Source organism: Rhizobium sp. 'Codium 1', assembly GCF_020889605.1.
Taxonomy (GTDB): Bacteria; Pseudomonadota; Alphaproteobacteria; order Rhizobiales; family Rhizobiaceae; genus Allorhizobium; species Allorhizobium algae.
In genome coordinates this window covers 1-112,125 of sequence record NZ_JAJGPW010000002.1, presented here as the reverse complement: position 1 = coordinate 112,125, position 112,125 = coordinate 1, and the positions used below count along the sequence as shown (strand labels likewise).

Below are 112,125 nucleotides of genomic sequence, written 5' to 3'. Positions count from 1 at the left end.
GCCATTCGAGTTACCAGCCGTCCACCGGCGTCGAGAAGTGGATTGATGCGCGCCTGCCGCTGCCGCGTCTGATGTATGACAGCTTCGTCTCCTATCCGGTGCCGCGCAACCTGAACTATGCCTATACCTTCGGCGGCATGCTCTCGATCATGCTGGTCGTGCAGATCCTGACCGGTGTCGTGCTCGCCATGCATTATGCTGCCGAGACGACGGTTGCCTTCACCTCGGTCGAAAAGATCATGCGTGACGTCAACAATGGCTGGCTGCTGCGCTACATGCATGCCAACGGCGCATCGTTCTTCTTCATCGCAGTCTACCTGCATATTGCACGCGGCCTCTACTACGGCTCGTACAAGGCACCCCGCGAAATCCTCTGGATCCTCGGCGTGGTGATCTTCCTTCTGATGATGGCGACCGCCTTCATGGGCTATGTTCTGCCCTGGGGTCAGATGTCCTTCTGGGGCGCGACGGTCATCACCGGCTTCTTCACCGCCTTCCCCTTCGTCGGGGAGTGGATCCAGCAGTTCCTGCTGGGTGGCTTTGCCGTCGACAATCCGACGCTGAACCGCTTCTTTGCGCTGCACTATCTGCTGCCGTTCATGATCGCCGGTGTGGTCATCCTGCACGTCTGGGCCCTGCACGTCACCGGTCAGACCAACCCGACCGGCGTCGAAGTCAAGTCGAAGACCGATACGGTCCCCTTCACGCCCTATGCGACGCTGAAGGATGCTCTGGGTCTCTCCGTCTTCCTTCTGGTCTTCGCCTATTTCGTCTTCTACATGCCGAACTATCTCGGTCACCCGGACAACTACATCCCGGCTGACTCGCTGAAGACCCCGGCGCATATCGTTCCGGAATGGTACTTCCTGCCGTTCTACGCCATGCTGCGCGCGATCACCTTCAATGTCGGTCCGATCGACTCGAAACTCGGCGGCGTTCTGGTGATGTTCGGTGCGATCATCGTCCTGTTCTTCCTGCCCTGGCTCGATACGTCCAAGGTCCGCTCGGCCGTGTACCGTCCCTGGTACAAGCTGTTCTTCTGGATCTTCGTCGCAAACTCCATCCTGCTGGGCTGGCTCGGCGCCATGCCTGCGGAAGGCATCTATGTCATCCTGTCGCAGGCGGGTACTGCCTACTACTTCGGCTTCTTCCTCGTGATCATGCCGTTGCTCGGTCTGTTCGAGACGCCAAGGCGCATCCCGAATTCGATCACCGAGGCGGTTCTCGAAAAAAGCGGCAAGTCCGCTGCTGCCCAAGCCTGAGCACGTGAGAGGAAGATACCAATGAAAAAGCTTGTCACGAGCATCGCGCTGATCGCAGCCCTGGCCGGGTTTTCCGGTCAGGCGCTGGCAGCTGAAGGCGGCGATCTGGCCGAACTGACGCATCATGCCGCGCAGACGGGTCACTACCCGATCCTGAAGCCCGAGCTGATGGACTGGTCGTTCGCCGGCCCGTTCGGCAAATACGACAAGGGCCAGCTGCAGCGCGGCCTGAAGGTCTACACGGAAGTCTGCGCCGCCTGTCACTCGATGGAACTCGTCGCCTTCCGTACCCTGGAAGACCTTGGCTATTCTGAAGCCCAGGTGAAGGCATTCGCGGCGAATTACGAAGTGACCGACGGCCCGAATGCCGATGGTGAAATGTACACCCGTGCGGCTGTTGCATCCGACCACTTCCCGTCGCCCTTCCCGAACAAGGAAGCGGCTGCTGCGTCCAACAACGGGGCGGCTCCGCCGGACTTCTCGCTGATCGCCAAGGCGCGCGGCGTGACTCGCGGCTTCCCAACCTTCGTCTTCGACATCTTTACCCAGTACCAGCAGGGCGGCCCGGACTACATCCATGCGCTGCTCACCGGCTACCAGGAACCGCCGGAAGGCATCGAAGTCGCCGAGGGTACGCATTACAACCCGTACTTCATCGCCGGCCAGTCACTGGCCATGGCTCAGCCGATCTCGGACGGCCAGGTGACCTATGACGATGGTTCGCCGGAAACGCTCGATCAGTATTCGCGCGACGTTTCCGCCTTCCTCATGTGGACTGCAGAACCGCATCTGGAAGACCGCAAGCGCATGGGCTTCATGGTCCTGGTATTCCTCGCGATCTTCACCGCGCTGATCTACCTGACGAAGAAGTCGGTCTACGCAAACAAGGAACACTGATCCGCAGGGATTACGTTTCACGGAAAAGGCGGTCTGCGGACCGCCTTTTTTATTGGGGGGCCATGCCAATCTTGGTACAGTCCCGCGCAACTCCTTCCCGACACAATTCGGATGCCCCATGACCAAGATCGCCCATGAACTCGCCGCCGCCATCCGTTCGATTCCCGACTACCCGAAGCCGGGGATCATCTTTCGTGACATCACGACTTTGCTCGGGGATGCCCGGGCGTTTCGCCGGGCGATCGACGAGCTGGTGCAGCCTTATGCCGGGCTGAAGATCGACAAGATCGCAGGCATGGAAGCACGCGGCTTCATCCTCGGCGGCGCCGTCGCACACCAGCTGTCAGCCGGCTTCGTGCCGATCCGCAAGAAGGGCAAGCTGCCGCATGAAACCGTCCGTATCGCCTACAGCCTGGAATATGGCGTGGACGAGATGGAGATCCACATGGATGCGGTCAAGCCTGGCGAGAAGGTGATCCTCGTCGACGACCTGATTGCCACCGGTGGCACGGCTGTTGGCGCGGTTCAGCTTCTGCGGCAGATCGGGGCGGATGTGGTTTCCGCCTGCTTCGTCATCGACCTGCCGGAACTCGGTGGTCGCAAGAAGCTCGAGGCGCTCGGCGTCGAGGTTCGCACGCTGGTGGAATTCGAGGGGCACTGAGCCCCACGACGGCGCCTCAGGCGGCCAGTGCTCTGGTGATGTCCGCCTCGATATCGGCGGGTGGCGTGCGCGGTGAATAGCGGGCGATCGGCTTGCCGTCGCGGCCGACGAGAAACTTGGTGAAGTTCCAGCCGATCTCCGTGCCCTGTTCGCCGCCTGGCGTTTCAGTCTTCAGATAAGCATAAAGCGGATGGGTGCCTTCGCCGTTGACCTCGATCTTGGCAAAGAGCGGGAAGGTGACGGCGAACTGGGTTTCGCAGAAGAGTGCGATTTCCTTTTCCGTGCCGGGCTCCTGTGCGCCGAACTGGTTGCAGGGGAAGCCGAGCACGACGAGATCGGGATGGGTTTCGTGCAGCTTTTCGAGGCCCGCATATTGCGGGGTCATTCCGCAGGCGCTCGCCGTATTGACGATGAGCAGCACCTTGCCGGCATAGTCCTTCAGGCTGCGTTCCGTGCCGTCGATGGCGGTCAGGGTGAAATCATGAATGCTCACGGCGCTATTTCCTCGTCGGGGAAGAATTCGATCAGGTTGCTCTTGAAGCGCAGCACCGTCTCACCGTGCTGGTTGACGCCCTCGGAAAGCGCCGAATTGAGAATGTAGCGATGCCGTCCCTGAACCGTGCGGCTTTCGAGCGGGCTCATGTAGAAGGTGATCGTGTCTTCGGCATAGACGGGTTTCAGCCACTGCAGTTCCGAGAACCCGGGCGAGGGGCCGAGCTTCGGTGGGGCGAGACCATCGGCGAGCAGGCGCTTCGTCTCTCTCTCCCAAAAAGCAATAAAACTCTTCATCCAGTTGGCGCAGGTGTGCCAGCCGGAGGCACAGAGCGCGCCGAAGACATAGGACTTTGCGGCCTCGGCGTCGACATGGAAGGGCTGCGGGTCGAATTGCTCGGCGAACCGGATGATGTCCTGCGCTGTGAAGACAACGGTGCCGAGTTGCAGGCGAGTGCCGGCGGGATAGAGGTCGAGCATTCTCATGATACGGCTTCCACGCTTTCGCGGCGACGGACCATGATCGAATTCGTCGCCCTCAGCACCAGTTCGCCGCGCTGGTTGAAGAGTTCATGGGCAAAGGTGACGATGCCGAGATGGGGGCGCGAGCGCATGGGGCGGACTGCCTCGACGGTCGAGTGCCCGCTCAGCGTGTCATCGGCGAGTACCGGCTTGCGCCACTGCATCACATCGATGCCGGGCGCGCCTTCGGAAGCGGTGCCAAGCACATAGGCGTCGATCATCAGGCGCATGAAGAGGCTGGACGTATGCCAACCGGAAGCGGACAGGCCGCCGAGGATGCTGGCCTTGCCGGCTTCCTCCGACAGATGCATGGGCTGAGGGTCGAACTCGGTGGCGAAGGCGATGATTTCGGTGGCCGATACGGTGCGGGGGCCGAGATCGAAGCGGCGTCCCTGGGTGAAGTCTTCGTAGTGAAGCCTGTCAGGCTGCATGCGCCCTGTTCTCCAATCGGTGGTATGTGCTTTAAGGTTCTTAAGCGGAAATCGAGAGGTGGTCCATGGTGGGTTGGGTCGATCAGGCGGGCTTTCTGGCGTCGCTGGACGCCGATGCCCGCCATGCGCTGGAGGGGCTGAAGCCTCTGCATGTGCCTCATCGCACCACGCTGTTCAGGCCCGGTGACCAGGCCCAGAGTTTCGTGCTTCTGCTGTCCGGGCGGATCGGGGTGTATCTCACCGGGCGCAATGGCCGCGAACTTCTGCTTTATGCGGTGACGCCCGGCGAGACCTGCGTGCAGACGACCCTGGGGGTGCTCGGCGGCGCGCCTTATAGCGGCGAAGCGATTGCCGAGAGCGATCTCGTGGCCGTCATGGTTCCGCCCGCCACATTCGAGCGCCTCATGGCCTCGTCGACGGCCTTTCGCAAATATGTCTTCAAGGCCTTTGCCGCGCGGCTCGCCGATCTGATGTTCGTCCTGGAACAGGTGGCTTTCGTGAAGGTAGAGCAGCGGCTGGCGCATGCGCTGCTCGAGCGTGCGGACGGGGACGGGGTGGTGTCTCTGACGCACCAGGAAATGTCCGTGATCATCGGCACGGCACGCGAGGTGGTCTCACGACGGCTCGAAGCATTGGCGTCGAAGGGCGTGATTTCGGTCGAGCGCGGCGCGATCCGAATCGTCGAGCGGCAGGAGCTTTCGCGCATGGGAAGCGACCCGCAGTAAGCGTTACCGGCAAGCATGGCTCTCCTGCTCCGAGCCGGTGACTTAGTCACCGACCGCAGTCTCGCCTGAGGTTAAACTCTTTCTATCGCTGATGGAAACCGGAGGGAAAAACCATGTTTGCCAAAAATGTCGGAAGTGTCGACCGCATCCTGCGCATCGTCGCGGGCCTTGTCTTGCTGTCGCTCTTCTTTATCTATCCCGATTCTTCCTGGCGCTATTTTGCCCTGATCGGCATCGTGCCGCTGGCGACGGGCCTGATGTCCAGCTGCCCGCTCTACTCGATCTTCGGGGTTTCGAGCTGCCCGGCGAAAAAGGTCTGAGCCTTCATCTGTCAAAGAAAACAGGCCGCGAGTCGATCGCGGCCTGTTTTCTGTTTCGATCCCTGCTCGATGCGATCAGGTGTTGAAGCGGAAGTGAATGACGTCGCCGTCCTGGACCACGTATTCCTTGCCTTCGTCGCGGCCCTTGCCGGCTTCCTTTGCGCCGACTTCGCCCTTGAAGGCGATGTAGTCGTCATAGGAAATGGTGAAGGCGCGGATGAAACCGCGTTCGAAATCGGTGTGGATAACGCCGGCGGCGGCGGGTGCCTTGGTGCCGCGGACGATGGTCCAGGCACGGCATTCCTTCGGGCCGACGGTGAAATAGGTGATGAGGTCCAGCAGATGGTAACCGGCGCGGATCAGGCGGTCGAGGCCGGCTTCGTCGAGGCCGAGGGCTGCGAGGAATTCGACTGATTCTTCTTCCGGCAGCTGGGCCACTTCGGCTTCGATCGCGGCCGAGATGATGACGCATTCCGCGCCCTGTTCCGTCGCCATCTTGGCAACGGCTTCCGTGTGCTTGTTGCCGGTTGCGGCGTCACCCTCGGCGACGTTGCAGACGTAGAGGACCGGATGCGAGGTGAGGAGGTTGAGGCCCTTGAGGATCTCGATCTCGTCGGCAGCCAGTGTCTTCAGGAGAAGACGGGCCGGCTTGCCCTCGTTCAGCAGCTTCACCACCTGTTCCATGATCGGCAGCTGGGCGGTGGATTCCTTGTCCTTGGAGGCGGCGCGCTTGCGGGTCTGCTCGACGCGGCGCTCAAGGCTTTCAAGGTCGGCGAGCATGAGCTCGGTCTCGATCGTGTCGGCGTCGCCGACCGGGTCGATCTTGCCTTCGACATGGGTGATGTCGTCGTCCTCGAAACAGCGCAGCACGTGGACGACGGCATCGACTTCGCGGATGTTGGCGAGGAACTTGTTGCCGAGGCCTTCTCCCTTCGACGCGCCGCGCACGAGGCCGGCGATGTCGACGAAGGAGATGCGGGTCGGGATGATTTCCTTGGAGCCGGCGATGTCGGCGAGCTTCTTCATGCGCGGATCGGGAACGGCCACTTCACCGGTGTTCGGCTCGATCGTGCAGAAGGGATAGTTGGCTGCCTGGGCTGCCGCCGTCTTGGTCAGCGCGTTGAAGAGAGTGGACTTGCCGACATTCGGAAGCCCGACGATACCGCATTTGAAGCCCATGGCTCTGAATACCTGCTCGGGATGGATTTTCGTTGCCCACGCCTATGGGGTATAGGAGGGACATGGTCAAGTGTTGCGGCCCCCGGAGGGCCTGAAGTTGCCGGAGGAATGATGGCGAAGGATACAGTGCTGACGCCGAAGACGGTGACCAAGCCGAAGGTCGAGAAGCCGAGGCTCTACAAAGTGCTTCTGCACAATGACGACTATACGCCGCGTGACTTCGTCACGATCGTGCTCAAGGTCGTCTTCCGGATGAGTGAGGAAACGGGCTACCGCGTGATGATGACGGCGCACAAGTTCGGGTCGGCCGTGGTTGTCGTCTGCACGCGCGAGATTGCGGAGACGAAGGTGACGGAGGCGATGGATCTCGCCAAGGAGGCGGGCATGCCGCTGTTGTTCACGGCGGAACCGGAGGAGTGAGGACGCGGGTTCTCGCGTCCTCCTGACAGGCGCAGCAAGACCGTTAGCCTAGGTTGCCTGCGGTATCCGCGCGATCACCTTGATCTCGAAATCGAAGCCGGCAAGCCAGTTGACGCCAACAGCCGTCCAGTTCGGATAGGGCGGGGCGGGGAAGACTTCCGCCTTCACCTGCATGATCGCCCCGAACTGGCTTTCCGGGTCGGTGTGGAAGGTGGTGACGTCGACGAGGTCGGCGAGGGTGCAGCCGGCTGCGGCGAGGGTTGCCTGGAGATTGGCGAAGGCACGGCGCACCTGGGAGATGAAGTCCGGCTCGGGCGTGCCGTCATCGCGACTGCCGACCTGACCGGAGACGAAGAGGAGATCCCCGGTGCGGATTGCGGCGGAATAGCCGTGCTGCTCGTAGAGCGCGTGACGGTTGGCGGGGAAGAGGGGTTCAGGCTTGGTCATGCTTTTCCTTTCGGGCAGGCGACGCCGTTCGGCCCGAAGGACGGGCCGTCGAAATGCCGCTTGGCTGCGGGTCAAAGATTTCATATACGTTACGTATGTGGATCTACTCGCATACGGGACGTATGTCAAATTACATACGGTGTGTATGTGAAGCTCGGAGGATGGCGTGAGGCGTACACGATCGGAAAGCATGGAGGAAAATCGCGGCAAGCTGATCACGGCTGCGCGCAAGGCCTTTGCGGAGAAGGGCTTTGCGGATGCCTCCATGGATGCGCTGACGGCCGAGGCGGGGCTGACGCGCGGCGCGCTCTACCATAATTTCGGCGACAAGCGGGGGCTGTTTGCCGCCGTCGTCAACCAGATCGATGGCGATATGGCCCTGCGGGCCAAGCGGCGTGGGGCTGCGGCCGGCGAGGGGTGGGATGCGCTCCTGGCCGAAGGGGCGGCCTATATCGAGATGGCCCTCGATCCCGAGGTGCAGCGCATCGTGCTGCTCGACGGTCCGGCCGTGCTTGGGGATCCCTCGTTGTGGCCGAGCCAGAATTCCTGCCTCCAGGCGACCCGCCAGGCGGTCGAGGACCTGATGTCGCAAGGCGTGCTCAAGCCTGTCGATGCGGAAGCCGCTGCGCGGCTGATCAGCGGGGCGGCGCTGAATGCCGCCATGTGGGTTGCTGCCAGCGCCGAGCCGGAGAGCGTGCTCCCGCGGGCGCAGGAGGCGTTTCAGGCGCTCGCCGAGGGGCTTCTGGCGACACGGTGACGGTCGCCGGGAAAAGGCACCTCCTGCCTTCCCTCACTTGCCCTGCTTCGCCTTCACGCCCAGTGCTTCGGCGCTGATCCAGAACACTGCATCTTCCTCTTCCGTCGTCTCGACCCAGAGGAAGTCGAGATCTGGAAATTCGGCTTCGAGAATGTCGCGGCCACGGCCGATTTCGCAGAGCATGCCCCCGCCGGGGTTCAGGTGCTTCGGTGCTTCGGCAAGCAGCGTGCGCACGAGGTCGAGGCCGTCTTCGCCGCCGTCATGGGCCATGGCGGGTTCGGCACGGTATTCGGCCGGGAATTCCTGCATGGCCTCGTGATCGACATAGGGCGGATTGGTGATGATGAGATCGAACTTGCGGCCTGCTAGCGGCTTGAAGAGGTCGCCCTGGTGCAGCGTCAGCTGGTCTTCCAGACCATAGGCCTGGCGGTTCTTATCCGCGACTTGCAACGCATCGGCCGAGAGATCGACGGCGTCGATCGCAGCCAGGGGATAGAAGCGGGACGCGAGGATGGCGAGGCAGGCGGAGCCGGTGCAGATGTCGACGACGCTTTCGACGGCGAAGGGGTCGGGCAGGAAGGTCGAGCCGAATTCGCCGCCATATTCGTTGAACAGGATCTCGCCGATATGCGAGCGCGGTACGATCACGCGTTCGTCAACGAAGAAGCGCAGACCCTGGATGTAGGAGCGGCCGGTGAGATAGGCCGATGGCTTGCGGGTGGCGACACGCGTCTCGATGCGGTCTGCAAGCAAGCGGCGCTCGGCGGGCAGAAGTTTCGCGTCGAGGAAGGGATCGAGCGTGTCGATTGGCAGGTCGAGGCTGTCGAGCAGGAGGAAGGCGGCATCGTCGACGGCTGTGTGGGTGCCATGGCCGTAGCTCAGTTCCGCAGCGTTGAAGCGCGATATCGCGTAACGCCAGTAGTCGCGCAGGGTGACGAGGTCGGTGGAGATGTCGTGGCTCATGGCGGTCTTCCGGTCGTTTTGCGCGTGTGTCGGTTGCGGGCAGGGGAGGTGCCCTTGAAAACAGGGTGTCAGTCGCTCTTGGGGCCGAACATCTTTTTCAGCATCTCGGCCATGGGCCCCTTCTCGGGGAGCTTCTTCGGCTGATTGAAATTGCGGGCCTGATGGATATGGGACTGGGCAGGCTTCGGGCCTTTGGGCGCCTTTGCGGGCTTTTCTTCCTCGGCCTTGGCGCCGGTCGCCAGCGCCAGTTTGTTCATCAGCTGCGAGTCTTCACCGCGCACGAGCATCTCGGCATTGTCGGCGAGCGTTTCGAGCAGCGGATCCAGCCATTCGGCATCCACCTTGGCAAAGTCCCCGAGCACGTGGTTGTGGACCTTGGACTTGTCGCCGGGATGGCCGATGCCGAGGCGCAGGCGCCGGTAGTTCAGGCCGCAATGGGCGTCGAGCGACTTGATGCCGTTGTGGCCGCCATGGCCGCCGCCGGTCTTGATGCGGGCCTTGCCGGGCAGGAGGTCGAGTTCATCGTAGATGGCGATGAGGTTTTCGGGTGAAAGCTTGTAGAAGCGCATGGCCTCGCCGACGCTTTCGCCCGACAGGTTCATGAAGGTCTGCGGCTTGATCAGCATGACCTTCTCGCCGGCGAGCGTGCCTTCCGCGATTTCGGCCTTGAACTTCTTTGCCCATGGCGAAAAGCCGTGGCGGCGCTGGATCGCGTCGACAGCCATGAAGCCGATATTGTGCCGGTTCTTCTGATATTGCGCACCGGGATTGCCGAGGCCGGCCAGGATGATCATCGCCCGAGATCCGTCTTGATGTTCTTTGCCTTTCCCCATAGCGAAATGGCGCGAAAGTCAAGACTGATGTCGGCAGCTTCAGGGTTTGGCCGCGACCAGGCCGAAGTTCGTGTAGCGCAGATTGTATGTGTCGAAGATCTTGGCCTGGGTGCCGTCGGCGATCAGCTTGTCCAGTTCGCCCTGCATGCGGGCCAGCAGTTCCTGTGGAAAATTCGCGTTGCAGGCGATGGCAAATATCTGTTCCGAGAAGACGAATTGCGCTTCGAGTTCCTCACCCTTTTCCTGCAGCTCGATATAGTGCTGCTCGGAGATCGGCATGAGGTCGATGCGCTTGCTTTGCAGCTTCTTCAGGGTCAGTTTCAGGTCGGTGGCAAGGTCAATCTTCCGGAAGCCTTCGTTCTCCAGCAGCGTCTGGGTGTAGTCGTTGCGCTGGGTTCCGACGATGTAGCCCTTGGCCTCCTCGATGTTTCCGACCGTAATGCCGGATTTCCTGTGGGACACCATGAAATTTCGTCCGACGGCGACCGGCTCAACCCATTTGAACTTCTTGTCGCGTTCGGGGATGTGGGCGGCCGTGAAGACGCAGTGCATCGGCTCGGTTTCGGCGAGCGCTATGGCCCGGGCCCAGGGCATCATCTCGATGGTGTAGGGGATATTGATCTCCTTCATCATCAGAAGCAGCTGATCATAGCCGGCACCGACGATCTGGTCGCCCTCCCGGTAGTTATAGGGTGGGTAATCCTCGGTGGTGAAGTGGACGGTGTCTGCGGCAGCGACCGGGGCCGCCGCAAGTGAAAGCATGATGGCAAGGACTTTCATTGCTGATCCCTCTTCCGTTGATGTCAGCCGGCAGACGCCTTCTGCAGGCGTGCCCGATTGGCAGTGGCTTGTTCGATGAGTGCCGATAGCGGCTGCGGACGGGCGAAATGATAACCCTGGCCGTAATCGACGCCGAATTCTTCCAGGATGCGCCGTTGATCGTCGGTCTCGATGCCTTCGGCGACCACGGTGCATTCCATCTTGTGGGAGATCGCCGTGATGCCTTCGACGAGCATGCGGCTCTTGTGGCGCAGTTCTTCCTCGTCCTCGGTCAGCGAGCGGATGAAGGACTGGTCGATCTTGACGATGTCTACGGGAAACCGGTTCAGGTAGCTGAGCGACGAATAGCCCGTACCGAAATCGTCGAGCGCCAGGCGATAGCCGTAGCGGTTGAACTCGTCGAGGATCGTGCGGATCTGCGGATTGTCGTGCAGGAGCGTCGCTTCCGTGATCTCGATGACGATCCGGTGCGGTGCAATCTCGAACTGGGTGGTCAAGGCGGCGAGGCGAACCGGTAGCGACGGATCGAACTGCAGCGGCGAGAAATTGACGGCGAGATAGGCGTCCTGATCGCCGGTCGCTGCGCTGAGCTTTGCAAGGTTTGCCAGCGCCTTTTCCAGGACCTTGCCGCCGAGACGGCTGATCGCACCGTTCTCTTCCGCGACCCGGATCAGTTGGGCAGGCGGGATGATGCCACGCTCGGGGTGAACGAGACGCATCAGGGCTTCGTAGCCGACGGTCCGGCCGCTTCCGACTTCGACGATCGGCTGGAAGTAGGCGTCGAACCAGTCCTCTGCCAGACCCTCCTCGATGTCGTGCTCGATCTCGGCCCGGCGGCGGGTGTGGTCCTGAATATCGGAATTGTAGAGCTGGGCGCCGTTCTTGCCGTCGCGTTTCTTGCTATACATGGCCATGTCGGATTTCTGCAGCAGCTCGGCGGCATTGGCGGCATGGCTTGGGTAGAGAGCGATGCCGATGCTGGCGCTGAGGCGCACGGTCGAGCCGTCGATGGTCATCGGTTCGATGAAGATATCGCACAGTGTCCGGCTGATTTCCGTCGCGACGTCTTCGATCGCCGGGCCGCGCAGCAGCACGGCAAATTCATCGCCGCCGAGGCGGGCGGCAATCGCGCTTTCGGGAAGACGCAGGTTCATGCTTTCGACGAAACGACAGAGGACTATGTCACCGGCCTGGTGGCCGAGATTGTCGTTGATCCACTTGAAGCGGTCGAGGTCGACGAAAATGCAGGCGAGCTCCTCGCCGGCCTCGTCGGTTGCGGCAATCTCGTTGTCGAGGGCCGTCTCGAAGCCCTGGCGGTTGCGAAGCCCCGTCAGATGGTCGGTGATCGCCTGATGATGGTTGCGTTCCTCGGACTGTTTGAGAGCGGTCACGTCCGTCATGACGCTCAGGGACAGATCTTCCTTCGCGCCTTCGATCTTGCGGCTCGCCTCCGCGATCAGGACATCCATGATCGTGCCATTGGCACAGACGAACTGGGTCGTGGCTTCCAGGACATCGGCGATGGCGCACGTCTTCTTGCGTTCCTGATAGGCGGTCCGGGCGTCCTTCGGCACGAGTTCGACGAATTTTCGTCCGACGACCTGGTGGCGCTGATAGCCGGTGGCGAGCAGCCAGTATTCGCTGACGCCGGTGATCCGGTCTTCCTCGTCGAGGGAAAACAGCATGGCGGGCGTCGTGTTGTAGATGTCCGTCGAACGGCGGTGGGCGAGGCGGAGTTCGCCTTCCTCCTGCTCGAGTTTGATCTGCATGGCGTTGAAGCTGCGGGCCAGGCGCCCGATCTCGTCATTCGACTGCCAGTCGACATGGTGGCGGGAGCCGAGCCGGCGGGTTGCCTCGATTGCTGCCGTCAGCTTCAGGAGCGGCTTCATCACCATCAGGCGGTTGCCGATGATGGCGGAGCCCACGACGCCGATGACGGCCAGCATGAAGATGCCGATCAGCATGACCTCTGCCTGGCGCAGCGAGGAGAACATGTCGATCCGGCTGTAGTAGATGGTGATGGTGCCGACGTGTTTCGGCCCTTCGACGGCGCGGTAGTGGATCTCCCGCGTGATCGATTCCAGCCCGTTCTTCGACCATCTTGGCAGCGCCGGCATCGAGACCGAGATGCCGCCCGATATGTCCTTGACGTTGACCCTTGTGACAGGTCCGTTGGAGACGATCGTGGCGGTGATCTGCTCGACGCTTTCCTGATCGAAGTCCCAGAGCGGCTTGGCAAGCGCCTGGGCATTGGCGGCCAGCAGAATGTCGAGGTTCTGCTGCTGCTCGTTTGCGGCCCGTTCAGTCGCAAGCGACAGGAACAGCCCAAAGAGCGGCACGACCAATATGAAGATCGTAATGCCGACGATGGCGAGGAATCTGCTCTCGACCGATCGTGTCATTGCGCCTTGTGCTCCGCAGGGTTCGGGCTGTCCGACATTGTCTTCAACGGTCCCTCGCGTCTGGATTGAGCGCGCAGGCTTTCACAAAACCGTTTAAATCTGCCTAAAGCCGAATACTCGGAAACGAGGATTTCAGCGGAGCCTGTCCCGGAACGAGAAAACCCGCCTCCTTGCGGAGACGGGTTTCGAAATCAGAAGGGCGCGAAGGATCAGCCTTCGGTCGCTTCTTCGCTCTCGTCTTCGGCAACACCGGCAGCCGGCGCGACGATCGTGGCGATCGTGAAATCGCGATCGGCGATCACAGGCGTCACACCCTTCGGCAGCTGGACAGCCGAAATGTGGATCGCGTCACCGACCTTGAGGCCGGCGAGGTCAACGGTGATTGCTTCCGGGATGTCGGAAGCCGGGCAGTGCAGTTCAACTTCGTGACGAACGATGTTGAGAACGGCGCCGGTCTTGATGGCCGACTTCTCATCATTGATGAAGTGAACCGGTACCTGAACCGAAACCTGGCTGTTTGCCGAGACGCGCAGGAAGTCGATATGCATCGTGAAATCACGAACGACGTCGAGCTGGTAGTCCTTGGGCAGAACGCGGATCTTCTTGCCATCGAGATCGATGGTGGCAACCGTGGTCATGAAACCGCCGGCATGGATACGCTTGGTGACCTCGTTCGTGTTGATCGAGATCGCAATCGGGGCCTGCTTGTCACCATAGATGACAGCCGGGATGAGACCGTTGCGGCGAAGTTCGCGGGAGGACCCCTTACCTACCCGTTCGCGTGCTACGGCCTTGAGCTCGTAAGAAGCGTGGCTCATGGCTTTACCTTTCAAGTTACTGGAGAGCCCTGGCGGCTTCTATGCCATGCCAGAACCGGAGACCGTTTCCGGTCCCATCCACATTGCCTCCAAGGGTGTCTGTGCGGATCGGGCGCCTATAGACCAGATGTGGCGGAATGGCAAGGTTCTCGCGGGGAAAGCCAATAATAACGCGTTCGTGATCCCGTTTGGTCGGAACCGCGCCCGGGATCGGATTTGGTAACCATGCCCGGTGAGCATTTAGCAATTGACTATTGTTATGTTTTATTTCTCCGATTCAACTGGTTTTCACTCATGCTCGCAGTACTTTCCTGCATCGCCATCGATCACAATCCGCTCTCACTCATCGGAGCGGTTGTCGTTTGCGTCCTTGGTTCCTTCTTGACGATGCGGCTGTTCAGCCGCATGCGCAACACAAGGGGCGCCATGCGTGCGAGCTGGACGGCGCTCACCGCGATCATTGGCGGGTCGGCGATCTGGACGACGCATTTCGTGGCCATGATGGGTTATGATACGGCTGTGCTCACCGGCTACGAGCCGACTGCGACGCTCCTGTCTCTTGTGCTGGCCATCGCGGTGACCGGGGCCGGGCTTTCGATTGCCACTGCCACCCAGCGGAGCCTGCTGATCGAAGCGGGTGGTGCGATCGTCGGTGCGGGCATCGCCTCCATGCATTATATCGGCATGTCCGGCTATGAGGTGCAGGGGCATCTGGAGTGGGACAATAGCTATGTTGCGGCGTCTCTGCTGGCTGCTGGCCTGTTCGGCGCGATGGCGACGAGTCGTGTTGCGCGTCCCGTGACCCGCTTTTGCCGCTACGGCGGCGGCCTGGCACTCGTCCTCGCCATTGCGTCGACCCATTTCATCGGCATGACAGCGTTGACCGTCGTGCCGAATTCCGCCGCCTCAATGCCCGCGAACATGCTGCCCGAGAGTGTGATGACGGTCGTCCTCATGTTCGTCACGCTGCTGATTCTGGCGATCGGAGCGATGACCTATGTGATCGATCGCCAGTCGAACAAGTCGGCGGTCGAACGTTACCGCCAGCTCTCGCTGCATGACGCACTGACCGGCCTGCCGAATCGGGCCGCTTTTCTCGAGCGGGTCGGGCATGTCATGGAAACGCCGACGGCGCGGAATGAACGCATCTATGTCTTCTCCTTCGACCTGGACCGGTTCAAGGAGATCAATGATGTGCACGGACATGCGGCGGGTGATCACGTTCTGCGGGTCGTCGCCGAGCGCATGACCCGGAATCTGCGGTCGGGTGAGTTCGTCGCGCGTATCGGCGGAGACGAATTCATCGCCGTCAGCCCTCGCATCTTCACGGCGGCCGAGGCCGAGAACTTCGCTCGCGCGATCATTACCGAGATCAATGCCTCGATCGAATGGCAGGGGCTGACGCTCTCGGTCGGCACCAGCATTGGCGTCACGGTCTATCCCGATGCCGCAGAAGATGTCGACGACCTGCTGGCTCAGGCCGATATCGCCATGTACAGGGCAAAGGCCACGGGATCCAACAATATCTGTTTCTACGACAAGTCGATGGACCAGGCCGCGCGCGAGCGCAGCGCGCTCGCCATGGATATGCGCACAGGTCTGCAGCGCGGCGAGTTCCAGCTCTATTTCCAGAAGCAGAACAATACCAAGTCCGGCGAGGTGATCGGGTTCGAGGTTCTCCTGCGCTGGCTCCATCCTCGGCGCGGCATGGTCTCGCCGGTCGAGTTCATCCCGATTGCGGAGCGCACGGGCTTCATCATGGAGTTGGGGGACTGGGTGCTGCGGCAAGCCTGTGTGGAGGCGGTCAAATGGGGCAATCCGCTCAAGATCGCCGTCAATGTCGCGCCGAAACAGCTCGCCAATGCCAATTTTCCGCAGCGGGTCCGCGAAATTCTTGCCGAAACCGGTCTTGATCCGGCACGGCTCGAACTCGAGATCACCGAGTCCGGCATCATCGTCGACCAGCAGCATGCACTTTTGATCATCCGGCAGCTCAAGGCGATCGGTGTGAAGATTGCCATGGACGACTATGGCACCGGCTATTCCTCGCTCTCCACGCTGCAGCTTTTCCCCTTCGACAAGATCAAGATCGACCGCGGTTTCATCGACAATGTCGCCGACAACCGGCAGTCGGCCGCGATCGTGCGCTCGACGCTCATTCTCGCGCAGAGCCTCGATATTCCGGTTCTCGCGGAAGGCGTGGAGAATGCAGAGCATCTGCGCTTCCTTCAGGACGAGGGCTGCGAGCAGGTGCAGGGCTATTTCTATGGCAGACCCCAGCCCTTGTCGGAGATTCAGGATATCGTCAATCCGCCTCCAGCGGCCGCCAAGGTCGGGCTCGAAGCCAGCGCGGATGCCGGGCAGATTTCCGAAGGCAAGCCGGGCGATCTCGCCGCCTGAGTGGCGGCAGTATCTGCCAGGCGAACTGTCGCAGAACTGCGCCACTTTCCTGCGCGAATCGAGCGGCTGTCTTTTGCCGCTGGATTGAGCGATTGCCACGGTCGGCGGAAGGCGCATACTGGCGGATGTGCTTTGGGAGGAGCCGATGCGACAGGAAATCCGCCATTCTGATCTCGTCTATTCGACGGCGCAGAAGGCTTCGGCTGCCGTGACGTCACCCGTTGCTGCATCGTGGAGCCGCTGCCTCAACCTTTACCGCCTGCAGCCAGAAGAGGCGCGCAAGCCGATGCAGGTTGACGACGCAGCCTTTCGGGAAGCGCATGCGCGCATGGAGCGCCTGATCGGCAGTTCTGCAGACGAGGTCGATCGACTTTACCAGATGATCGGACGATCCGGCTGCTGCATCATTCTCGCCGATGCCGACGGCATTGTCGTCGACCGTCGTGGAGCACCCGGCGATGATGTGGAATTCCGGGCACTCGGGCTCTGGCAACAGACGATGTGGAGCGAACCGAGCGTCGGGACCAATGGTATCGGTACGGCACTCGCCGACGAACGTGCCGTCGTCATCCATCGCGACCAGCATTTCATGAGCGCCAATATCGGGCTTTCCTGCGCAACGGCGCCTATCCGCGACCATCTCGGTCGGGTGGCGGCCGCACTGGATGTCTCCACTTGCCGCAATGACGTTTCGGACATGACACTCGCCGTATTGTCCCAGGCCGTCCGCGATGCGGCCGCGCGCGTCGAGGCGAACCTCTTCCGTCAGGCCTTTGCCGGCGCGCGGATCGTGGTCGTGCCGCAGGCGAATTCCTTCTCCGCCCTGATTGCCGTCGACGGAGACGATCTCATTCTCGGTGCAACCAAAGCTGCGCGGGTGGCGCTGAAACTCGATGACGTCATCATCGCTCAGGGGCTGCCGGCCACCGACGCGCTGCGCGAAACACGTGGCGAGCGGCGTGGAGAGGGCATGTCCGACCTGGAGGATGCAGAGCGAGCGGCGCTTCGGCGCGTGTTGTCGCGCACGAGTGGCAATGTCTCGCAGGCGGCCCAGATGCTCGGCATCAGTCGCGCCACACTTCACCGGAAGATGAAGCGCTTCCAGTTGCAGTAAGGAGGCGGCAGTGTGTCGCATTCCTGAAACACTGTGCACTGCAGCACTGTGTCCCATGGCTTCAAACGCAAGCTGAACACTGTGATCATCCTGTTATGGGAGCCCGGGAGGGGCTCCTGCACAGGGAGGATGACAGATGAATATTCAGGTTCAGGCCATTGCTGCTTCGCCGTTCAAGCTGAAATACGGAAACTTCATCGGCGGGGAGTTCCGCGAGCCGGTCAATGGTCGTTATTTCGAAAACACCACGCCGGTGACGGGTGGCAAGCTCTGCGACATCGCGAGGTCCGACGAGCATGACATCAATCTTGCGCTCGACGCTGCTCATGCCGCGAAAGACAAGTGGGGCCGCACATCGACCACCGAGCGCTCCAACATCCTGATGAAGATCGCCCAGCGGATGGAGGACAATCTCGAACTGCTCGCCCGGGCAGAGACCTTAGATAACGGCAAGCCGCTGCGCGAAACAATGGCGGCGGACATTCCGCTCGCCATCGACCACTTCCGCTATTTCGCATCCTGCATCCGCGCGCAGGAAGGAACGATCGGTGAGGTCGACCACGAGACGATCGCCTATCATTTCCATGAGCCGCTTGGCGTCGTCGGCCAGATCATTCCGTGGAATTTTCCGATCCTGATGGCGGCCTGGAAGATGGCACCGGCGCTGGCTGCCGGAAACTGCGTCGTGCTGAAGCCGGCCGAACAGACGCCGGCGTCCATCCTCGTCTGGATCGAGCTGGTCGGCGATCTGCTGCCGCCGGGCGTGCTCAACATCGTCAACGGTTTCGGGCTTGAAGCCGGCAAGCCGCTTGCGACGAGCCCGCGCATCGCCAAGATCGCCTTTACCGGCGAGACTTCGACCGGTCGCCTCATCATGCAGTATGCCAGTCAGAACCTGATCCCGGTGACGCTGGAGCTCGGCGGCAAGTCGCCGAATATCTTCTTCGAAGACGTCATGCGCGAGGATGACGACTATCTCGACAAGGCGCTGGAAGGCTTCGCGATGTTTGCGCTCAATCAGGGCGAAGTCTGCACCTGCCCAAGCCGCGCACTGGTGCATGAGAAGATCTATGATCGTTTCATGGAAAAGGCGATCAAGCGGGTTGCCGCAATCCGACAGGGTGACCCGCTCGACATGTCGACGATGATCGGCGCGCAAGCCTCTTCCGAACAGTTGGAGAAAATCCTGTCCTATTTGGACATCGGTCGTCAGGAAGGTGCCGAAGTGCTGATCGGTGGCGAGCGCAACAACCTCCCGGGCGATCTGGCGGGTGGCTATTACGTCAAGCCGACGGTGTTCAAGGGCCACAACAAGATGCGAGTGTTCCAGGAAGAGATTTTTGGACCCGTGGTTTCGGTCACGACCTTCAAGGATGAGGCGGAAGCGGTGGAGATCGCCAATGACACGCTCTACGGCCTTGGTGCTGGCGTGTGGAGCCGCGACGCAAACACCTGCTACAATTTCGGCCGCAACATCCAGGCCGGGCGGGTGTGGACCAATTGCTACCATGCCTATCCGGCGCATGCGGCCTTCGGGGGCTACAAGCAGTCCGGCATTGGCCGCGAGACGCACAAGATGATGCTCGACCATTACCAGCAGACCAAGAACATGCTGGTGAGCTACAGCCCGAAGGCCCTCGGCTTCTTCTAAACCCGCCGATTTTCGCGTCTGGAGGGGCTGCAAACGGCCATGTTCTGCGCTTCCGGTGCTCGCGTACCTTCTGTGCGCGCCGCTCCGGTTCTCGAACACAACCGTTTTCGCCTCCTCCAGCCACGAATTTCGACGGGTTGGGGGAGCTGGCAGTGGGAGAATGGCAATGAAGACCGACACAGGTGAACCGCGGGTGGCCGCCACCGATGCCGCACTCGCATTTCTCGCCGAAATCCGGAAAGACCATCCCGACATACTGTTCCACCAGTCCGGCGGATGCTGCGACGGGTCGTCGCCGATGTGTTACCCGGCGAGCGAATACCGCGTCGGCGAGACGGATGTGAAGCTGGGCGAGATCGGTGGCGTACCCTTCTATATCAGCGGCAGCCAGTATGCCGTCTGGGCGCACACGCAATTGATCATCGACGTCGTGCCGGGGCGAGGGGGTATGTTCTCACTCGACAACGGGCGTGAGCGGCGCTTTCTCACGCGATCCAGGCTGTTTTCCGGTGGCGGGGCCTGCCCGCTGCCGCTTGTGTAGCACTGATCGCGCTATCAGGGTCAGCGCAGACCGACCACCTCGCAGGCGGCGTCGATGAAGGCGAGCTTGACGGCTTGTGTCGTCAGGTATTCGCTGAGGAATTCGCGAGATATCCACATGGTGGACCGGCCTCGATTGCCTTCCCAGCCGATGCTGCCGAGCGCTTCTGCCTCCCGCAGCTTGCGGGTGAGGTGGGTGCGCGACAGCCGGAAATTCTCGGCGAGTTCAGGGACGGAGCGGACCTGGGTCGGAATGCGTTCGACCGAGGGGGCCACCGGCTCGACGCCGACCATCAGCCAGTCCATGACGATCCCGCCATTGTTGAGCCAGGTGAAGAGCGACCAGGTCTGTGAGGGGGTGCGAAACTCGGGCGATACCAGAGCGCGGCGTGTGATCTCGGGATGGAGGCGCGCCATGATCGCCTCGTTGGCCTCGAAGGCGTCGAGCCGATGGCCGCCATCGAGCCGGTCGAGGCTCGTCAGATGGATAAAGGTCCAGTGGCGGGTCGCCGCGATGGCGATCGGAGTCGGGACAAAGGGACGGTTGCGACGATCGGCCGTCTGGCTTTGCTGGCCAATGCCATAGACCAGCATTTCCTTGATGAAGGCATCTGCCGTGTTGACCGAGGAAAGGCCGAGCGTCTTCACCTGCTCGAGGTAGCGTGCCATCAGGACGACGGGATCCGGATTGCCGCGTGCAACTTCCTGAAAATATTGCGCCATCGCGAGATGGCCGAGCAACCAGCGTTGCTGGGTTCCGAAAACCGCAGCGAGCCTGGGGCTCTGGTCGTTGACGCGAAGCAGGGCCCGGGACTGGTCCCGAACCGTTTCATGGAAGTCTGGATTGCTCAGCAGCTGTTCAACCAAGAGAGGCATTAATTCACGCGCAAAAGGGCCGGTCAGCGGTTCTGAAATGGAGTATTGCGCGGGAAGCTGTATGCAAAGCACAGCCAGAGTGCAAGCGATTGTGATATCGCTCACATTGATTTTTCGATCGTAATCTCAAGACGTGAAAGAGGCCGCCTCAATCGAAGAGGCTGGAGACCGATTCTTCCTGACTCGTCCGGTTGATCGCCTCGCCAAGCAGGTTTGCGGTCGACAGCACGCGGATGTTGGGGGCGGAGAGAACAGCCGTCGTTGGCTGGATCGAATCCGTTATCACCAGTTCCCGCAATCTCGACGATGCGACACGGGTCACCGCGCCGCCCGAGAGAACGCCGTGGGTGATGTAGGCCGTCACACTGGTCGCGCCGTTCTTCAGCAGGGCATCGGCTGCATTGCAGAGCGTGCCGCCGGAATCGACGATGTCGTCGATCAGGATGCAGTCCTTGCCCGAGACGTCGCCGATGACGTTCATGACTTCGGATTCACCTGGCCGGTCACGGCGCTTGTCGACGATGGCGAGCAGACAGTCGAGACGCTTGGCGAGCGAGCGGGCGCGCACGACGCCGCCGACGTCAGGCGAGACCACCATGACATTGTTGGTGTCGTAGCGTTCCTTCACGTCGTTGGCGAGCAACGGCACGGCATAAAGGTTGTCCGTGGGGATATCGAAGAAGCCCTGGATCTGACCTGCATGCAGGTCGAGCGTCAAAACTCGGTCTGCACCCGCCTCGGTGATCAGGTTGGCGACCAGCTTGGCCGAGATCGGCGTGCGGGGGCCTGCCTTTCGGTCCTGGCGGGCATAGCCGAAATAGGGCAGGACCGCCGTGATGCGGCGTGCCGAGGATCGACGGAAGGCGTCGATCATGATCAGCAGTTCCATCAGATGGTCGTTCGTCGGAAAGGACGTCGCCTGAACGACGAAGACGTCTTCACCACGCACGTTTTCCTGGATCTCTACGAAGATTTCCTGGTCTGCGAAACGGCGGACGCTGGCCTTGCCGAGTGGTACATTGAGATAGGAGCAGATCGTTTCGGCCAATTGCCGGTTCGAATTACCTGCGAAAACCTTCATCTTGGCCCGCCTGTTACCATGCTGAGATGCGGGCTTTTTAGCGCCCTTGCCCCTGAATGCAAGAGCTTTGGACAGTTAGGCCCATATTTTCGGTTGATGCGTCAAATGGGGCGCAGGATTTGCGGTTTCAGCGGTCGCCAATCGGTGGGCGTCAGCCGGCGCGACTGTTCCGCCATGATACATATTCGGCCATGCTTTTGGTGGCAATCTGCTGCATGACCGAGGCCGGGACGGCCGCCCATGGGTCCTGCGCGCCGGAGGCGACCACCTCCTGGCCCTGGATCCGGTGCAGGCGTCCGCCACTCGCGTCGAGTATGTCCCAGACATAGGTGATGGTGACATTGCCGCTGTCGGAGAAGGCCGAGAAGTAGCCCTTCAGGATATGTTCGCTGGAAGCGTCGCTCGCGCTCTTGATGGTGAGGCCTCGGGCGCGGGCCTCCGCACCGAGCTGGCGGGAGAGGGGCGTCACGGCCTGAACCGGCGCACCGATGATCGGCAGGAAGCGGACGCTGCCGGTCGCCTGTGCAGCCGGGGGAAGGGCCGCCTGCTGGCTTTGGGCTGCCGGCGGGGAGGTCTGGCGAGCCGGCTGTTGCGGCGCGCTCGGGAAGGCCTGGCTGCCTGCGCCATCAAGCGGCGTGGACGCGGCCGGATTGCGTCCGCCCTGCGCGAGCGCCACAGCCTGGGCCTCCAGCGAGTTCTGCGGGCCGCGGAGCGGCTCTGCATAGGCGCCAGACTGGCCGAGCGGCGCGCTCTGCACAGCCTGGCCGCCCCCGGCAGGGGCAGCGAGCTGCTGGGAGTAGGGGGAAGGCTGGCTGCCATCGCCGACATCTGCGGGTGGCGTCAGGACGTCGGTGCTGTTGCAACCGGTAAGCAGCATCAGCAAGCCGATGGCTGCGGCGCGGCTCCTGGATCCTTTATGGGAATGTTTCACCACGGCGGGTCCTTCCCTTTCACTCCTGTCACAATTAATGGGCCTAGCATGCTTTGCCTGTCAATTCCCTGAATGGACAGGCAAAACCGCGTTACTGCAACGCAGACTGCCTGATGCGCCAGCTCACAGGTTGATCAGGTCGAGCGGGTGGCGCGACAGGGCGCGGGGTGCCGTCTCCGTGGTCAGATAGGTATGACCCACGGTCATTGCCGTTTCCCGATCGCTGTCCATGATGATCATATGCACGAAGAGCGTCATGTCGGCCGCGATCACCTCGGGATTGCCGGCGTGGAACATCTGGTGCTCCATCCAGGAAGGGGCGAAACGGGCGCCGACCGAGTAACCGCAAGCATTGAAGCGGTGCCGGGTCAGGCCACGGTCGTCCATGATCTTGGCATGGGCGTCGAAGACCTCGCCGAAGGTGTGGCCGGGGCGGAGCACGTGCTCGATCGCCCTCATGCCATCGAGGGCTGCCGTATGCAGTTCCCGGTGCCGTGCCGTCGGGTTGCCCACAAGCACGGTGCGCAGCATCGGCGCATGGTAGTGGGCCGAGACGCCGGCCCATTCGATCGTGAGCTGATCCGTCTGCGACAGTCGACGCCGGCCGGACTTGTAACGGCAAAGCAATGCATCGGCGGCCGAGCCGATGACGAAGGGATTGGCGGAATAGTCGCCTCCGCCGGCCAGAACCGCGGATTGCATTGCGGCCAGGATTTCCGCCTCGTCGGCATCGGGCCCGATCAGGGGCAGGGCGGCATCGTAGGCGAGGTCAGCCAGTTCGGCGGCATGAGTGACCTTGGCGATCTCGGCCGGGGATTTCACCAGCCGCAGGGTGCTGACGAGATAGGACGCGTCCATTACCTGGCAGAAATTGGTGAGTTGGTTGTCGACGAGGCGCGCGACGCGGCCGGTCATGCCATGGGTGTCATATTCGACGCCGACTCGCATGCCCAGGAGATCGAGATCGCTGAGCAGGTTCCTCAGGTCGACAGCGGGGTCTGCGTTCAAGCGGTCGACCCAGACAACAATATTCTCGATCGTCGATGTCTGCTTTGCCTGGCGCAGGTCTGGTGTGCGGGTGAGTAGCGTCAGCGTTCCGTCTGCCTTGACCACCAGGGTCTGGAAGAAGCAGTAGCCGAAGCTGTCGAAACCGGTGAGCCAGTACATGCTTTCCTGCGCGAAGAGCAGCAGGGCATCAAGTTTCTCCTCGGCCATGCGCGCCATCAGGCGGGCGCGACGGGCGGAAAACTCGCTTTCGGTGAAGTGCAAGGCCATCTCAGTCCTCCATCATCGCAATCGCGGAAATCTGGCGCCCATAATCGGGTTCTCCCGCATGGGTGGTCCGGCGATAGGAAAAGAACGTTTCAGGAGCCGCATAGGTGCATATGCCGATGCTGTCGGCCCTCACGCCGGCGCGGTTCAGGCGCCTGACTGTCAGGCCCGGCAGATCAAACATGGCATGACCTGGCTTGGCGGACGGTATGAAGAAAGCCTCAAAGTCGCGGTCGGTTGCAATGAAACGATCGACGAATTCGGGGCCGACCTCGTAACTCGCCTGGGAGATCGAGGGCCCAAGCGTGGCGCGGATCTTGTCGCGTTGCGCGCCGAGCGCAATCATGGCCTCGATCGTGTTTTCCAGCACACCAGCAAGTGCACCTTTCCAGCCGGCATGAGCGGCACCGATCACCCGGTTTTCCGGATCGGCAAAAAGGATCGGGCCGCAATCTGCCGTCAGCACGCCGAGGACCACGCCGGGGCTCGCAGTCACCTGGGCATCGGCCTGGGGGCGGCTTCCATCGTATTCGGCGGTCACCACCACGACGTCGGGCGAATGGACCTGGTGTGCCGTGGCGAGGCGGTCCGGCGGCAGGCCGAACCAGGCGCTGACGCGGCGGCGGTTTTCGCGGACTTTCTCCGGATCGTCGTTCGAGCCGAGGCCGACATTCAGGCCGCGGTAAATCCCTTCGGAGACGCCGCCGTCGCGGGTGAAGAAGCCATGGCGGATGCCGGCTGCAAATGCGGTGTCCAGACTCTCGGCGGTGATGGGGCGTGGCTGGTCGGCTGTGCTCATGATCTGTCTCCTGAGCCTTGGCAAATCACGCTCATGCGATGCGGATGCTGCGAAATGATTGGATTCAATCGGCTTTCTTCGATTTCGAGCCTATTGGAACGGGCGCGATCGTGCAGATCACGCACGTCCGTGTCAATCCTTGGGTTTGAAAGGCTGCAATTGGACCGCGGGCATGGAGACGGCCATGACCTTGAACAGTTCGCCCATATAGCCGTTGCCGGCGCCGGCCAGGCGATGCACGGCCTCGACGATTTCGGTCTGCATCTTTTCGTCCTTGTCGCGGCCGAGGGACGCCGCCCGCTGCTCGATGCCGAGCCCGACCAGGAAATCGCCCTGGTGCATGCAGCCGTTGAGATGGACGCCGGCCGCAAGGGCTGTGCGGGCGAGATTTTCGAAGTCGACATGGCTCGTCAGATCGGCGTGGCCCGGATGGGCCAGGGGCGGGTCATATTCGTGGGCGCGCACCGCCTGAAGCGTGTCGCCGAAGTTGGTGACCATGTGACCGTAGTCGATGACCAGAGCTGTGCCGTGATGTGCGACCAGGCGCTCGCAGATCGTCAGCATCACCGATTGGCGGGCAGGCGCCACTTCGAAGATCTCGCCATCGGCGGGCAGGCTCATGCCTTGTGGCAGCATGGCGGGATCGAGCGTGGCGACACCCAGCGTGAAGCAGAGTTCGTCGTTTTCGTCGAGGCCGACCATGCGCTCGCGAAACCCCTTCTGCGTCTTGACGAACTGCCGGATCGGGATGGCGTCGAAGAGCTCGTTGGCGGCGAGCAGCGTGAAGCCTTCCGGCACGCCGTCGAAGCTCTCGTGCCAGGAAACCTTGTCGCCGTGGGAGGACAGGGTTTCCATCTGCGTGAGTTTCAAGAGAGCGCTGGTTTCGACGAGATGCACCGTGGCGGTCTCGTAGAGATTGGGGGCCGCGCGGGAGATGACGCGCAGCATGTCGGCCATCATCGTGCCGCGGCCGGGTCCGATCTCGACCAGGCGCACGTCGCGGGGTTCACCATGGCGCTGCCAGGTGTTGATCATGAAGATGCCGAGCATCTCGCCGAAGAGCTGGCTGACCTCTGGCGCTGTCACGAAGTCGCCATCCCGGCCGAAGGGATTTCGGGTCCGGTAGTAGCCGTGTTCGGGATCGGCGAGGCAAAGAGCAAAATAATCGGTGACGCTGATCGGGCCATGGGCCGATATCAGCGACTTGATCTTCTGGGCGAGCGGTGTGGCCATCGGCGCTCCTCAGCCTTGCGTCACAGGGGTGGCGCGGCCAGCCCGCATGAAGATGACGATCCCGATGAGCAGCATGGGCAAGGACAGGACCATGCCCATGGTCAGCCAGCCACCGAAGAGATAGCCGATCTGGACGTCTGGCTCGCGGAAGAACTCGACGAAGATCCGGGCAGCCGCATAGCCTGCGACGAAGATCCCGGTGACGCGGCCGGGCCTGAGCAAGGCGCCGAAATAACGCGCCAGGAGCTGGAGTATGATCAGCAGCATAAGGCCTTCCAGGGCCGCTTCGTAGAGCTGGCTCGGATGACGGGGGAAAGGGCCACCGGTCGGGAAGGCCATGGCCCAGGGCATATCGGCCGGGCGACCCCAGAGCTCGCCATTGATGAAGTTGGCGATGCGGCCGAACAGCAGGCCGAGCGGTACGACACTCGCCACCAGGTCGAAGAGGCTCCAGAGGCGGATCTGATGCTTGCGGGCAAAGAAGACCATGGCGAGCGTCGCGCCAATGAAGCCGCCATGGAAGGACATGCCGCCGTTCCACACCTCGAATGCACGCATCGGACTGGCTGCCACCGAGGCAAAATCGTAGAAGAAGATATAGCCGATGCGTCCGCCGGCGACGACGCCGATCGCGGCCCAGAGGATGAAGTCATCGATCTGCTGCAGGGTGGCCGGTGCCTGGCCGTTTGGCCACAGATGCGGGCGTTTCAGCAAGTCGCGGGCGATCATCCAGCCGAGGAGGATGCCGGCGACATAGGCCAGCCCATACCAGTGGACCGCCAGCGGTCCGATCGAGAAGGCGACCGGGTCGATCGCGGGAAAGGATACGGCGGCGAAAAGGTCCAGAACTGACAACAATGGAGTACTTTCGTTAATGCTGCTGGAAAATGGCGTTGCACAATGGCACGGTCAAGATGGAATCGGGCCGTCTGCGACACCGTCAACCACCTTTATCTATCGTTGCCGCCTTGCATGCCGGCGGATCTGGTCCTACCTCCTTCTTCAAGGGTTCAATCCCAGTCCGCAGTCTGCTTGAGAGGAGTTTTCCATGTCGACCGGCCCCAACCGTATTCTCGATGATTTCGCCAAGTTGATGACCGATGCCGCCGGCGCCGCGCAAGGCGTGCGCAAGGAAGTGGAAACTGCCTTCCACGCCCAGGCCGAGCGATGGCTGAACAGCATGGACCTCGTCAAGCGCGAGGAGTTCGACGTGGTGCGCGAGATGGCGCTCAAGGCACGCGAAGAGAATGAGGCCCTGCAGAAGCGCATCGAGGTTCTCGAAGCACAGCTTTCGGCCAAGGCCAAGTAAGGCGGCTGCCTCCGTTCGGGCGGATCGACCTTCATTTGCGGATCTGGTGAAGACCCATTGCCTGTGGCTTTGGGTCTTTTTGTTATTTCAGCACCTTGACCGGTCCCTGCGGGGCCATCTGCGACGAAAAAAATGCAGCTTGTGGACAGGTGGCAAAAAGCCAATCGCCAGAGTCGCTTATGGGGTGATGCAAAGGCGATTCTGAAAGCGCCATCCACAGGCGTGTAGGCCAAATGTCGCTATGGGGGCTGGTGCTGGACCCTGACGATTATACACTGATTTTCAACGATGATTCTGAGTGGTGCCGCGTAAGTTTCGGGCAGGGTGCGTGTTCTATCCTGGGGTCCTTCGGAATCGTTTTCAGTAATTTCCGGTTCAGGTGTCCGAGTGACCCGGCGGTTCGCCGGGTGCCCGTATTCATTCCGGTCAATAAGGTGATGCATGAGCCTCATGGAAATCGAAGTCGAACGCCAGTCAAACCCGGTCGACATGATCGAGTTCGTCGCGGCGACCAATGACTGGTCGTTCGAGCGTTCGGGCGAAGACGAAATCGCAATGACCGTCGAAGGGCGTTGGGCCGACTACAATGTCTCCTTCTCCTGGATGGAGGAGTTCGAGGCGCTGCATCTGGCGTCCGCCTTCGACCTCAAGATCCCCGAAAACCGGCTCAACGAAGTCATCAAGCTGCTCTCCTACATCAATGGTCAAGTCCTGATGGGCCATTTCGACCTGTGGCGGAACGAGGATGTGGTGATCTTCCGCCAGTCGCTGCTGCTCGCAGGCGGCGCGGAGCCGACCAATCGCCAGGTCGAAGTGCTGCTCTCTTCCGCTGTCGATGCCTGCGAAGCCTATTACCAGGCCTTCCAGTTCGTGGTCTGGTCCGGCGTCGACGCCAAGAGCGCCATGGACGCCGTTCTGTTCGAGACGGTCGGAGAAGCCTGAGCATGACGGGTGCCGCATTCGGACAGATCGTTCTCGTCGGGGCAGGGAACATGGGCGGCGCCATGCTGGCCGGCTGGCTGAAGAGCGGTGTGCCCGGGTCGACGGTGACGGTGCTCGATCCCGGTCCTTCCGAAAAAATGGTCGCGGCGATCAACGAGGCCGGTGCGCGCCATGCGGTAACGCCCCCGGAAGGCCTTGCCGCCGACATTCTCTTCCTCGCCCTGAAGCCGCAGGTCATGGATGCTGTGCTGCCCGGCCTCAAGTCTCTCGTCGGCCCGCAGACGACGGTGGTCTCCGTCGCCGCCGGCAAGACGCTTGCCTCGATGGAAGGGCATCTCGGCAAGGCGGCCATGGTGCGTGCCATGCCGAACACGCCTGCCATGGTCGGACGCGGCGTCACCGGCGCCTTCGCCAATGCTGCCGTTTCCGACAGTCAGCGTGATATCGTCCATCGCCTGCTCCAGGTTTCCGGCCCTGTCGAGTGGGTGACAAGCGAAGCAGACATCAATGCCGTGACCGCAGTCTCGGGCAGCGGTCCGGCCTATGTATTCTATCTCGTCGAATGCATGGCAGAGGCAGGCCGGAAAGCGGGCCTGCCGGCGGACCTCGCCATGCGTCTCGCACGGGAAACGGTCGCGGGGGCTGGTGAATTGTTGCACCAGTCCCCCGACCCGGCTGCCCAATTGCGCAAGAACGTCACCTCACCAGGGGGCACGACGGCAGCGGCGCTCTCCGTGCTGATGGCCGAGGACGGCATGCAGCCGCTGTTTGATCTGGCGATCGAGGCGGCGCGCAAGCGGGCCGAGGAGCTGGCCGAATGACCGGCTCCGAGATCAGCTTTGCCGACTTCGAAAAAGTCGACATTCGTGTCGGCACGATCGTGGAGGTCGAAGCCTTTCCGGAGGCACGCAAGCCGGCCTTCAAGCTGAAGATCGATTTCGGCCCCGAGATCGGCATCAAGAAGTCGTCTGCGCAGATCACCGTGCATTACACGCCGGAGACGCTGATAGGGCGCCAAGTACTTGGTGTGGTCAATTTTCCGCCGCGTCAGATCGGGCCTTTTCGGTCCGAGGTTCTGACGCTCGGCTTCGAAGACGCCAACGGGGCGATCGTGCTGGCAGCCGTCGAACAGCCGGTGCCCAACGGCCAGAAGCTGATGTGATTACGGGGGCTTCGGCCCATTTTCTTTGCAGGATCAGGTTTCAAACCGGAACACGGATGATTGCGCGCAGGCCGCCCAGCGGACTGTCTTCGAGGGTGACATTGCCGCCATGGCTGCGCGCGATGTCGCGGGCGATGGCCAGACCCAGGCCCGTGCCCGATGCGTCGAGGTTGCGTGCCTCGTCGAGGCGATAGAAGGGCTTGAAGACGTCGTCGCGCGCTTCCTTGGGAATGCCCGGCCCATCGTCGTCGAAAACGATCACCAGCCATTTCGCCGTATGGCGCGCGTCGATGTCGAGGCGGTGCGCATAGCGGCGGGCATTGGAGGCAAGGTTCGTGACCAGGCGCGTGAAGGCGTTGGGACGGACAAAGACCAGAGGATCGCCTTCCAGCTTCCAGGTCAGCTTTCGGTCATGCAGCGCGAAATCGGCTTCGATCCGCTCGAAGAGTTCGCCAAGGTCGAGCCTGCCGACATCCTCTTCCACCTCTCCCTTGGCAAAATCCAGGTAGCCTTCGAGCATGCTCTGCATGTCGTCGATGTCCTGATTGAGGCTGTCGATTTCCGGTCCGTCGCCGGCGAGTGCCAGTTGCAGGCGAAAGCGGGTGAGGATGGTGCGCAGGTCGTGGCTGACGCCGGCCAGCATGGCCGTGCGTTGCTCCATCTGGCGCTCGATGCGCTCGCGCATGAGGATGAAGGCGAGGCCGGCGCGGCGCACCTCGTCGGCGCCGCGCGGCGAGAAGCCTTCCGACAGGCGCTGGCCCTTGCCGAAACTTTCCGCCGCGTTGGCCAATGCCATGATTGGCCTGATCTGGCCGCGCAGGAAGAGGATGGAAATGACGATCAGGACCAGCGCCGTCGAGACCATCCAGACGAGGAAGATATGGGTGTTGGACGCATAGGCCGAATTGCGCGAGGCGAAGATGCGCAATGTCTGGTCGCCGAGGGCGATGCGGATCTCGACAAGACGTGAGGTGCCGACCGTATCGATCCAGAAGGGGCGACGGATCTGCTCGGCGATTTCGTCGGACAGAATCTGGTCGAGGATGGAGAAGAACGGGCGCGGGCGGGGCGAGGGGAGCTCCGTGCCCGGCTCCAGAGAGACGATCAGGTTCAGCCGATTGGCCGCCACGTTGACGATCTTGTCGAATTCCTCTTTCTCCGGGTAGAGCTCGATCAGCTCGATGACAGCCGAGATGTCACGGGTGACGGCTTCGGAGAGACGTTCGGTCACCAGCTGCCAATGGCGCTCCATGAAGACGAAGGCGACGACGGTCTGCAGGATCAGCATCGGCAGGATGATGATGAGCAGCGAGCGGGCGTAGAGACCGGTCGGCAGCCGGTGCCGCAGCCAGCGCAGCATGCCCGGCAGTCCGGTCGCCGGGCTGCGGTCCTGATCGCGACGGATCTGATCGAACAGCGTCATGTTCCACTACTTCCCCGGCGCAGCGCGCACCGTCGTCGAAGGCTTCAATCCATGCTCAGGCGGTAGCCGATGCCGCGGACCGTCTGCAGCCAGACGGGGTTGGCGGGGTCATCCTCGATCTTTCGCCTGAGACGGTTGATCTGAACGTCAATCGTGCGCTCGCCGACCTCGGCATCATTGCCGACCAGTTCGTGCCGCGGGATCGTGTCGCCGGCGCGGGTGGCGAAGAGATACATGATATCCTGCTCGCGGTCGGTAAGGCGGATGATTTCGGCTCCCTTGCGCAATTCCTTGCGCAGAACCGAAAAGGTGTAGGGGCCGAACATGACCTGTTCGATCTTGGGAGCATCCGGGTTCATGTTGCGCTTCAGGATGTTGTTGATCCTGAGCACCAGTTCGCGCGGATCGAATGGCTTGGCGAGATAATCGTCAGCACCGGCTTCGAGACCGGCAATGCGGCTGTCGGCCTCGGATCGGGCGGTGAGAAGAATGATCGGCACTCGCTTTTCATCCGACAGGCTCTGGGTGAGCGACAGGCCGGATTCGCCCGGCATCATGACGTCGAGCACGAGGAGATCGAAACTCAGGCCCTCCAGCTTGCGCCGCGCTTCGGCGGCGTCGGCTGCAATCGAGACACGAAAACCCTTCTCCGTCAGGAAACGGTGCAGGAGATCGCGGATACGGGTGTCGTCATCGACCACCAGGAGATGAGGGGCATCGTCGGTGAGCTCAATCTTCTTCGACACGTCAGTCTGCTCCATCCGTCTCGAGGGTCTGTATCACGGTCTGTCTCTGCATGCCCTCGAGGAAGCGGCGCACCGCCGCGCGCTCGTCTGATGTCATGCCCTCCATGGCGTTGGCTACCCGGCGGGACTGGGGCTCGGAGAGGGCGAGCGCAAGTTCCCGGCCGGCGAGCGTGGGATAGAGGCGTCGCTGGCGGCGATCGGCGGGGCCGGCCATCTGGCGGATGTAGCCGCTGTCGATCAGTTCCTTCAGCACGCGGGCCAGGCTCTGTTTGGTTATCTGCAGGATGGACAGGAGGTCGGCGACCGTCATGCCGGGGCGGCGACTGACGAAATGGACCACCCGGTGATGGGCGCGGCCATAGCCAAGCTTGGCAAGGATGGCATCCGGGTCGGAAACGAAATCGCGATAGGCGAAAAACAGGCTTTCGATGGTTTCGAAGTCGATCGACTTGTCGTCGACCACCGGCAGATCCGGCAGAGTCTTCTTGGCAGTCTTCGTCGCAGACTGTCGGGCCACGCTCGTCATTCCTTTCCTCCGGCGTGCGCGAAATCGCTCGCGACCGCCGGCTCATCACTCATCGTTCAGGGCCGATGCTTCCCCGCGCCAAGCCGTCTTTGCGCGGCCGGCCGTTCATCCCCCGTCTCACTGGCGGGGATTGCAGGCAAAACTATGCGCAAGTGTAGCAAATTTCCAACAAATTTACGCAGATCGCACAGCTTACAGGCGAGGCTACGAAACCTATCGCCGTCAGCCTCGTTAAACCCGCAGTGATCAAGCGCAAGCCCGGGACAAGCCGTATCGGCGAGGTTTGCGAAAGGAGAGAGGACAACGACCATGACGGACCGCGAGCACACGACCCAGACTTCCAGCCTACGGCCTGTCGCCATGCTCGTCTTCACCGCGAAGATCATGGTGGCGAGCTTCCTGGTTGCGCAGGCGTCCATTCTTCCCGCCTCTCCGGTGTCGCAGGTTTACGGCCTGTCGCGCTGACCGCCAAACCGGCTGGCCGGCTCGCGGTTTCTCTCGGAGCAGGGCCATGCTAAGGCGCCTTACCGAACTGAGAGAAGGACCGTCAGCCCATGGGAAAGATTCAAGCGGGCATCATCCCCGTCACACCGTTCCAGCAGAACTGCACCATCCTCTTCGACGACGAGACCCGTGAAGGCGTGATCGTCGATCCGGGTGGCGATGTCGATGTCATCCTGCAGGTGATCGCGGAGAATGGCATCACGCTCAAGGCGATCTGGCTGACACATGGTCATCTCGATCATGCCGGCGGTGCTGCCGAACTCAAGGAAAAGACGGGGCTCAGCATTGTCGGGCCGCACAAGGACGACCTGCCGCTGTTGCAGCGTATCGAGACCCAGGCGGCGTCCTATGGCATTTACGGGCTGCGCAGCGTCGTTCCGGATCAGTGGCTGGAGGATGGGCAAACGGTCTCCTTCGGCGATCACGTCTTCGAGGTCTATCACTGCCCGGGCCATGCCCCGGGTCATGTCATCTATTTCAATCGTGGCCAGCAGTTCGCCCATCTCGGTGACGTCTTGTTCAGCGGGTCCGTCGGGCGGACGGATCTGCCAGGCGGTGATCATCAAACCCTGATGAACTCGATCCGCGACAAGGTCCTGCCGCTTGGCGATGACGTAGGCTTCATCTGCGGGCACGGGCCGGGCAGCCGGATCGGCGACGAGCGGCGCTCCAATCCCTTCATTCAGGGTCTCTGAACGACAAAAGCGCCGGGTGACCGGCGCTTTTTCGATTCTGCGGTGCGGTTACGGTCGCGGCTCAGCCGGCCGTGCAGAAATGCGTGCGGCCGTCATAGCCGACGAAGGTGCCAGTGCGCGCGTTGAAGCTGCGGTAGCGCTGGGCGCAGTAGTCATACCAAGCGCCGGTCCAGGGCTCGATGCCATAGGACTGAACGACGGGGCGCGGCTGCTGATAGACCGGGCGCGGACGATAGGTGTGGCGCGGCGGCGGCGGCGGGTAATCGTCGACATAGTAGTCCGGCTCGTTGTAGACGGAGACCGGCCGGTCGACATAGACGCGGCGCTGTGGCGCAGGATTTGCAAGCGCTGAGCCGACGATGACGCCGGTCGCCAGGCCAATCACGCCGAGGGCGAGGGCATCGTCGGACCGGTGATGGCGATAGTTGCGGTCACCGGCTTCGGCCTGCGTTGCAGCGGCGATGGGTGTCAGGGTGACTGCAGCAGCAAGTAGAGCGTTTTGCGCAAATTTCATCATGACGTCTGTTCCTCAGCCTTGGCTAAACCATGGGCCGGTTCTGGCTGTTCGGGCCGCCGGCGATGATTGCAATCTATGAGGCACCGCCTGAACGCAGGCTGAACGAAAAAACCCGGCAATAATGCCGGGCCGCAATTCGTGGAGATCCGGTTCGTATCAGCCGGAGATCTGCAGGTTCACGGCCTTGGGGCCTTTGCCACGGCGATCGGGCTCGGTGTCGAAGCTGACCTTCTGGTTCTCGGTCAGACCCGATAGGCCCGATGCCTGAACTGCGGAGATATGGACGAAGATGTCCGCGCCGCCGTTGTCGGGCTTGATGAAGCCAAAGCCCTTGTCGGTATTGAAGAATTTTACAGTGCCAGTCTCGGCCATGCGTCAGGTCCTTTTCTCTCTGCCCATATTCGGCGGGGCAGCATTGCAATGTACCCGCGAGCGGGTGAGCGGCAGGCATTTGTCGAAATTAGAGGAAAGGGGCCCTGTTACCGCAGACTAGCCAAGTGCATGTTGCCATCCACTGTAGTTGGTCGGCCCGGGGTTGTTATAGCGTCCCCGGCGCGCATTACTTTATAGGTCTTCCCATGCTCGCAAAATTGCCCGAACAGTGGAAGAGTGCTTGCTTTGTCGAAAATTGGCAAGCGAAAGTTTTAACCCTTTCGTGGGTGAGAGTCCTTTGTTTTCAGTGCGAACAACGTGATTCGCGAGACCAAAAAGCTCTCCTGGCGCCATTTCGCCGAAAATTTGCATCGCTTGCGATGGAGATTGGGTAAATTGGCTGCGCAAACACGGAGTTTTGCGGGTGAAAATTTCTCGTGTTCGATTTTCGCCGTAGCCTGATATCGCCGCCGTCTGGCAGCTATTTCCGCCCAGATTTGCTTCCTTGCGGGGACGTGCGGCCTGGTCTTGGCAGTCTTCAGCTGTCGCTGCCACGCGTAATGCGCAGCAATTGGCCGTCCTCTTCGTCGGTCACCAACAGAATTGAGCCGTCCGGCGCGACTTTCACGTCCCGGATACGTCCATATTCGCCACCCAACATCCGCTCTTCGGTTTCAAATGAGCCTTCGTCGTTGCGTTCCATGCGCGCCAGGAGTTGGTATTTCAGGGCTGCGACCAGAAAGTCGCCGTCCCATTCCGGAAACATTGTGCCGCGGTAGATGGCAAGCGCCCCGGGTGCGATCGACGGGTCCCAGTAGTGGAGCGGTTGCTCGTAGCCGTCGGCGGACTGTCCAATGCCGATCTCAGCGCCCGAATAATGCTTGCCGTAGGAGATGACGGGCCAACCGTAGTTTTTGCCGGCCTGCGGCGCGTTGATCTCGTCTCCACCGCGGGCACCGTGTTCAACCGTGTAGAGACGGTTGTCGGCGGGATCGATCGCAAGGCCCTGTGGGTTGCGGTGGCCGCTTGACCAGACCTCCGGCAGGGCCTGACCCTGCGGGTTTCCATTTGCCGGGCTGCCGTCCGGTTTGATGTGCAGGATCTTGCCGGCGTGGTCAGCGGGATCCTGGGCGCGATCGTCGTCGCCCCGATCGCCGATGCCGAAAAAGAGGCTGCCATCGGCTGCGATGGCGATGCGCGATCCGAAATGCTGGCCGGCCCTTGTCAGCTTGTTCATCAGGAAGATGCGGTCGACCTCTTCGAGGCGTTGCTCGTTCTCGCTGAGGCGGGCTGAAAAGACGGCGGTGCCCTGGCCTCCCGGACCGGGGACAGCCGCAGTGAAGAACAGCTGCCGCGTTTCGGCAAAGTCCTTCGCGAGCGCCACATCGAGAAGGCCGCCCTGACCGACGGCGGCGATCGCCGGTAGCCCGCGCAGAGGCTCGCCGACCTTTCCATCTCTTATTATGCGCATGCGGCCGGGGCGCTCGGTCACCACATAGGCTCCATCAGGCAAGACCTCGACGGACCAGGGATGTTCCAGGTCGCCGGCGACGGTGGTAACCTTCAGGGTGACATTGCCGGCATGATGCTCCGACTGGTCCTGTGCCGAGGCGGGCAGGGCGAGGGCGAGTGCAACAATGGGCGCTGCCAGCAGCTTGGTCTTGTCCGACAGGTTCAGCATCTTCATCTCCTCGTCCCGGCATATCTCATGACTTCTGGTCAATGTGGGGATGGAAATGCCTGTGGCAAGACGTGGAGTGGGCAGGCTGCGCCTCCTGACCGAATTGTGAAGAGGCGCCGCCGCCGTGCATCAACTGTCGAAGCTGACGGCCTTCAGCTTGTCGATGCCGAGAGCCTGCAAGGCGAGCTTTTCGTAGAAGGGCTCCGACTTGCCGAGCTTCACCTTGTAGAGGAAGTATTTCTCGAAGCCGATCTTCGCGGCGTGAACCCATTTGCCCTGTGACGACCAGTTGACGTTGCGGGGCGGCAATTGCGGCTGGGCGACGAAGGCGATGCCGCCATCGCCGAAATCGGCGAGGCAGACGGCGTTCCAGGTCCCTTGCGCATTGGCTTCCTCTCCGGCGATGAGATTGGCGATGTTGTGCGCCGTGGCCGTCACCATGGATTCAATCATGAAGCCGGTCTTCGGTACGCCGACAGGCACCGGCGTCTTGCCTATGGGCGGGATCGCGACGCAGACGCCGACAGAAAAGACGTTGCTGTAGGTCGGGTTCTGCTGGTGTTTGTCGGTGAGGATGAAGCCGCGCGGATTGGTCAGGCCCTCGATGTCTCTGACCGCCTCGATGCCGCGGAAGGCCGGGAGCATCATCGTGTAGACCGAGGGGATCTCGTGGGTCGCCTTGACGGTGCCGTCCTCGTTGATCTCCTCGGCGACGACCTTGTCGCTCTCGAACCGGTTCACGCGGGCGTTCGTCACCCATTTGATGTGCTTGGAGCGCAGTGCGCTTTCGAGCAGGCCCTTGGTGTCTCCGACACCATCCAGCCCGAGATGACCGATATAGGGTTCGGAGGTGACAAAGGTCATGGGAACGCGGTCGCGGACCTTGGCATCGCGGAGCGCCTTGTCGAGTATGAACGCGAATTCATAGGCCGGGCCGAAACAGGAAGCGCCCTGGACCGCGCCGATGACGACAGGGCCGGGATTTGCGACGAGCTTGTCGAAGGCTTCCTTCGCCGCAAGTGCGTGATCGATGTGGCAGACGGATTGCGTGTGGTGGTCTGGACCGAAGCCTTCGATTTCGTCAAAGGCGAGATCAGGGCCGGTGGCGATGACCAGGTAGTCATAGTCGAGTGAGCTGCCATCGAGCATTTCGACCCGGTTTTCACCCGGGTGAACGCGGGCCGCGCCCTGGCTGTGCAGGGTGACATTGCGCTTGGCGCAGGCGGGGCGAAGGTCCACCTCGATTTCTTCCCGTCCGCGCCAGCCGACGGCTACCCAGGGGTTGGATGGCACAAAGGAGTAGGTCGGCCCCTTGCTCAGGAGATCGATCTCGACCTCCCGGCCGAGGCGGTCTCTCAATTCATAGGCCATGATCGTGCCGCCGAGACCGGCACCCAGAACTGCAATGCGTTTCATGATGGCTCCTCCAATTGGTGGAGGATAGTATCTACGAAACTACATATATATCAAGTAGACTATTTTCTTAGACGTCTTCTGCCCGGGCGCGCTGGACGATGTCGTGCCAGCCGCGCTTCCACAGGGCCAGGCCCCCGGCCGCCATGACGGCGAAGCAGGCGAGCAGAAGGAGAATGAGAAGATGGCGCTCGGTCTGCGGCAGTGGGAGGTCCTGGCCGTGTGAGGCTGGGACATGGACGAGCCGAACGGGGGCGGCGCGTGCGATGCTTCCCGTCGTCAGATGGTCGGCACGGGTGTCGTGAACCGTCAGACTTTGGGCGACTGGCGCTGTGGCGGGTGGCGTGGCGGCGCCGGGGCTGGCGAACATAAACAGGGCCAGAGCCAGGCCGCTGGCGGCCGCCAACCACGCGAGGGATCGGCTCCGACGGGAAGGAGGTGTGCGTGCTTCCAATTCGTAATCCATGGCGGGTGCCTTCGTCTCGTTGACTTGACCGCATGAAACCGTGTGATCACGTCCGCAGAACGACGAAATTGTGGCGTTTCGCATATCGAATTGTGATTTCGCCGGTCAGCGCAAAATTGGTGCGGATGGGGAGACCGCGCCATGGTTCGATTCTCTTCAGCTTCCGATGCTTTTGGCTTGAAAGGCGGGGCCTCTTTCGCCATAGAGCTTGGACCTGAGGCCCCAGTGACCGGGGCCGATGTTCAATCAGCTCAGGACCTGCACAATGGCTTTCCTCGCCGACGCCCTTTCCCGCATCAAGCCTTCCGCGACCATCGCCGTCACGCAGATGGCCCGGGAACTCAAAGCGCAAGGGAAAGATGTGATTTCGCTTTCCGTTGGTGAGCCTGATTTCGACACGCCCCAAAACATCAAGGATGCGGCTGTGGCCGCCATCGCCCGCGGCGAGACGAAGTACACGCCGGTTGCCGGCATTCCGGAACTGCGCAAGGCGATCGCTGACAAGTTCAAGCGGGAGAACGGTCTCGACTACAAGCCCGAGCAGGTCATTGTCGGCACGGGTGGAAAGCAGATTCTTTTCAATGCCTTCATGGCGACAATCAATCCGGGCGATGAAGTCGTCATCCCGGCGCCTTTCTGGGTGTCCTACCCGGAAATGATCGCACTGTGCGGTGGCACGCCCGTTTTCGTCGAAACGACACTCGAGAACGACTTCAAGCTCACCGCCGAGCAGTTGGACAAGGCGATCACGCCGAAGACCAAGTGGTTCATGTTCAATTCGCCGTCCAACCCCTCGGGTGCTGCTTACAGCAAGGAAGAACTGAAGGCGCTGACCGACGTGCTGATGAAGCACCCGCATGTCTGGGTTCTGACCGACGACATGTACGAGCATCTCGTCTTCGGCGACTTCGTCTATTACACGCCTGCCCAGGTCGAGCCCGCGCTCTACGAGCGCACCCTGACGATGAACGGCGTCTCCAAGGCCTATGCGATGACCGGCTGGCGTATCGGTTATGCGGCAGGCCCGCTGCCGCTGATCAAGGCCATGGACATGATCCAGGGCCAGCAGACCTCAGGTGCCTGCTCGGTTGCCCAGTGGGCGGCCGTCGAGGCGCTGAACGGTCCGCAGGACTTCATCACGGAATCGAAGAAGGCCTTCGAAGAGCGCCGCGATCTGGTTGTCTCGATGCTGAACCAGGCCTCGGGCATTGTGTGCCCCAAGCCGGAAGGCGCCTTCTATGTCTATCCGTCCTGCGCTGCACTGATCGGCAAGACCGCGCCCTCCGGCAAGGTCATTGCAGCCGACGAGGACTTTGTCATGGAGCTTCTGGCGACCGAGGGTGTTGCCACCGTGCACGGCTCGTCCTTCGGCCTCGGCCCGAACTTCCGTGTGTCCTACGCGACGTCCAACGAGAAACTGGAAGAAGCCTGCAGCCGCATCCAGCGCTTCTGCGCCTCGCTGAAATAAGACCGACGTTAAGGGTTTTTCCGAAGGGTTCGCCATAAGGCGGGCCCTTTTCGCATTGGGGCACTGGCTCAGGCATCCGCCTGTCTTGGTGCGGTCTGATGTCATGCCGGGGTTTTTATGCCGTTGCCGACATACGGTGCGTTGGCGAAGATCTTCTCCCGGTCTCGCCACAGGGCGGGCAGGGTGAGAAGGCCGAGCGCCGCAAAGGTGATCGCGGTCTTGGTCAGTTGCGACAGTTCGGGCGTACGGGCATCGAGATAGTAGACCGCGTAGACGATCAGCACGTGCCAGACGTAGATCTGGAGCGAATGACGGCCCAGGAGCTGGAGGATGTTCAGCGTGAAGAGGCTTGTCAGTGTCGAGGCGATCCGGCGGATCAGTGCATTTTCGTGGCGCGGGCCGGCGATCAGGATCCAGGCGAGGCCATAGGCGACGGCTGCAAAGTTGATCAGATAGACGGGGCCGAAATCGGCGCGGACTTCCATCAGGCCGAATTTTTCCAGCACGAAGCCCGGCATGAAGCCATGGGCGGTCGCGACGCGCAGCGGCAGGAAGAAGAGGGTGATAGCGAGTGCGGTCCAGACGAGTGTCGTGCGACCAGGGTCGAAAACCTTCTGCCATTCGATCTTCTTCATCGAGGTCAGCGTGCCCGCGATGATGCCGGCGAAGAAGACGATCTGCCAGCCCAGCAGGTTGAACGAAACGCGCAGGCCGTTCTCATCCGGCGCGCCAGCCAGCCAGGCGTCGAGCGGGTAGGTGAGGATGCGATGAAGGCCGAGCTGGGCTGCGAGCCAGACCAGCAGGGAGCCGATTGCGACGCCGAGCCAGTTGCCCCGCAGGCAAAGCCAGATCACCACGGGCGCGAAAACCATATAGGCGATGTATTGCGGCAGGATGTCCATGAATGTCGGCTGGACAAGGAAGGTGGCAATGGGAGCCAGCGAACTCGGGTCGAGCAGGCTGGCATCGCCCAGCCAATTTTCCCAGGCGGACACGGCACCCGGCAAGATGAGCTGGAGAGCGAGTACGATCAGGATGATCGCCATGGCGTAGCGATAGAGTTCCAGCGCACGCGACCAGATCTTGTCACGGCCGGCGGTATAGCCGTCCTTCATCATCTTGCGGCTGTAGACCATGCCGGTCAACAGGCCCGAGAGGAAGACGAAGCCCTGTGCATCTTCGACGAAAGCGAGGTTGCGGTGGTTGATTTCAACGAGCCAGAGGCCCCCGGTGAACACCAGGTGGTTGATCAGCATGAAGACGAGGAAGTAACCCCGCATGCCATCGATCACGTCCAATCTCTTCACGTTCGACTCCCGAGTTGGCCCCCCGGTGATCCGCAGGGGCGATCATCATCCGCATCGTGTTGAGAATGCGGCGGGAGGCCCAATGGAGGCCGATCCTTGCGGGAGGAACGGCAGCTTTCCCCAAAAGTTCCGCGACCAATTGCTCACGGAGCCGTGCCCGAACGGCGATGGATGGGCTTGCCGCGCGCCTCAGAGGCCGAGAAAAGCGAGCATGATGAAGGTGGCGAAGAGAACGAAATGGGTCATGCCCTCAATTGCATTCGTCTCGCCGTCGTTGAGATTGATGGCGGCCGCGACGAGGGTAATGGCAACCATTGTCGTCTGTACCGGGGTCATGGCCATGACGAAGGGCTGGCCCGTGTAAAGCGCGATTGCCTCCATCACAGGCACCGTGAGGATGACGGTGGAGAGGGATGCGCCCATGGCGATGTTGACCACGGCCTGCATGCGGTTTCGCAAGGCTGCGCGCAGGGCGGTGAGTATTTCCGGGGCAGCGGAAATGCCGGCCACGAGGATCGCCGTCAAGGCGACCGGCGCTTCGGTGCCTTCGAGGCCGGCATCCATCATGACCGACATGATCTCGGCGAGAACGCCGATCAGGACGACACCGAAGAGGATCACGGCGATGGACCAGATCGTCGATCCCTTATGCGCCTCGTCCACGGCCGGGGCTTCCTTCGGCGGCGTGGCGGGCGGCGTCTCCGCTGGGCGACCCGCTTCACGGCCGGGATAGCTGTAGGAGAAGAAGTAGCTGTGGGTTCCGACCTGCATGCGCAGGAACAGCGCGTAGAGCGCAATCATCGCCCCGATCGTGAAGGCGGAATAATATTGCCAGCGGTCAGACGGCACGAATTCCGGGACGATCATCGATATGCCCATGGCCGTCAGGATCATCACGCCATAGGTTTTGCCACTGTCGTCATTGTAGGGCTGTTCGCCGTGCTTCAACCCCCCGAGCAGAGCGGCGAGGCCGAGAATGCCGTTGATGTCGAGCATCACGGCCGAATAGATCGTGTCGCGCACCAGGGTGGGGGAGGCGCCGTTGTTCATCATGATGGCGAGGATCAGGACTTCCACAGCGACGGCCGAAAGCGTCAGGATCATCGTGCCATAGGGATCGCCAACCTTGTGGGCGAGGATTTCCGCATGATGGGCGACCCGCATGGAGCCCACGACAATGGCGGCGATCAGAACCGCAGCGCCGACCAGAGAGGTCGCCTGACCCATTTCCAGCACCGCATGTTCTGAGAACCAGGCGATGATGGCGACGGCGATCGGGATGAGGAGAAGTCTTTCCTGCCTGATGAGGGACACGGCTTGTTCCTTGTGGTGGCTTGCGTATGAAACGGGTAGCAGCGCGGCCTGTTCCCGACCTTTCCAGCGACGATTTGCGGTCAGCCGAATTTGATGGAATACTCCGGCTGGAGGAGGGAAGTGGCCATGGTGAAGATCATCTACGAGATCGTCCAACATGATGGTGGCTGGGCCTATCGCCTGGGAGGCGTCTATTCGGAAGCCTTCGCGACGCATGACCAGGCCCTTGAGGCGGTCAGGATCGTCATGGCCGAGCAACAGGTCGGCGACGAGAGTGTGATGATCAGCTATCAGGATGAAACGGGGCGCTGGCACGAAGAATACAGCGACGGAGGAGACCGTCCCGAGGTGGATGTGGTCGACAGCTTTGACGGCGAAGAGCCGCCCTCTCCCTGATCCGGATGCGTTGAACAGGATCAATGGCCTGGCCGGGTCTGTTCATATCCTGATTCAGTGCGGTGGAGGGGCTAATCCTTGCCGTCGCCGACCCTGATCCAGTCGCCGAGACCGGCGGCGAGGGCATCGAAAGTGCTGCGAAACCGCGGCACAGTCTTCAGGTTTTCATGCATCACCACAAAGGTTTCGAGCGCGAGATCGAGCGCGTCCGGCAGGACCTCCACGAGATCGGGATCGCGGGCGCCGATCGCATTCTGGCAAATGCCAATCCCGAGACCGGCGCGGATCGCCGCCAGCTGGACGAGATTGCTGTCGGTGCGAAAGTCGAATGTCACGCCTGCGAGATTGGGGCGGGTTTTCAGCAGATCCCGGATATAGGCGAGCTGTCGATCGAAGCCGATCAAGCGATGCTCCTTCAGGTCCTCCAGCGATTTCGGAACGCCGTGGCGATCGAGATAGCTGCGATGGGCATGAAGGCCGAGCGAGATGTGTCCTATGCGGCGGCTGACCAGGGCGGACTGGGTGGGGCGCACCATGCGGATGGCAATATCGGCTTCCTGCTGCAGCAGGTCCTCGATCCTATCAGAGGCGGATAGTTCTATCTCCAGGTTCGGATGGGCCTCCTGAAACCTGGCGAGGATGGGCGGCAGCGATTCCGCTGCGATCACTTCGCTCGCGCTGATGCGAACCGTGCCGCGCACGTCCTCCATGTCGCCGGAGGCGATACGGGCGAGGGCCGAAGACATGGCAGCCATGGTCTTTGCGTGCGCCCGCATGGCCAGGGCTTTTTCGGTCGGCAGTAGTCCCTGTTGGGTTCGCAGAAAGAGGGGCGCTCCGAAGGCTTGCTCCAATGCTTCGATGTGCCGGCCGGCGGTCGGTTGGGTGAGCCCGAGCGCGCGCGCGGCCGCAGAGAGCGACCCCGTCTCGATGACGAAGAGAAAGGTTCGGTAGTGGTCCCAGCTGATGTGATTAGGAGCCATACATTTTTGAATGTCATGTGTACGATCTTTGGCAATTTTGAATATCACACGGAAATGACAGAGTCACTCCAGTTCAAACACAGGAGATGACAATGACAGACTTTTCCAAGGCCTCCCTGCAGGCTCCCCTCGCGCTCGTTCTCGGCGCCACCGGCGGCGTCGGCGGGGCACTTGCGCAAGCGCTCCTACAGCGCGGCTACCGCGTGCGTGCGATGCACCGTAGGCCAGAGAAGCAGCACCTGATGCGCCCGCGTTATGAATGGGTGTCCGGGGATGCCATGATAGCAGACGATGTGCTGCATGCCGCGCGGGGGGCCAGTGTCATCGTTCATGGCGTCAATCCGCCCGGCTACCGGAACTGGGGCGAACTCGTGCTGCCGATGATCGACAACACGATCGCCGCCGCCCGCGCTGTGGGTGCCCGAATCCTGATGCCGGGCACGATCTACAATTTCGGCGCCGATACGTTTCCGCTGCTGAAGGAGAATAGCCGTCAGGCGCCGCACACCGTGAAGGGTCGGATCCGTGTCGAACTAGAGCAGCGTCTCGAGCGAGCGGCAGGCGAGGGCGTGGTCGTGATCATCGTCCGGGCCGGAGACTTCTTCGGGCCTGATGCAGGAAACAACTGGTTTGCACAGGGTCTGGTCCAGCCGGGCAAGCCCATTCGGTTCGTCCTCAATCCGGGCCGCAAGGGCGCAGGTCATGCCTGGGCCTATCTGCCGGATGTCGCAGAAACCTTCATGCGACTTCTTGACCGGGCAGACGAATTGCCAAGTTTCGCCCGTTTCCATATGGAAGGTTTCTACGACCATGACGGAATGCAGATGGTGCAGTCGATCGGCCGGGCAGTCGGTCGACCCAATATCCTTTCGTTTCACTTCCCATGGCGGCTGACAGGCTTTGTCCGTCCTTTCGTGCCGCTGCTAAGGGAACTGCATGAGATGCGGTATCTGTGGCGGAAGACGATCCGGCTCGACAATGGCGCCCTGTGTGCTTTCCTCGGCGAGGAGCCGCGCACGCCGATCGATCAGGCCGTCAAGGGCACGCTGCGGAGCCTGGGTTGCCTTCCTGAGCCTGACGCCATGGTTGCATCAAAGGGCACAGAGCTGATTGCTGGAGGCGGAAAGTGAGCTGCGCAATGTCCGTTTCCTCGATGCCTCGACTTGGCTTTCGCGCTCTTGCGGCGCTCACCCTTGTCGGGATCGCTGTCCAGTTTTTTCTTGCCGGGATGACGATAGTCGGGGGCGGGACCCGATGGGAGGCGCATGCTGCGACCGGCGGGGCTGTCGGCGTGCCGATCATGGGGCTCTTCCTGACATCCTTCATCGCTGGTCTGCGCGAATATCGGTCGATGGCCGGCGGATTGCTTGGCCTCTACCTGCTTCAGGTCGCGTTGGCGGCCAGCGGTCAGGGCCAGCCGCTGATCGGGGCGCTGCATCCTGTCAACGGGCTGCTGATGGGCTTGCTTGCGGCGCGTCTCACCTTGCGCCTGGGGTTTCGCCGTTGAAGTGACGGCACGTCAGCATAAAAAAAGGGCTCCCGGTTTTGCGGGAGCCCTTTCGCGTATCAGGCGAGAGCCGGATAGGTGGTGTAACCCTCGGCGCCGCCGCCATACAGCGTAGCCTGGTCCAGAGGATTGAGGGCGGCATCTTCCTTCAGGCGGCGGACGAGGTCCGGATTGGCGATGAAGGGGCGGCCGAAGGCGACGAGATCGGCGTAACCGCTTTCGACGGCCTCGATAGCGGACGCGCGGTCATAGCCGTTGTTGGCGATCCAGGCACCCTTGCCTCCGGCGTCGCGATAGGCGGCCTTGAGGGCCTTCCAGTCGAAGGGCAGGACGTCACGTGGGCCGCCGGTGGCACCTTCGATGACGTGCAAGAAGGCCAGATCGCGTTCTGCCAGTGCTTCGACAAGCGCGGTGTAGACGGCCTTGGGGTCGGGATCGGAGACATCATTGGCCGGTGTCGTCGGCGAGATGCGGATGCCGGTCTTGTCGGCGCCGATTTCCCTGGTCACGGCGTCCACGACTTCCAGCGTCAGCCGGATGCGATTCTCGATCGAGCCACCATATTGATCCGTGCGCTGATTGCTGTTCGAACGCATGAACTGCTCGAGCAAGTAGCCGTTGGCGGCATGAATCTCGACGCCGTCGAAGCCCGCCTCGACAGCCGCACGGGCCGCCTTGCGGTAATCCTCGATGATGCCGGGAAGCTCGGCAGTTTCGAGCGCGCGCGGTTCAGATGTTTCGACGAAGGCGCCGGAACCGTCAGCGTTCAGCACATAGGTCTTGGACTTGGCCGCGACAGGGGACGGGGCAACCGGCTTGCCGCCTTCGGGCTGCAGGCTGGTATGGGAGATCCGGCCGACATGCCAGATCTGGGTGACGATCCTGCCGCCCGCCTTGTGCACGGCGTCAGTCACCTTCTTCCAGCCCTCGATCGCTTCGGATTTGTAGAGGCCGGGTACATCGGCATAGCCTTGCGCCTGATGGGTGATCGCCGTGCCTTCACTGATGATCAGGCCGGCCGTCGCGCGCTGGCGGTAATACTCGATGTTCAAATCGTTGGGCACGGCGCCCGGCGAACGATTGCGCGTCAGCGGCGCCATGGCGATGCGGTTGGAAAGCGGGATGCCGCCGACGGATGTCGGTTCAAAAAGCTTGGACATGAAACCTCTCGGGAGTTTCCAATGATGGGAAGGTTCATTGGGAAACCCGATGTGGGGCATCAGAGTGTTTCGTTCAAGGTCTTCACGAATTCGGCAATAGATTCTTCGTTGCGGCGATAGAGAACCCGCTGTCCGACCCGTCGCGAGCTGATCAGGCCGGCACGTTGCAGGGTTGCGAGATGGGCGGACACGGCAGACTGGGAGAGGCCTGAACGTTCGAACTGCCCGGCGCTGATGCCGTCGACCGCTTCGGCATCAGGTATGCCGAAAAATTCCATCGGTTGCTTCAACCAGATCAACATTTCCATGCGGGCCGGGTGTGCCAGCGCCTTCATTACGTCCTCCAGGACCATGTCCCCTCCAATGCAAGCAACCAAAACGAAACTGTGGCGGTGCGATCACAGGGCGCCCGCAGAAATGCGGGCGGTGTCGACTCCGCCTGGCGCTTCAACGGGGAGCGGAGCTTATCGTTCCATCGAGAAAACAAAAAAAGAGGGCCACCGGTAAACCAGGGCCCTTTGAATTGTGAAGGTCAAAAACCTCCAGAGGGGAACAGCTGCTGCGGTGGAACTGGGAGGAAAAAGCCACCATGTGCATCAGCTGTGTGCGATATGGTGGTTTTTTGTGCAGTGAACAATGCTTTTTTATGCATGTCAGGCATGCGCAAGCTGCAGGTCTGTGTGTGTGGCAGACAAAGACGGCCGGTCGATTAAAAGCTCAGAAGTTCCAGTTGCGGGCTTTGGCGACGATGAAGTCCCTGAATGCCTTCAGCTTTGCCGCGTTCTTGATTTCGTCGGGGTAGCAGAAATAGGTGTCAAAGGAGGGGACGTCCGCGCTGGTCACGAGCTGCAACAGACCCGGATCACGCCCGACGATGTAATCCGGCAGCATGGCGATGCCGATGCCCAGCAGGCAGGCGCGCTTGATCGATGTCAGACTGTTGATCTGCAGGTGCGGCATGCGCGGATTGTCGGAGGAGCGACCCGCGACCTCCAGCCAGTTGACGTCCAGAAGGTAGTTTGGCGCCGGCTCCCCGAAGGTGATGATTTTGTGGTTGTCCAGATCCTCGATCGATTGCGGCTCACCATAGCGATTGATGTAGGACGGAGCCGCATAGACGTGCATGTGCACGGTGAAGAGCTTGCGCTGGATGAGGTCCGACTGCTGTGGCTGTCGCAGACGAATCGCGCAGTCGGCGTGGCGCATGTTCACGTCGAGCTCCTCGTTGTCGAGGAGGAGCTGGATCGACATATCGGGGTAAAGCTGGAGGAATTCCTGCACCTTGTCGGTCAGCCACCCCTGGCCGAGGCCTACCGTGGTGGTGACACGCAACTTGCCGGACGGCTTCTCCGTCGTCTCGGTGAGCTGCATTTTGACCGTCTGCAACTTCAAGAGAACGTCATGGGCCGTGCGGTAGAGCAATTCGCCCTGTTCTGTCAGGATCAGGCCTCGGGCATGGCGATGAAAGAGTTTTACGCCGATATCCTGTTCCAGGGAGGAAACCTGGCGGCTGATCGCCGACTGGGACAGATGCAGCTTGTCTGCGGCATGGGTAAAGGACCCAGCTTCGGCAGCGGCGTGGAAAATGCGCAGTTTGTCCCAGTCCAACGGCATGCTGGCCCCCTTCACGTCGGTTTACTCCGCGGCTTGCTGCGCATCCACCGGGATTGCCGACAGGTAGCGTTCGGCTTCCAGTGCCGCCATGCATCCCATGCCGGCGGCGGTGATCGCCTGACGATAGATGTCATCGGTCACGTCACCGGCAGCGAAGATGCCGGGCACGTCGGTCGCTGTAGAATCGGGCGCGGTCCAGAGATAGCCGTTGGACTTGAGCTTCAGCTTGTCCTTGAAGAGTTCGACCGCCGGTGCGTGGCCAATCGCGACGAAGACGCCGTCGATCGGCATGTCGCTGACAGCGCCCGTGAGCCGGTCCTTGAGCCGTACGCCGGACACCGAGGGCGGCATGGGCGGCTTGGCCGGCGCGCCGGTGATCTCCTCGACCGTCGTGTTCCAGAGAACACGGATATTATCCTTGGCGAAGAGGCGCTCCTGCAGGATCTTTTCAGAGCGGAAACTGTCGCGCCGATGCACGACCGTGACCGACTTGCAGATATGCGAGAGATAAAGCGCTTCTTCGACCGCGGAATTGCCACCGCCGACCACGATCACGTCCTTGTTGCGATAGAAGAAGCCATCGCAGGTGGCGCAGGCGGAAACGCCGAAGCCCTGGAAATGCTGCTCGCTTTCAATGCCGAGCCACTTGGCCTTGGCACCGGTGCAGATGATCAGCGTGTCGGCGGTCCAGACCTGACCGCTGTCGGTCTTCACCGTGAAGGGGCGATTGACGGTGTCGACTTCGGTGACGAGGTCGCTGACGATCTCGGTCCCGACATGGATCGCCTGGTTGAGCATCTGTTCCATCAGCCAGGGGCCCTGGATCGGATCGGCAAAGCCTGGATAATTCTCGACATCGGTCGTGATCATCAACTGGCCACCCTGTTCCATGCCGGCGATCAGAACCGGCTTCAGCATGGCGCGGGCGGCGTAGATCGCTGCAGTGTAGCCGGCAGGGCCGGAGCCGATGATCAGCACCTTGGTGTGGCGGGCAGTCATGTCGCTTCCTTTCAACGCGCAGTCGGTGTCGACCGGGGCCTCGATATGGCTCTTGTCCGGTCCTCGCGCAACTGCCGCTCATTTAGGATCGAAGCGAAGCGCAATTCAAGGCATGCAGGCGCATTAGCAACAGGGCATTGCCGGCCCACGCAATAATTGTGCGTGAGCGTGGCTGAATCTTGCCAATTGCGCCGGTTGGAGTAGATAACGGACACATCTTCAAAAGGAACGGCCGTGCTCAAGGTAGAACTCGACGCCATCGACCTCAGGATCCTCAAGGAACTGCAGCGCGATGGACGCATGACCAATGTGGAACTCTCCGAGCGCGTGGGGATCTCGGCGCCGCCCTGCCTAAGGCGGGTGCGCAAGCTCGAAGAGGCAGGCGTGATCGAAAGTTATCACGCAGACCTGAATGCAAGCCGGCTGGGTTACGACCTTGTCGCCTTCTGCATGGTGGGCCTGAAGCACCAGTCGGAAGCCAATCTCAAGGCCTTTGCCGCAGCAACCGACAGCTGGCCGATCGTGCGCCAGGCCTGGATGGTCAACGGCGACAGCGACTTCCTGCTGCATTGTGTGGCGGGAAACCTGACGAAATTCCAGGATTTCGTCATCGAGGTGCTGACGGCGAACGAACATGTCGACACCGTCAGGACGATGCTCACCATCCGGCAAGTGAAGAAGCTGGGGATGGTTGAGATCTGAGGAGGGCGGGTGCCCTCACTCGCATGCTTGCGATTGGCTTGCTGCTGACTGCCGCAGCAGAAGGGTCACGGCGAAGACCGCACCTCCTGCCAGAATGAAAAAGCTCTCGCCGATCGCCAGACGATTGTTCGAATTGGTCGCTATGGTGCCGAGGAAGAAGACGGTGATCGTCAGCATATAAGCGAGCGTGCTGGTGGCGATCAGGCCTTGCCGTCGAGCAGCCAGCAGCCGCTGCAGTGCTGCGACCATGAAGATCCCCAGGAACGCCAGGCCAAGGAGACCGTGGCGGACAACGATCTCCAGGAAGCCGTTGTGAAGCAGGGTGTAGCCGACATCTGCATAGGTCGTCTTGTACCAGTCCTGCAGCCACAAGTTCCCCCGGCCGAAGAAGGGGGCGGTGTGGAACAACTCCAGCGCGTTGGACCATATCATCAGCCGTTCGCGCATGGCTTCGGGGGTTTCAGGATCTTCGATCGCCTTTTGCATGGCCTCCGACAGATTGGTCGATACCACTGCCGATGTCAGTCGCTCGGTGGCCGTAATGGTTGTACCGGCAACCTGGGTTACGACGGATGAAGCAGAGACCGCTGCGATGACGGCGGCGATGGTCAGACCCGACAGGACGACGACGCGCCATCGTCCGGGGATGTGCGCCAGGCACAGCAGGCCGGAGAAGGCAAGCGTGCAGGCGAGTGCGAGCCAAACGCCCTTTGATTGAGCTCCGAGCATCGCCAGGAGGGATAGGAGAGCCGTTGCCGAGCAAAGCGCCATGGTCGGCCATTTCCAGCGGGTGCTCAGCCTGCCAGTCTCTGTCGCATAGCTCAGCAGGAATACGGCGCTCAGAAACAGCATTCCGCTGCCAACCCCAGCATGGATCGGGTTCTTGTGGAACAATGGCGGGTTGCGCACGCCGCCGAGCACTTGCGTGACATCCAGCGTCGCCATGAGCCCGATGAGGCCTGCCGCCAGAAGGATCAAGCAGGCAAGATAGAGATGGTTGCGCGTGAGATAGAGAGCCGCGCCGCTGGCGGGGAAAAAGACGGGGAAGATGTAGAGCCATTCCGACGCGCCTTTTTCGTCATAAAGGACGATCCCGAACGAGAATCGAATGGTCACATATATCGCCCAGCCATAACAAAGCAGGGCCAGCCAATCATACGAGACCTGCGTCAATTCCCGGCGATGGTAGATTGCGACGAAGGCGACCATCGCGAGCGTTACATAACGATAGACGTCGCTTTCGACGAGGATAGCCGATGCGAGCAGGGCCCAAAGCGAGGCTGTTACCAGTTTGAGGATCGTCGCCCTGTGATCGAGGATCAAACCTTCAGCTGTCGCGCGCATATCGCACCCTCCGAACGGTCTCGAGGATGCGGTGCACATAGGTCTTCGATCGCTTCCACCATGGGAATTTAGTGGCCTTGTAAACGGACCGGCTTGCGATTGTGGTCTCCTGGCGGCCTGCCATGATGAGGTTCGTTCTGACCGTGCAGATGCTGGCCCCCGTTGCCCAACCGCGCTCAAGGGCGACATCCCAGGGATATTCCATGCGTGCGAGGCCGTTGAGGAGCTTGATCGCTCCCGTGTGGCTGGCCGCATAGCAGGCCGCCGAGCCCATGGGGCCGTGGGTTGCCCGGCCGACACTGTCGCCGAGCGACGAAGTGCCAAAGAGCCTGAAGCCGACCACGCGGTGGTTGAAGAGCTTGATGACATCGGCTGTGGGCACTGCGTCGAACGCCGCTGCGACCCGCGCCGGCAGATCTCTTGTCAGTTCCACGTCGTCTTCGGCGATTATTCCGATGGGCTCCCCGGAATCGACAAATGTCCGCAGGGCTTGGAGATGGCTCCGATAGCAGCCGTATTCGCCCGGCAACATGGTGCGGCCATTCTTGCGTCGGAACGCCGGATCGTCGCAATCAATACGGTCGTCAGCCTGGACCAGAGAGCCGTCTAGTCCGGGAACGCGAACCACATCCAGGTCTAGTTCTGCCCCTTGCCGCGTGATCGAATCCCAGCGCTCCCTGGAGCGATCCAGATTGATTGCGTAAATCTTGACGTCCATTCGCCCATCCATTCCAAGCCAGTTATATCGTCGCCGACATCAACCAACTCGGTCCCTGCTGCCCCGAGCCGGGGCAGTAGCATTTTCGCGCTCGTGCGTGCAAGCGAGGCAGATTACGCAACCACTGTTGTTGGTCCGATTGTTGTTCTGGCCAACGTTGCCCGAGCTTGCCCGCTCGCCTCAGATGGCGTGCCAGAAGTCACGGAGCCACCTGAAATCGCCGATGCGCCGATACCATTTCTTCCCGCCTCCGTTGAGCGCCTCACCCATCTTGGGGCTTCCGGCAAAAACGACAATGCGGGCATTTCTCGGGAGGGACGGGTCCTTCCAAAAGCTCTGCGGAAATCCTGGGACACAGTCGTTCTTAAAGCTGACGCAGAGATCTCTCGGCCAATAAGTGAGCTTGCCCCGTTTGAACAGGTAGTCACTCAGAAATTGCTGCTCGTGCTCGTAGTCCCTTGCTGCCTTTGCGGGATCAGCGAGGTAGCTGTCGAGGATATCCGGATGTTTGCCGAATTCGAAACGAAACACCGAGCTGTTGCCGACCATTGCGAGAAAGGCGTTGCGCTTTGAGTTGATTTTCCTGAGAGGCTTGGAGCGAAACAGGTCATCGTCGCGAATGATCAAAAACTCGCCCGGTAGGTCGAAGAAAACACTCATGTCGGCAACGATGACGAGATCTAGGTCGAGAAACAGGGTGGGGCCGGACAGATTGGCGAGGTTGGCCGCAAACACGGAAAGTTTTTGCCAGCGTAGATCCGTCTCGCCGGCCCGCATCTTCAGGAACGGCAAGGGCGCGACTTCGATGTCAGGGTCCAGGCCCTCTGCGTCGTCGGTAAAGCAGACAAAACGATGCGGGCGTGCGAGGTGGCGCTTCACCCCTCTGCGAAGGTTGTTGACGTATTCCGGGCCATACAAGTCGCCCCACTTCATGCAGATGATGTTTACCAGTTCTGCCAACGAACGTGCTCCAAACTCAGGCGGTAATCGAGTTGTCTGATTAGATATAGAATTGCCATGCCGTGAGTGCGGCTCAGGGATGAAGGCGTTTGTACTGCTCACCGAGGGACAAGGCTTCCCTTTCGATCGAAAAGATCGAGCGGGCGTGGGCGAGTGCGTTTTCCGACATCTTTGCCAAGTTTTCGGGAGAGGCGATCATCTGGGCGGTGGCGCGGGCCATGGCTTCAGCGCCTACCGTGGAAAGCACCACGCCCGTTGCGGGCGCCTCAGTCCTGACCAGTTCCGAAAATGCCCCCACATCGGTTGCCACGACCGGCGCCCCGGTTGCCATTGCCTCCAGTGGGGTGAGGCCGAAGCCTTCCCAGCGCTGCGGTGCGACAAAGAGGTCGAGGGTTCGGTACCAGTCGGCGATGTTCTTGTGTTCGCCAACGAAGAGGATGCGGTCGGCGAGGCCTGCTTCCTTGACCTTCGCCTTCAGGCCGTTCTCGAAGTCGATGTGCTTTGCGGTGGCGCGGCCGGCGATGACGGCTGCCAAGTCGGTGCGCGCGGGCAAGAGCTCGATCATCGCATCGACGAACATGTCGGTGCCCTTCTGGTGACGTACGCGGCCGAAGCAGCCGACGTAGCGCAGCTCGGGGTCAAGGCCGCAGGCGCGCTTGGCCTCCGCCTTGTCTTCGGCGGGCCGAAAGATGTCGCAGTCGATGCCGTGCATGATGACGGTGTTCGGAACTTCAAGGTATCCGGCGGTCTTGGCACTCGTCGCGATCACCGCGTCCATCTGACGGATCAGGAACTTGGTCCAGGCGGAGTGCTTGCGCTGCGAGGCAGACGTAAAGACGAGCTTCAGGGGCATGCGCAGGACATCGCGCAGGACAATGCCCGGCAACATCTCGATGTTGCGGCGGGCATGCCATACACGATGGCTTGCACCTTCGGGCGCGCGCCAGAGCTTCCAGAGATCGATTAAGCGCAGATGTGGCAGGTGAGGCGGCAGACCTGGACCGAGGACCGCGACCTTCTGGCCGAGGCGGTTCTGGACCGGAACGAGCTGGATGATCGTCGAGGTGACGCCGGAGAGCCGTTGCTTGAGATTGGGGGCGATGACGTGGATCCCGGCGGGATCCACGTAGTTCTTTGTCTCAGGCATCAGCGGAACCCGTCCACCATCAGCCCCACTTGACCGCGAGGATCTCGTAGGCCTTGGAGCCGCCCGGGGCGACGACTTCGATGTTGTCGCCGACTTCCTTGCCGATCAGCGCGCGGGCGATCGGCGAGGAGATCGAGATACGGCCGGCCTTCACATCGGCTTCCTGGTCGCCGACGATCTGGTAGGTCTTCTCTTCGTCGGTGTCCTCGTCGATGAGCTTTACGGTCGCGCCGAACTTGATCTTGGAGCCGGACATCTTCGAGAGATCGATGACTTCTGCACGCGCGATCAGGTCTTCCAGTTCGCCGACGCGGCCCTCGTTGTGGCTCTGCGCTTCCTTGGCGGCGTGATACTCCGCATTCTCGGAGAGATCGCCATGGGCGCGCGCCTCTGCAATCGCCTCGATGATGCGTGGACGCTCTTCCTGCTGGCGCCAGCGCAACTCTTCGTTGAGCCGGACGAAGCCGTTCTGCGTCATCGGTACCTTGTCTACCATTTCGTCTTCCTTCGTATTCATGGCCGCACAGCGGACACAAAAGAAAACAGGTTCCGAAGCAAAGCTGCGGAACCATGTCACAAATCAGGTTGAGCAGGACTATAGCAGAATGGTCAGCGCAATTTCCAGAGTTTTCGACACTTGATTCCACATCGCCGTTCCAGGCTCGAAAACGCTAACTTTCTCAATTGCTTGGCAGCTGTGGAGACGGAATGTCGCAGGCCTTTTTCTTGACGGAAGCCAAGAGAACGTATAGAGAACATAAAAATGAAGAAGTCTCTCAAAGAACGTCTCGCCATTCTCTCCGACGCTGCCAAATACGATGCGTCCTGCGCGTCGAGCGGGACGACCAAGCGCGATTCTGCGGCCTCTGGTGGTCTGGGTTCGACAGAGGGTTCAGGGATCTGCCATGCCTATGCGCCGGATGGTCGATGCATCTCTCTGTTGAAGATCCTGCTGACGAATTTCTGCATCTACGACTGCGCCTATTGCATCAATCGCTCGTCGAGCAATGTCGAACGCGCCCGCTTTACACCGGAGGAAGTGGTTTGGCTGACGATCGAGTTCTATCGGCGCAACTATATCGAGGGGCTGTTTCTGTCGTCTGGCATCATCCGCTCCTCCGACGATACGATGGCGGAAATGGTGACGGTCGCGAGAGACCTCAGGACCAAGCATGATTTCCGCGGCTATATTCACCTGAAGACGATCCCCGAGGCCTCGGCGCATCTGGTGGAAGAGGCAGGGCTCTATGCCGACCGTCTGTCGATCAATATCGAATTGCCGACCGATCACGGGCTCGAACGGTACGCTCCTGAAAAGCGGCCCGTGAACATCCGCCGGTCCATGGCGGATCTGAGGCTGAAGATCGATGAGGCCCGCGAGCCAACGCATACCGGTCGGCGCAAGAAATTCGTTCCCGGCGGACAGAGCACGCAAATGATCGTCGGGGCTGATGGCGCCGATGACGCGACGATCCTCGGATCGAGTGCGCGGCTCTACAGCTCCTATGGCCTGAAGCGGGTCTATTATTCCGCATTCAGCCCGATCCCGGACAGTTCGAAAAACCTCCCGCTGATCAAGCCGCCGCTGATGCGCGAGCATCGCCTCTATCAGGCCGACTGGCTCTATCGCTTCTACGGTTTCTCGGTCGAGGAGATTTCGTCGATCGGGCAGGGTGGCATGCTCGATCTCGAGCTGGACCCGAAACTCGCCTGGGCGCTCGCCAATCGCGACCGCTTTCCTGTCGATGTCAACAAGGCGGATCGTGAGACGCTGTTGCGCGTGCCCGGTTTCGGCACAAAGACGGTCAACGGACTTTTGTCTGCCCGGCGCCATAGGCGGGTGAGGCTCGAAGACCTGGCGCGGCTTGGCGTGTCCTTGAAGAAGGTGCGATCCTTCATCGTCGCAGAGGGCTGGTCGCCCAATCGCAGCCTCGACCGTACGGATCTTCGCGCCGTCTTTGCGCCGCCGGCCGAACAGTTGTCGCTCTTTTGATGCGGACGGTCACGCTCGACGGGCGAGGGGAGTTCGGTGAATGGCGGCATGCCGCCCGCCGTCTGCTTGCAGATGCGGTCGCGCCGGACGAGGTTCGCTGGCAGGTTGCTGGACAGGGGGAGGATCTGTTCGGCGCGGTCGATGGGCCAGAACCCGGGCACACCGCGCCGTCGGACATGGTCGTGCCCAAGGGTTTCATCGAGGCGGCAGAAACGGCGATCTGCCATTCGGATCCTGATCGGTTTTCGCTTCTCTATCGCATCCTCTGGCGCCTCCAGGAGGAGCGCAGCCTGTTGCAGGTGAGGTCCGATGCCGACGTCGCACTGCTCATGCGACTGATCAAGAATGTAAGGCGTGACAGCCACAAGATGAAAGCCTTCGTGCGGTTTCGCGAGGTAGAGGCTGTTCAGGCCGAGCGCCGGCGTTTCGTCGCCTGGTTCGAGCCGGAGCATTTCATCGTCTCCCGCACGGCGGGCTTCTTTCAGCGGCGCTTCACCGACATGGACTGGTTGATCGCAACGCCCAGGGGATCTGCCGCCTGGAACGGTGAAGCGCTGAAGACCTCGCGCGAGCCTGCCGCCCGACCGACGGCCGAGGACGCGACGGACGAACTCTGGCGTACCTACTTCGCCAATATCTTCAATCCGGCACGTTTGAAGATCCGAGCCATGCAGTCGGAGATGCCGAAGAAATACTGGAAGAACATGCCCGAGGCGTCGCTCATTCCAGACCTGATCGCGGGCGCCGAACGTCGCGTGGCCGAGATGGCAGCGCGGCAGGCGAGCCAGCCGCCGGCCTTTCACGAGCGGTTACAGGCGCAGTGGCGTGGACGGGACGAAGAGGCGGCGGTCGATCTGCCGCCGCTTGATCGCCTGCGTCAGGAAGCGTCCGCTTGCACGCGGTGTATACTGCATTGCCATGCGACACAGACCGTATTCGGCGAGGGACCCGTCGATGCCGAAGTCCTCTTCGTCGGCGAACAACCCGGCGACACCGAGGACCTCGCGGGACGACCTTTCATCGGTCCCGCCGGGAAGGTCTTCGACGAGGCCATCGAGGCGGCTGGGATCGACCGGAGCCAGGTGTATGTCACCAATGCCGTCAAGCATTTCAAATACGAGCGGCGCGGCAAGCGGCGCATCCACATGCGCCCCGATGCAGGCGAAGTCGCCCATTGCCGCTGGTGGGTGGCCAAGGAAATCGAGGTGATCAAGCCGCGCATCGTGGTGGCACTGGGGGCAACCGCCTATCTTTCGCTTACGGGCGAAAGCCGGCCGATCGCCGAAGTCCGCGGCATGCCGATCCCGATGCAGGAAGACCGGATGCTGCTTGTCACAACACATCCTGCAGCAATCTTGCGTATGCCCGATGAGGATCTGAAGGCACGCAGTCTCGAGGCCTTCCGATCCGATCTGCAAGGTGTGAAGCGCCTGCTCGACACCCTGCCGGGCCTCTAGCAACGATCTCTATTGGCCGGCAATCCGGCTTTCGTCGAGCTCGGTGCGGGCGTAGACTCTTGCGGCTATGGCGGCAAGCAACAGCAGGGTCAAGGTGGCGAGGGCGCAGCAGAGCGCGAAGCCATGGGCATAGCTCTCGCGTGCCAGGTCGAGCCAGGGGGCGGCCAGATTTCCGCTGTTGCGTGCCAATTCAAGCGCCGTCCCCAATGTCGAAATGACCAAGTCCCTGTCTGCCAGTGAAAGCGCGGTTAGATCCGCATTCTGCATCCCGAAGCGATAGATGAGCGTTCCGAGGCTGCCGAGGATCGCCACGCCCAGTGCTCCGCCAAACTCCGCACTGGTCTCCGAAATGGCGGAGGCGGAGCCCGCCCGCTCCGGAGGGGCTGTGCCGACGATCAACCCCGTCGTTGTCAGGATGACGGGTACGAAGCCCAGGCCCATGATCATGCTGGCGCCGAGCACGCCGATGAGGCTCGAATGCCAGGCGGCGATCGCCATCAGCCCGGTGCCAAGTGCATTGACCACAAGTCCCAGCAAGACGGTTTTCACCGGCCCCAGCCTGTTCGTCACGCGCCAGGCCTGGAATGACATGACGGTGAAGACCAGCGATGAGGGAATGGACCAGAGGGCGGCCTCGAGCGGCGTGAGGCCGATGACGAGCTGCATAAAGAGGTTCTGGAAGAGGAAGATGCCGAAAATGAAGAAGACGCCGGCGAGGTTGACCACCAGTGAAGCGGTGAAGGCCGGGATCCTGAACAGCGCGAGATCGATCATCGGGTGCTGGAGCATCTTCTGGCGCTTGACGAAGATGACACCGACAGCAATCCCAAAGAGAATCGGCAGAAGCTGTGTGGAGTGAAAGCCCTCGGCTGCCATGTTCTTGAACCCGTAGACGATGGGCAGGACGGTCAGAAGCGAGAGCGCGACGCTCATGAGGTCAAGTCGACCGGCATTGTCATCCTTGTATTCCGGCAGAAGGAAGGGCGCCGTCGCCAGGAGCGCCGCCATGATCGGGACGTTGATCAGGAAGACCGATCCCCAGTGGAAGTATTGCAGGAGTACACCGCCGATCAACGGGCCGATGAGGCCGCCCAGCGCAAAGGCGGTGCCCCAGATGCTGATTGCCCGGTTGCGTTCACTCTCGTCGCGAAACAGGTTGACGACAAGCGAGAGAGTTGACGGGGCGATCGTGGCGCCGGCGATGCCGAGAAGGGCGCGCGCGACGATCAGCATGGAGGCAGTGTTGGCGAAGGCGGCAAAGACCGAGGCCGCGCCGAAGAAGAAGGCGCCGGTCAGCAGCACCTTGCGACGACCGATGCGGTCGCCGAGCGTGCCCATGGTGACGAGAAAGCCGGCGACCATGAAGCCGTAGATGTCGTTGATCCACAAGAGCTGGGTGGCCGATGGATCGAGGTCGGCCACGATCGAGGGCGTGGCCAGGAACAGGACCGAAAGGTCCATCGAATAGATGAGGCAGGCAATGGACAGGATCAAAAGACCGATCCACTCCCGCCGCGTCGCCTTTCCGGCGACAGCGTCAACAGTCACGGACATGACAATATCTCACAGTTCAAACCGCTGCAGATTGCCGCAACGAAGCGATTTCGCCAAACGTCAAATATTGATGGGATGGATCACGCGACATGATCGTATCGCCCCAACGAAGGCGTCCGCGATGACAGCTGGGCCGCTGCCGACTGTTTTGCCGCTGTCGGCTTGTCAAGCGGAAGAGGCTCGCGTTTAACACGGGTTCGATCCTGCGGACCCAACGACACCGCTGCAGGATGTCGCTGGGAGATAGCTTTGCAATCGACATTCGTCTTAACCGCTTTGGCCATGCTTGCCTTCGCCGCGAATTCGCTTTTGGCCCGCGAGGCTCTGGGGGACGTTTCGATCGAGGCCGCCGGGTATACAGCCGTGAGAATCATCTCGGGGGCGGTGGTGCTCTATGGCCTGATGCGGCGCGGGCAGACCATCTCTCGCACAGCGGGGCCTGCCTTGCCGGGCGACTGGTGGGCAGCAACGGCGCTCTTCGTCTATGCCATCGCCTTTTCCGCCGCCTATCTTTCCCTCGGGGCCGCGACCGGCGCCTTGATCCTCTTTTCCTCCGTGCAGGCAAGCATGGTCACGTTCGGGCTTTTCAAGGGTGACCGTCCGAGCCTGCGGGAAGTCATCGGCTTCGCAATCGCGTTTGCCGCATTCGTCTATCTCATTCTGCCCGGCGTGGGACGGCCGGACCCGGTCGGCTGTGCTCTGATGATCGCCTCGGGCGTTGCGTGGGCTGTCTACACGTTGCGTGGCCGAGGATCGCAGGATCCGATCGGCCAGACCGCTGGCAATTTTGTCCGGGCCTCCGCCTTCTGTCTGCCGCTCGCTGTGGTCGCAGCCCTTTATGAGACAGCGACGCCGACCGGGGTGCTCCTGGCACTGGCGTCTGGCATCGTCGCGTCGGGCCTCGGCTATGCGATCTGGTATAGGGCGCTCAGGGGTCTTGAGACCTTTCAGGCGGCGCTGATCCAGCTGTCAGTCCCTGTCATTGCAGCGCTCGGTGGGATCCTTTTTCTCAACGAGCGGCTGACGCTGCATTTCATCGTCGCTGGCGCCTGTGTCATCGGGGGCATTGCCCTCGCCATTCTGGCGAAACAGAAACACCCAAGCTGAGCCTCTGTCCTTCAGTTGTCTCCCGCCGCCGCGTGGCGTTCCCTGGCATAGGCGGCAAGACGGGCAAGCGTCTGCTTGCCACCCTCCACTGCGCCAAACTTGAAGGTTGCGTCGCGCGCTTCCTGCGTCGGGAAGACGAGGGTCAGGATGACGCGGGTCTGCTCACCTTCATCGCGAAGGGTGATGATCCCATCGAAATGTGCGGGCTCTCCCATCTCGCCACCGTGCTCATAGGCGATGCGGGTCGGCGGTGCGATGTCCTGATAGCGGATCCAGTTCGGCCAATCCCTGCCGTCCGGACCATGCATGGTGTAGCGCCAAAAACCGCCGACCGAGAATTCAATCTCGTGGGTTTCATTCTGGAAGCCATCCGGCCCCCACCACGCATCGAGATGGCGGGCATCTGCAAACATCTCGAAGACAAGATCGATGGGAGCGGCGACGAGGCGCTCGACCTCCAGGATGCGGGAAGGATCCAGTGTGCTCGTCATCTCACTGGTTTCCTTCTTGCAGGACCTGTTCGAGGCGTTCCAAATTCTGGTCGTTGGCGGCGTGAATGAATTTCTGGATCTCCCGGTTTTCCTCCGTCGGCTCGAACAGCATGCGCCACTTCAGACGTGTGCCCGGTTCCGCGCCCTCGAATGTCATCTCCAGCGTGAAGACGTGCATCGGTTCATGGTGAAGGGCGACCACGCGGCGTCCGGGTTCGATTTCTTGAAAGGTCCACCGGTTGGCGAAATCGGTGCCGTCAGATGATGTCATGGTCACGCGCCAATCGCCGCCGGCGCGAAAGTCGAATTCGTCGATGCGATTGGTAAAGCCGTGCGGTCCCCACCACAGCGCCAGCAGCTTTGGGTCAGCAATCGCGTTGAATACGGCTGACGGGTCTGCGGGGAGCAGACGCTCGTTCAAGATTTCCAGCTTGTCAGTCATTCTTCATCATCCTTCACGTCTTCGCGTTCCTTCTGGATTGCGGCCAGGTAATCCTCCAGGCGATCAAACCTGTGCTCCCAAAGCTTGCGATAATCGCCAAGCCAGCCATCGACAGTTTTCAGGGGCTCGGGTTCCAGTCGGCAGGGGCGCCACTGGGCACTGCGCCCGCGCGAAATGAGCTTCGCCCGTTCCAGCACCTTCAGGTGTTTGGAAACAGCCGGAAGGCTCATGTCGAAAGGTTCTGCCAGTTCGTTGACGGTTGCTTCGCCGGTGGCTAGCCGCGCGAGGATTGCGCGCCGCGTCGGGTCGGCCAAGGCGGACAATGTCAAGGACAAAGGGTCGTCGCTCATGTTTATCCATTCGGTTAATTAACCAAGTGGTTTATTTAACGCCTGCGACGTCAGTCGTCAAGCGGGCGCAGTGAGGTGCGGTGAGGATTTTGCGGTGGGGCCATGCAGAGGCCCGTCCGGGTGGGCGAGCCACGCCCTTCGTCTGAAGTTCCGAGAGCGCGCCGCACGATACGCCAGGGTGTGCTGGCTGATCGGATGGCGGCGCGTCGTTGTCGAGATCGAGAAACTGACGGTGGACCTGTCTCTTTCGCCGGTCAGGAGGGCTGTCTGCCCTCCATAGCCTCAGATACAGATCTCCACCGTCTCAGCCTTGCCTCAGAAATAGCTCTGAAGCGGGCGAACCTCGAGCTGGCCGCTCTTCAGTGCCCGAATGGCTTCGGCGGCAGCCAGGGCGCCGGCCATGGTCGTGTAGTAAGGCACCTTCTGCATCAGGGCGGCGCGACGCAGCGATTTCGAGTCCGAGATCGCCTTGTTGCCGTCTGTCGTGTTGATGACGAGCTGGACCTGACGGTTGCGGATCGCATCCTCGATATGAGGACGGCCTTCCAGAACCTTGTTGATCTTGACCGCCGGAATATCGTTTTCGGCGAGGAAGCGCTGGGTGCCGCCGGTTGCCATGACCTTGAAGCCGATCTGGGTCAGGATCAGGATGGCCGGCAGAACGCGGACCTTGTCTTCGTCACGGACCGAGACGAAGACCGTGCCGTCGCGCGGCAGTTCGACGGAAGCGCCGAGCTGGCTCTTGGCGAAGGCGAGCGCAAAATCGGTGTCGAGGCCCATGACTTCGCCGGTCGAGCGCATTTCCGGCCCGAGCAGCGTGTCGACGCCGGGGAAGCGGGCAAACGGGAAGACCGCTTCCTTGACCGCGATGTGGTTGAGGTTGCGCGGGTCGGGCTTGGCGCCGTAGGCGGCGATCGCGCCGTCGAGCGTTTCGCCGGTCATGATGCGGGCTGCGATCTTGGCGATCGGCGCGCCGATCGTCTTGGCGACGAAGGGCACCGTGCGCGAGGCGCGCGGGTTGACTTCGAGCACGTAGATCACGTCGTCCTTGATGGCGTATTGGACATTCATCAGGCCGCCGACGTTGAGCGCCCTTGCCATGGCGGCCGTCTGGCGTTCCAACTCGTCCAGCGTTGCCTTGGTGAGCGAACGGGAGGGCAGCGAGCAGGCACTGTCACCGGAGTGGATGCCGGCTTCCTCGATATGCTCCATGATGCCCGAGACGAAGACGTTTTCGCCGTCGCAAAGCGCATCGACATCGACTTCGATGGCATTGGTCAGGTAGCTGTCGAAGAGCAGCGGGTTCTTGCCGAGCAGGGTGTTGATCTGGCCGGTCTTGTCGTTCGGGTAACGCTGCTTGATGTCTTCGGGTACGAGGCCCGGGACCGTGTCGAGCAGATAGGACTGCAGCATGGATTCCGAATGGATGATCTGCATGGCGCGGCCGCCAAGCACGTAAGACGGGCGCACGACCAGCGGAAAGCCGATTTCGGAGGCGACGAGGCGAGCCTGCTCGACCGAATAGGCGATGCCGTTGTTCGGCTGGTTGAGGTCGAGCTTCATCAGGAGCTTCTGGAAGCGGTCGCGGTCCTCGGCGAGGTCGATCATGTCGGGTGCGGTGCCGAGGATCGGGATGCCGCTCTTTTCAAGCGCTTCGGCAAGCTTCAGCGGGGTCTGGCCGCCGAACTGAACGATGACGCCGACGACTTCGCCCTTTTCCTGCTCAGCGCGCAGAATCTCGATGACGTCTTCGGCCGTCAGCGGCTCGAAATAGAGGCGATCGGAGGTGTCGTAGTCGGTGGAGACGGTTTCCGGGTTGCAGTTGATCATGATTGCTTCAAAGCCGGCATCCTTAAGAGCGAAGGCGGCATGGCAGCAGCAATAGTCGAACTCGATGCCCTGACCGATGCGGTTCGGGCCGCCGCCGAGGATGACGACCTTCTTGCGGTCGGAGACCTGGGCTTCGGAGCGCAGCTGACCGACGAAGGGCGTCTCATAGGTCGAATACATGTAGGCGGTCGGCGAGGCGAATTCGGCAGCGCAGGTGTCGATGCGCTTGAAGACCGGGCGGACGTTGAGGCCATTGCGCAGTTCGGCCACTTCCTTCGGGCGCTTGCCGGAGAGCGAGGCGAGCCGGGCGTCGGAAAAGCCCATGGCCTTGAGGGTGCGCAGGTTTTCGGCATCCTCCGGCAAACCATGCTCGCGAACGCGGGCTTCCATGTCGGTGATCGCCTTGAACTGGGCGATGAACCACGGATCGATCTTGCAGCCTTCGTGCACTTCTTCCGGCGACATGCCGAGGCGCAGCGCCTGGGCGACCATGCGCAGGCGATCCGGGGTCGGGGTGCCGATGGCCGCACGGATGGCGTTCTTGTCATCGGCGCTGTCGCCGTTTGCACCCAGGCCGGGGATCTCGATTTCGTCGAGGCCGGTCAGACCGGTCTCAAGGCCGCGGAGCGCCTTTTGCAGGCTTTCTGCGAAGGTGCGGCCGATCGCCATGACCTCGCCAACCGACTTCATCGCGGTGGTAAGCGTGGTGCCAGCGCCGGGGAATTTTTCGAAGGCGAAGCGCGGGATCTTGGTGACGACGTAGTCGATCGAGGGCTCGAACGAGGCCGGCGTCGCACCGCCGGTGATGTCGTTTTCGAGTTCGTCCAGCGTATAGCCAACGGCGAGCTTGGCAGCGACCTTGGCGATCGGGAAGCCGGTGGCCTTCGAGGCGAGAGCGGACGAGCGCGAGACGCGCGGGTTCATTTCGATGACGACGAGGCGGCCATCGGCCGGGTTGACGGCGAACTGAACATTCGAACCGCCGGTCTCGACGCCGATCTCGCGCAGCACCGCGATCGAGGCGTTGCGCATGATCTGGTATTCCTTGTCGGTCAAGGTCAGCGCGGGGGCAACGGTGATCGAATCGCCGGTGTGGACGCCCATCGGGTCGATGTTTTCGATCGAGCAGATGATGATGCAGTTGTCCGCCTTGTCGCGGACCACTTCCATTTCATATTCCTTCCAGCCGAGGACGGATTCCTCGATGAGGACTTCTGTCGTCGGGGAGGCGTCGAGGCCGGAATTGATAATCTCGTAGAATTCGGAGCGGTTGTAGGCGATGCCGCCGCCGGTGCCGCCCATGGTGAAGGAGGGGCGGATGATGGCGGGCAGGCCGACGACGTCGAGGGCCTGGGCGGCAATGGCCATGGCATGGGCCATGTAACGCTGTTTGCGGTCGGTTTCGCCGAGGTTCCACTGGTTCTCGAGCTCGTCGAGCGCCGTGTCGAGCTCGGGGCCTGACAGTTTCGACTTCAGCTCGTTGCGGGCGACTTCATGGGTCTTGCGGTCGGCGTCCTTGATCTCGGTCGCATTGGCGAGCATCGACTTCGGCGTTTCGAGCCCGATGCGGGTCATGGCTTCACGGAACAGGGCGCGGTCTTCGGCCATGTCGATGGCGGCCGGCTTGGCGCCAATCATCTCGACATTGTAGCGATCGAGCACACCCATGCGCTTCAGCGACAGTGCCGTGTTGAGCGCGGTCTGGCCGCCCATGGTCGGGAGCAGCGCGTCCGGGCGTTCCTTGGCAATGATCTTGGCGACGACTTCCGGCGTGATCGGCTCGATGTAGGTCGCGTCGGCGAGGCCCGGATCCGTCATGATGGTGGCGGGGTTCGAGTTGACCAGGATGACCCGGTAGCCCTCTTCCTTCAGTGCCTTCACGGCCTGGGTGCCGGAATAGTCGAATTCGCATGCCTGGCCGATGACAATCGGCCCAGCGCCGATGATGAGGATGGACTTGATGTCTTGGCGCTTGGGCATGGGCTCTATCCGTTCTGTGACCTGCGCGAAAAACCGGCCTGGGTGAGGGAGGTCACCGGCCGGGCGCAGAGAGATGGTCTTTTCAGGCTAGAAGCGGCTTATAGGGAAATGTTCGATCGGAAGGAACCCCGAAATTGATGAATCCGACATGAAATCGCGTCATAGTTTTCTGGACTTCGAAGACGTCCAGGTCGATTGCCGAAGACGGATCTCACTTGTGAGGTTTCATGCTGCCTCCGACGTTGCTGATAAAGGAATCTTCAGCAAAAAGTGTCTTTCTCTATTCCATGAGATCAATGTTCAAACTGCCCTTGGTCAAAAACCGCCTTGCCGTGCTGTGGCGGGAAGTTTTTGGACACTTTCGAAACGACGCGCTCGTCTATGCCTGTGTGGCTGCCTACTCCATGATTTGCCTCGGAGTGCTCCACTTTGCAGGTCATTGGGAACAGTCATCGCATACGCTTTATTTTGTCCAGTGGCCTGTATTGTTTCTTTGGTTCATGCCGATGATGGCAATAACCTTCGATCTCGTGCACGGTATTTACCGCTTTCGCTCTCGGCGTATTCGGGCTTACAGATTGTTATTCGGCGCGAAGCGTTTGGCCAGGCTGTTCTCGGGGATAGTCCTGCTGATGGCTCTGATGATCTTTCAGGGAAGCTTCACCTCGCTTAAAAATATGCTGCCGATCATGGCCGGCGGTTTCTTGTATGACACGCTGCATGCCGACATTGACCGCAGCATCCATTTTGGCCATGACCCGTGGCAGCTACTCTCTCCGCTGGCGGGCCACCCTATTGCCCTTGCTATTGTCGAATGGAACTACAGTGTTTTGTGGTTCGTCCTTTGCTTCGCATCTTTGTTTCTCGTTGCAACCTCTCCTTGGGCTAATGCCGTCCGGACGCGTTACATGCTTATGTTCATGTTTGTGTGGGTGTTCTGCGGAAATGTGCTAGCCGGGCTCTTCCTGTCTGCAGGACCAGCCTTCTATGGGCAGGTTACTGGTGACACGTCTCGATTCGCAGATCAGTTGACTTTCTTGTCAGGCGGCCAAGCTCACGCCTTCCAGTTGTATCTCTGGGAGATCTACGAAAGTGGCGTCGCAGGCTTTGGTTCGGGCATATCGGCCTTTCCAAGCGTCCATGTGGCACTCATAACCATGAATGCTCTCTTTCTGGCAGACAGATTTCCCAAGCTGGCCTGGCCGGCTGCCGCTTACACGTTGCTTATCGTCGCGAGTTCGGTCTATTTGGGCTGGCACTATGCGATCGATGGTTATGTCTCGATACTGGTTGTAGTGTTCGCGCACGGTTTGCTGAAGAAATGGGAGGCGCGCAGCCAGCAACGAGCCGCCCGCGGCCTTTTTGCTGCCGGATAGATCTATGCGCGCTACAGCCGGTGGCAGAGCGGCGGCCATCGATCGTCGTACTTCGTTCGCGGCCGCCTGCTAGTCGATATGCTGGTTGTCACGAGAGTAGCCCATGTCACAATTCGACGTTCCCGACCGTCTGCGTTCGTTCTCTAGTAGCCTAGCGAGGCTCCCGATTGCTCACCTCGGTCAGCGTTACTACACATCAGGCACCTTCCTTCGCGAGTGTGGCAACACCGTGGTCTGCCATCTCGTCGAGACCTCTGAGAGTGCCTCGGCCATCCATGCCGTCCGCGCCCGTTTCCAGGCCATGCCCGGTGCCGACAAACTCGCGTTCACAGCGGTCTCCAGCCTGCATATGACCCTCTTCCAGGGGATCATCGAGACCCAGCGAGCCTTGCCGTACTGGCCGGCGGATGTTTCGCTCGAGGCACCGGTCGACGACATGACGGCCATCTTCATGGATCGGCTGGCACGATTTACGCCGGGCGAAGCCTTCGCCATCGAGGTCACGCATGCGACTCCGAACGGATTGACGCTGGACGGAGTGACGGCGCGGGACCGGCAAGTCCTCAAGGATTGGCGCCGCCGGCTCGCAGACTTGCTCGGCTATCGGCATCCGGACCATGATGCCTATGTCTTTCACATGACCTTCGCCTACATGGTCGAACGTTTCGACGATGAGACCATGGCCGCATGGGTGCCTTTTCTGAAAGATGTCGTCGAGGATATCCGTCAGCGTTCACCAATCATCCGACTGCGGGCGCCGGCTTTCTGCGCCTTTGACGACATGAACCATTTCGAGGAGCTAATCTCCTTCGAGCCTCGGTGAACTCTGCCGTAAAAACGAGAAATGGCGGGCCTGGCCCGCCATTTCACCGGTTGAGCCATTGAGGCCAAGATCAGAACTCTTCCCACTCCTGGCCGCTCGGCGCAGGCTTTGCACCCATGGCGGATGCGATCTTGCTGGCGAGGGCGCGGGCGGGAGAGGCGACGGGACGGGTTGCTGGCGAGGCAGGAGCCGGGCGGACGGGCATGGAGGGAGCCGCATGGGATCTTGCCGCCGGAGCCGGCATTGCCGCCTGTCGGGATGGAGAGCCGAGATTGAACTGGGCGAGGCGGGCGGACAGGGCCTGTACTTCGGTGACCAGCGTGTGCGAGGCCGCATTGGTTTCCTCGACCATGGCGGCGTTCTTCTGCGTGCCCTGATCCATGATGTTGACCGCCGAGTTGATCTCGGCCAGTCCGGTCGACTGCTCGCGGGCCGCTTCGACGATGGCATGGACGTTTGTGTTGATCTGCTGAACTTCGGCGACGATTGCGGTCAGGGCTTCACCGGTCTGGTCGACCAGAGAGACGCCGTGTTTGACCTGTTCGCCTGAGGCCGTGATCAGAGTCTTGATTTCCTTGGCGGCATTGGCGGAGCGCTGGGCGAGTTCGCGAACTTCCTGGGCGACGACGGCAAACCCCTTGCCGGCTTCGCCCGCACGGGCTGCCTCGACGCCGGCATTGAGCGCGAGCAGATTCGTCTGGAAGGCGATTTCGTCGATGACGCCGATGATGTTGGAGATCGACTGCGAGGACTGTTCGATCGCACTCATCGCGTCGACCGCGGAGCGCACCACGTCGCCGGAGCGTTCGGCGCTTTCCTTGGTGCGGCTGACCTGCTGGCCCGCCTCTTCGGCGCGCTGGGTCGATTCCTTTACCGAGCGGGTGATCTGGGAGAGGGCGGCCGAGGTTTCTTCGACGGAGGCGGCCTGTTGTTCGGTGCGGCGTGCGAGATCGTCGGCGGCCGAGCGGATCTCGTTCGAGCCGTTTTCGATCGTGGTGGCATTGTCGCGGAAGGAGTTCATGGCGGCGCACAGCTTCTCGATCGAGTCGTTGAAGTTGCCGCGGATCTCGTCGAGCGCCGGCGAGAAGGGCTTGTCCAGCCGGACCGTCATGTCGCCGTCGGACAGGCGGGCGAGGCCTGCGCGCAACTCGTCGACCACCAGGCGGATTTCCTCTTCACGAGCCTTGTGACCCCTGGAGCGTTCGACGCGCTCAACCTCTTCCTGCTCGAAGCGGGCTTCAGCGTCTTTTTCCAGCTCGACCTTCTTGCGGTTGCTTTCCAGGAGGACCTGGAGCGAACGGGAGAGATCACCGAGTTCGTCGCCGCGATCCCTGTCGGTCAGTTCGACGTCGAGGCGGCCGGCTGCAATCTCGGTTGTCTGGCCGATGACCCGGTTGATCCGACCGACGAAGCGGCGGGCGAGCAACCAGCCAACGACCATCAGCAGGATGGTGGCGCCGATGATGATGAGGGCGGATGTGGAGACCGTCTCTGTCAGGGCGCCGAGCACGGTTGCGCTCGGCACCGCAACGACCACGTTCCACACGGCGCCGGGAAAGGGCTCGATCGGGACCGCGACCGCCATGCGTTCGACGCCGTCCTTGTCGACGATGGTGCCGACGCTGCCGGGTGCTCTGAGGACCGTCTCCCAGGCAGTGGTGTCGACGCCGCTGTCGCTCAGCGGCTTGCCCATCACATCCTTGTCCGGATGGCTGACGAAGGCATTGGCCGAGGAGAGGAGGGCGATGTAGCCGTCGCCCAGCGGACGCTTGGCGGCCAGAGCCGTCGCCGTCTGGTCGAGATCGATGTCAGCGCCGATATAGCCGACCGCCTTGCCCTGATCGAAGATCGGGATGGAGATCGTTGTCATCAACACGTCCTTTCCGTCGACCGGATAGACATAGGGTTCCATGAGCACGGATTTTCCGGTCTTGACCGGCAGCTGGTAGTAGTCGCCAGCGCCCGGCTTGTCGTAATCGACGAGCACATCGGTCTTGATGGCGCCGGCAGAGCGGAAGATGTAGGGCACAAAGCGGCCCGTCGCGTCATGGACCGGCTTGCCGGCGAAGTCTGCATCCTTGCCGTCATAGGCATCGGGTTCCCAGCCGGTGGAAACGCCGATCGCGCCCGGATAGGCTTCGAGCGCGCTGGTCATCACGGCCATGGCAATGTTGCGGTCGGCGAGGTTGTTGGCGCGCAGGGCTTCCACCGATGTCCGCATGCCCTCGACCATCTGATATGATGCCTTCAGGCTCTCTGCGATGTCGCCCGAGGCATCGGATGCGGCGACGCGCATCTCGTTGATCCCGGCTTCGCGGATGTGGCCATAGGTCAGGCCGACCAGCGTCGCAGCCACCCCGATGGTGGTGACGACACCGAGTCCGACTGTCGAGAAAATATTCCGGCTGGTGGCGGATCTGAAGAGCATGGGCCGTTCCCTCATTAGCCTTGCAGTGTCACAGCGCTTCGTCCGCCCGACAGGCGACCACGCGCATTTGTCTCGAACTCTAAGGGTTCATGGTTAAGTAGTTCTTATATTCGATTGATCCGGTGCGTCCCTTGGGGCTTGCCTCCGGCGAGGGATGGCGAAAGAGTTGGGAGGCGAATCCAATCAAGGCGGGCGGTGCATGTTCGACGACTACGGCAAACACGACGGCATGGGATTGGCGGATCTGATCCGGCGGGGGCAGGTCTCCGCCGTCGAAGTGCTCGAGGCGGCCATCGCCCGCATAGAAGAGGTCAATCCGCAGCTCAATGCGGTGGTTCGGCCGCTGTTCGAGGAGGCAAGGCAACATGTCGGCGCCGGCACCGGTGGTGGACCGCTCGCAGGCGTGCCATTTCTGATCAAGGATCTCCTGGCGCAGGTGGATGGTGTGCCGACTGGAAACGGCAATCGGCTCTGGGCCACCCGGAAGGCGACCGGCGACAGTGAACTCGTCCGGCGGTGGCGCGCTGCGGGCCTCGTGATCGCGGGCAAAACCAATACGCCTGAATTCGGATTGACGCCCTATACCGAGCCCGGCGCGTGTGGCCCGAGCCGGAACCCGTGGGATATGACGCGCACGCCGGGTGGCTCGTCGGGTGGTTCGGCCGCCGCGGTCGCTTCCGGCATGGTGCCGATCGCCTCGGGTGGCGACGGTGGCGGATCGATCCGCATTCCGGCCTCGGCTTGCGGCATTTTCGGGATGAAGCCGACGCGCGGACGCACTCCGGCCGGTCCCTTCATCGGCGAGGCCTGGTCCGGCTTTGCCGTCGAACACGTGCTGACGCGGTCGGTACGGGACAGCGCCGCTGTGCTCGACGCCACGCATGGGCCTGATCGCGGCTCGCCGCATGCGTTGCCGCGGCATGAGGGCACGTTTCTCGATGCGGTGCATAGGGCGCCCCCGCGGCTGCGCATTGCGGTCTCGCACGCGCCTATGCTCGGCAAAGCCGTTGCGCCCGAGGTGATCGCTGCCTTCGACAAGGCGGTGGCGCTGCTCACCGTCCTCGGCCACGAGGTGGTCGATGCGGCGCCGCCCGTCGAGCGCGAGGCCTTCTCCATGGCGTTCCTGACCGCGCTTGCCGGGGAGCTCCGTGCGGACATCGAGTATACCGCCAAGACTTTCGGCGTGAAGATCCGGCCCGGTGACTATGACGCCTCGACCTTCGGCATGGGGCTGCTGGGCGAGGGGTTCACAGCGGCCGATCTGATCACGGCGCACCGCTATCTCAAGCTGTCCGCCCGTTCGATTCTCGGTTTCTTCGATGACATCGACGTGCTGATGACGCCGGTGCTGTCGTCATTGCCTGTCAAGATCGGTGCCTTGCAGCCGAGTGCCGTCGAGAAGAAACTGCTGACGGTTCTCGGTTACCTCGGCGGCGGCCGCCTGTTGAAGAAGCTCGGCATTGCCGAGCAACTGGCGGCGCAGACCTTCGAATTCATCCCCTGGACACCCGTCTTCAATGTCACCGGTCAACCGGCAATGTCGGTGCCGATCGGCTGGTCGCACGAGGGCTTGCCGATCGGCATGCAGTTCGTCGGGCGCTTCGCCGACGAGGATACGCTGTTTTCGCTCGCGGGCCAGTTGGAGAAGGCGCAGCCCTGGACGGACAAACGTCCGAAAATCTAGTCAGAGGCCGGGAACGACGAGCACCTTGACCTCGCCCGGCCGCGACGGATTGCCGACTGCCTCGGGTGCGTCGTCGAGCGAGACCTTGCGCGAGATAAGCGTGTCCACTTCGATCATGCCCGATGCGATCAAGTCTGCGGCGCGGCGATGTGTGAAGGGATTGAGGAAAGAGGTGACGAGTTTCACCTCCCGGAAGAGGAGATCGAAGGGCTCGATCGCGATCGTCTCGCCCTGGGGCATGACGCCGAGGATGACGGCTGTGCCGCCGGGACGCACGAGTTTCGTTGCCTGGATCACCGTTTCGCCGACGCCGGCGCATTCGAGGACGACATCGACCCCGCCCGGGACGAGCCCCGTTTCTCCTGCGATCTGTGCGATGACGTCGCCTGCCGCCGGATCGATGCTGGCCGTGGCGCCGAGGCCTTCGGCAAGGCTGCGGCGGCTCGCCTGACGGGTCACGAGGATGACTGTCGTTGCGCCCGCGAGCCGGGCCAGCTGGACCGTCAACAAGCCGATGACGCCCCCGCCGAGAACCACGACCGATCCTCCGGTCCTGATGTCCGCGAGATCGACCCCGTGCAGGCAGCAGGCGAGGGGTTCGCAGAAGGCGCCGTGCAGCGGGTCGAGATCGGCGGGCAGAAGAAAGGCTTGCTTCTGAGGAACGATGACATAATCGGCGAAGCCGCCATCGCGGTGGATGCCGATGGCCTTCAGGTTTCGGCAGAGATTGACGCGGCCGCCGACGCATTGGCTACAACGACCGCAGGCGATGTTCGGATCGCCGGTGATGCGGTCACCAATGGCAAAGCCCGCAACGCCTGCGCCGAGCTCTTCGACGATTCCACTGAATTCATGGCCGAGGGTCACGGGCGGCGTGCAGGGAAACTCGCCCTTGAAAAGATGGCGATCGGTGCCGCAGACGCCGCAGGCCTCGACCTTGACCAGAAGCTCATCCGGCCCGGGCATCGGCTTTTCGACCTCGCGGGTGAAGAGCCGGCCGGTGGCCTCCAGTCGCATCGCCTTCATGTGTCACTCCTCCCAAAGTGCAATTTCGAGCGAGACTTGCACGCGATGCCCGGCCTGCCAAGGGCTTGCATCGTGCGATCGGGCGGCGTGCCGAGAGAAAGTTGGAGCTTCGCCTCGACGGATGTACCTGCGGCCTCTAGATAGCTCGATCAACGACAATCCAAGGATCCTTCCTGATGATCACCGTGCATTATCTCGACAATTCCCGCGCGCATCGCATCCTCTGGATGCTGGAAGAACTGGGGCTCGACTATCACGTCAAGGTGTATCATCGCACGAAGGACTATCTCGCGCCGAAGGAGTTGAAGGCCGTGCATCCGCTGGGCAAGTCACCTGTCATCGAGGACGATGGACGGGTGGTCGCCGAGAGCGGCGCGATCATGGACTATCTGATCGAGACCTATGGTGGAGAAGGACTGCGACCTGCCGCCGGCACGGACGAGCGGCTGCGCTATCGCTACTGGATGCATTATGCCGAGGGTTCGGCCATGCCGCTTCTGGTGATGAAGCTGATCTTTGCCCGCATTCCAGGTCAGGTGCCCTTCTTCGTCCGGCCAGTCGCGCGCATGATCAGCCAGGGTGTCTCGCGCAAACTGCTCGATCCACAACTCTCCGACCATCTGGATCTCTGGATCGCGGAGGTCGGCAAGGACGGCTGGTTCGCCGGCAAGGACTTCTCCGCTGCCGATATCGCGATGAGCTTTCCGGTGGAAGCCGGCACGACACGGATCGCCGGCGCCAAGGATACGAGCGTCCTGCGCGGCTGGATGGAACGGATCCGCGCCCGGCCGGCCTATCAGCGGGCGCTGGCGCGAGGTGGGGAATACGGCTACGCGAAGGGTTGAGTGACAGCCATTCGCCCCGGTTGCGTGCCTCGCTGCCCAAGAAAATCGCGCGCTCACTGGTGCGAGGGAACAGTTCGGCTATGTTCTCATTGATAGCTGCGTAAGTGGAGAGGGAAGCACCATGGAATGGAGAGGCCGTCGGCAGTCGGACAATATCGAGGACCGGCGCGGGCAATCTTCCGGCAGAGGATTGGGTCGCAATCCCTTTGGCCGGTCCGGGATCCAGCTCCCCATGGGCGGCCGCCGTGGCGGAGGCCTGAGCTTCGGCACGATCATTTTCCTTGTCGTGATCTATTTCGTGCTCAAGGCGATGGGCATCGACATGCTTCAGGTGTTGGGCGACGGCAATGTCGGCGGTTCCGGCTCCGGATACGAGCAGTCGGTCGGACAACGGCCGGCGGGGCAATCCAGCGATGAGACGACCGCCTTTGTCCGGACTGTGCTGGCCGAGACGGAAACCACCTGGAATGCGATCTTTTCCGCCTCCGGCGAGCAATACCGGGAGCCGACGCTGGTGCTTTTCGGTGGCTCGACATCCTCGCCCTGCGGCCAGGCTTCGTCGGCCACCGGCCCGTTCTATTGTCCGGCGGACAGCAAGGTCTATCTCGACACCGAATTCTTCGACCAGCTCGAACAGAAGTTCGATGCCGCCGGCGACTTTGCCCAAGCCTATGTCATTGCGCATGAGGTCGGGCATCACGTGCAGAACCTGACGGGCGTGCTGCCGGAGTTCAACCGCCAGCGCCGGTCCATGGGACAGCGGGAGGCGAACCAGATGTCGGTGCGCGTCGAATTGCAGGCCGATTGTTATGCCGGGATCTGGGCGAAATCGGCTGACAAGGAAGGGATCCTCTCCGACGGTGACCTTGAGGAAGCGCTGAATGCCGCGCAGCAGATCGGTGACGATACGCTGCAGAAGCGCAGCCAGGGCTATGTGGTCCCCGACGCCTTCAATCACGGCACCTCCGCCCAGCGGATGAAATGGTTCAAGCGCGGCTACGACAGCGGCAATGTGAGCACATGCGACACCTTCTCCGGCGCGATCTGACGCGTCGGTTTCCTTACCGGATCAGGAGCGCCGTCAGCCAGAGGCCCAGACCAAAGACCGTATGAGCGGCGAGGTTGAGGGCACGGACCTTTGTGGGGTTCGGTGTCTTTGCGGCTGCCCAGCCGAGCCCAAGGCCCGGCTGCAGAAGGAACCAACCGGCGGCGACCGTGACGATCGCCCAGATCCAGGCGGGCAGGAAGGTGGGCTCGGCGACCCATGCGGCCCCGGCAAGCAGTGCCAGCATGATGCCGTAGGCGATGCCGACGGCGTAGTGTGAGAACCAGCCGAGGGCCAGTTCGTGGCTGTAAGGCTCCGCATCCGCGATCGCGTCATGGAAGATCCGTCCGGATTTCAAATGATAGAACCAGCGTCCGACCAGCGCCCAGTTGGGCCTGGGCTGCCTGAAAACTGTTGTCAGAATGACTGCCCAGATATCCATGGCAAGTGTTGCTCCGACGCCGATGATCGCGCCACGCCAAATCAGTTCCAACATGTCTCGATCATTTCTTGCTGCTTTCAGGGGAGGAGACCATAAGCGCGATCCGTGAAAGTGGAAAAGGTCGGTTTGCTCCATTTTCGACCTCAATTTGCATTTTATGACCGGTGTCAAAGCGCAAACCGCCGAATATCGGCGGATTTTCATCAAAATCTCTGATGTATCGCGCAAAAATTCTGCAGGTTGATGATTTCGTCTTGATGGACTGGGGATTGGCGCCTATCCCGTTACGACATGCCGCTCGCCAGGATCCTGGAAGCGGCTTTTTTCGTTGAGATCCAAGCCATGCACACAGATTTCGCTTCGCTCGAAACCCACGGCCATGCACCTATTGGGGCCGGCAGCTGGACGTCGCATATTCGCGCAACGCTTGCGCTGGGGATTCCGCTGATCGGAGCGCAGCTGGCGCAGCTCGGAATTCACACGACGGACGTCGTGATCGTGGGGCAACTGGGCGCCGTGCCGCTTGCTGCCATGGTGCTGGCGGGCCAGTTCTTCTTCACGATCTTCATCTTCGGCTCGGGCTTTTCCATGGCTGTCATGCCGATGGTGGCGCAGGCCTATGGTCGGGGTGATGTCGTCTCCGTCCGTCGCTCCATCCGCATGGGCATGTGGGTGTCGATCCTCTACGTGCTCCTGACGATGCCGCTGTTCTTCAATGCCGAGACGATCCTGCTCGCGCTTGGGCAGAAGCCCGAAGTTGCGGCACTTGCGGCGGGCTATGTATTCATCATCCAGCTCGGCCTGCTGCCCGCCCTGCTTTTTGCCGTCTTGCGTGCGCTGGTCAGCGCAACGGGACGGGCACGGATCGTGCTCTGGGTGACGCTGGGCATCCTGGTTCTCAACGCCATTCTCGCCTATGCGCTGGTGCTTGGCCATTTCGGGCTGCCGGCGCTCGGCATGACCGGTGCGGCCATTGTCGCCGTCATCGTGCAATGGGTGAGCTTCGTGGCGATGGTCATCTATATCCAGACCCGTGATGAGACGCGGCGCTACGAGCTCTTCATCCGCTTCTGGAGGCCCGATTGGCAGGCCTTTCGCGAAGTGCTGCATCTCGGTCTGCCGATCAGCGTCACGGTTCTGGCGGAGGTCAGCCTATTCAGCGCGGCCTCGCTCTTGATGGGCCGGATCGGCACGATCGAACTTGCGGCCCATGGCATTGCGCTGCAGCTCGCGTCGATTGCCTTCATGCTGCCGCTTGGATTGGCGCAAGCGGCAACCGTGCGGGTCGGTCTTGCGCATGGGCGGGGCAATTATCCGGAACTGGTGCGGGCATCGATCACGGTGCTCGGCATTGCCGGTCTGATGTCCCTGTCGGGCGCAATCCTGTTCCTGCTGGTGCCGCAACAGCTGTCTGCCGCCTTTATCAACGGAAACGCGCCGGCCGCGCCGGCCGTTCTCGCCTTTGCCGGGCCACTGGTCATGGTGGCGGGGTTTTTCCAGCTGGTCGACGGGTTGCAGGCGATCGCAGCGGGTCTGTTGCGCGGTCTCAAAGATGCGCGGGTGCCGATGATCCTCGCTCTCATCGCCTATTGGCCGATCGGGTTTTTCCTCGCCTGGCTCATGGCCTTTCCGCTCGGGATTGGCGGCATCGGCATCTGGTATGGTTTCTGCCTGGGGCTGGCGAGCGCTGCCGTCATGTTGAGCCTTCGCTTCTACCTGAAGGTCCGGCATGACATGCAAACGGCCCGGGGATAAACCGGGCCGTCATCTTCAATCCGTCTGAAATCGCTCAGCGTTCGGCGAGTGCCTGCTCGCCCTTGTTCTCGCGAACCATGTTGATGAAGCGGCGGAAAAGGTAGTGGCTGTCCTGCGGGCCGGGCGATGCTTCCGGGTGATGCTGGACGGAGAAGACCGGCTTGCCCTTGAGACGCAGGCCGCAATTGGTCCCGTCGAAAAGAGAAATGTGAGTCTGTTCAACGCCTTCGGGCAGTGATTTCGAGTCGACTGCAAAGCCGTGGTTCATCGAAACGATCTCTACCTTGCCCGTCGTGAAGTCCTTAACCGGGTGGTTGGCGCCATGATGCCCCTGGTGCATCTTTTCGGTCTTGCCGCCGAGTGCGAGACCCAGCATCTGGTGGCCGAGGCAGATGCCGAAGAGCGGCTTGTCGCTCTTGACCAGGTTCTGGATGACCGGAACGGCATATGCGCCGGTTGCGGCCGGGTCGCCGGGGCCATTCGACAGGAAGACGCCATCCGGGTTCAGCGCGAGAATGTCTTCGGCCGAAGTGGTGGCGGGGACGACGGTGACCTTGCAGTCGAGACCCGCGAAAAGGCGCAGGATGTTGCGCTTCACGCCGAAATCGACGCAGACGATGTGGTATTTGGCATCGGCGGAACCGAGCGTCATGTGGCCCTCGGTCCAGGACCAGTCCTTTTCATTCCAGACCGAAGACTGGCCTGATGTGGCGACCTTGGCGAGGTCGAGGCCTTCGAGGCCGCTCCAGGCCTTGGCTTCGGCCTTCAGGGCTTCGATGTCGAAGACACCATTCGGATCGTGGGCGATGACGGCGTTCGGAGCACCGTTCTCGCGGATCCAGGCGGTCAGCGCGCGTGTATCGACGCCGGAGAGGCCGATAATGCCGCGGCTCTTCAGCCAGGCGTCGAGATGGCTCGCGGCACGGTAGTTTGAAGGCTCGGTGATATCGGCTTTGAAGATGGTGCCGACCGCGCCGTGGCGTGCTGCCGGCGTCAGGTCTTCGATGTCTTCGTCATTGGTGCCGACATTGCCGATGTGCGGGAAGGTGAAGGTGACGATCTGACCGAGATAGGAGGGATCCGTCAGAATTTCTTCGTAACCTGTCAGGGCCGTGTTGAAGCAGACCTCGGCCTGGACCTTGCCGGTTGCGCCGACGCCGTGGCCTTCGATGACGGTGCCGTCGGCGAGAACGAGGAGGGCGGTCGGCTTGCGGGTCGTCCAGGGAGCTGTCGCGGTCATGGTCGTTCCTTTTTGCCCGCGTGCCGGCCCCTTGTCGGAGCGGTATCGCAGGACCATTTATGTTGCAGATCGAAGGCGCGCGAGGTCGCGCGTTTTCAGCCCTGATGTCAATTTGCGTGCAGGTGCCGAGCAATAGACGCATCGCGTCGCGAGGTCAATTCCGGAGTCGCTTACGCTCCGGATTTCTCCCAAGCCATTTCAATGGTTTGTTCAATTCGTTTGCACTGCAGCAGATGTCTGGCTATGAGAACCACTCAAACAAACACGGAAAAGCCACAATCGCCACCGGGCAACGGGCTTTTCACCGGAGAAGAAAATGCTACGCGACACGCTCGCCAACTCGCTGAAAGAGGCCTTGAAGGCCAAGGATGTCCGCAGGACGTCGACCGTGCGTCTGATCCAGACCGCGATCAAGGACCGGGACATTGCGCATCGCGGCACCGGCAAGGATCCGGTGAGCGACGATGAAATCATGCAGATCCTGATGAAGATGATGAAGCAGCGCGACGAGTCCGCCCGCATTTATGCGGAGAACAATCGTCCGGAGCTTGCTGCGCAGGAGCGCGAGGAAATCGAGATCATCAAGTCCTTCATGCCGGAGCAGTTGCCGGAAGAGAAGGTGCGGGAGCTTTGCGCCGCCGTGATCAACGAGACTGGGGCACAAGGTCTGCGCGACATGGGCAAGTGCATCAGCACGCTCAAGGAGCGCTATTCGGGCCAGATGGATTTTGGGAAGGCCTCGGGCGTGGTCAAGGACCTGCTCAAGTAAGGCTCACGTTTTCGAGTTTGCGACGCCGCCTTCGGGCGGCGTCTTGCGTTTCAGGGCTTCGCACGCTTCGTTCGTCGACGAGATGGCACAGGACCGCGCTGTTATTCACCGGAATGTCGTTCAGGCTCCGCGTCATGGGGATCTCTGAGCGAGCGCTGAGGCGCATTCACAGTCGTCTTTGAAGATGACCGCTGTGAATAACGGGTATGCCGCGTGAAAGCCTTGGCGCTGCGCGTCCGGCGCGCCTATATGGAGGATCAGCTTCCCAGGGATACAGATGCGCTTTTCCAACGACTTTCTCGACGAGATCCGTGACCGCGTGCCGATTTCGGCCGTCGTGGGTCGTCGCGTGACCTGGGATCGCAAGAAAACCAATGTGTCTCGACAGGATTATTGGGCTTGTTGCCCCTTCCATGGCGAAAAGAGCCCAAGCTTTCACTGCGAGGATCGCAAGGGGCGCTATCATTGCTTCGGCTGTGGGGTATCCGGCGACCATTTCCGCTTCCTGACGGATCTCGAGGGCTTGAGCTTCATCGAGGCTGTACAGCAGGTGGCCGACATGGCCGGCATTTCAATGCCGCAGCCGGACCCGCAGGCGGAGCGCCGTGAGCGTGAGCGCACCACCTTGCAGGACGTCATGGAGATGGCGACCCAGTTCTTCCAGGATCAGTTGCAGACGGCAAACGGCGCCAGGGCGCGGGCTTACCTGCGTGAGCGCGGGCTCTCCGGTCGCACGATCGAGACATTTCGGCTTGGTTATGCACCGGAAAGCCGCAATGCGCTGAAGGAATATCTGGCGTCCAAAGGCGTGGCGCGGGAGCAGATCGAGGCTTGCGGGCTCGTCGTGCATGGGCCCGATATTCCCGTCTCCTATGACCGCTTTCGCGATCGCATCATGTTTCCGATCCTCTCGTCGCGCGACAAGGTCATTGCCTTTGGCGGTCGCGCCATGGCGCCGGATGCGATGGCGAAATATCTCAATTCCAACGAGACGGAACTCTTCCACAAAGGCAATGTGCTCTACAATTTTTCTCGCGCCCGCAGAGCGATGCAGGGGGCGGACGGGGCCGACACGCTGATCGCGGTCGAAGGCTACATGGATGTGATCGCGCTCTATCAGGCGGGGATCGAGAATGCGGTCGCTCCACTTGGGACGGCGCTGACCGAAAATCAGTTGCAACTGATGTGGAAGACGACGCCGGTGCCAGTGCTTTGCTTCGACGGCGATGGTGCCGGGCAGAGAGCAGCCTTCCGCGCCGTGGATCTTGCCCTGCCGCACATCAAGCCGGGTCAGTCGCTCCGTTTTGCCATGCTGCCTGACGGTAAGGACCCTGACGACCTGGTGAAGCGGGACGGGCGCCAGCCCTTCGACCGCGTGCTGTCCGAAGCCCGGCCACTCGCCGAGATGGTCTGGACGCGCGAGACGCAAGGTGGTGGGTTTGATACGCCGGAAAAGCGGGCCGAGCTCGAGGCGAAGCTCAAGCAGATCGTCAATGTGATCGGCGATGAGAATGTCCGACGTCATTACCAGCAGGATGTCCGCGACAGGCTCTATAGCTTCTTCCAGGCAAGCCAGCCGGGACGTGGCGAGCGTGGCAATTTCCAGAATGGCGGGCGCGGACAGGGGCAGCAGGGCGGTCGCGCAGGTGGACGCCCTCCGGGACCTGTTGCTTCCAGTCGCGGGGCGATTTCGGATCGGCTCGCGCGCTCGGGGCTCGTGCGCGGCGCTCTCGACCAGCCGACCCTTCGGGAGAGCGTGCTTGCGCTCACCATCGTCAATCATCCCCGATTGCTCGAGGACGAATATGACGAGATCGCCTCCATCGACTATGAAAATGTCGGGCTCCAGAAGATGTGGTCGTCGCTTTTGACCGCGGTTGCCGAAGCCGGTTCGTCGCTGACTCGCGAGGAACTGATCCAGAAACTGGAAGCTCACGGTCACGGCACGCTGTTGCGTGCGCTCGATCAGCAGATCCGCAACGCCCGCCTCTGGATCGCGACCGAGATCGCGGCTTCAGAGGATGCGCGCGAGGGCTACGGGCAGGCGCTCTCGCTCTACAAGCGGGCGCGTGCACTGAAGCGCCAGCGCATGGAACTGGAGCGCGAGGTCGCAGAGGCGACGGAGACAGATGATGCCGGCCGCATCGAGCAGGTGATCAGTGCGCTGCACGAGGTTCAGCTCGAGGTGACGCGGATGGAAAACCAGGAGGCGATCATCGATGGCTTCGGTGTGATGTCCGGTCGCGTCAAGGGTGCCGCCACCGGGCGCAGCTGATGTAATCGTTTGCATAAATATGTTGCGCCTCGGCGACAAATGCGGGATGCAGGTCCCGGACCATTCGCACCGGATGCAAGAGTGTCGCAGCCCGAACTCGACTTCATAGCCCAAAATGGGCTCAAACCACGCTCGTTCTGGCGTTTGCCGAATGCAGTCTGGTGGGTGGCGAGGATTGGGACGGCGGGATATTCGCCACGCATTCGCCGCAGGCTTGCAGTGACCAATGTCATCGCGGCGATGGTCAGCCTGATGACCATTCCCTACATCGTGCTCTATGCGCTCTACGACTTCTACGGACTGTTGCCGGCGATCATCGCCTTCTCCCCGCAATTGCTCTTCTATGGGCTGACGCCCTATTTTCATCGGTACGGTCCGATCGCGGGCGCCCTTTACCTCTGCATGATGTGGCTGATCTTCGGGGTCGGCTATTGCATGTTTTTCGGTCGTGACTCAGGGCTGCATTTCTATTTTCTGCCGGGGGCTGCTGCCTCCCTGCTGGTGTTCGGTTCGGAGCGCCTGCTGGTGTCGGCCTGTGTGACCATCGTCGGGCTGATCGCCTTTCTCGCAACCGAAGTTCTGTTCGTTGCGCCGCTGGATTTCATCCATGTGGAGCCGTTCTTTCTCGACATACTTTATTATCTGACGGTCCCCTTTGCCTTCCTGTTGATTTTCACGATCTCCTTCTTCGCGTTCAAGGAGGCGGCCCAGGCAGAGACCGCGCTCGAATCGGAACATCAGTTTTCGGAGCGTCTGCTGCAAAACATCCTGCCGCAGGCCGTGGCCATGCGGCTGCGCGACCACCGGACCCAGGTTGTGGCAGACCAGATCCCCTCTGCTACCATCCTGTTTGCCGATATCGTCGACTTCACTTCGCGGGCCGCGCGATGGGAACCGCAACAGGTCATTGCGTTTCTGGGGCGGGTTTTCGGGCAATTCGATGCGATTGCGAGTGCCCATGGACTGGAGAAGATCAAGACCATTGGCGATGCTTACATGGTTGCCGGCGGCCTGCCGGAGCCGAAGTCCGACCACGAAGCGGCGGTGGCGCTGATGGCGCTCGATCTGCTCGCGTGCTGCCGGCGGATATCAGAGCAGGTGGGGGAGCCGGTCGAGGTGCGAATCGGTCTCGATACGGGGCCGGTCGTTGCCGGTGTCATCGGTACGAGCAAGCTCCTCTATGACGTCTGGGGCGATACGGTCAACACGGCAGCCCACATGGAATCGCACGGCGTGGCGGGGCGGATCCAGGTTGCCGACTGCCTCAAATCGAGACTGGAGGATCGGTTCGATTTTGAATTGCGTGGTGAGATCGACGTCAAGGGCAAGGGGCCGATGCGGGTCTGGTTCCTCATTGGCGTGAAGGCAGGTGGCCCCGTGTCCATGTGACCTGCCGTGGATCGGGCCTGCCCCTTGTTTCTCAGGCGTAACGTCCTACATTTGCGAAGATCGGTGATAAAGACGCCGTCGGACGGCTTGTTTTGTTGATTTTCCTGATCTGGCCTGCGGAAAGGCTTGACGTCAGGAAAAATTGTGGGAATCACCAATCCAAGCACACTAGGGTGAGGTGGGTTCGGACAGATCTCTGGTATGATGACCGGTCATGCAGGCAATCAAGAGCTCGGCGCTGCGACCGCAATGCCCTTAGTTAATCAGGAATTAAGCAACACTCCGTTAGGTCACAGACAGCTATCCGCCAGGGCGAGTGCACCGCTCCCCCATCCGTCCGGCGACCAGCAGCATGATCAGACGTCAGGGAAAGCGACGAGATAAATGGCATCGAAAGTCAAAGAAAACGAAGAAGCCGAAGGCGAACGCGACGGCGCGACGGACGGCCCGCTTCTCGATCTTTCCGATGACGCGGTCAAAAAGATGATCAAAGCCGCCAAGAAACGCGGCTATGTCACGATGGATGAGCTGAATTCGGTTCTGCCGTCCGAGGAGGTCACCTCGGAGCAGATCGAAGACACCATGGCCATGCTTTCGGACATGGGTATCAACGTCATCGAGGACGAGGACGTCGACGAGGCCCAGCCCAGCGAAGACGACAATGAAGAAGACGGCGAAAGTGAAGGCGGCGAGCTTGCTCCGTCCGCTGGCACGGCCGTGGCGACAGCCAAGAAGAAAGAACCGACGGATCGCACCGACGACCCGGTGCGCATGTATCTGCGCGAAATGGGTTCGGTCGAGCTCCTGTCGCGCGAGGGCGAAATCGCCATCGCCAAGCGCATCGAGGCCGGCCGCGAGACGATGATCTCCGGCCTTTGCGAGAGCCCGCTGACGTTCCAGGCACTGATCATCTGGCGCGACGAGCTGAACGAAGGCACGACGCTGCTGCGCGAGATCATCGATCTCGAAACCACCTATTCCGGCCCGGAAGCCAAGGCTGCCCCGCAGTTCCAGTCTCCTGAAAAGATCGAGGCCGACCGCAAGGCGGCCGAAGAGAAGGAAAAGGAGCGCGCCAAGCGGCGCCCGCAGACCTCCGGTGACGACGACGACATCACCGCCATGGGCGGCGAGGGCATGCCGCCGGAAGAAGAGGAAGAGGACGAGGACGAATCGAACCTGTCGCTGGCCGCGATGGAATCGGAACTTCGCCCCCAGGTCATGGAGACCCTTGACCTCATTGCCGACACCTACAAGAAGCTGCGCAAGCTGCAGGACCAGCAGGTGGAGGCACGTCTCGCCTGTGCCGGCACGCTGTCGTCTGGCCAGGAGCGTCGCTACAAGGAGCTGAAGGATCAGCTGATCACGGCGGTCAAGTCGCTGTCGCTCAACCAGAATCGCATCGATAGCCTTGTCGAACAGCTTTACGATATCTCCAAGCGCCTGATGCAGAACGAGGGCCGCCTGCTGCGTCTCGCCGAAAGCTACGGCGTCAAGCGCGACTCGTTCCTGGAGCAGTACCAGGGCGCCGAACTCGACCCGAACTGGATGAAGTCGATCGCTAATCTTTCTGCCCGTGGCTGGAAGGATTTCGCGCGCGAAGAGAACCAGACGATCCGCGATATCCGTGGGGAGATCCAGAATCTCGCCACCGAAACGGGCATCTCGATCGCCGAATTCCGTCGCATCGTGTCCATGGTGCAGAAGGGCGAACGTGAAGCACGTATCGCCAAGAAGGAAATGGTCGAGGCAAACCTGCGTCTCGTCATCTCGATCGCCAAGAAGTACACGAACCGCGGCCTGCAGTTCCTCGACCTCATTCAGGAAGGCAATATCGGCCTGATGAAGGCGGTCGACAAGTTCGAATATCGCCGCGGTTACAAGTTCTCGACCTATGCGACCTGGTGGATTCGTCAGGCGATCACCCGTTCGATTGCCGACCAGGCCCGCACGATCCGTATTCCGGTGCATATGATCGAGACGATCAACAAGATCGTCCGTACCTCGCGCCAGATGCTGCACGAGATCGGCCGCGAGCCGACGCCGGAAGAACTGGCCGAAAAGCTTGCCATGCCGCTCGAAAAGGTTCGCAAGGTGCTGAAGATCGCCAAGGAGCCGATCTCGCTCGAAACCCCCGTGGGTGACGAAGAGGACAGCCACCTCGGCGACTTCATCGAGGACAAGAACGCGCTTCTGCCGATCGACGCCGCCATTCAGGCTAACCTGCGTGAAACGACGACCCGCGTTCTGGCCTCGCTCACGCCGCGTGAAGAACGCGTGCTTCGCATGCGCTTCGGCATCGGCATGAACACCGACCATACACTCGAAGAAGTCGGCCAGCAGTTCTCGGTCACCCGCGAACGTATCCGTCAGATCGAGGCGAAGGCGCTGCGCAAGCTGAAGCATCCGAGCCGTTCGAGGAAGCTGCGCTCGTTCCTCGACAGCTAAATCGAAACCAAGCATTCGATTATGGAAGCCCGCTGGAGCGATCCGGCGGGTTTTTTCATGTCATGAGATCCGTACGGGATGAGCATTGGCACTGCGGGCAGGGCTATCATTTCGTCGAGTGTGACGAGCGGCCTGATCGGGCCCGATCGACGCTTCAGCGCATGAGCTGGAGAGTTCGGGAACGGTCCATGCTCCAAGCACGCGTTCACTTGGATGCGCCTCGCTGCCCGAAATGTCGACCCTCGTCATTTTCGCCTCCCTTTTCGCCGCAATCGTGGCTATGGATCACAACATGACGGATCAGAGGAAGACTGGCTGGCGGCGCCTCGGCGGAGGGTTCGCCGTTTCACTGCTGCTGCACGGGCTTGCAGTGGCCGTCTTCCTCATGAGCTTCGACCACCCGGTCGATCTGAATGAGCAGGAGCAGGCGATCGAAGTGACGCTGGTCGTGCCGCCCGGGGAGCCCGAGCCGGAACCTGCCTTGGAGGAGGAGCCGACGAAGGCGCCCGAGACGGAGGCATCCGAACCGCCGGCCGCGCCTGAACCAGATCCGCAGACAGAACCTGTCTTAGAGCCGCAGCCTGAAGCCGAACCGCCGGCACCTGAGCCGTCGCCCGAACCCGTCGAGCAGCCGCCTGTGCCCGAGCCGGAATTGCCGGATTCGGCATCTGCGCCGATCCCGGTGCTGCGGCCGGTGGTGCGATTTGGCGAGCGTGACAGCGGGCCAGAACTTTCGCGCGGGACCGAGGCCGAAACTGCAGCGGATGAGGCAGAAGCTGTGCCGGAGGCGGAAGAGGTGGCAGATGCTGCTCCGACGATCGCGCAGCCGGAAATCACGCTGCCCGAGGCGCCTGCGATCGACGGCGCACTTCCAGATACGGCCGCGGAGACGCTGGAGGGGGCAGGCGAGGCAGAAACGTCCGCCGACGAGCGGCCGGCCGACCTCCCGTCGGAGGCCGCGCTGACAGAGGCGCAGCTCAAGCCGCGCGAGGTGACCGAGCTGTTTTCCTCCGCCATATCAGGCGATCAGGCGGCAATGACGGCCATGACCGGGCTTACGCGGCAGGAGCGTGGAGACCAGCTCTGCGGCACGGAGCTCAGCCAGCAGCTTCGGCACGGCACGCCGTCCTATGTTCCCTATCTACTGCCGATCCTGAGGCTGAAGGAAGGCAATGTCGTGGATGTGCCACTGGCCGCCTTCCGCGACGTCAATGGCGCCTGGATCAACATAGGCGTTCGCTGTGAGGTGGATGACGACGCGACCGAAGTGGTGCGTTTCTCACTGTCCATCGGAAAGACCGTGCCGCGTGTCGAATGGGCCGGGCGCGGCTTTCCGGAGAGCTGATCCCCGATCAGCCGAGTGTCTGTTGGATTACTGACATGAAGACCCTGGCGCCGATGCCCGTCAGCTCGTCCGGATAGTCGTAATCGGGATTGTGAAGGGCCGGATGTTTCTCGCCGGCTCCGAGAAAGAACATGGCCGAGGGGCAGACACTGCGCAGACGGCCGAAATCTTCCGAGGCACGCATCGGCAGGTCGCCTTCATCGAACGGCACATTCTCGGCCGCAAGTGCCGCTTCGAGATGAGCGACGGCATCCGGTGCGTTTTCGCAGTGGAGGAAGATGTCGTGATAGCTGATCGCAAGCTGCAGGCCCGCGTCACGGGCCGTTGCGGCCGCGAGATCTTCAGCCGTCGCGCAAAGATCCGCCATTCCGTCATCGACGAGCGTGCGGAGCGTTACCCAGATTTCGGCATCTCCGGGGGCAATGCCGAAGGCCTGTTCGCCCAGCGAGGCATGCGTGACGGTCGCGAGGGTGAAATCGATTGCGGGCGGGGCGCCGCGGGAGAGGGCGGTGAGGGCCGGCATCAGCTGCGAGACGGCGGCCATTGGCGAGAGGCCGGTCTCCGGCTGGGAAGCATGAGCCGTCTTGCCTGACAGTCGGATTTTCATGCCGCGGGAGGCGCAGTTCACCGGGCCGCTCTTCAGCGCGACCGTGCCGAAGGCGAGGCCTGGCATGTTGTGCAGCGCATAGGCGACATCGGGACGGATCTCTGCAAAGCGGGGATCGGCGAGCACGGCGGCAGCACCGGTGCCATCTTCCTCTGCCGGCTGCCAAAGAAGCACGACTCGTCCGCGCGCGACGGGCGCGCGCGAAAGGCCGGTCGCCAATGCGAGGAGGATGGTGGAGTGGCCATCATGTCCGCAAAGATGCCCTTTGCCTCTGACCGTCGAGCGATGGTCCGCAGCCGAGACTTCCTCTATCGGCAGAGCATCGAGTTCGGCGCGGATGAGCAGGGTGGGGCCGGGCACGCCCGCGTCGAAAACGGCCGCAACACCGTGGCCGCCGAGACCGGTCAGGATTCTCGCCGTTGCCAGGGGGCGGATCGCCTCGACAATCCGCTGCGCCGTCTCTCGTTCCTCGCCAGAGACTTCGGGGTGCCGGTGCAGGTCATGTCTGAAGGCCTGAAGCTCCAAGATATCGCGATTGCTCAGGAACATGGGTTTCTCCTCGTCTCGTTCGATCCTGTCTTACATCGATGCGACGACCCGCCCAAGGGTTCAAGAGTGTGGCAATCAGAACAGCAACTTGATCGCAATCGAAGCCATCACGACGGCGATGACCACATCGAGGATGCGCCAGGCGGATGGTCTTGCGAACAGGGGCGCAAGGAGCCGGGCGCCATAACCCAGGCTAAAGAAGAAGAAGAACGACGCCGTCATGGCGCCAAGCGCAAAAGCCAGTTCATGTCCGGCATACCGTGTTGAGATCGAGCCGAGCAGCACGACGGTATCGAGATAGACATGCGGGTTGAGCCAGGTGAAGGCAAGGCAGGTGAGGAAGGCCGTGCGCAGGCTCGTTCTATTGCTCTCGCTTGCCCGCAGACTGTTGCCGCCCGTCCAGGCCGAATAGGCACTTCGAAGTGCATAAGTGATGAGGAAAGCTGCTCCCCCATAACGCAGGAGCGGCTCCAGCCAGGCGATGCGTGAGAGGACGGTCGCGAAGCCCGCGACGCCGAGTGCGATCAGGATCGCGTCGGAGATGGCGCAGGTCAAAACCAGCGGCAGAACATGCTCGCGCAGCAGGCCCTGGCGCAGGACGAATGCATTCTGCGCGCCAATCGCGACGATCAGGCTGAGGCCCAGGAAGAAACCGGCAGTAGCGGCAACGATCATGATGAAAATCCCGTTTCGTGCCGCTTTGACTAGGGGATGAAGTTGAATTAGAAAAGGTAATAAATCTAATCTGGAATAAGCGCTTCTAATGTTCGATCCTGCTCAGCTCGCGGCGCTATCGGCGGTTTTCAGAACCGGCAGTTTCGAGGGCGCCGCCCAGATGCTGCATGTCACCCAGCCGGCGATATCGCAGCGCGTGCGCCAACTCGAGGAGCAGGTCGGAACCGCGCTCGTCATTCGTTCGCAGCCCTGCCGCCCGACGGATGCCGGGGGGCGATTGTTTCGCCATGCCGAGGAAGTTCGCCTGCTCGAACAGGGCGCTCGGCGCGATCTGGGTCTCGAATCGGAGAATGGGGCTGAGAATGATGGCTGGCCGACGCTCAGGCTCGCGGTCAATGCCGACAGCCTTGCGACCTGGTTCGTCCCGGCGATGGCGTGCGTGGATTCGGTTCTCTTCGATCTCGTGATCGACGATCAGGATCACAGCGCGGAATGGCTGAGACGCGGTGACGTGCGCGCTGCCATCAGTGGTTCGGCAAAGCCGGTCCAGGGCTGCGATTGTCGCCCGCTTGGAGCGCTGCGGTATCTCGCCACCGCCAGCCCAGCCTTTGTCGACCGCTGGTTCGGGGCAGATGGCGTGACCCCCTGGCGGCTCGCCCGTGCACCCGTCATCACCTTCAATGCGAAGGATCGCCTGCAGACGCGCTGGGCGGAGCAGGTCCTCAATGTATCTGTGACGGGGCCCTCCCACTGGCTGCCTTCAAGCCATGCCTTTGTCGATGCTGCCTGTGCTGACCTCGGCTGGGGGATGAACCCGGAGCCATTGGCCGCAGCCGCATTGGCCGATGGCCGGTTGAGGGAACTCGTGGCCGGACAGCCGCTCGACGTGCCGCTCTATTGGCATGTCAGCCGAGCTGTGGCGGGTGCGCTCAAGCCCCTGACCGATGCGGTGGTGCGGGCGGCGTCCGCCGTGCTTCATCCGATTGTCTGAAGCCTATTGTACCGCTGGCAGATCTTGCCCCGGCGACAGCATTGCCTAGAATAAACCAGGAGAAGGAGTAGCCCATGTCACTTCAAAACCAGACACTTGCCGTCATCGATGCCCTCAATCGTCATGACTTCGACGCGCTGCTCCCGATGTTCGAGGAGGAGGCGGTGCTTGATCTACCCGACGGCATCCGGGTGATAGGTCACGCGTCCTTCCGGGACACGCTCGCGGCCTATGTGCTGCGCCACGGCATTACGCTGTCGGATCATGTCGTGATGGTCGACGGCGCCGGCTTTCGCGTCGCCGTCGAGTGTACGCTCAACGGATCGGATCGCCACGACGCCGAATCCGGCGTCAACGGGGATGCCGGCCCATACGCATTGCCGGCCGTTCTGGTGCTGGAACGCGAAAGCGATCTCTTTACGCGACTCAGCCTGTATGCCGGTACGCGTCCCTGACGAGGGACCTGAGTGGGATTTCGTTCAGCGCGCGCCGAAGTAGGCTTCGAGCACGGAGACGATCATGGCGTGATCCTCCTCGGACTTGAGGCCCGAGACCGTGACGGCAGCCACGACGCCTGTGCCGGCGACACGGATCGGAAAGCTTCCGCCATGGTCGGCATAGTCCATCGGGTCGAGGCCGATCTCGGGCGAAACGCCACGGTCGCGGCTGCGGTTGAGCTCACCGACGCGCAGCGAGGCCTTGTGCATGCGCAGGGTCACATTGCTCTTGCGGCGTGCCCAATGATCGTTGTCGGGTGAGGCGCCGGGCAGGGCGGCGTGAAACAGCGTTCGGTCCGGTGTGCGGATGTCGATGACGACAGGTGCTTTTTGCGAGAGAGCGAGGTCCACCAGGCGCCGCCCGACCTCCAGTGCCACGAGTTCGTCGAAGCTCTTGAAAACGAGCTGGCTTTCCTGTCTTTCGATGGTTTCGATCAGGCTCATGGTCTGTGGTTCTCCCTCTTCGGGCGGGAGACTACAGAGGCGAATCGGGGCTGACTAGAGGCGGGGCGTGGTTCTCCCCGCGAGAGAGTGAGGTGCGACACATGCCAATGCTGCGGCTTTCGATATCCACACACGGGCAGGGGTTTTACGAATTCACCGACCAGGCTTGTGAATTTCTGGGTGATTCCGGACCCGAAGAGGGCGTGATGAGCGTTTTCGTGCGTCACACGTCCTGCTCCCTGCTCATTCAGGAGAATGCCGATCCCTCCGTACAGGCTGACCTCAAGGCCTTTTTCCGTCGGCTCGTGCCGCCCACCACGGACCCGCAGATGAACTGGATCACCCATCGCGACGAAGGACCCGACGATATGCCGGCCCATATCAAGGCGGCGCTGTTGCCCGTGTCGCTGTCAATCCCGTTTGCCGGCAAGCGCCTTCTGCTCGGCACCTGGCAGGGGATTTACCTCTTCGAACATCGTGACAGCCCGCATCGCCGGGAAGTGATCCTGCATGTGTGAGGGCTGACTGCTCGCGCCGCCCGCAAGGTGAACATTCGCTGAATGCGGAATTCGGACTGCATTCAGCCAGCCTCTCCTATCCTCACATCAATCGCTCGACATGGCGGGATGGAAACGATGGCGCCGAGGGGCGCCTCTTCAAGGAGAGAGAATATGTTCGGCATGCTTCGCAAAATCGGCCTCGTCGCACTTGTCTCGGTCATGGCGACCACCGGTCTCGCCACCACGGCCTCTGCCGACAGCTTCGGCTGGGGCATATACATCGACGGTCCGCGCCAGGGCGGCGCCGGCTGGGATCGCCCCGGCCGCGGCCCGGGCTGGGACCGCCCAGGCATGGACCGTCCGCGCCGTGGCGAATGCCGCCCGCATCAGGCGGTCGAGAAGGCTCGGTGGAACGGCCTGCGCCGCGCATTCGTCGCCGACGTGACACCGCGCCGCGTGGTCGTGGCCGGCGTCCGCCACGGCGGTCGCGACCGGATTGTTTTCGCCAATGTCCGCGGTTGCCCCATCATCCGCTGATCCCCAAGTGGCGACGGCCTCGATCGGCCGGATGGCTCATCGTCCGCGCCTCGATCGCCCGTCGCCCGGGCCATGCATCAACGGGCCATACAAGACTCGTGCTGCATGGCCCCCACCATTTTTGTCATGCGTTTGCGACGCCTTGATCCCGCCCGAATCGATCGCCATATGCCGATCAACCCGCTGGTCCGGGCCCCTCTGGCAAAAGCCTTCCGGCGCTTTTGCGATGTCGGACCGTTTCGACACCGCTGCCGGTCCAGGGACCAGTTGATGCCACGCCACCATTCCATCCTGATCAGCCCGGGTCGCTTCCCGAGCCCCGAGACTGTGTTTGCACGTCCGGGCCATCCGAAGCCGCGTATCCTCTCGCCGCGCGGCGGCGAAACAGGGTCGTTGGCGCTCAAGGAGGGACGTCGATGATTGCTGAATTCATCGCTTCGCTGTTTGCGTTGTTTGTCGTGGACCCCGTCCAGGCCGAGATCGAGGGCCGCCTTGCGGCGGTTCAAGCCCCGATCGAGATCGTGAGCCAGGCACGCGCCTGCCTTGGCACGACCGGGCCGATCCTGATCGAGCGCGCGACCGGCGACGTCTGGTGGGCCGGAGCGACCATGGTGAAGATCGCGACGGGCCTCACAGGATCGGTCGAATTTCTGGACGCCGGCAATCCCGCCTGCGCTCCCGTTGCCACTTACCTTACCGCTGCCGAAGCGGAAGCCTGAAACACGTCGAGGAGGAACCCCACAATGTCGTCATCTGCCACAACCACACCAGGCGATGCCCATCACCATGAGGAGGAGGCGCTCGGCAGCATTCGCGCCAGACGCAATCTTCTCACCGGCTATTGGGCAGGCTCGCTGATCGGCTTCACCGGCGACGATCTCGGTCGTTATGCGAAGGATCTGCATGCCGTCGATCATACCGTGGCCGGTGACAGCGACGTGATCTCGCGGCTTTCGCGCGACCTCGCGACCGCTGGCCATAGCTTCACCAAGACCGACATCGAGGCAGCGCTGCGCCGATTTCATGCCCAGGCGCTGAAGGATACGGGCTGCACTGAATGAGCGTATCTGCTCGCTGAAGCGTCACCCAAGCCGATGGGCAGGGCGGCGAGTGAGCCGAGGCGCATCATGGTCGCCATCGCGACTATGATCCTGTCGCGGGCCTCCAACAGAGGTCCGCGAGGGGTCGATGCCGGATATTGGCTGTCGGGTGTGTTTTTGCCCCATCCTGGCGGTGGGAAGGAAGCCGGACCGGTGACGCGCCCCAAGGCAGCCATGGTCTGCAGCGGCGACCTGTGACCACGTCGGATCCATATCGATGGTGGAAAAGATCGTCCACATTCTCGGATTGTTTCCCGGGCCAGACGCGCTACACTCTCCAGTGTCAGCATGAAAACGCTCGGGGAGGAGCAATTTGATGAGACGCATGTGGCCTGAGGAATTCAGTTTCATTCTCGACGCGGCAGAGGAGGTGACGCTCGACAGTGCGGCGCGCGCGAGGGAGGACGGTTCGCATAGCGAAGCGATCCATCGCCAGGGCTTGAAGGTTCGCATGACGCAGGCTGATTATGAGCGGATCTGGCCGCTTGCCGAAGCGCGCTATCGTCTCCAGGGACGTTTGGCCGGCAAGGCGGTCACGATGATCGTCAACAATCCGCATTACAGTCAGTGGCATCCGGCTGATGGCGGCACGGTCGAGAGCGTCTCCGACAGCGGGCGGGCCTATTCGACCCGCTATGTCGTGGTGCATTTCCTGCTCGATGATGTTCGCGAGACGGTCGAGGCCTGAAGGCTGGCAGGCTGCACCGCGATCAGCGCCTGAACTTCGTATCAGACACCCTGCGGCACGGAAGGCTGTGGGGTGTCTTGCATGTCTGGAGGTGGCGTGGTGATCGTCGCATGACAGGGTCTGCGTGAGTGTTGCCACGGTCGTTGCCAATGGCAGCTGGCGCGGAAAGCCGCCAGGCAGCAAAGAGATTGGAACAATCCCGCGCCGTCAGACTTTCCCAGCAATTGGGAGCGGCATCATGACAGCAAGCGACATTCTGACGGAAGACGTGGCGGACTTTGCGTCGCGGCTCGAGGCGATGACCGAAGACGAAGTTTTCGCCGCCATGAGGTCTCTGGAATTGCGCAGTGAAGAAAAGTCCGGTGATCGGGATGAGATCTTCTCCAGGATTGCTCTCGTCGAGGAAGAACTCGAACGCCGGTTTCCGGGTCAATCTCTGGCGCCATACCGCAACTGGAAAAAAGATCAGCCTCTTCGGTGATGAGCCTTGAGAGCGCCGTGCAATCGAAACACTCCCCAAAAATTCATCCCGAGACGGTCACACCCAAGGAAACATGCCGGTTAAGCCGTATGAAGCGGCAACAGCCCCGGGTCCAGTTCCAACACCAGGACATCCAATGAGTTACAGCACCAAGCTTTCCCTGACGATCAACGGACAAGTCCGCGACATCGACGTGGACAACAGAACGACCCTGCTCGATGCATTGCGCGAGCACTTGCATCTCACTGGCACGAAGAAGGGCTGCGATCACGGACAGTGCGGGGCCTGCACGGTTCTGGTCGATGGACGCAGGGTGAATGCATGCCTGACGCTTGCCGTCATGCATGAGGGTGACGACGTCACCACGATCGAGGGCCTGGGAGAGCCTGGAAACCTCCACCCGATGCAATCTGCCTTCGTGAAGCATGACGGTTTCCAGTGTGGTTACTGTACGCCCGGTCAGATCTGTTCCTCCATCGCCGTGCTCGACGAGATCAGGGCGAATATCCCGAGCCATGTGACATCCGACCTGACTGCCGACGCCGCCGTGACGGTTGAAGAAATCCGCGAGCGGATGAGCGGCAACATCTGTCGCTGCGGCGCCTATTCCAACATCATCGATGCCATTACCGAGGTTGCGGGAACACAAGCATGAGAGCATTTACCTATGAACGTGCCTCCTCGGTTGAGGCTGCCGCCCGTGTTGCCGCCTCCAAGCCGGACACCAAGTTCATCGCCGGCGGGACCAATCTTCTCGACCTGATGAAGCTGGAAATCGAGGCGCCTACCCATCTGATCGACGTCAACGGGCTTGGTCTTGATCAGATTGAGCCGACGCCGGAGGGTGGCCTGCGCATCGGTGCGCTGGTGCGCAACACCGATCTTGCGGCGCATGACCTCGTTCGGCGTGACTACCCGCTATTGTCGCGGGCGCTTTTGGCCGGGGCATCTGGCCAGTTGCGCAACAAGGCGACGACGGCCGGCAACCTGCTGCAGCGGACGCGCTGTCCTTATTTCTACGACACCAATCAGCCCTGCAACAAGCGCCAGCCCGGAAGCGGCTGTTCCGCCATTGGCGGCTTCAGCCGCCAGCACGCGGTGATCGGCGTCAGCGATGCCTGCATTGCCACGCATCCGAGCGACATGGCCATTGCGATGCGTGCCCTTGATGCGGTCGTCGAGACCGTGAAGCCGGACGGCAGTCGTCGCGACATCGCAATCGAAGATTTCCATCTCCTTCCCGGAGACACGCCACACATTGAAACGGTGCTGGAACAGGGGGAGATCATCACGGCCGTGGTGCTTCCAGCGCCGGTTGGTGGCAGGCAGATCTATCGCAAGGTGCGCGACCGGGCCTCCTATGCCTTTGCCCTGGTGTCCGTCGGGGCCGTCATGCAGGAGGACGGCACGGGGCGGATCGCTGTGGGCGGCGTGGCCCACAAGCCGTGGCGGGTCGAGGAGGCCGAGGCGGAGCTCACGAAGGGCGCGCGGGCTGCTTCGACCATCCTGATGGCCGGCGCACGTCCGACCGAGCAGAACAAGTTCAAGATCGATCTGGTGCAGCGCATTCTGAGCGCCGTGATTTCGGAAGCAAGAGGTTGAGGCCATGAAGTTCGACACGCCAGCAACCACAAATCCCATCGACAACCTGAAAGTCGTGGGCCGGCCGACCCACCGCGTTGACGGTGCACTGAAAACCACCGGCCGGGCGACCTATGCCTATGAGTGGCATGATCCGGACCTGCGCTATGCCTATGGCTATCCCATTGGGGCTGCGATCGCCAAGGGCCGTATCCTTTCCATCGATGCCACCGATGCCAAAAGCGCGCGGGGCGTGTTGGCCGTCGTGACGACGCTCGATGTCGGCGAGCGCGAAAAGGGCGAATACAACACAGCGAACCTGTTCGGCGGCAGCACCGTGCAGCATTACCATCAGGCCATTGCCCTCGTCGTCGCGGAGACCTTCGAGCAGGCGCGAGCGGCCGCGGCCCTGGTCAAGGTCGACTATGCGGAGGAGGCTGGCGTCTTCGACCTCGCCGACGCCATGCACGCGGCTGTCAAGCCGGACGATGATCAGACGCCCGATTCGGCTTATGGGGATTTCGATGCCGCTTTTGCGAGCGCTCCCGTGACGCTCGATGCTCGTTACACCACGCCCGATCAATCGCATGCCGCGATGGAGCCGCATGCGTCGGTTGCAGTCTGGGAGGGCGACGAGGTTCGGGTCTGGACGTCGAGCCAGATGATCGACTGGTGGCGGGGAGATCTCGCCACATTCCTCGGCATCGACAAGGACAAAATCCGCCTGATGTCGCCCTATATCGGCGGCGGGTTCGGCGGCAAGCTGTTCCTGCGCGTGGACGCCGTGCTCGCAACGCTTGGGGCGAAGGCCGTCGGGCGCGCCGTGAAGGTTGCGCTGCCACGGCCGTTCATCATGAACAATACCACCCATCGACCGGCCACGATCCAAAGGGTGCGCATCGGTGCCAAGGCTGACGGCCGGATTGAGGCCATCGCCCATGAAAGCTGGTCGGGCGACCAGCCGGGCGGGAAGGTCGAGCCGGCCGTCAACCAGACGCGGCAGCTCTATGCCGGGGCGAACCGCATGACCGCGATGCGACTGGCTACGCTCGATCTGGCTGAAGGCAATGCCATGCGTGCACCCGGCGAGGCCCCTGGTCTCATGGCGCTCGAGATTGCCATGGACGAGATGGCGAACAAGCTCGGAATGGATCCCGTGGAGTTCCGGATCCTCAACGACACGCAGGTCGATCCGGAAAATCCCGAGCGGCCATTCTCCCAACGCGACCTCATTGGATGCCTGCGCCTCGGCGCAGAGCGCTTCGGCTGGCGCGACCGTGGCCAGCCGGGGTCGCGTCGCGACGGGAACTGGATGATCGGGACGGGTGTGGCTGCCGCCTATCGCGACAATCTTCTCGTACCGTCGGCTGCCCGGGTGCGCCTTGGCCAGGATGGTAAGGTCACCGTCGAGACGGACATGACCGATATCGGCACCGGCAGCTATACCATCATTGCGCAGACCGCAGCGGAGATGATGGGATTGACGGTCGAACAGGTCGATGTGCGCCTCGGCGATTCCGGTTTTCCGATATCGGCCGGTTCCGGCGGACAGTTCGGGGCCAATTCCTCGACCTCCGGTGTGTACGCCGCCTGCGTCAAGCTTCGCGAGGCCGTGGCCCAGAAGCTCGGCTTCAACTCCGCCGAGGTCGTCTTCGAGAACGGTCAGGTCCGCATGGGCAATCGCTCCGTCTCGCTCTCGGAGGCCGCCGGGCCGGAGGGGCTCGTCGGTGAGGACAGGATGGAATGGGGCGACCTGTCCAAGACCTACCAGCAATCGACCTTTGGCGCGCATTTCGTTGAAGTCGGCGTGGATGTGGTCACTGGCGAATGCCGTGTCCGACGCATGTTGGCTGTCTGTGCGGCCGGGCGTATCCTCAACCCGATCACCGCGCGGAGCCAGGTGATCGGCGCAATGACGATGGGCGTTGGCGCTGCCTTGTCCGAAGAACTGGCCGTAGACACGCGCCGGGGCTTCTTCGTCAATCACGACCTGGCCGGCTATGAAGTCGCCGTGCATGCCGATATCCCGCATCAGGACGTGATCTTCCTCGAGGAGACCGATCCGATGTCGTCGCCGATGAAGGCCAAGGGTGTGGGTGAGCTGGGCCTTTGCGGCGTCTCAGCCGCAATCGCCAACGCGGTCTACAATGCAACGGGACTGCGGGTCCGCGATTACCCGGTTACGCTCGACAAGCTGATCGATGGCCTTCCCGAGGTGGCATGACCTTGAGGACCACAGGGACGCATGACCCTGCGGTCCTTCGACACTTCAGGCCCGCCAGGTGAGTTACCAGACTGCGATGATCGGAGCCCACCTATGGGCTCCAATCATCGCGATTTTGCGTAGGCCGCAGACAGCGAAGCGGCCTCTGACGGCAAGGACTGGTTGCAGCCCCGAATTTCTGTCGTCAGGACAGAACGATCCGGGGGAAGTAAAAGGAGACGACCCAGTTTGGCATGTCGACGATTTCGCTGATCCTCAGGTCGCCGCAGACCGAGCAGAGCATGTAGGCGTCAACCGGGTTCATGCCGTGCTCGGCGGTGAGAAGATCAATCATCCGCATGACGGCTTCCTGCGCGCCGGTCATCAGGTCGGGACCGATGCCGGTCGTCACTTCGTAGCCGGCGCCATCGAGATGGCGTGTCACCGGTTCGGTCGTTGTGAAGCGGGGCGTCTTCATATTGGCGCCCTTCACCAGGTCGAGGGTGAGTTCGACATTCATCTGGCTTTCAATGGCCGTGCCGCAGACTTCTCCATCACCCTGGGCAGCATGCGTGTCGCCAACCGAAAACAGTGCGCCCTCAACTTCAATCGGAAGATAGAGCGTTACGCCTGATGTCAGGTCCCGGATGTCCATGTTGCCGCCAACGCGGCGGGGCGGAACGACCGAATGAAGCCCGACTTCTGCCGGAGCGACGCCGATCGTGCCGGTGAAGGGCTTCAGCGGCACCTTGCCGCCGGGCCCATAGGCGGCCGGTGCCATGGAGGTCGTGTCGTAGGACCAGAGATACAGGGCGGGTTCCTTGAACTGATCGGCGAGCAGGCCGAAGCCCGGGATGTTCGCGGTCCAGCCATGGCCGCAAGGGTGGAACTTGCGGATTGTGACTTTCAGCGCATCACCCGGTTCTGCGCCCTCGACATAGACGGGTCCCGAGACCGGATTGACCTTGTCGAAATCGAGGCTGGCCAGCGTGTCGAGTGTCGCGTCCGGGCCCAACTGTCCGCCGGAGGAATCCAGGCATTCGAACAGGATTGTCTCGCCCGGCTTGGCGACGAGGGCCGGTGGGAAATCATTGTTCCAGCCAAAATTATGCTGGGCCCGGTGGATGGTGTGGTTGCAGGCGACACACATGATGATGGCTCCAGTTCTTCGTGATGCGATACTGCTTCGCCAAGATTGCGCATATTTCCGGGAGGTGAAATAGCCTGCGAGCGGTCGGAACATCCCCTTGATACGCTCTTCCGTACCGGAGCCTGCGGCAAGCCCGGTCGAGAGGTCAAGACAGGAACGTTCGGATTCTCCCGGATGGGGGCGGGCTCCTGCGAGAAGTCCAGAGGCTACGCAGATACACGCAATAGAGCCAGCAAGTCCGGTTCCTGCGCGCTTGCGACAGCGAAGGCCGGAGGCTGCATCCCGTCGACTCTGGAGCCAATCTAGGCCAGCACGGAGGATAGAAACTCGCGCGTTCGCTCCTGTTTGGGCGTTCCGAAGATCTCCTCGGGGGATCCCTGTTCGCAGATGCGCCCCTTGTCGAAGAAGCAGACCCGGTCCGATACCTCGCGCGCAAAACGCATCTCGTGGGTGACCAGCAGCATGGTCAGATCGTGCTCATGCGCGAGACCGCGGATGACGGAAAGCACTTCGCCGACCAGTTGGGGATCGAGCGCCGAAGTCGGTTCGTCGAACAACAGAACACGCGGCCGCATGGCGAGTGCGCGGGCAATCGCGACACGTTGCTGCTGCCCACCCGAAAGTTGCACCGGATAATGGTCCTTCTTGTCAGCCAATCCCACCATGTCGAGCAATTCGATGGCGCGCGCTTCTGCCTCTGCCCGCGCCATGCCCAGCACCCGTACCGGGGCTTCAACGACATTGCGCAAGACCGTCATGTGCGGAAACAGATTGAAGCTTTGGAAAACCATGCCGACATGTTTGCGGATCTCGCGCAGATGCCGTTCGGAGGCCTGGAACGGTCCATTGCCATGTTCTTCATGATAGGACGTGTCGGCAAGTGTCAGCCTTCCTTCCTGGAACGGTTCCAGCGTCATGAGGATGCGCAAGACGGTCGATTTTCCAGACCCAGACGGCCCGATGAGCGTGACCTTCTCGCCCTGGGCCACGCTGAAATTGAACTGGTCCAGGACCGTCAGAATGCCGAAGCGCTTCGTGACGTTGGAAAATTCGATGATGGGCTTGTTGATGGTATCGGTCATCGCATGGGTATCCCTGCTTTGGGGAGCGCTTTCTGCAGGAGATGCAGGCCTGCCGAGCAGATCAGCGTCAGGAGGAGGAAGATGAGGCCGACGAGTGTCAGTGGCACGAGGTATTCGAACGTGCGTTCGCCGATCATGTTGGCAAGGCCCATCATCTCAAGGACAGTGACGACGGAAAGAACGGGCGTTTCCTTGATCATTGCGACCAGATAGTTGCCCATGGCAGGCACGATGCGCGGGACGGCCTGGGGGAGGATGATGTCCCGATAGGCTTGAATTCGCGTCAGATTGAGCGCGGTCGCGGCCTCCCACTGTCCGCGATGCACGGCCTCGATCCCCCCGCGATAGACCTCGGACGTATAGGCCGCATACTGCAGACCCAGCGCAAGCGCGCCGGTGAGGAAGGCAGGAAGGACAATGCCGAACTCGGGCAGGACGTAGTATAGAAAGAAGAGCTGCACCAGAAGCGGCGTATCGCGCAGGAACTCGACGACGAAGGCGGTCGTCCAGGAGATCGCCTTGACCCGGCTGCGGCGCAGCAGGGCGAAGACGAGGCCAAGGGAGAGCGCAATTGCAAAGCCGGCAGCCGCCGCCTTTAACGTTACAGTCAGGCCGATCAGGATGATCGGAAGGATCGATATCGTGTAGGTGACCCAGGTGGTCGTGTCCCATTCATAACCATACATCATGACGGCAGGCTCCTCACGATTGGCCCGGACGCGGCATGACGTCACCGCGTCGCACGAAGCGTTCGATCCCCTTGATTGCGATCATCAATATCAGCGACATCGCGAAATAGCAGACGAGCGTGATCGAGTAGATGCTGGTGCTGTCGAGGGTCAGGTTGCGGATCGACTGGGCCGCGAATGTCAAATCCGCGATGGAAATCAGCGAGACGAGGGAGGATAGCTTGAGGGTCTCGATGGCGAGATTGCCGAAAGCGGGCATCATCTCGACGATCGCCTGAGGCAATGAAATCCGATACAGCGTCTGGAAGCGATTGAAGTTCAGAGCACGAGCCGCTTCCAGCTGCTGCGGGGACACAGAGGAAAGTGCACCCCGAACGATCTCCGCCCCATAGCCGCCCACATGCGCGGCTAGCACCAGAATGCCTGTCGTGACCGGCTCGAAACTGAGCCCGACCAGGGGCAGGGCATAATAGAACCAGAAGAGCTGAACGAAGAGCGAAGTGCCGCGAAACACCTCGGTGTAGCACAGCGCTATGCCCGACAGGATGGCGCCACCCTCGACGCGCAGGATGCCGAAGAAGAAGGCCAGGGCTGCTCCGACGGCAATCGCTGCAAGCGTAATCGTCATCGTGACGGTCGCGCCCTTCCAGAGCATAGGCAGATAGGCTGTCCAATCCATCTGTGAACTCCCGGTTTCAAGACGTCTGGCGCCCGGTCAGACCGGGCGCCATCCAGCATTATTTGCCGGCGCAAAGATCGGCGACGTTCTTTTCCGCAGCAGCTGCGATGCTCGCTTCGGAAACGCCATATTTTGCAAGGATCGCCTTGTAGTCGTCCGTCTTGCGGAACTCGACAAGGGCAGCGTTGAAGGCGTTGCGCAATTCCTCGTCTTCCGGCCGGAATGCGAAGCCGCCGTAGTTGCGCACCGGTGCATCATTGACGATCGGGTCTTCGAAAGGGGCGACCTGCTCGACATTCGCCTGATCCTTGGCGAGCTCAGAGACGGTCAGTTCCGTGGCGGCATAGGCATCCACCCGGCTCTCCACCGTCGGGATTGCATCGGCATTGGCCGGAATGAAGACGATCTGGTCGTCCTTCACTCCGACGGCCCGAAGAAAGTCGACGTTGTTTGCACCCGAGACGACGGCGACCTTCAGCGACGGATCCTTGGCGATGTCGGCATAGGTTGTCAGACCCTTGGGGTTGCCCTTCTTTACCAGAAGTCCTTCGCCATAAGACGAGTTCGGTTCGGTGAAGGAAACCTGCTTGCAGCGTTCAGGCGAAATGTTCTGTTCGGCCGCAGCGAAATCGAAACGGCGCGCCTTGAGGCCCGGGATCAGCGTGCCGAAGGGCGTCACCGTCCAGTTGACCTCTTCGATGCCGATCTTTTTCAACACGGCATTCGCGACATCTGGGCCGATGCCCGCAGATGTGCCGTCCGGCTGCATGTAGGAATAGGGCACTTCATTGGCCGTGGCTGCACGAATGTAGCCCTGCTCCTTGACTTCTTCGAGGGTGAGAGCGCCCGCCGATGTGATTGAAACGGCGAGGGCGAGAGCGGAAAGTCCGGTGATCTTTGTGATGTGCATCTGAATTCTCCTCTGGTTCATTGTTTTTGCCTGTCCGGTTCGGTTCTTGTGCCGGTTTACCGGGCAGGTTCTCCCGTCACCGTGGCGATGACGGAAAGGCAGTCGCCGGCCTTGATCAGGCCGGGCACGTGTCGTGCCGCAAGCACGCCATCCATGGCGGCTCGGTAGTCGATCGGGGTGATGCCGGTCTTGCCCACGGGATAGACCCGGGCAATGGTTTCGCCGGCTGTGACGGTCTCGCCGAGGTCACGGACAAACGCGACAAGACCGTCGTCCTCGGCGAAGGCGAAGCAATCGCTCGATGGCATGTCCAGCCACTGGGTGGACTGCACGTCTGGAGCGCCGGGCAGGATGCCCGCGTGGCTCAACAGGTTGAGGATGCCCTTTCGGGCGATCTGGATGGATCGGGCACTTGCCGTACCGCCGCCGCCGAGCTCCGTCGTGACGAATACCTTGCCCATGTCCTCGACGGTCGTGTCGAGCATGCCGACCGCATCGATTTCCAGCATCTTCATGGAGTAGGGAGCGGAAAACGCGGCCACGGCATCGAAACACCGCGCCTCCTGGGTTTTGTCAGGCAATTCGTGTGCCGCAGCGTATGGCAGAAAATCGAGCGTCTTGCCGCCCGAATGGAAATCGAGGACGAAGTCGGCGAGTGGTGCCAGATAGCGGGTCACGTAGTCGGCGATCTTTTCCGTCACGGAGCCGTCCGGGCGGCCCGGAAAGCTGCGATTCAGATTTCCCCGATCGATCGGAGAGGTTCGTGTGCCGGCGCGAAAGGCAGGATAGTTCAACGCCGGAACGATGATGACACGTCCACTCACGTCCGCTGGATCCAGCGACTGTGCCAATTCGAAGAGAGCCGCGGGGCCTTCGTATTCGTCACCGTGATTGGCTCCGGTGAGAAGGGCGGTCGGTCCGTCGCCGTTGGCGATGACGCAGATGGGGATCATCACCGAACCCCAGGCGCTGTCGTCGCGGCTGTAAGGCAGGCGCAGATGACCGTGTTGTACGCCCATGGCGTCGAAGTCGACGGAAGGGGTAATCGGGGAGGGGCGGGACAGACCGGTCAACATCATTCAGCCCTTCACGAACAACTGTCGCGGAACATTCGAAAAACATTCGACACCTGTTTCAGTGATCGCGATGCTTTCCGTGATTTCGAGCCCCATATCCTCCAGCCACAGCCCTGTCATGAAATGGAACGTCATGCCTGGCTTCAGTTCGGTGCGATCGCCGGGGCGCAGGCTCATGGTGCGTTCGCCCCAATCCGGCGGATAGGAAAGACCGATGGGATAGCCGGTCCGGTTGTCCTTGATGATCCCGTATTTCTTCAGGACGGCAAAGAAGGCATTGGCGATGTCTTCGCATGTGTTGCCGGGTCTTGCCGCCGCCAGTCCGGCCTCCATGCCTTCCAGGGTCGCCTTTTCGGCATCGAGAAAGGCCTGTGTCGGCTTGCCCAGAAAAACAGTCCGCGAAAGCGGGCAATGATAACGCTTGTAGGCGCCGGCGATCTCGAAGAACGTTCCCTCGCCAAGGCGCATGGGTTTGTCATCCCATGTCAGATGAGGCGCGGATGCGTCTGCGCCGGATGGCAGGAGCGGCACGATGGCCGGGTAATCTCCGCCAAACTCGGAGGTGCCGCGAATGCCGGCGTCATAGATCTCGGCGACCAGGTCACATTTGCGCATGCCGGGCTCTATGGTGTCGACGATCCGCTTGTGCATCAGTTCGACGATCTTGCCGGCCTTGCGCATGTAGTCGAGTTCGGTCGGGCTCTTGATGGAGCGCTGCCAGTTGACGAGACCCGCGGCATCCTTGAAGCGGGCATTGGGCAGGTGCTTTTGCAAGGACGCGAAGGCGGCGGCCGAGAAGTAGTAGTTGTCCATCTCGACGCCCACGGTAAGGTTCGACCATTTGCGCTCGTCGATGATCTGCGACAGCAGATCCATCGGGTGGCGCTCGGTCGACTGCACGTAGTGATCCGGGTAGCCGATGATGTTGGCGTGGTCGAGATAGGCGGTGCGCTTGGCGCCATTGGCGTCCTGCTTGCGGCCATACCAGATCGGCTCTCCGCTCGGCGGAACGAGTACGCATTGATGCACATAGAAGGACCAGCCGTCATATCCCGTCAGCCAATGCATGTTGGACGGGTCGGTGATGATCAAAAGATCGATCTGCGCCGCTTCCATGGCATGACGGGTTTTGGAAAGGCGCTCGGCATACTCCTCGCACGTAAAGTTCAGCGTCACGCTCACGCGGCGTCTCCCTTGTTGATTTTGTTGTCGATTGTCTGGCCGATGCCGGCCTCGCGCGCGCGGTGAGCGGCCAGATTGGCAATGGCAGTGTCCTGGACGCCCGTGCCCGTCAGATCCGCGAAGGTTATTTCTTCGGCACTTGTTCTGCCTGGCACCTTGCCGGCGATGACAGCGCCGAGTTCGTCGAAATGCTGATTTGCCGCAACCGCTCCGGCATTTATGGCATGGTGCAACTCGCCGAGAATGCGTGTCTGGGTGATACGATCGGCGATGTATCTGGCTCTGGCGAACACGGCCGGATCGATCTCGTTCTTGTGTTCGGCATCGGATCCCATCGCCGTCAGATGCTGACCGGGTTCCAGCCAGTCTGCCCGCAGAACCGGCTCTTCGGCAGGCGTCGTCGTGACGATGATATCGGCATTGTGCGCTGCCTCCCGTGGGTCCTCCACGGCCGTCACGTCAATGCCATGCCTGCTGGTGAACTCGCCGGCGAGCTTGCGCGCTTTTGCAAGGTCGCGCGCCCAGATCCGTGCTGACCTTAGCGGACGGACCAGCGTCAATGCCTGAAGCTGGAGTTGTGCCTGCATGCCTGCACCGAAAATTGCGGCGACGGAGGCATCCCGGCGCGACAAATGTCGCGCGGCAACTGCGCCGGCCGCAGCCGTGCGCACATCGGTGAGATAACCATTGTCGAGCAGAAGCGCCTCGACCAAGCCTGTTCTGGCGCTGAAGAGGATCATCAGCCCGTTGAGGCTTGGCAGACCGAGCTTGGGATTGTCGAAGAAGCCTGGGCTGACCTTGATCGCAAAACCGTCAAATCCGGGCACATAGGCTGTCTTGACGTCGACCTCGCCGCGGAACTGAGGGATGTCGAGCCGCAAGATCGGGGGCATTGCGACGTCTTGGGTGGAAAGCGCCGCAAATGCGCGCTCGATACAGTCGACCGCGGACGCGTCCAGTTGGACAACCGCTCGCAGGTCACTCTCCGTCAGGATCGTGATGCGGCTCATGCGTCTGCCCCTTCTGTTATTCTCCGGTGGAGCTCCGGATCGATGTTGCCGCCTGACACGATGACGACGGTGGGGCCGAACAGTTCGACCTTCCCGGCCAGAATGGCGGCAATGCCGACCGCCCCGGCGCCCTCGACCATTTCGCCTTCCTCGCGCCAGGCGTGGCGAATGCCTTCGGCGATTTCGCCTTCGCTCAGAAGAATGACGTCATCCAGGAGATTGTTGCAGAGCGTAAAGGTGACGTGGTTAGAGAGGCCGACGCCGCCGCCCAGGGAATCGGCCAGGGTTTGTTCTTCGCGGACTGCCACCGGTCGTCCGGCGGCGATCGACGCATTCATCGCAGCCCCGCGTTCCATGGAGATGCCGACGAGGCGCGTCTGAGGCCGCAAGGCCTTGACGGCTACGGCGATGCCGCCAGCAAGCCCACCTCCGGACAGGGGCACGAGCACGGTTTCCAGATCCGGGACGGCATCGAGAATTTCAAGGCCGATCGTTCCCTGGCCGGCGACGACATGCACGTTGTCGAAAGGCGGGATTGCCGTCAGACCACGCGTTTCGACCAGTCGTTCGACTTCCATCTGGGCATCGTCCTGCGAGGCGCCGATGATGCAGACTTCGGCGCCAAGCGAGCGGATGGCTTCGACCTTGTTGGCCGGAACGAGCGCAGACATGCAAACGATGGCTGGCACGCCAAGTTCGCGTGCCGCATAGGCAACTGCCCGCCCATGGTTTCCCGTAGAGGCCGTGACGAGCCCACGCCGGCGCCCACCTTCGTCGAGAGACAGGATGGCATTCATCGCCCCGCGCAGCTTGAAGGCGCCGATCGGCTGGCGCGTTTCCAGTTTCAGATGAACCGGATGGCCGGTCTTGTCAGACAGGGCGCCTGAGTGAATGAGCGGCGTCTGTGCGACGCGACCGTTTATCCTTGCCGACGCATTGCGAATCTCCGCCAATGTCACTGGCAGAGTGTCCGCGGTGGCCGGATGGGGCAGGGGTTCGCTCTTCATGATTGTCATGTTGAGAGCGAAACAAAATCATGTCAATTATTATATTGTAATGATTCAATGTTTGCCGAAGAACGTGTCATCCTATCGAGCCTATGTCGTAAACCGGGGGCATTTGATCGAATGTCTGGCGTACGATGGTCAGCGCTTTGGTCAGGCTGGTCTGGTTCAGGCGTCCGCCCAGACAGATACGGATACCGCCGCCATGACCCGGTCCGGCGATGAAAGGTTCCGACGGCGTGACGGCAACATTCTGGTTGGCAAGCGCACGCACGAGACTGTCCTCGGTCCACTGAGGAGGGACCCTGAGCCAGGCGCAGAGCGAGAGCGGGTGGCTGGAGGCGATGTGATCCGCCAGAATATCGGCTGCCACCTGCTGGCGCTTCCGTGCCTCCTCGCGCTGGATGGCGACCAATTGCCGTGCCATGCCATTCTCGACCCAGCGTGTTGCAATTTCACCCGCGAGATAGGTGCCGCTCCAGCTGGTGACGCGCAGGATGGAGGCCGCCCGGATGGAATAGGAGCGCGGCACGACAAGGTAACCGACACGCAGCCCGGTGAGGACTGTTTTTGTGAAACTGGTGACGAAGAAACCCAGGTCCGGAACCATGTCGCAGATCGAGGGCAGGTCTTCCTCGATCAACGGCCGATAGACTTCGTCTTCGACAACAAAGACGCCGTACTGCTCGGCGATTGCCGCAATTTCGCGCCTGCGCGCTGCGCCGGCCACGTGACCTGTCGGATTGTTCAGCGTCGGGATGAGGACCAGTGCCCGCACGCCGCCGCCCGAACAGGCGGCGGAAAATGCATCCGGCAGGATGCCTTCGCTGTCTGTGGGTAATCCTTTGAGGCTGAATCCCAGGACGTTCGCCAGTCCGATAATGCCGTGATCGGTCAGGTTTTCGCACAGGACGATGTCGCCGGGACGAACGATACAGCTCAAGGCCAGAAATATGCCATGGGCCGCACCGTTGGTGATGAGGATGCGTTCGCCCGTCGTGTCGACGTTCAGTGTTCGAAGCCAGTCGCGCGCCGTCTCCCGATGATGATCAAGCCCCGCGATCGGCCGGCAAGGCCTCATGAAGCTGGCATTGTCAGCCTCTGAAAGCTCTCGGAGTATTTCGCGCGACGCCTTCTCGTGGGCATCGAGATAGACACCACGAACGATGGAAAGATCGAGCACCTCATTGGCCCTGTGATCGAGCATCATGCGGCCCGCGCGATCGGTCACCCGGGCCTTGACGAAGGTGCCGCGTCCGATCTCGCCGCTCAGATAGCCGAGACGCTCTGCCTCCTTGTAGGACAGGCTGACGGTCTGGACGGAGAGGCCGAGCTCGCGCGCGAGATCCCGATGCGTCGGCATCCGGTCCATCGGCTTGAGGATGCCTGCGTCAATATCCGCGATGATGCGTTCGGTCAGTGCAGCATGCTTCGTCTCACCTTTGTTTTTCGCGAGCTGAGGTCGCCAAAGCACAGGCTTGGCAACGGTCACCGGATCGCGGGCGGAGTGATTGGATTGTTGACGCATGAAATTGTCTCGCTATGACGACGCAAATTTCATGACATTATGCACGCTTCGCTCCAGAAATGAAGCGGCTGGGATCCGAGGCGGAACCGCCTCGGATTTTTCGCACTTCTGCAGCGTTGATTGCCTGCAGTGCCGTCGGCGACGAGCGTTTTACCGAGCGTGTGTCAGATCTTTTCGCGGGCCTGTACCAGTTCATCCATGACGGAGCGCACGGCGGAATCGGCAATGGCGATGATTTCGTCGATCTCTTCCTTTGTCGTGACGAGGGGAGGGGCAAAACCCAGGATGTCGCCATGCGGCATCGCGCGCGCAATCAAGCCGCGGGCCCGGGCAGCCTTGGAGACACGGGCACCCACCGATAGGGACGGGTCAAAACGTGTCTTGTGTTCACGGTCTGCCACGAATTCAATGGCGCCCATCAGGCCGACGCCGCGAACCTCGCCGACAATGGGAAGCTGCGCAAACTTTTCCTTCAGCTGCGCCTGGAAATAGGCGCCGACCGTGCGGGCGTTGCCCGGCAGATCCTCCTTTTCGACGATGTCGAGAACCGCGTTTGCAGCTGCTGCGCCGATCGGGTGGCCCGAATAGGTGTAGCCATGGGAGAAGGCGCCAACCCGACCGGCCCCTTCTTCCATGACCTTGTAGACCTTTTCTCCGATGATTGCGCCCGAGAGGGGGAAATAGGCGGAGGTGAGGCCTTTGGCCACTGTGATCAGATCGGGTTCGATACCGTAATGCTGGGATCCGAACATCGAACCGGTCCGGCCGAAACCGGTAATGACTTCGTCAGCGATCAACAGGATATCGTATTTCCGCAGCACCTTTTGAACCTCCTGCCAATAGCCCTCAGGCGGCGGAGTGATGCCACCCGTTCCCAGGACGGGCTCAGCGATGAAAGCGCCGATCGTTTCGGGATCCTCGCGCAGGATGAGAGCTTCAAGTTCGCCTGCGCGACGTATCGAGAATTCGAGTTCCGTTTCCCCGGCTTCGGCGCCCCAATAGTGATGCGGTGCGCCGGTATGCAGGATGCCGGCGCGCGGCAGGTCCATGTGGTCGTGATAGAAACTCATCCCGGTCATGGATCCGGAAACGACGCTGCATCCGTGATAGCCGCGTTCTCTGGAAATGATCTTCTTCTTGTTCGGCTTACCGCGAAGGTTGTTGTAGTACCAGACGAGCTTGGCTTGGGTCTCGTTCGCATCGGAACCCGACATGCCGTAAAAGACCTTGCTCATCTTTCCCGGCGCCATCCTGACAAGGCGGTCGGACAGAATTGCAAGTTCATCGGTCGTGTGGGCCGCATAGGAGTGGTAATAGGCGAGGCGATAGGCCTGCCGGGAAATGGCTTCGGCCACCTCGGTCCGGCCATAGCCGACGTTGACACAATACAGCCCGGCAAAGCCGTCGATCAATTGGTTTCCATGGGCATCCTGGATGCGTATGCCCTTGCCGGTCTCGACGATCGTGGGATCTCCCAACTTGCCGCTGGCAAAATCCTTGAGCTGGGTGAAGGGGTGCAGGACCGAGTTGCGATCCATCTCGGCGATCTGGTTCAGTTTGGCATTCATGGCAGTCCATCCTTTCAAGCAGCGAGATTTCCAAAGCAGACATATTTTGCTTCGAGATATTCGAGGAGGCCGTGGCGCGAGCCCTCACGACCCAGGCCGGATTGCTTCCATCCACCAAAGGGGATGGGCGCGCCGGTGAATTTCGGCGTGTTGACGGCGACCATCCCGTATTCGAGCCTGTCCGTGAGCCGCATGGCGCAGCCCAGATCACGGGTGTAGACGTAGGCCGCCAGGCCCATTTCTGTGTCATTCGCCCGCGCGAGGACCTCGTCTTCGTTATCGAACGGCAATATTGCCGCGACAGGACCGAAGGTTTCTTCTCTTGCAATCATCATGTCGTCAGCGACATCAGCCAGCACCGTCGGTGTGACGAAGTTGCCGCCCAGAGGACTGTCCTGTCCGCCGCAGACGAGGCGCGCACCGGCTGACAGGGCCTGGGAGATCTGCTTTCGGCATTTTTCAGCCACTGAAGGACGCGTCATCGGCCCGATGTCGATATCCGGCTGAAGGCCATGTCCGACCTTAAGCTCCGATGTCGCCCTGGCGAAGGCCTCGACAAAGCGCTCGTAAAGCTTGCGCTGGACGTAAATGCGGTTTGCCGCGAGGCAATCCTGCCCGGACGTGGCAAATTTTGCCCCCATGCATCCCTTAACCGCTGCCGTCAGATCGGCATCGTCAAACAGGATGAACGGCGCATTGCCGCCCAGTTCAAGTGACGCCTTCTTGATCGTGGGGGCGGATTGGGTCAGCAGAATTCGCCCGACTTCCGTGGAGCCGGTGAAGGAAAAAACCCGAACCTCCCTGTGTTCAAGCAATCGGCGGGAGAGTGGCGCGGCCTCGCCGGTCAATACCTGGAACACGCCCGCCGGGATGCCGGCTTCCTGCGCGAGTTTTGCCAAGGCCAGAGCCGAGAGCGGTGTTTCGGGTGCAGGTTTGACGATCATGGTGCAGCCCGCGGCGAGCGCTGCGCCGGCCTTGCGGGTGATCATTGCAGACGGGAAGTTCCATGGCGTGATGGCCACAGTGACGCCGACTGGCTGCATCTGAACCGAGAGACGGCCTCCTGGCAGATGGCTGGGGATGGTTTCGCCGTAGGCACGCTCGCCTTCAGCGGCAAACCAGTCGAGGAAACTCGCGGCATAGGAAATCTCGCCTTCGGACTCCGCAAGTGGCTTGCCCTGTTCTGCGGTCATGATGACGGCGAGGTCCGTTGCATTCTCGCGCATCAGTTTTGCCCATGTGCGCAGGACCTGACCGCGCTCCAGCGGCAGGGTGTCCCGCCAGGTCTGGAACGCCCGCGTGGCAGCCTGCACCGCAGCATCGGCATCTTCGAGGGAGCAGGCCGCGACGTCGGCCAGATGTTCTGCTGTTGCGGGATCCGTGACCTGAAGGGTGTCGGCGCGCGCAATCCAGGCGCCATTCAGAAACGCCCGGTGCTCGAGCAGTTCGGGCCGTCGCAGGGATTTGAGCGCGGCTTTGGCGATACCTTTCATAGGTCACTCCCTCTTTCGGTTTATCGAAGTCTAACCGCATCGCATGTTCATTTGACTGCGTAGAGGGGCGGGCTTATGCAGGATGCTGATCCTAATTTCCTCCTATGCGCAGGATTGCTGCATGAATTCACTTGATCGAGCGGACAGGGCGTTGCTGGATGCGGTGCAGAGAAACAATCGCCTGACCTCGGAAGAGCTGGCGGGCATCGTCAACTTGTCACCGACGGCCTGCCAGCGGCGGCTGAAACGATTGCGCGAGGAGGGGGTGATCGAGGCGGATGTATCGATCGTATCGCCCAAGGCCGTCGGACGGGGCATCACCATGATCGTTCTTGTGTCGCTGGAGCGCGAGCGTGCTGATATCGTCGACCGGTTCAAGGCGGCGATCCGGGCGACGAAAGAGGTGATGATCGGCTACTATGTCACGGGTGACGCCGACTTCATCCTGGTGATCACCGCAAAGGACATGGAGGACTACGAAGCCTTCACGCGGCGCTTCTTCTACGAGAATCACGATATCAAGGGGTTCAAGACCATGGTGGTCATGGATCGAGTAAAGGCAGGCTTTGCCTTTCCGATCGAGCCCTAGCCGATCTGGCGGGGCGCCGGTGCGGCAAAATCCCTCGTGCATACTCTTTATGAGAGAGGGGCGTCATCGTGGTCCGGAAAGCTGGGCGGCGATTCGGATTGGACGAGGGACCTGGCGATGGTCTCTGGGCTCCAGCGGCGAAGCGATCAAGGCTGGGAGCAATCAGAGTTCTTACGACAGGGGGCCTTTTATGGAGAAGGAGGCTTTCGATGCGAGGTGAGGGATATGCGAGGGCTGCATAACCGGTTTATGGCCGCGAACAATGTCCAGCCGATGGCGATGCCAACCATGTTGGGTGCGAGATCTGCCAGTCTTGGATTGTTACCGATTGTTGGCATCTGAACAACCTCCCAACCGACTCCGACAACAAAGGTGAGGATAGCCGCAAGCGGCAGGCGATCTCGACCAACAGCAATCACTGCAAGAGCAAAGATGAAGGCCGTTGAGCCGATATGCGGCATCTTCGTCAGTGCGTTTGCAATCGCTTCCCTGCTGAGATCCCAATCGAACACCGGCTTGCGATATCCCTGGTTCGTTTGAGCTGCCGCCCATAGGCTGGCTGCACCGAACGCCAAGAAGGGGATCCATCGTCGCTTGCCGACCAGCTTTTTCATGAATGAATGGTCCTCATTGGCTTTTTCCTTTGCCGCGTCGAGCTTCACACCGCACGTTGGCAAAAAGTAGGCGGCTCGACAGGATACAAGTGTGCCGTCATGGTCTCGGCAGTGTCCACCTCGTATGCGCCCATCCCTCTAGCGCGTCATCTTGGATTGAAACGTAGAAATGCTCATCGACAGGCTCGAACTACAACTTGCCAAGGATGAGGAGTGGTACAGCGTGGGTGGGCAGGTGTGGTACAAAAATTCCGCCCTCGAACCGGTTCACTTCGCGCGCCAAGGCGGCATGTGGTAGCGGGAACGCCTCAGGAAACCGGGGTCGTGCCGAGTCTGCCGTCAGGGACCGGCTCGTTGTGTGATCGCCTCGGCCTCCGCCTTCACCGACCACCGGTCCTCCACTGGGTTGGCGGGGTCATGTCTACCGATATGAATGCGTCGCAAATCCTATTGGGATATCGCGGCCAACCGCGGGAGGGGCCAACGCTCCGGCCCATCGGCTGGGACGCGCGGTGCATGTTTTTGTGGTGCGCGGAAAAAGCGTGACATTCGCTCTTGCGTGGGGGGTGAGTTGCCGCTATGAGACAGCCCGCGCCAACAAGCGCCGACCAGTGTGACCGGAGAGGTGGCTGAGTGGTCGAAAGCACCGCACTCGAAATGCGGCATACTCGCAAGGGTATCGTGGGTTCGAATCCCACCCTCTCCGCCAAAATTCGCGCCACTGATTTCATGCGATTTTCAAAGTCCGTGAGCGTGCCATCCGTATGGTGCTGGATCATGAAGCAGAGCATTCGTCGCGGTGGGCTGCCGTTTCATCAATCGCGGCCAAGATTGGCTGCTTGCCAGCCACGCTGCATGAGTGGGTCAAGAAGACCGAGGTCGATAGCGGCAAACGAGCAGGCCTGCCGAGTGATGTGGCCGAGACGATGAAGGCGCTGGAGCGTGAGAACCGCGAGCTTCGCCAGGCCAACGAGATTCTGCGCAAGGCATCCGCATATTTCGCGATGGCCCCTATCGGCGAATGCAAGCATTCGCCTGTCGGGTGAGAGGAAGCTCGACCGCCCCTTCAAGCGATGATCTCGTTCATTGACGAACACCGTGGCGTGTTCGGGTCGAGCCGATCTGCAGGCTATTGCCGATTGCCCCATCAACTTATTACGAGAACGTCGCCAAGCGCCTGGACGTGGATCGCCTCTCGATCCGCGCCCGCAGCGATATCAGCCTGAAGATTGAGATACGCCGGGTGTTCAATGAGAATTTCCAGGTTTATGGCGTGCGCAAGGTCTGGCGGCAGTTGCAGCGGGAGGGCTTCGACATCGCCCGCTGCACTGTCGCTCGGCTTATGAGAGTAGTGGGGCTGCAGGGCATCATTCGTGGCAAACCCGTCAAAACCACCGTGTCGGACAAGACCGCCGCATGTCCGCTCGAC

110 protein-coding genes, 1 tRNA gene, 1 pseudogene and 1 other annotated feature (1 of these 113 only partly in view) are annotated in these 112,125 nt (G+C 61.5%); of the genes and pseudogenes, 50 read left to right on the top strand and 62 right to left on the bottom strand.

From position 1 onward, the window contains the following. From LJE98_RS05790 to LJE98_RS05780, 3 genes are all read left to right on the top strand, one after another. On the top strand, positions 1-1,262 hold the 3' portion of the coding sequence (locus LJE98_RS05790; RefSeq protein ID WP_229574109.1) for a cytochrome b. The gene continues 7 nt to the left of window position 1, outside the view; the window shows 1,262 of its 1,269 coding nt (coding positions 8-1,269); its start codon lies off the left edge, out of view; the stop codon is at positions 1,260-1,262. Positions 1,263-1,283: 21 nt separating this feature from the next. Then, positions 1,284-2,159, top strand: coding sequence for a cytochrome c1 (locus tag LJE98_RS05785; RefSeq protein WP_229574108.1), 876 nt, complete (start codon positions 1,284-1,286; stop codon positions 2,157-2,159). Between the two features lie 118 nt (positions 2,160-2,277). Further along, positions 2,278-2,820 carry an adenine phosphoribosyltransferase gene (locus LJE98_RS05780; RefSeq protein ID WP_112246578.1) on the top strand — a complete coding sequence of 181 codons (543 nt, stop codon included), beginning with the start codon at positions 2,278-2,280 and terminating at the stop codon, positions 2,818-2,820. 16 nt (positions 2,821-2,836) lie between these two features. Here the strand turns inward: LJE98_RS05780 and LJE98_RS05775 are convergent, their stop codons facing one another. From LJE98_RS05775 to LJE98_RS05765, 3 genes are read right to left on the bottom strand one after another with little or no spacing between them, the layout of a single operon-like run. Beyond that, entirely contained in the window at positions 2,837-3,313 is a 477-nt protein-coding gene (locus tag LJE98_RS05775; RefSeq protein ID WP_229574106.1) for a glutathione peroxidase, read from the bottom strand. Continuing rightward, complete coding sequence (locus LJE98_RS05770; protein ID WP_229574104.1) at positions 3,310-3,798, bottom strand: MaoC/PaaZ C-terminal domain-containing protein; 489 nt, start codon at positions 3,796-3,798, stop codon at positions 3,310-3,312. Before LJE98_RS05770 ends, LJE98_RS05775 begins: the two co-directional genes overlap by 4 nt. Next, on the bottom strand, positions 3,795-4,265 hold the full coding sequence (locus LJE98_RS05765) for a MaoC family dehydratase (RefSeq protein ID WP_229574102.1): 471 nt from the start codon (positions 4,263-4,265) through the stop codon (positions 3,795-3,797). The genes LJE98_RS05770 and LJE98_RS05765 overlap by 4 nt, the downstream gene beginning before the upstream one ends. A gap of 65 nt (positions 4,266-4,330) precedes the next feature. On the opposite strand from LJE98_RS05765, the gene LJE98_RS05760 reads away from it, so the two are divergent. Both LJE98_RS05760 and LJE98_RS05755 read left to right on the top strand, forming a co-directional pair. Further along, positions 4,331-4,990: a Crp/Fnr family transcriptional regulator gene (locus LJE98_RS05760; RefSeq protein ID WP_229574100.1), complete on the top strand. Its 660-nt coding sequence runs from the start codon at positions 4,331-4,333 to the stop codon at positions 4,988-4,990. Between the two features lie 113 nt (positions 4,991-5,103). Then, the gene (locus tag LJE98_RS05755) at positions 5,104-5,310 is read left to right on the top strand and encodes a YgaP family membrane protein (RefSeq protein WP_229574098.1); all 207 of its coding nucleotides are present in this window, start codon (positions 5,104-5,106) and stop codon (positions 5,308-5,310) included. A gap of 75 nt (positions 5,311-5,385) precedes the next feature. Here the strand turns inward: LJE98_RS05755 and ychF are convergent, their stop codons facing one another. Then, positions 5,386-6,489 (bottom strand): redox-regulated ATPase YchF, encoded by a 1,104-nt coding sequence (ychF, locus tag LJE98_RS05750; protein WP_229574097.1) that lies wholly within the window; start codon positions 6,487-6,489, stop codon positions 5,386-5,388. A 111-nt stretch (positions 6,490-6,600) separates the two neighbouring features. On the opposite strand from ychF, the gene clpS reads away from it, so the two are divergent. Next, on the top strand, positions 6,601-6,909 hold the full coding sequence (gene clpS / locus LJE98_RS05745; RefSeq protein WP_136557933.1) for an ATP-dependent Clp protease adapter ClpS: 309 nt from the start codon (positions 6,601-6,603) through the stop codon (positions 6,907-6,909). Between the two features lie 48 nt (positions 6,910-6,957). Here the strand turns inward: clpS and LJE98_RS05740 are convergent, their stop codons facing one another. Next, positions 6,958-7,356, bottom strand: coding sequence for a RidA family protein (locus LJE98_RS05740; RefSeq protein ID WP_229574088.1), 399 nt, complete (start codon positions 7,354-7,356; stop codon positions 6,958-6,960). Positions 7,357-7,546: 190 nt separating this feature from the next. Between LJE98_RS05740 and LJE98_RS05735 the strand changes: the two genes are divergently transcribed. Next, positions 7,547-8,113 carry a TetR/AcrR family transcriptional regulator gene (locus LJE98_RS05735; protein WP_267498978.1) on the top strand — a complete coding sequence of 189 codons (567 nt, stop codon included), beginning with the start codon at positions 7,547-7,549 and terminating at the stop codon, positions 8,111-8,113. Between the two features lie 33 nt (positions 8,114-8,146). Here the strand turns inward: LJE98_RS05735 and prmB are convergent, their stop codons facing one another. From prmB to LJE98_RS05710, 5 genes are all read right to left on the bottom strand, one after another. Further along, positions 8,147-9,076 carry a 50S ribosomal protein L3 N(5)-glutamine methyltransferase gene (gene prmB, locus LJE98_RS05730; RefSeq protein ID WP_229574085.1) on the bottom strand — a complete coding sequence of 310 codons (930 nt, stop codon included), beginning with the start codon at positions 9,074-9,076 and terminating at the stop codon, positions 8,147-8,149. 68 nt (positions 9,077-9,144) lie between these two features. Continuing rightward, positions 9,145-9,870, bottom strand: a complete 726-nt coding sequence (gene pth / locus LJE98_RS05725; RefSeq protein WP_229574084.1) for an aminoacyl-tRNA hydrolase — start codon at positions 9,868-9,870, stop codon at positions 9,145-9,147. Positions 9,871-9,948: 78 nt separating this feature from the next. After that, positions 9,949-10,689, bottom strand: a complete 741-nt coding sequence (locus LJE98_RS05720; protein WP_229574082.1) for a substrate-binding periplasmic protein — start codon at positions 10,687-10,689, stop codon at positions 9,949-9,951. A 23-nt stretch (positions 10,690-10,712) separates the two neighbouring features. Next, on the bottom strand, positions 10,713-13,091 hold the full coding sequence (locus LJE98_RS05715) for an EAL domain-containing protein (RefSeq protein ID WP_229574080.1): 2,379 nt from the start codon (positions 13,089-13,091) through the stop codon (positions 10,713-10,715). A 209-nt stretch (positions 13,092-13,300) separates the two neighbouring features. Continuing rightward, positions 13,301-13,909: a 50S ribosomal protein L25/general stress protein Ctc gene (locus tag LJE98_RS05710; protein WP_229574078.1), complete on the bottom strand. Its 609-nt coding sequence runs from the start codon at positions 13,907-13,909 to the stop codon at positions 13,301-13,303. Between the two features lie 294 nt (positions 13,910-14,203). Here LJE98_RS05710 and LJE98_RS05705 point away from each other — a divergent pair, with 294 nt between their 5' ends. From LJE98_RS05705 to LJE98_RS05690, 4 genes are all read left to right on the top strand, one after another. Further along, on the top strand, positions 14,204-16,309 hold the full coding sequence (locus LJE98_RS05705; protein ID WP_229574076.1) for a putative bifunctional diguanylate cyclase/phosphodiesterase: 2,106 nt from the start codon (positions 14,204-14,206) through the stop codon (positions 16,307-16,309). Positions 16,310-16,454: 145 nt separating this feature from the next. Then, the gene (locus LJE98_RS05700; protein WP_229574075.1) at positions 16,455-17,423 is read left to right on the top strand and encodes a helix-turn-helix domain-containing protein; all 969 of its coding nucleotides are present in this window, start codon (positions 16,455-16,457) and stop codon (positions 17,421-17,423) included. Positions 17,424-17,559: 136 nt separating this feature from the next. Further along, on the top strand, positions 17,560-19,074 hold the full coding sequence (gene adh / locus LJE98_RS05695; protein WP_229574073.1) for an aldehyde dehydrogenase: 1,515 nt from the start codon (positions 17,560-17,562) through the stop codon (positions 19,072-19,074). A 166-nt stretch (positions 19,075-19,240) separates the two neighbouring features. Next, entirely contained in the window at positions 19,241-19,615 is a 375-nt protein-coding gene (locus LJE98_RS05690; RefSeq protein WP_229574071.1) for a DUF779 domain-containing protein, read from the top strand. Positions 19,616-19,635: 20 nt separating this feature from the next. Here the strand turns inward: LJE98_RS05690 and LJE98_RS05685 are convergent, their stop codons facing one another. The 7 genes from LJE98_RS05685 to lgt all read right to left on the bottom strand — a co-directional run bounded on the left by LJE98_RS05685 (position 19,636) and on the right by lgt (position 26,664). After that, the gene (locus LJE98_RS05685; RefSeq protein WP_229574069.1) at positions 19,636-20,490 is read right to left on the bottom strand and encodes a hypothetical protein; all 855 of its coding nucleotides are present in this window, start codon (positions 20,488-20,490) and stop codon (positions 19,636-19,638) included. 148 nt (positions 20,491-20,638) lie between these two features. Beyond that, positions 20,639-21,571, bottom strand: coding sequence for a ribose-phosphate pyrophosphokinase (locus LJE98_RS05680; RefSeq protein WP_229574068.1), 933 nt, complete (start codon positions 21,569-21,571; stop codon positions 20,639-20,641). A gap of 151 nt (positions 21,572-21,722) precedes the next feature. Continuing rightward, positions 21,723-22,448, bottom strand: coding sequence for a hypothetical protein (locus tag LJE98_RS05675; protein ID WP_229574933.1), 726 nt, complete (start codon positions 22,446-22,448; stop codon positions 21,723-21,725). Between the two features lie 177 nt (positions 22,449-22,625). Continuing rightward, entirely contained in the window at positions 22,626-23,777 is a 1,152-nt protein-coding gene (locus tag LJE98_RS05670; protein WP_229574067.1) for a M24 family metallopeptidase, read from the bottom strand. Between the two features lies 1 nt (position 23,778). Beyond that, positions 23,779-24,573, bottom strand: a complete 795-nt coding sequence (pgeF, locus tag LJE98_RS05665; protein WP_229574066.1) for a peptidoglycan editing factor PgeF — start codon at positions 24,571-24,573, stop codon at positions 23,779-23,781. Positions 24,574-24,705: 132 nt separating this feature from the next. After that, positions 24,706-25,806 carry a class I SAM-dependent methyltransferase gene (locus LJE98_RS05660; RefSeq protein ID WP_229574065.1) on the bottom strand — a complete coding sequence of 367 codons (1,101 nt, stop codon included), beginning with the start codon at positions 25,804-25,806 and terminating at the stop codon, positions 24,706-24,708. Between the two features lie 9 nt (positions 25,807-25,815). Further along, on the bottom strand, positions 25,816-26,664 hold the full coding sequence (gene lgt / locus LJE98_RS05655; protein ID WP_229574064.1) for a prolipoprotein diacylglyceryl transferase: 849 nt from the start codon (positions 26,662-26,664) through the stop codon (positions 25,816-25,818). Between the two features lie 190 nt (positions 26,665-26,854). Here lgt and LJE98_RS05650 point away from each other — a divergent pair, with 190 nt between their 5' ends. The 4 genes from LJE98_RS05650 to LJE98_RS05635 all read left to right on the top strand — a co-directional run bounded on the left by LJE98_RS05650 (position 26,855) and on the right by LJE98_RS05635 (position 29,219). After that, positions 26,855-27,115 (top strand): accessory factor UbiK family protein, encoded by a 261-nt coding sequence (locus LJE98_RS05650; protein ID WP_229574063.1) that lies wholly within the window; start codon positions 26,855-26,857, stop codon positions 27,113-27,115. A 441-nt stretch (positions 27,116-27,556) separates the two neighbouring features. Then, positions 27,557-28,057: a YbjN domain-containing protein gene (locus tag LJE98_RS05645; protein ID WP_229574062.1), complete on the top strand. Its 501-nt coding sequence runs from the start codon at positions 27,557-27,559 to the stop codon at positions 28,055-28,057. Positions 28,058-28,059: 2 nt separating this feature from the next. Further along, on the top strand, positions 28,060-28,878 hold the full coding sequence (proC, locus tag LJE98_RS05640; protein WP_229574060.1) for a pyrroline-5-carboxylate reductase: 819 nt from the start codon (positions 28,060-28,062) through the stop codon (positions 28,876-28,878). Next, positions 28,875-29,219, top strand: a complete 345-nt coding sequence (locus tag LJE98_RS05635; protein ID WP_229574056.1) for a tRNA-binding protein — start codon at positions 28,875-28,877, stop codon at positions 29,217-29,219. Before proC ends, LJE98_RS05635 begins: the two co-directional genes overlap by 4 nt. A 40-nt stretch (positions 29,220-29,259) precedes the next feature. Here LJE98_RS05635 and LJE98_RS05630 read toward each other — a convergent pair whose 3' ends face one another. Genes LJE98_RS05630 through LJE98_RS05620 form a run of 3 tightly spaced genes read right to left on the bottom strand, consistent with a single transcriptional unit; the run spans position 29,260 to position 31,914 of the window. Further along, complete coding sequence (locus LJE98_RS05630) at positions 29,260-30,642, bottom strand: ATP-binding protein (protein ID WP_229574055.1); 1,383 nt, start codon at positions 30,640-30,642, stop codon at positions 29,260-29,262. Between the two features lie 44 nt (positions 30,643-30,686). After that, entirely contained in the window at positions 30,687-31,403 is a 717-nt protein-coding gene (locus LJE98_RS05625; RefSeq protein WP_229574054.1) for a response regulator, read from the bottom strand. Continuing rightward, the gene (locus tag LJE98_RS05620) at positions 31,390-31,914 is read right to left on the bottom strand and encodes a MarR family winged helix-turn-helix transcriptional regulator (RefSeq protein ID WP_229574053.1); all 525 of its coding nucleotides are present in this window, start codon (positions 31,912-31,914) and stop codon (positions 31,390-31,392) included. Before LJE98_RS05620 ends, LJE98_RS05625 begins: the two co-directional genes overlap by 14 nt. 309 nt (positions 31,915-32,223) lie before the next feature. On the opposite strand from LJE98_RS05620, the gene LJE98_RS05615 reads away from it, so the two are divergent. Further along, positions 32,224-32,379: a hypothetical protein gene (locus tag LJE98_RS05615; RefSeq protein ID WP_229574052.1), complete on the top strand. Its 156-nt coding sequence runs from the start codon at positions 32,224-32,226 to the stop codon at positions 32,377-32,379. 89 nt (positions 32,380-32,468) lie between these two features. Continuing rightward, positions 32,469-33,113, top strand: a complete 645-nt coding sequence (locus tag LJE98_RS05610; RefSeq protein WP_229574051.1) for an MBL fold metallo-hydrolase — start codon at positions 32,469-32,471, stop codon at positions 33,111-33,113. Between the two features lie 61 nt (positions 33,114-33,174). On the opposite strand, the gene LJE98_RS05605 is transcribed toward LJE98_RS05610, so the two are convergent. From LJE98_RS05605 to LJE98_RS05585, 5 genes are all read right to left on the bottom strand, one after another. Continuing rightward, complete coding sequence (locus tag LJE98_RS05605; protein ID WP_229574050.1) at positions 33,175-33,630, bottom strand: BA14K family protein; 456 nt, start codon at positions 33,628-33,630, stop codon at positions 33,175-33,177. Positions 33,631-33,786: 156 nt separating this feature from the next. Next, entirely contained in the window at positions 33,787-34,002 is a 216-nt protein-coding gene (locus tag LJE98_RS05600; protein WP_006725577.1) for a cold-shock protein, read from the bottom strand. 538 nt (positions 34,003-34,540) lie between these two features. After that, complete coding sequence (locus LJE98_RS05595; RefSeq protein ID WP_229574049.1) at positions 34,541-35,689, bottom strand: PQQ-dependent sugar dehydrogenase; 1,149 nt, start codon at positions 35,687-35,689, stop codon at positions 34,541-34,543. Positions 35,690-35,812: 123 nt separating this feature from the next. Continuing rightward, positions 35,813-37,099: an NAD(P)/FAD-dependent oxidoreductase gene (locus tag LJE98_RS05590; protein ID WP_229574047.1), complete on the bottom strand. Its 1,287-nt coding sequence runs from the start codon at positions 37,097-37,099 to the stop codon at positions 35,813-35,815. Between the two features lie 67 nt (positions 37,100-37,166). Next, positions 37,167-37,466, bottom strand: a complete 300-nt coding sequence (locus LJE98_RS05585; RefSeq protein WP_229574046.1) for a hypothetical protein — start codon at positions 37,464-37,466, stop codon at positions 37,167-37,169. A 361-nt stretch (positions 37,467-37,827) separates the two neighbouring features. Here LJE98_RS05585 and LJE98_RS05580 point away from each other — a divergent pair, with 361 nt between their 5' ends. Next, positions 37,828-39,030 (top strand): pyridoxal phosphate-dependent aminotransferase, encoded by a 1,203-nt coding sequence (locus tag LJE98_RS05580; RefSeq protein WP_229574044.1) that lies wholly within the window; start codon positions 37,828-37,830, stop codon positions 39,028-39,030. Positions 39,031-39,131: 101 nt separating this feature from the next. On the opposite strand, the gene LJE98_RS05575 is transcribed toward LJE98_RS05580, so the two are convergent. Both LJE98_RS05575 and LJE98_RS05570 read right to left on the bottom strand, forming a co-directional pair. Continuing rightward, positions 39,132-40,337 carry an OpgC family protein gene (locus tag LJE98_RS05575; RefSeq protein ID WP_229574043.1) on the bottom strand — a complete coding sequence of 402 codons (1,206 nt, stop codon included), beginning with the start codon at positions 40,335-40,337 and terminating at the stop codon, positions 39,132-39,134. Between the two features lie 189 nt (positions 40,338-40,526). Then, positions 40,527-41,651 carry a calcium:proton antiporter gene (locus tag LJE98_RS05570; protein ID WP_229574041.1) on the bottom strand — a complete coding sequence of 375 codons (1,125 nt, stop codon included), beginning with the start codon at positions 41,649-41,651 and terminating at the stop codon, positions 40,527-40,529. 126 nt (positions 41,652-41,777) lie between these two features. Here LJE98_RS05570 and LJE98_RS05565 point away from each other — a divergent pair, with 126 nt between their 5' ends. Continuing rightward, complete coding sequence (locus LJE98_RS05565; RefSeq protein ID WP_229574039.1) at positions 41,778-42,047, top strand: DUF2188 domain-containing protein; 270 nt, start codon at positions 41,778-41,780, stop codon at positions 42,045-42,047. A gap of 71 nt (positions 42,048-42,118) precedes the next feature. Here the strand turns inward: LJE98_RS05565 and LJE98_RS05560 are convergent, their stop codons facing one another. Continuing rightward, entirely contained in the window at positions 42,119-43,027 is a 909-nt protein-coding gene (locus LJE98_RS05560; protein WP_229574038.1) for a LysR family transcriptional regulator, read from the bottom strand. A gap of 92 nt (positions 43,028-43,119) precedes the next feature. Here LJE98_RS05560 and LJE98_RS05555 point away from each other — a divergent pair, with 92 nt between their 5' ends. Continuing rightward, positions 43,120-44,157, top strand: coding sequence for an NAD(P)H-binding protein (locus LJE98_RS05555; protein WP_229574036.1), 1,038 nt, complete (start codon positions 43,120-43,122; stop codon positions 44,155-44,157). 8 nt (positions 44,158-44,165) lie between these two features. Further along, positions 44,166-44,534 carry a DUF6220 domain-containing protein gene (locus tag LJE98_RS05550; RefSeq protein ID WP_229574034.1) on the top strand — a complete coding sequence of 123 codons (369 nt, stop codon included), beginning with the start codon at positions 44,166-44,168 and terminating at the stop codon, positions 44,532-44,534. 59 nt (positions 44,535-44,593) lie between these two features. Here the strand turns inward: LJE98_RS05550 and LJE98_RS05545 are convergent, their stop codons facing one another. From LJE98_RS05545 to trxB, 4 genes are all read right to left on the bottom strand, one after another. Further along, on the bottom strand, positions 44,594-45,694 hold the full coding sequence (locus LJE98_RS05545) for an alkene reductase (protein WP_229574032.1): 1,101 nt from the start codon (positions 45,692-45,694) through the stop codon (positions 44,594-44,596). Positions 45,695-45,753: 59 nt separating this feature from the next. Further along, positions 45,754-46,047: an ArsR/SmtB family transcription factor gene (locus LJE98_RS05540; protein WP_229574031.1), complete on the bottom strand. Its 294-nt coding sequence runs from the start codon at positions 46,045-46,047 to the stop codon at positions 45,754-45,756. Between the two features lie 364 nt (positions 46,048-46,411). After that, positions 46,412-47,308, bottom strand: a complete 897-nt coding sequence (locus LJE98_RS05535) for a LysR family transcriptional regulator VtlR (protein WP_229574029.1) — start codon at positions 47,306-47,308, stop codon at positions 46,412-46,414. Between the two features lie 21 nt (positions 47,309-47,329). After that, positions 47,330-48,307 carry a thioredoxin-disulfide reductase gene (gene trxB, locus LJE98_RS05530; protein ID WP_229574028.1) on the bottom strand — a complete coding sequence of 326 codons (978 nt, stop codon included), beginning with the start codon at positions 48,305-48,307 and terminating at the stop codon, positions 47,330-47,332. 234 nt (positions 48,308-48,541) lie between these two features. Here trxB and LJE98_RS05525 point away from each other — a divergent pair, with 234 nt between their 5' ends. Next, a complete protein-coding gene (locus LJE98_RS05525; RefSeq protein ID WP_229574026.1) occupies positions 48,542-49,009 on the top strand; it encodes an Lrp/AsnC family transcriptional regulator in 468 nt (155 codons plus the stop codon). Between the two features lie 15 nt (positions 49,010-49,024). On the opposite strand, the gene LJE98_RS05520 is transcribed toward LJE98_RS05525, so the two are convergent. The 5 genes from LJE98_RS05520 to greA all read right to left on the bottom strand — a co-directional run bounded on the left by LJE98_RS05520 (position 49,025) and on the right by greA (position 53,674). Then, complete coding sequence (locus LJE98_RS05520) at positions 49,025-50,353, bottom strand: O-antigen ligase family protein (RefSeq protein ID WP_229574024.1); 1,329 nt, start codon at positions 50,351-50,353, stop codon at positions 49,025-49,027. Then, entirely contained in the window at positions 50,337-51,071 is a 735-nt protein-coding gene (locus LJE98_RS05515) for a glycosyltransferase family 25 protein (protein WP_229574022.1), read from the bottom strand. Before LJE98_RS05515 ends, LJE98_RS05520 begins: the two co-directional genes overlap by 17 nt. Before the next feature lie 180 nt (positions 51,072-51,251). Next, entirely contained in the window at positions 51,252-52,004 is a 753-nt protein-coding gene (locus LJE98_RS05510) for a hypothetical protein (RefSeq protein WP_229574021.1), read from the bottom strand. Positions 52,005-52,104: 100 nt separating this feature from the next. Beyond that, positions 52,105-53,178, bottom strand: coding sequence for a glycosyltransferase family 4 protein (locus LJE98_RS05505; protein WP_229574019.1), 1,074 nt, complete (start codon positions 53,176-53,178; stop codon positions 52,105-52,107). A 19-nt stretch (positions 53,179-53,197) separates the two neighbouring features. Next, positions 53,198-53,674, bottom strand: coding sequence for a transcription elongation factor GreA (gene greA, locus LJE98_RS05500; RefSeq protein ID WP_229574017.1), 477 nt, complete (start codon positions 53,672-53,674; stop codon positions 53,198-53,200). Between the two features lie 267 nt (positions 53,675-53,941). Between greA and LJE98_RS05495 the strand changes: the two genes are divergently transcribed. Then, on the top strand, positions 53,942-55,171 hold the full coding sequence (locus LJE98_RS05495; protein ID WP_229574015.1) for a putative DNA modification/repair radical SAM protein: 1,230 nt from the start codon (positions 53,942-53,944) through the stop codon (positions 55,169-55,171). After that, complete coding sequence (locus LJE98_RS05490) at positions 55,171-56,628, top strand: UdgX family uracil-DNA binding protein (protein WP_229574011.1); 1,458 nt, start codon at positions 55,171-55,173, stop codon at positions 56,626-56,628. The genes LJE98_RS05495 and LJE98_RS05490 overlap by 1 nt, the downstream gene beginning before the upstream one ends. A gap of 9 nt (positions 56,629-56,637) precedes the next feature. Here LJE98_RS05490 and LJE98_RS05485 read toward each other — a convergent pair whose 3' ends face one another. Beyond that, complete coding sequence (locus LJE98_RS05485) at positions 56,638-58,182, bottom strand: MFS transporter (RefSeq protein WP_229574010.1); 1,545 nt, start codon at positions 58,180-58,182, stop codon at positions 56,638-56,640. A gap of 363 nt (positions 58,183-58,545) precedes the next feature. On the opposite strand from LJE98_RS05485, the gene LJE98_RS05480 reads away from it, so the two are divergent. Continuing rightward, positions 58,546-59,289: a DMT family transporter gene (locus LJE98_RS05480; RefSeq protein WP_229574009.1), complete on the top strand. Its 744-nt coding sequence runs from the start codon at positions 58,546-58,548 to the stop codon at positions 59,287-59,289. Positions 59,290-59,300: 11 nt separating this feature from the next. On the opposite strand, the gene LJE98_RS05475 is transcribed toward LJE98_RS05480, so the two are convergent. From LJE98_RS05475 to carB, 4 genes are all read right to left on the bottom strand, one after another. Continuing rightward, the gene (locus tag LJE98_RS05475; protein ID WP_229574008.1) at positions 59,301-59,780 is read right to left on the bottom strand and encodes an SRPBCC family protein; all 480 of its coding nucleotides are present in this window, start codon (positions 59,778-59,780) and stop codon (positions 59,301-59,303) included. A 1-nt stretch (position 59,781) separates the two neighbouring features. After that, positions 59,782-60,222: an SRPBCC domain-containing protein gene (locus LJE98_RS05470; RefSeq protein ID WP_229574007.1), complete on the bottom strand. Its 441-nt coding sequence runs from the start codon at positions 60,220-60,222 to the stop codon at positions 59,782-59,784. After that, positions 60,219-60,572, bottom strand: coding sequence for an ArsR/SmtB family transcription factor (locus LJE98_RS05465; protein WP_229574006.1), 354 nt, complete (start codon positions 60,570-60,572; stop codon positions 60,219-60,221). Before LJE98_RS05465 ends, LJE98_RS05470 begins: the two co-directional genes overlap by 4 nt. A 315-nt stretch (positions 60,573-60,887) precedes the next feature. Next, positions 60,888-64,382, bottom strand: coding sequence for a carbamoyl-phosphate synthase large subunit (gene carB, locus LJE98_RS05460; protein ID WP_229574005.1), 3,495 nt, complete (start codon positions 64,380-64,382; stop codon positions 60,888-60,890). A 296-nt stretch (positions 64,383-64,678) separates the two neighbouring features. On the opposite strand from carB, the gene LJE98_RS05455 reads away from it, so the two are divergent. Next, on the top strand, positions 64,679-65,758 hold the full coding sequence (locus LJE98_RS05455; protein WP_229573998.1) for a phosphatase PAP2 family protein: 1,080 nt from the start codon (positions 64,679-64,681) through the stop codon (positions 65,756-65,758). Positions 65,759-65,861: 103 nt separating this feature from the next. Continuing rightward, positions 65,862-66,581, top strand: coding sequence for a DUF1868 domain-containing protein (locus tag LJE98_RS05450; RefSeq protein ID WP_229573994.1), 720 nt, complete (start codon positions 65,862-65,864; stop codon positions 66,579-66,581). Between the two features lie 70 nt (positions 66,582-66,651). On the opposite strand, the gene LJE98_RS05445 is transcribed toward LJE98_RS05450, so the two are convergent. Then, positions 66,652-69,009: a methyl-accepting chemotaxis protein gene (locus LJE98_RS05445; RefSeq protein ID WP_229573993.1), complete on the bottom strand. Its 2,358-nt coding sequence runs from the start codon at positions 69,007-69,009 to the stop codon at positions 66,652-66,654. Positions 69,010-69,208: 199 nt separating this feature from the next. On the opposite strand from LJE98_RS05445, the gene LJE98_RS05440 reads away from it, so the two are divergent. Further along, complete coding sequence (locus LJE98_RS05440) at positions 69,209-70,693, top strand: amidase (protein WP_229573992.1); 1,485 nt, start codon at positions 69,209-69,211, stop codon at positions 70,691-70,693. Here the strand turns inward: LJE98_RS05440 and LJE98_RS05435 are convergent, their stop codons facing one another. Then, positions 70,694-71,719, bottom strand: a complete 1,026-nt coding sequence (locus tag LJE98_RS05435) for a zinc-dependent alcohol dehydrogenase family protein (protein ID WP_229573991.1) — start codon at positions 71,717-71,719, stop codon at positions 70,694-70,696. It abuts the gene before it with no gap. Positions 71,720-71,895: 176 nt separating this feature from the next. Between LJE98_RS05435 and LJE98_RS05430 the strand changes: the two genes are divergently transcribed. Both LJE98_RS05430 and LJE98_RS05425 read left to right on the top strand, forming a co-directional pair. Further along, a complete protein-coding gene (locus LJE98_RS05430; RefSeq protein ID WP_229573990.1) occupies positions 71,896-72,564 on the top strand; it encodes a glutathione S-transferase family protein in 669 nt (222 codons plus the stop codon). Between the two features lie 121 nt (positions 72,565-72,685). Continuing rightward, a complete protein-coding gene (locus LJE98_RS05425; protein WP_229573989.1) occupies positions 72,686-73,612 on the top strand; it encodes a neutral zinc metallopeptidase in 927 nt (308 codons plus the stop codon). 13 nt (positions 73,613-73,625) lie between these two features. Here LJE98_RS05425 and LJE98_RS05420 read toward each other — a convergent pair whose 3' ends face one another. Next, positions 73,626-74,105 (bottom strand): DUF2938 domain-containing protein, encoded by a 480-nt coding sequence (locus tag LJE98_RS05420; RefSeq protein ID WP_229573988.1) that lies wholly within the window; start codon positions 74,103-74,105, stop codon positions 73,626-73,628. 288 nt (positions 74,106-74,393) lie between these two features. Between LJE98_RS05420 and LJE98_RS05415 the strand changes: the two genes are divergently transcribed. Continuing rightward, positions 74,394-75,806: an MATE family efflux transporter gene (locus tag LJE98_RS05415; protein WP_229573986.1), complete on the top strand. Its 1,413-nt coding sequence runs from the start codon at positions 74,394-74,396 to the stop codon at positions 75,804-75,806. A 34-nt stretch (positions 75,807-75,840) separates the two neighbouring features. On the opposite strand, the gene carA is transcribed toward LJE98_RS05415, so the two are convergent. Further along, on the bottom strand, positions 75,841-77,046 hold the full coding sequence (gene carA / locus LJE98_RS05410) for a glutamine-hydrolyzing carbamoyl-phosphate synthase small subunit (protein WP_229573984.1): 1,206 nt from the start codon (positions 77,044-77,046) through the stop codon (positions 75,841-75,843). Positions 77,047-77,362: 316 nt separating this feature from the next. Here carA and LJE98_RS05405 point away from each other — a divergent pair, with 316 nt between their 5' ends. The 5 genes from LJE98_RS05405 (at position 77,363) to LJE98_RS05385 (ending at position 85,269) form a co-directional block, all read left to right on the top strand. Continuing rightward, positions 77,363-77,815, top strand: a complete 453-nt coding sequence (locus LJE98_RS05405; RefSeq protein ID WP_229573983.1) for a GatB/YqeY domain-containing protein — start codon at positions 77,363-77,365, stop codon at positions 77,813-77,815. A 277-nt stretch (positions 77,816-78,092) separates the two neighbouring features. Beyond that, a complete protein-coding gene (dnaG, locus tag LJE98_RS05400; RefSeq protein ID WP_229573981.1) occupies positions 78,093-80,090 on the top strand; it encodes a DNA primase in 1,998 nt (665 codons plus the stop codon). Between the two features lie 81 nt (positions 80,091-80,171). Beyond that, positions 80,172-81,479: an adenylate/guanylate cyclase domain-containing protein gene (locus tag LJE98_RS20220; protein WP_229573980.1), complete on the top strand. Its 1,308-nt coding sequence runs from the start codon at positions 80,172-80,174 to the stop codon at positions 81,477-81,479. Between the two features lie 384 nt (positions 81,480-81,863). Continuing rightward, positions 81,864-83,924, top strand: coding sequence for an RNA polymerase sigma factor RpoD (gene rpoD, locus LJE98_RS05390; RefSeq protein WP_229573978.1), 2,061 nt, complete (start codon positions 81,864-81,866; stop codon positions 83,922-83,924). Between the two features lie 292 nt (positions 83,925-84,216). Continuing rightward, positions 84,217-85,269, top strand: a complete 1,053-nt coding sequence (locus LJE98_RS05385; protein ID WP_229573977.1) for a DUF930 domain-containing protein — start codon at positions 84,217-84,219, stop codon at positions 85,267-85,269. Positions 85,270-85,276: 7 nt separating this feature from the next. Here the strand turns inward: LJE98_RS05385 and LJE98_RS05380 are convergent, their stop codons facing one another. After that, positions 85,277-86,425, bottom strand: coding sequence for an amidohydrolase (locus LJE98_RS05380; protein ID WP_229573975.1), 1,149 nt, complete (start codon positions 86,423-86,425; stop codon positions 85,277-85,279). A gap of 75 nt (positions 86,426-86,500) precedes the next feature. Next, positions 86,501-87,100 carry a LysE/ArgO family amino acid transporter gene (locus tag LJE98_RS05375; RefSeq protein WP_229573974.1) on the bottom strand — a complete coding sequence of 200 codons (600 nt, stop codon included), beginning with the start codon at positions 87,098-87,100 and terminating at the stop codon, positions 86,501-86,503. A gap of 88 nt (positions 87,101-87,188) precedes the next feature. Between LJE98_RS05375 and LJE98_RS05370 the strand changes: the two genes are divergently transcribed. Next, positions 87,189-88,091: a LysR family transcriptional regulator ArgP gene (locus LJE98_RS05370; RefSeq protein ID WP_229573972.1), complete on the top strand. Its 903-nt coding sequence runs from the start codon at positions 87,189-87,191 to the stop codon at positions 88,089-88,091. A 74-nt stretch (positions 88,092-88,165) separates the two neighbouring features. After that, entirely contained in the window at positions 88,166-88,546 is a 381-nt protein-coding gene (locus LJE98_RS05365; protein WP_229573970.1) for a YybH family protein, read from the top strand. A gap of 24 nt (positions 88,547-88,570) precedes the next feature. On the opposite strand, the gene LJE98_RS05360 is transcribed toward LJE98_RS05365, so the two are convergent. Further along, a complete protein-coding gene (locus tag LJE98_RS05360) occupies positions 88,571-89,032 on the bottom strand; it encodes a heme-degrading domain-containing protein (RefSeq protein WP_229573968.1) in 462 nt (153 codons plus the stop codon). A gap of 101 nt (positions 89,033-89,133) precedes the next feature. Here LJE98_RS05360 and LJE98_RS05355 point away from each other — a divergent pair, with 101 nt between their 5' ends. The 9 genes from LJE98_RS05355 to paoC all read left to right on the top strand — a co-directional run bounded on the left by LJE98_RS05355 (position 89,134) and on the right by paoC (position 96,143). Then, entirely contained in the window at positions 89,134-89,550 is a 417-nt protein-coding gene (locus LJE98_RS05355) for a secondary thiamine-phosphate synthase enzyme YjbQ (protein WP_229573966.1), read from the top strand. A 153-nt stretch (positions 89,551-89,703) separates the two neighbouring features. Continuing rightward, on the top strand, positions 89,704-90,069 hold the full coding sequence (locus LJE98_RS05350; protein ID WP_370660333.1) for a hypothetical protein: 366 nt from the start codon (positions 89,704-89,706) through the stop codon (positions 90,067-90,069). Positions 90,070-90,485: 416 nt separating this feature from the next. Further along, positions 90,486-90,788: a hypothetical protein gene (locus tag LJE98_RS05345; RefSeq protein ID WP_229573965.1), complete on the top strand. Its 303-nt coding sequence runs from the start codon at positions 90,486-90,488 to the stop codon at positions 90,786-90,788. A gap of 24 nt (positions 90,789-90,812) precedes the next feature. Continuing rightward, entirely contained in the window at positions 90,813-91,130 is a 318-nt protein-coding gene (locus LJE98_RS05340; protein WP_229573963.1) for an ATPase inhibitor subunit zeta, read from the top strand. 364 nt (positions 91,131-91,494) lie between these two features. Further along, positions 91,495-91,857, top strand: a complete 363-nt coding sequence (locus LJE98_RS05335) for a hypothetical protein (RefSeq protein WP_229574930.1) — start codon at positions 91,495-91,497, stop codon at positions 91,855-91,857. Positions 91,858-92,095: 238 nt separating this feature from the next. Further along, positions 92,096-92,338 (top strand): hypothetical protein, encoded by a 243-nt coding sequence (locus LJE98_RS05330; protein ID WP_229573961.1) that lies wholly within the window; start codon positions 92,096-92,098, stop codon positions 92,336-92,338. A gap of 73 nt (positions 92,339-92,411) precedes the next feature. Continuing rightward, positions 92,412-92,993 (top strand): aldehyde dehydrogenase iron-sulfur subunit PaoA, encoded by a 582-nt coding sequence (paoA, locus tag LJE98_RS05325; RefSeq protein WP_229573959.1) that lies wholly within the window; start codon positions 92,412-92,414, stop codon positions 92,991-92,993. Next, entirely contained in the window at positions 92,990-93,940 is a 951-nt protein-coding gene (locus tag LJE98_RS05320) for an FAD binding domain-containing protein (protein WP_229573952.1), read from the top strand. The genes paoA and LJE98_RS05320 overlap by 4 nt, the downstream gene beginning before the upstream one ends. 4 nt (positions 93,941-93,944) lie before the next feature. Next, on the top strand, positions 93,945-96,143 hold the full coding sequence (gene paoC, locus LJE98_RS05315) for an aldehyde oxidoreductase molybdenum-binding subunit PaoC (RefSeq protein ID WP_229573950.1): 2,199 nt from the start codon (positions 93,945-93,947) through the stop codon (positions 96,141-96,143). Positions 96,144-96,327: 184 nt separating this feature from the next. Here the strand turns inward: paoC and LJE98_RS05310 are convergent, their stop codons facing one another. The 12 genes from LJE98_RS05310 to LJE98_RS05255 all read right to left on the bottom strand — a co-directional run bounded on the left by LJE98_RS05310 (position 96,328) and on the right by LJE98_RS05255 (position 109,493). After that, on the bottom strand, positions 96,328-97,272 hold the full coding sequence (locus LJE98_RS05310) for an acetamidase/formamidase family protein (protein ID WP_229573949.1): 945 nt from the start codon (positions 97,270-97,272) through the stop codon (positions 96,328-96,330). Positions 97,273-97,574: 302 nt separating this feature from the next. Beyond that, complete coding sequence (ehuA, locus tag LJE98_RS05305; protein WP_229573947.1) at positions 97,575-98,354, bottom strand: ectoine/hydroxyectoine ABC transporter ATP-binding protein EhuA; 780 nt, start codon at positions 98,352-98,354, stop codon at positions 97,575-97,577. After that, complete coding sequence (gene ehuD, locus LJE98_RS05300) at positions 98,351-99,043, bottom strand: ectoine/hydroxyectoine ABC transporter permease subunit EhuD (RefSeq protein ID WP_229573945.1); 693 nt, start codon at positions 99,041-99,043, stop codon at positions 98,351-98,353. Before ehuD ends, ehuA begins: the two co-directional genes overlap by 4 nt. Positions 99,044-99,056: 13 nt before the next feature. Beyond that, complete coding sequence (gene ehuC, locus LJE98_RS05295) at positions 99,057-99,722, bottom strand: ectoine/hydroxyectoine ABC transporter permease subunit EhuC (RefSeq protein WP_229573943.1); 666 nt, start codon at positions 99,720-99,722, stop codon at positions 99,057-99,059. Positions 99,723-99,780: 58 nt separating this feature from the next. Further along, positions 99,781-100,632 (bottom strand): ectoine/hydroxyectoine ABC transporter substrate-binding protein EhuB, encoded by an 852-nt coding sequence (gene ehuB / locus LJE98_RS05290; RefSeq protein WP_229573941.1) that lies wholly within the window; start codon positions 100,630-100,632, stop codon positions 99,781-99,783. Positions 100,633-100,688: 56 nt separating this feature from the next. Beyond that, positions 100,689-101,708, bottom strand: a complete 1,020-nt coding sequence (gene doeB, locus LJE98_RS05285; RefSeq protein ID WP_229574928.1) for a N(2)-acetyl-L-2,4-diaminobutanoate deacetylase DoeB — start codon at positions 101,706-101,708, stop codon at positions 100,689-100,691. A gap of 3 nt (positions 101,709-101,711) precedes the next feature. Continuing rightward, entirely contained in the window at positions 101,712-102,890 is a 1,179-nt protein-coding gene (gene doeA, locus LJE98_RS05280; protein ID WP_229573940.1) for an ectoine hydrolase DoeA, read from the bottom strand. Continuing rightward, positions 102,887-103,900 carry an ectoine utilization protein EutC gene (eutC, locus tag LJE98_RS05275; RefSeq protein ID WP_229573938.1) on the bottom strand — a complete coding sequence of 338 codons (1,014 nt, stop codon included), beginning with the start codon at positions 103,898-103,900 and terminating at the stop codon, positions 102,887-102,889. Before eutC ends, doeA begins: the two co-directional genes overlap by 4 nt. Next, a complete protein-coding gene (eutB, locus tag LJE98_RS05270; RefSeq protein WP_229573936.1) occupies positions 103,897-104,916 on the bottom strand; it encodes a hydroxyectoine utilization dehydratase EutB in 1,020 nt (339 codons plus the stop codon). The genes eutC and eutB overlap by 4 nt, the downstream gene beginning before the upstream one ends. Positions 104,917-104,983: 67 nt before the next feature. After that, entirely contained in the window at positions 104,984-106,432 is a 1,449-nt protein-coding gene (locus LJE98_RS05265; RefSeq protein ID WP_229573934.1) for a PLP-dependent aminotransferase family protein, read from the bottom strand. A 164-nt stretch (positions 106,433-106,596) separates the two neighbouring features. Continuing rightward, a complete protein-coding gene (locus LJE98_RS05260) occupies positions 106,597-108,000 on the bottom strand; it encodes an aspartate aminotransferase family protein (RefSeq protein ID WP_229573933.1) in 1,404 nt (467 codons plus the stop codon). A gap of 14 nt (positions 108,001-108,014) precedes the next feature. Next, positions 108,015-109,493 carry an NAD-dependent succinate-semialdehyde dehydrogenase gene (locus LJE98_RS05255; RefSeq protein WP_229573932.1) on the bottom strand — a complete coding sequence of 493 codons (1,479 nt, stop codon included), beginning with the start codon at positions 109,491-109,493 and terminating at the stop codon, positions 108,015-108,017. Between the two features lie 121 nt (positions 109,494-109,614). Here LJE98_RS05255 and LJE98_RS05250 point away from each other — a divergent pair, with 121 nt between their 5' ends. After that, positions 109,615-110,082 carry an Lrp/AsnC family transcriptional regulator gene (locus LJE98_RS05250; RefSeq protein WP_229573931.1) on the top strand — a complete coding sequence of 156 codons (468 nt, stop codon included), beginning with the start codon at positions 109,615-109,617 and terminating at the stop codon, positions 110,080-110,082. Positions 110,083-110,270: 188 nt separating this feature from the next. Here the strand turns inward: LJE98_RS05250 and LJE98_RS05245 are convergent, their stop codons facing one another. Next, positions 110,271-110,696 (bottom strand): hypothetical protein, encoded by a 426-nt coding sequence (locus LJE98_RS05245; protein ID WP_229573930.1) that lies wholly within the window; start codon positions 110,694-110,696, stop codon positions 110,271-110,273. A gap of 619 nt (positions 110,697-111,315) precedes the next feature. On the opposite strand from LJE98_RS05245, the gene LJE98_RS05240 reads away from it, so the two are divergent. Beyond that, positions 111,316-111,405: transfer RNA gene (locus tag LJE98_RS05240), tRNA-Ser, on the top strand. A gap of 55 nt (positions 111,406-111,460) precedes the next feature. Further along, positions 111,461-112,125: pseudogene (locus LJE98_RS05235) on the top strand (IS3 family transposase); the annotation flags it as partial. Continuing rightward, positions 111,688-111,843, top strand: a sequence feature (AL1L pseudoknot). It overlaps the preceding pseudogene by 156 nt.

Coding starts and splice junctions, on each gene's coding strand:
- pth (WP_229574084.1), bottom strand. CDS start 9,870: ATGATCATCCTGGCCGGCCTCGGCAATCCCGGTGCGCAATATCAGAAG.
- LJE98_RS05440 (WP_229573992.1), top strand. CDS start 69,209: ATGTTCGACGACTACGGCAAACACGACGGCATGGGATTGGCGGATCTG.
- LJE98_RS05365 (WP_229573970.1), top strand. CDS start 88,166: ATGTCACTTCAAAACCAGACACTTGCCGTCATCGATGCCCTCAATCGT.
- LJE98_RS05660 (WP_229574065.1), bottom strand. CDS start 25,806: ATGGCCACACCGCTCGCCCAGAAGATCAAGTCGCTGATATCGGCCCAT.
- LJE98_RS05335 (WP_229574930.1), top strand. CDS start 91,495: ATGTGGCCTGAGGAATTCAGTTTCATTCTCGACGCGGCAGAGGAGGTG.
- prmB (WP_229574085.1), bottom strand. CDS start 9,076: ATGAGCCACGACATCTCCACCGACCTCGTCACCCTGCGCGACTACTGG.
- LJE98_RS05345 (WP_229573965.1), top strand. CDS start 90,486: ATGATTGCTGAATTCATCGCTTCGCTGTTTGCGTTGTTTGTCGTGGAC.
- LJE98_RS05670 (WP_229574067.1), bottom strand. CDS start 23,777: ATGGCCTTGCACTTCACCGAAAGCGAGTTTTCCGCCCGTCGCGCCCGC.
- LJE98_RS05585 (WP_229574046.1), bottom strand. CDS start 37,466: ATGTTCGCCAGCCCCGGCGCCGCCACGCCACCCGCCACAGCGCCAGTC.
- LJE98_RS05450 (WP_229573994.1), top strand. CDS start 65,862: ATGTCACAATTCGACGTTCCCGACCGTCTGCGTTCGTTCTCTAGTAGC.
- LJE98_RS05700 (WP_229574075.1), top strand. CDS start 16,455: ATGCGACAGGAAATCCGCCATTCTGATCTCGTCTATTCGACGGCGCAG.
- LJE98_RS05465 (WP_229574006.1), bottom strand. CDS start 60,572: ATGAGCGACGACCCTTTGTCCTTGACATTGTCCGCCTTGGCCGACCCG.
- LJE98_RS05355 (WP_229573966.1), top strand. CDS start 89,134: ATGCCAATGCTGCGGCTTTCGATATCCACACACGGGCAGGGGTTTTAC.
- LJE98_RS05580 (WP_229574044.1), top strand. CDS start 37,828: ATGGCTTTCCTCGCCGACGCCCTTTCCCGCATCAAGCCTTCCGCGACC.
- clpS (WP_136557933.1), top strand. CDS start 6,601: ATGGCGAAGGATACAGTGCTGACGCCGAAGACGGTGACCAAGCCGAAG.
- paoA (WP_229573959.1), top strand. CDS start 92,412: ATGCCGGTTAAGCCGTATGAAGCGGCAACAGCCCCGGGTCCAGTTCCA.
- ehuA (WP_229573947.1), bottom strand. CDS start 98,354: ATGACCGATACCATCAACAAGCCCATCATCGAATTTTCCAACGTCACG.
- LJE98_RS05715 (WP_229574080.1), bottom strand. CDS start 13,091: ATGACACGATCGGTCGAGAGCAGATTCCTCGCCATCGTCGGCATTACG.
- LJE98_RS05735 (WP_267498978.1), top strand. CDS start 7,547: ATGGAGGAAAATCGCGGCAAGCTGATCACGGCTGCGCGCAAGGCCTTT.
- LJE98_RS05490 (WP_229574011.1), top strand. CDS start 55,171: ATGCGGACGGTCACGCTCGACGGGCGAGGGGAGTTCGGTGAATGGCGG.
- LJE98_RS05780 (WP_112246578.1), top strand. CDS start 2,278: ATGACCAAGATCGCCCATGAACTCGCCGCCGCCATCCGTTCGATTCCC.
- LJE98_RS05535 (WP_229574029.1), bottom strand. CDS start 47,308: ATGCCGTTGGACTGGGACAAACTGCGCATTTTCCACGCCGCTGCCGAA.
- LJE98_RS05755 (WP_229574098.1), top strand. CDS start 5,104: ATGTTTGCCAAAAATGTCGGAAGTGTCGACCGCATCCTGCGCATCGTC.
- LJE98_RS05705 (WP_229574076.1), top strand. CDS start 14,204: ATGCTCGCAGTACTTTCCTGCATCGCCATCGATCACAATCCGCTCTCA.
- carA (WP_229573984.1), bottom strand. CDS start 77,046: ATGACCGCGACAGCTCCCTGGACGACCCGCAAGCCGACCGCCCTCCTC.
- LJE98_RS05375 (WP_229573974.1), bottom strand. CDS start 87,100: ATGATCGTTGCCGCTACTGCCGGTTTCTTCCTGGGCCTCAGCCTGATC.
- LJE98_RS05630 (WP_229574055.1), bottom strand. CDS start 30,642: ATGACGCTGTTCGATCAGATCCGTCGCGATCAGGACCGCAGCCCGGCG.
- LJE98_RS05340 (WP_229573963.1), top strand. CDS start 90,813: ATGTCGTCATCTGCCACAACCACACCAGGCGATGCCCATCACCATGAG.
- LJE98_RS05405 (WP_229573983.1), top strand. CDS start 77,363: ATGCTACGCGACACGCTCGCCAACTCGCTGAAAGAGGCCTTGAAGGCC.
- paoC (WP_229573950.1), top strand. CDS start 93,945: ATGAAGTTCGACACGCCAGCAACCACAAATCCCATCGACAACCTGAAA.
- LJE98_RS05255 (WP_229573932.1), bottom strand. CDS start 109,493: ATGAAAGGTATCGCCAAAGCCGCGCTCAAATCCCTGCGACGGCCCGAA.
- LJE98_RS05250 (WP_229573931.1), top strand. CDS start 109,615: ATGAATTCACTTGATCGAGCGGACAGGGCGTTGCTGGATGCGGTGCAG.
- LJE98_RS05760 (WP_229574100.1), top strand. CDS start 4,331: ATGGTGGGTTGGGTCGATCAGGCGGGCTTTCTGGCGTCGCTGGACGCC.
- LJE98_RS05770 (WP_229574104.1), bottom strand. CDS start 3,798: ATGAGAATGCTCGACCTCTATCCCGCCGGCACTCGCCTGCAACTCGGC.
- ehuB (WP_229573941.1), bottom strand. CDS start 100,632: ATGCACATCACAAAGATCACCGGACTTTCCGCTCTCGCCCTCGCCGTT.
- LJE98_RS05595 (WP_229574049.1), bottom strand. CDS start 35,689: ATGAAGATGCTGAACCTGTCGGACAAGACCAAGCTGCTGGCAGCGCCC.
- LJE98_RS05370 (WP_229573972.1), top strand. CDS start 87,189: ATGTTCGATCCTGCTCAGCTCGCGGCGCTATCGGCGGTTTTCAGAACC.
- LJE98_RS05720 (WP_229574082.1), bottom strand. CDS start 10,689: ATGAAAGTCCTTGCCATCATGCTTTCACTTGCGGCGGCCCCGGTCGCT.
- eutB (WP_229573936.1), bottom strand. CDS start 104,916: ATGACAATCATGAAGAGCGAACCCCTGCCCCATCCGGCCACCGCGGAC.
- ehuD (WP_229573945.1), bottom strand. CDS start 99,043: ATGATGTATGGTTATGAATGGGACACGACCACCTGGGTCACCTACACG.
- LJE98_RS05380 (WP_229573975.1), bottom strand. CDS start 86,425: ATGTTCCTGAGCAATCGCGATATCTTGGAGCTTCAGGCCTTCAGACAT.
- LJE98_RS05510 (WP_229574021.1), bottom strand. CDS start 52,004: ATGAAGTGGGGCGACTTGTATGGCCCGGAATACGTCAACAACCTTCGC.
- LJE98_RS05600 (WP_006725577.1), bottom strand. CDS start 34,002: ATGGCCGAGACTGGCACTGTAAAATTCTTCAATACCGACAAGGGCTTT.
- LJE98_RS05610 (WP_229574051.1), top strand. CDS start 32,469: ATGGGAAAGATTCAAGCGGGCATCATCCCCGTCACACCGTTCCAGCAG.
- greA (WP_229574017.1), bottom strand. CDS start 53,674: ATGGTAGACAAGGTACCGATGACGCAGAACGGCTTCGTCCGGCTCAAC.
- LJE98_RS05520 (WP_229574024.1), bottom strand. CDS start 50,353: ATGCGCGCGACAGCTGAAGGTTTGATCCTCGATCACAGGGCGACGATC.
- LJE98_RS05320 (WP_229573952.1), top strand. CDS start 92,990: ATGAGAGCATTTACCTATGAACGTGCCTCCTCGGTTGAGGCTGCCGCC.
- LJE98_RS05565 (WP_229574039.1), top strand. CDS start 41,778: ATGGTGAAGATCATCTACGAGATCGTCCAACATGATGGTGGCTGGGCC.
- LJE98_RS05785 (WP_229574108.1), top strand. CDS start 1,284: ATGAAAAAGCTTGTCACGAGCATCGCGCTGATCGCAGCCCTGGCCGGG.
- LJE98_RS05550 (WP_229574034.1), top strand. CDS start 44,166: ATGTCCGTTTCCTCGATGCCTCGACTTGGCTTTCGCGCTCTTGCGGCG.
- trxB (WP_229574028.1), bottom strand. CDS start 48,307: ATGACTGCCCGCCACACCAAGGTGCTGATCATCGGCTCCGGCCCTGCC.
- LJE98_RS05590 (WP_229574047.1), bottom strand. CDS start 37,099: ATGAAACGCATTGCAGTTCTGGGTGCCGGTCTCGGCGGCACGATCATG.
- LJE98_RS05360 (WP_229573968.1), bottom strand. CDS start 89,032: ATGAGCCTGATCGAAACCATCGAAAGACAGGAAAGCCAGCTCGTTTTC.
- LJE98_RS05415 (WP_229573986.1), top strand. CDS start 74,394: ATGCACACAGATTTCGCTTCGCTCGAAACCCACGGCCATGCACCTATT.
- LJE98_RS05515 (WP_229574022.1), bottom strand. CDS start 51,071: ATGGACGTCAAGATTTACGCAATCAATCTGGATCGCTCCAGGGAGCGC.
- carB (WP_229574005.1), bottom strand. CDS start 64,382: ATGCCCAAGCGCCAAGACATCAAGTCCATCCTCATCATCGGCGCTGGG.
- LJE98_RS05765 (WP_229574102.1), bottom strand. CDS start 4,265: ATGCAGCCTGACAGGCTTCACTACGAAGACTTCACCCAGGGACGCCGC.
- LJE98_RS05710 (WP_229574078.1), bottom strand. CDS start 13,909: ATGAGCCACGCTTCTTACGAGCTCAAGGCCGTAGCACGCGAACGGGTA.
- LJE98_RS05260 (WP_229573933.1), bottom strand. CDS start 108,000: ATGAATGCCAAACTGAACCAGATCGCCGAGATGGATCGCAACTCGGTC.
- LJE98_RS05605 (WP_229574050.1), bottom strand. CDS start 33,630: ATGATGAAATTTGCGCAAAACGCTCTACTTGCTGCTGCAGTCACCCTG.
- LJE98_RS05245 (WP_229573930.1), bottom strand. CDS start 110,696: ATGAAAAAGCTGGTCGGCAAGCGACGATGGATCCCCTTCTTGGCGTTC.
- LJE98_RS05690 (WP_229574071.1), top strand. CDS start 19,241: ATGAAGACCGACACAGGTGAACCGCGGGTGGCCGCCACCGATGCCGCA.
- LJE98_RS05475 (WP_229574008.1), bottom strand. CDS start 59,780: ATGACGAGCACACTGGATCCTTCCCGCATCCTGGAGGTCGAGCGCCTC.
- adh (WP_229574073.1), top strand. CDS start 17,560: ATGAATATTCAGGTTCAGGCCATTGCTGCTTCGCCGTTCAAGCTGAAA.
- LJE98_RS05505 (WP_229574019.1), bottom strand. CDS start 53,178: ATGCCTGAGACAAAGAACTACGTGGATCCCGCCGGGATCCACGTCATC.
- rpoD (WP_229573978.1), top strand. CDS start 81,864: ATGGCATCGAAAGTCAAAGAAAACGAAGAAGCCGAAGGCGAACGCGAC.
- LJE98_RS05650 (WP_229574063.1), top strand. CDS start 26,855: ATGTCGACCGGCCCCAACCGTATTCTCGATGATTTCGCCAAGTTGATG.
- LJE98_RS05685 (WP_229574069.1), bottom strand. CDS start 20,490: ATGCCTCTCTTGGTTGAACAGCTGCTGAGCAATCCAGACTTCCATGAA.
- LJE98_RS05470 (WP_229574007.1), bottom strand. CDS start 60,222: ATGACTGACAAGCTGGAAATCTTGAACGAGCGTCTGCTCCCCGCAGAC.
- dnaG (WP_229573981.1), top strand. CDS start 78,093: ATGCGCTTTTCCAACGACTTTCTCGACGAGATCCGTGACCGCGTGCCG.
- LJE98_RS05310 (WP_229573949.1), bottom strand. CDS start 97,272: ATGTGTGTCGCCTGCAACCACACCATCCACCGGGCCCAGCATAATTTT.
- LJE98_RS05350 (WP_370660333.1), top strand. CDS start 89,704: ATGTTCGGCATGCTTCGCAAAATCGGCCTCGTCGCACTTGTCTCGGTC.
- LJE98_RS05540 (WP_229574031.1), bottom strand. CDS start 46,047: ATGGTCCTGGAGGACGTAATGAAGGCGCTGGCACACCCGGCCCGCATG.
- LJE98_RS05385 (WP_229573977.1), top strand. CDS start 84,217: ATGACGGATCAGAGGAAGACTGGCTGGCGGCGCCTCGGCGGAGGGTTC.
- LJE98_RS05425 (WP_229573989.1), top strand. CDS start 72,686: ATGGAATGGAGAGGCCGTCGGCAGTCGGACAATATCGAGGACCGGCGC.
- LJE98_RS05675 (WP_229574933.1), bottom strand. CDS start 22,448: ATGCTGCTTACCGGTTGCAACAGCACCGACGTCCTGACGCCACCCGCA.
- LJE98_RS05555 (WP_229574036.1), top strand. CDS start 43,120: ATGACAGACTTTTCCAAGGCCTCCCTGCAGGCTCCCCTCGCGCTCGTT.
- LJE98_RS05645 (WP_229574062.1), top strand. CDS start 27,557: ATGAGCCTCATGGAAATCGAAGTCGAACGCCAGTCAAACCCGGTCGAC.
- LJE98_RS05615 (WP_229574052.1), top strand. CDS start 32,224: ATGACGGACCGCGAGCACACGACCCAGACTTCCAGCCTACGGCCTGTC.
- LJE98_RS05740 (WP_229574088.1), bottom strand. CDS start 7,356: ATGACCAAGCCTGAACCCCTCTTCCCCGCCAACCGTCACGCGCTCTAC.
- LJE98_RS05545 (WP_229574032.1), bottom strand. CDS start 45,694: ATGTCCAAGCTTTTTGAACCGACATCCGTCGGCGGCATCCCGCTTTCC.
- LJE98_RS05635 (WP_229574056.1), top strand. CDS start 28,875: ATGACCGGCTCCGAGATCAGCTTTGCCGACTTCGAAAAAGTCGACATT.
- pgeF (WP_229574066.1), bottom strand. CDS start 24,573: ATGAGCACAGCCGACCAGCCACGCCCCATCACCGCCGAGAGTCTGGAC.
- proC (WP_229574060.1), top strand. CDS start 28,060: ATGACGGGTGCCGCATTCGGACAGATCGTTCTCGTCGGGGCAGGGAAC.
- LJE98_RS05680 (WP_229574068.1), bottom strand. CDS start 21,571: ATGAAGGTTTTCGCAGGTAATTCGAACCGGCAATTGGCCGAAACGATC.
- LJE98_RS05485 (WP_229574010.1), bottom strand. CDS start 58,182: ATGTCCGTGACTGTTGACGCTGTCGCCGGAAAGGCGACGCGGCGGGAG.
- ychF (WP_229574097.1), bottom strand. CDS start 6,489: ATGGGCTTCAAATGCGGTATCGTCGGGCTTCCGAATGTCGGCAAGTCC.
- LJE98_RS05560 (WP_229574038.1), bottom strand. CDS start 43,027: ATGGCTCCTAATCACATCAGCTGGGACCACTACCGAACCTTTCTCTTC.
- LJE98_RS05445 (WP_229573993.1), bottom strand. CDS start 69,009: ATGCTCTTCAGATCCGCCACCAGCCGGAATATTTTCTCGACAGTCGGA.
- LJE98_RS05430 (WP_229573990.1), top strand. CDS start 71,896: ATGATCACCGTGCATTATCTCGACAATTCCCGCGCGCATCGCATCCTC.
- LJE98_RS05495 (WP_229574015.1), top strand. CDS start 53,942: ATGAAGAAGTCTCTCAAAGAACGTCTCGCCATTCTCTCCGACGCTGCC.
- LJE98_RS05265 (WP_229573934.1), bottom strand. CDS start 106,432: ATGCGTCAACAATCCAATCACTCCGCCCGCGATCCGGTGACCGTTGCC.
- LJE98_RS05625 (WP_229574054.1), bottom strand. CDS start 31,403: ATGGAGCAGACTGACGTGTCGAAGAAGATTGAGCTCACCGACGATGCC.
- LJE98_RS05435 (WP_229573991.1), bottom strand. CDS start 71,719: ATGAAGGCGATGCGACTGGAGGCCACCGGCCGGCTCTTCACCCGCGAG.
- LJE98_RS05330 (WP_229573961.1), top strand. CDS start 92,096: ATGACAGCAAGCGACATTCTGACGGAAGACGTGGCGGACTTTGCGTCG.
- LJE98_RS05620 (WP_229574053.1), bottom strand. CDS start 31,914: ATGACGAGCGTGGCCCGACAGTCTGCGACGAAGACTGCCAAGAAGACT.
- doeB (WP_229574928.1), bottom strand. CDS start 101,708: ATGTTGACCGGTCTGTCCCGCCCCTCCCCGATTACCCCTTCCGTCGAC.
- LJE98_RS05420 (WP_229573988.1), bottom strand. CDS start 74,105: ATGTTGGAACTGATTTGGCGTGGCGCGATCATCGGCGTCGGAGCAACA.
- ehuC (WP_229573943.1), bottom strand. CDS start 99,722: ATGGATTGGACAGCCTATCTGCCTATGCTCTGGAAGGGCGCGACCGTC.
- LJE98_RS05455 (WP_229573998.1), top strand. CDS start 64,679: ATGTTCAAACTGCCCTTGGTCAAAAACCGCCTTGCCGTGCTGTGGCGG.
- eutC (WP_229573938.1), bottom strand. CDS start 103,900: ATGAGCCGCATCACGATCCTGACGGAGAGTGACCTGCGAGCGGTTGTC.